Genomic DNA, 115,343 nt, shown 5'->3' on the forward strand with positions numbered 1-115,343 from the left:
TGCGGCTCGACCGCGCGGTCGCGGTCAAGGTGCTGCTGGAGGAGCACGCCACCGACCGGGAGGCGGTGAGCCGGTTCGTCCGCGAGGCACGGACGGCCGGCGGCCTCTCCAACCCGCACATCGTCACCGTGCACGACTACGGCCGGGTCGCGGCCGGATCCGGGGAGACCCACTACCTGGTCCTGGAGCTGGTCCGCGGCCGGGCCCTGTCCGACATCCTCAAGGACGGCCTGCCCGAGCAGGAGGCCGCGCTCAAGTGGATGCGCCAGGTCTGCAAGGCGCTGGACGCCGCGCACAGCTGCGGGGTCGTGCACCGCGACATCAAGCCCGAGAACGTGATGATCGACGAGGGCGGCAAGGCCAAGGTGCTGGACTTCGGCATCGCCCGGCTGCTCTCCCAGTCCGCCGTGCTCACCTCCACCGGGAACGTCGTCGGCACCGTCCCCTACCTGGCGCCCGAGTGCTGGTCCGGCGCCACCGTGGACGGCCGGGCCGACCTCTACGCACTCGGCGTCATGCTCTACCAGCTCTGCGTCGGGCGCCGGCCGTTCCGCGCCGCCTCGGCCGCCGAGTACATGTACAAGCACCTGGAGGAGGTCCCGCCCCGGGTGCGCACCGCCGACCCGGCGCTGGCCGACCTGATCGCCCGGCTGCTCGCCAAGCGCCCGGAGGACCGGCCCGCCACCGCCGCCGAGGTGCTGGAGCGGCTGCGCCGGATCCGCCCCGGGGTGCTGCGCCCGGACGACCCGAGCCCGGAGCAGCTGCGCCGCCGGGCGGACCGGGCCTGGCAGTGCGGCGCGCAGGGCGCCCCCGGGGAGGCCGTCGGGATGCTGACCGCGCTTGTCCCCGACCTCGCCCGGATCTGCGGTCCGGGTGACCCGCGCACCCTGCGCACCTGCCACGACCTGGCCCTCTGGCTGGCCGAGGACGGCAGTCCGGGCGCCGCCGTCGCCCTGCTGCGGGAGCTGGTCACGGCGCTGGCCGCCGAGCCCGGCGCGCGGGCCGACGTGCTGCGCGACCTCGACCGCTGGCACCGGGTGGTCACCCGGTCCGGTCCGGGCGAGCCGCGGGCGCTGAGTCTGGCCGGCCTGCTCGGAGGCGGTCCGCAGCACGGCTGAGGGGGGCGGGCCGCCGCCCCGGCCGGGGGCTGTCAACCGTACGGCTCGCCGATTCGGGGCGTCCGGGGGCTGTGCGAATTGATAGGAATCCGCCCACCGGGACGGTCTGGTTCCACGGCAGCCGGCGTTGATATACCTCGTTGCCAGACTCGGGTGCGGTGTCTGCCGCCCCCGGTGAGCTGCGACGAAAGGCTGGTGACGGATCGATGAAGCTCCTCCGTGTCGGACCCCCGGGCGCCGAGCGCCCGGTCGTGCTGGGCCAGGACGGCACCGGGTACGACCTCTCCGGGCGCGCCCGGGACATCGACGGGGCCTTCCTGGCCGGGCTGGACGCCGCCGCGCTGGCGCGCGACGTGGCCGCGGGGCTGCTGCCCCGGGTGGACCTCGCCGGCCTGCGGGTGGGCGCGCCGGTCGCCCGCCCGGGCAAGGTGGTCGGCATCGGGCTCAACTACCGCGACCACGCCGCCGAGGCCGGGGCCGTGGCACCGGACGAGCCGGTGATCTTCCTCAAGCCGAGCTACACGGTGGTCGGCCCGTACGACGAGGTGCTGGTGCCGCGCGGCGGCGAGAAGACCGACTACGAGGCCGAGCTGGCCGTCGTGATCGGCCGGACCGCCCGCTACCTGGGCGGTCACGAGGAGGCGGCGGCGGTGATCGCCGGTTACGCGATCGCCAACGACGTGACCGAGCGGGCCTTCCAGTTCGAGCGCGGCGGTCAGTGGGACAAGGGCAAGTCGGCGGAGACCTTCACGCCGCTGGGGCCCTGGCTGGTCACCGCGGACGAGGTCGCCGACCCGCAGCAGCTGCCGCTGCGGCTCTGGGTCAACGGCGAGCTGCGGCAGGACGGCAACACCGCGAAGATGATCTTCCCGGTGCTCGAACTGGTCCGCTACGCGAGCCAGTTCATGGTGCTGGAGCCGGGCGACGTGATCGTCACGGGCACTCCGGCCGGCGTCACCCTGGGCCACCCGGGGACGCCGTTCCTGACCGCGGGCGACATCGTCGAGATCGAGATCGACGGTCTCGGCCGCCAGCGCCAGGTGTTCGGCAAGGCCTGAGCCGCCCGACGGGCGCCCCCGGCCGTTCCCAGGCCGCCCGCCCGCCGACCACCGCGGCGTTCCGGCCGCCCCGACCCCGGGCACGGGGGTCGGGAGGGCCCGCGCCGCCCGAGGCCGGCCACGCCGTCCGTCCGGCACCCGCGCACCCGAGGGGCCCCGGCAGCACGCCGGTCGCAGGCCCCCGGCAGCACGTCGTCGCAGCCCCAGGCGGAACGCACCCGCAGGCCCCCGGCGGCACTCCCGCGCTACCGCGCCGCCAGCACCTCGCGCAGCCGGTCCGCCCGCTCCGCCCGCGGCCCCTCCAGCGCCAGCAGCGTGGCCAGCACCCCCGCGGTCTGCGGATCGTGCAGGGCCGTCGCCGCCGCCATCGCCGTGAACTGGTCCACCAGCCAGTCGCGCAGCTCCGTGACCGGCAGTGTGCGCCCCTCGTCCAGCCAGCTCAGCGACGCGCCCTCGACCACCGCGATCCAGGAGCGCACCAGCAGCGTCAGCCGCGGCCCGGCCTCCCGCACCCCCAGGTGCCGCAGGGTCCGCTTCAGCGCGGCCCGCCGGACGTCGTCCACGATGGCCGAGGTGCGGGCCGTCTCCACCACTGAACCGCCGCGCAGCAACGCCGAGTAGCCGGCGTCGTGCTCGGCCACGAAGGCGAAGTAGCCGTCCAGGACGGCCGCCAGCTGCTCGGACGGCGTTCCGGCCAGCGGGACGGCGAAGCGGCTGGTCAGCTCGTCGGCGGCGGTGCGCAGGGCCGCCTCGTACAGCTGCTGCTTGCCGCCGGCGAAGTAGCGGTAGACCAGCGGGCGGGAGGCCCCGGCGGCCTCGGCGACGTCGTCCAGGCTCACCTCCTCGGGCGGCCGGACGGCGAACAGTTCCAGGGCGACCGCGATCAGCTGGTCGCGCCGCTGCTGGACCGGCAGCCGCCGGTAGCCGGCGCGCCGCGGGCGCGGGTCGGGTGCGGCCGGTTCGGGCAGCGGGCCGGTTGCCGTGGTGGGGCGGGCTTCCATGGCGGTCAGCGTAATGGGCGTCGACCCGATCGGATCCTGTCGCGCGCGGCGGTTCGCCGAACGTGCGTTTGACCGGGCGGCCTGTGACGAACATTCGACCGGTGCATGTCACCGATCTCGGTCAAGGGCTTGCAATCCCCCCGTGCCACGAAATGATGTCCGAATGGTTGAAGAACTGATCACCTCCGACGGCACCACCCCGCGCCGGATCGCCGACGGTTACGTCCACGCCCTGGCCGAACTCAACCCGCTCGCCGCGGTCTACCTGGGACTCAACCCCGAGGACGACCGCCTCCCCGACCTCTCGCCCGCCGGTGCCGAGGCGATCGCCGACCTCGCCCGCCGCACCCTGGCCGCCCTCGACGGGGCGGAGCGGGCCGGGGCCGCCGAGGACGAGGCCGAGCGCCGCTGCGCCCGACTGCTGCGCGAGCGGCTGACCGCCGAGCTCGCCGTCCACGAGGCGGGCGAGCACCTCCGCGCGGTGCGCAACCTGGGCTCGCCGGTGCACGAGCTCCGCGACGTCTTCACCCTGATGGCCACCGGCACCGAGGACGAGTGGCGGGTGGTCGGCCGCCGGCTGGCCCGCGTGCCGGTGGCGTTCGCGCAGTACCGGGAGACCCTGGCCGCCGGCATCGCGAGCGGGCTGCTCTCCGGCCCCCGCCAGGTCTCCACCGTGGTCGGGCAGTTCGGCGAGTGGCTGGCCGGGGACGTGCCCGGCGGCTGGTTCGGCGAGTTCGTCCAGGACGCGCCGGAGGGCGTGCGCGCCGAGCTGACCGGGCCCGCGGTGGCCGCCGCCGAGGCGCTCGCCGAGCTGCGCGACTGGATGCGCGACGTCTACGGACCCGCGGCCGCCGACACCCCCGACACCACCGGCCGGGAGCGCTACCGCCGCCTCGTCCGCCTGTGGACCGGCGCCGACCTGGACCTGGACGAGGCCTACGCCTGGGCCTGGAGCGAGTTCCACGACCTCGCCGCGCAGATGGAGGCGGAGGCCGAGAAGGTCCTCCCCGGCGAGGGCCCGATGGCCGCGATGAAGTGGCTGGAGGTCGAGGGCCCGGTCGTCGAGGGCGCCGAGGCGACCCGGCTGTACCTGCAGGGCCTGATGGACCAGGTGATCCGGGACCTCCAGGGCACCCACTTCGACCTGGCCGAGCCGGTCACCCGCGTCGAGTCGCGGATCGCCCCGCCCGGCAGCGCGGCCGCCCCGTACTACACGGCGCCCTCGCTGGACTTCACCCGCCCGGGCCGGACCTGGCTGCCGTCGCTCGGCCGGGAGCGCTTCCCGGTCTGGGACCTCGTCTCCACCTGGTACCACGAGGGCGTCCCGGGCCACCACCTGCAGCTCGCGCAGTGGAACTACGTCGCCGACCGGCTCTCCACCTACCAGGTCAGCATCGGCGGGGTGAGCGCCAACCTGGAGGGCTGGGCGCTGTACGCCGAGCGCCTGATGGACGAGCTCGGCTACCTCACCGACCCGGGGCACCGCCTCGGCTACCTCAACGCCCAGATGATGCGGGCGCTTCGGGTCATCGTCGACATCGGCATGCACGCGGACATGGACTTCCCCGCGGACTCCCCGTACAAGCCGGGCGAGCGGGTCAGCCCGGAGGCCGCCCGCGAGTTCTTCGGCCTCTACTGCGGCCTCACCCCGGACTACCTGGACAGCGAGCTGGTCCGCTACCTGGGCATGCCCGGCCAGGCGATCGGCTACAAGCTGGGCGAGCGCGCCTGGCTGCGCGGCCGGGCGGCGGCACGGGCGGCGCACGAGGCCCGCGGCGAGGAGTTCGACCTCAAGGCCTGGCACATGGCGGCGCTCTCGCAGGGCTCGCTCGGCCTGGACGACCTGGTCGAGGAGCTCTCCGCGCTCTAGGACCGTCCGTGCGCCGGGACCGCCCGTGCGCCTGGACCGTCCGCGCTGCAGGACCGTAGGGCCCCGGGTCTCGTCCGCGAGACCCGGGGCCCTAGTCCTTTCGTCCCGAAAATGTCGATTTGGTGAGGTTTTTCCTTGCCAATCGCCCGCCCGGGAGTTTGGCTGGAAGGCGACTGCGTGACCTCTCCGTCCCCTCCGGAAGGCTCGACCAGTGTCTGCGCAACCTGCCACCGGTCATGAGAACGCGGACAGCCGCCGTTGGTGGGCCCTGGCGGTCATCGCCATCGCCCAGCTCATGATCGTCCTCGACATCACCATCGTGAACATCGCACTGCCGTCGGCCCAGCGGGACCTGGGCATATCCGACGCCGACCGGCAATGGGTGATCACCGCCTACACGCTCGCCTTCGGCGGCCTGCTGCTCCTCGGCGGCCGGCTGGGCGACCTCTTCGGCCGAAAGCGCGTCTTCACCATCGGCCTGCTGGGCTTCGCCCTGGCCTCCGCCCTCGGCGGCGCCGCGGCCGACCCGGCCATGCTCTTCGGCGCCCGCGCCCTCCAGGGCGCGTTCGGCGCCCTGCTCGCCCCCTCCGCGCTGGGGCTGCTCTCCACGACCTTCTCCGATCCGAAGGAACGCAGCACGGCCTTCGGCATCTTCGGTGCGATCGCCGGCGGCGGCGCCGCGATCGGCTTCATCGCCGGCGGCCTGCTGACCGAGTACCTGAACTGGCGCTGGTGCCTGTTCGTCAACACCCCGATCGCCATCGCCACCGCCTTCGCCGCGTTCTCCGTGCTCCAGCGCGACCACGTCGCCAAGGGGAACCGGATCCGACTCGACCTGCCGGGCGCCCTGCTCGGCTGCGGCGGCCTGCTGGCGATCGTCTTCGGCACCTCCGAGGCCGTGACCCGCGGCTGGGGCGACGCCCTGGTGCTCGGCTCGCTGGTCCTGGGCGTGCTGCTGCTCGCGGCGTTCGTCCTGGTCGAGCGGCGCAGCGCGCACCCGCTGCTGCCGATCCACATCGTCGCCGACCGCAACCGCGGCGGTGGCGCGCTCTCGGTGGGCCTGGCGATGGTCGGCATGTTCGGCCTGTTCCTGTTCCTGACCTACTACCTGCAGGCCATCAAGCACTTCTCGCCGATCGTGTCCGGCCTCTCCTTCCTGCCGATGACGGCCGCCATCGTGATCAGTTCGACGGGCATCGCGGCCCGGCTGATGACCAGGGTGCCGTCCCGGAACCTGATCGGGCCCGGCCTGCTGCTCGCCGGGGCCGGCATGGCCTGGCTGACCCAGATGAAGGTGGACAGCCCGTGGGCCGGCATGGTGCTGCCCGCCGAGCTGCTGCTGGGCTTCGGCATGGGCCTGGTCTTCATGCCGTCGATGAGCCTGGCCACCCTCGGGGTCGCCCCGAACGAGGCCGGAGCGGCCTCGGCCACGATCAACTCGGCCCAGCAGGTGGGCGGTTCCTTCGGTACGGCGCTGCTGAACACCATCGCGGCCAGTGCCACCGCGAGTTTCCTCGCCACCCGGATCGCCTCCGACCCGGCGGTCCAGGCCCAGGGCGCGGTGCACGGGTACGTGGTCGCCACCTGGGTGGCGATGGGCATCCTGCTGCTGGCCGCGCTGGTCGCCTTCCTGATGATCGACCACCGGCCGGCGCCCGGTGAGGCCACCGCCGTCGAGGGCGGGGCGTCGCGGGCCGCCGAGGAACCGGCCGCCGCCGCGCGCTCCGCGGACGCGCAGTCCGGCCCCGCCGCCGGCGCCGGGGCGACCGCCCCGACGGAACGCCAACGGGCCACCTGAAACCCTTCAGCAAGGTCTTGCAGTCGACCTCCGGCGCCTGCTTGACTCCTGGCCACTGCCCAGGGATCAAGGAGGCGCCGTGGCGCTGCCCGAGTTCGACCTGCTCGTCGTCGGCGGGGCCGGCGTGGACACCATCGTCCGGGTGGAGCGCCTGGAGGTCCCGCCCGGCGACTCCCTGTCCGTCGGACCGGTCCACGACCACCTCGGCCACACCGGCAACGGCGTCGCCCTCGGCGCCCACCACCTCGGCCTGCGCACCGCCCTCCTCGACTTCCTCGGCGACGACCCGCAGGGCGACCTGGTCCGCGCCGCCCACGAGCGCCACGGCCTGCACCTCGCCCACCTGGTGAGCCCGCACGGCACCCCGCGCGGGGTCAACCTGGTCGACGCCGCCGGCCGCCGGTTCTCCTTCTACGACGGCCGCCACCCCGCCGACCTGCGGCTGCCGCGTGCGTTCTACCTCCCCTACGCGGAGCGCAGCCGGCACGTCCACCTCTCCATCACCGGCGTCAACCGGGACATGTACGCCGACCTGCACCGGCTCGGCCGCACCACCTCCACCGACCTGCACGACTGGGACGGCGCCGACCCGCACCACCTCGACTACGCGCTCGGCTCCGACCTGGTGTTCCTCTCCACGGCCGGCTGCCGCGGCCGCCACGAGGAGGTGATGCGTCGGATCCTCGCCGAAGGCCGCGCGACCGTCGTCACCGCCACCGCGGGCGCCGACGGCTGCTACCAGCTCACCCGGGGCGGGAGCGCGGTGCACCACCTGCCGGCCGTCGACCCGGGCCGCCCAGTGGTGGACACCAACGGCGCCGGCGACGCCTTCGTCGCGGGCTTCCTCGCCGCCTGGTTCCGGGGCCTCGCACCGCTGGACTGCGCCCGGGTCGGCACGGCCGCCGGCGCCTTCGCCTGCACCCGGGCCGGGACGCACAGCGCGTTCCTCGGACCCGCGGACCTGGAGCGCCTGTTGGGCGAGGGGTGACGGATTCTCATCCTGCTCCCAGACACCGGTAACGACGTTTCGAGGCGGAGGCGTCATAGTCGTTGACCGGACACCGCCACCGACACCGGTAGGAGACACGGGCATGGCTCAGCACCGCCGCCACACGAAGCGCCACCGCCTGCTGGCCCCGACCCTGTTCACCGCGCTCTCGGCGGTGGTGGTGGCCGCCGTGGTGACCGGCACGCACGGGCTGAGCCTGTCCGACGCGACCGCCGCGGGGAAGGCGGCCCGCAGCCCCCGGGCCGCCGTCGCGCAGGCCACCGCCTCGCCCGGAGCGCTCGACGCCGCGGCGCCGACCGACGGCACCGACCAGGCCCAGGGCCCGACCGGGAGCCCGGCCGCGAGCCCCGCCGAGTCCCCGGAGCCGGCGCCGACCGGGACCGCGAGCGAGACCCCGACCGACTCCCCGAGCGAGGACGCGGTGCCCGCCGGGACGCCGACGGCGTCCGCCGGTGCGAAGGCGAGCACCCGGACCGCCGTCCTCGGCACCACCACGGTCGCCGCGTCCACGGACCCGGAGGCCGCCACCGTCGGCGCCCTGTTCAGCGGCGGCATCGCGGCCGGCAACCACTTCTGCACCGCCAGCGTCCTGCACAGCCCCACCGGCAACCTGCTGCTGACCGCCGCGCACTGCCTCAACAGCGCCGACGGCGTCACCTTCGTCCCGGGCTACCGCGACGGCTCCGCCCCGTTCGGCAGCTGGCGGGTCACCGCCGTCCACACCACCTCCGGCTGGTCCGGGAAGGGCGACCAGGACGAGGACTTCGCGATCCTGGAGACCGCCCCCAGCAACGGCCGGAACGTCGAGGACGTGGTCGGCGGCAACCACCTCGGCACCGACGAGCCGTTCGGCGCCACCGTCCACCTGTACGGGTACCCCGGCGACGCGGAGACGCCCAGCCTCTGCACCAACAGCACCGGCAAGCAGAGCACCTACCAGCGCGTCGTCTCCTGCCCGGCCTACCCGGCGGGCACCAGCGGCGGCCCGTGGATCGACGTCGCGACGGGCGACGTGGTCGGTGCCATCGGCGGCTTCCAGCAGGGCGGCGACTCCGACGACGTCTCCTACAGCGCCTACTTCGACCACACCATCGCCGCGCTCTACGCCGAGGCCGAGGCCGCCGCGGCCTCCTGACCGGCCCGGCCCCGGGCCCGGCCGCCCGGCGTGTCCGGCCCCACCCGGGGCCGGACATGACGAAGGCCCAGATCCGTGGATCAACTCCACTGATCTGGGCCTCAGTTGCACTTCCTGCGAAGTGCCCCCGGTAGGATTCGAACCTACGCACCCGCCTCCGGAGGGCGGTGCTCTATCCCCTGAGCTACGGGGGCCTGGCTGGTGTCCTCGGCGCTGGCGCCTCCGACGTGAAGAACACTACCAGGCTCCGGGCGTGCTCCGTGCACGGGTTTCCCGGGGAGCCGTCCCGGGCGGTGCGGAGGAGTCGAGGGGGAGGGGTGCCGGGGGCGGTGGAAGTGCCCAAAGGCCGGACGGGGCGGCGGGGGCGCCGATACCCTCGGTGAGGTGTCGGGAGTGTCCGGGCGGGTCCTCGTGGTGGACGACAGCGAGGTGATCCGCCAGCTGATCAGGGTCAACCTGGAGCTCGAGGGCTTCGAGGTGGTGACCGCCGCCGACGGCGCCGAGTGCCTGGAGGTCGTCCGCCGGGTGAAGCCGGACGTGGTGACCCTCGACGTGATGATGCCGCGGCTGGACGGCCTGCGGACGGCGGCCCGGCTGCGGGCGGCCCCGGCGACCAGCGGACTGCCGATCGCGATCGTGAGCGCCTGCACCCCGGCGGACCTCGACCTGGGCGAGGCGGTCGGCGTGGACGGCTACCTCGGCAAGCCCTTCGACCCGGCCGACCTGGTCGCGCTGGTGCGGCGGTTGATGGAGCTCGGCGGCCGGCCGAGCGCGTTTCGCCCTGAGCGAACAGAGCGCACCGATCGCGGCTGACACCCCGGCCCGGACGGCGCGACGGCGTCTCAACCGGTAAACCGGGTGGCGGGCGGGCACCCCGTCTCGCCTACGCTTGGCGTCGTGACCCCCGCAGAGCTTTCCCAGGCAGTCCAGGCCGCAGTGAGCGCCGCCGTCGAGGCGGGCGAGCTGGCCGTCGCCGTGCCCGAGCACGTGACGGTCGAGCGGCCCAAGAACAGGGACCACGGCGACTACGCGACCAACGTGGCCCTCCAGCTCGCCAAGGCGGCCGGCAAGCCGCCGCGAGCCGTCGCCGAGCTGCTGGCCGACCGCCTGCGAGGGATCACCGGCGTCGCCAAGGTCGACATCGCCGGCCCGGGCTTCCTGAACATCACCCTGGACACCGCCACCGCCGGTGCGCTGGCCCGCACCATCGTCGAGGCCGGCGAGGGCTACGGCCGCAACCGGGACCTCGCGGGCCTGAAGATCAACCTGGAGTTCGTCTCCGCCAACCCGACCGGCCCGATCCACATCGGCGGCGTCCGCTGGGCGGCCGTCGGCGACTCCCTGGCGCGCGTGCTGCGGGCCTGCGGCGCCGACGTCACCACCGAGTACTACCTGAACGACGCCGGCGTGCAGATCTCCAAGTTCGCCGCCTCGCTGCAGGCCGCCGCGAACGGCCGGGAGGTGCCGGAGGGCGGGTACGTCGGCGAGTACATCGTCGACATCGCCAAGGCGCTCACCGACGCCGTCCCGGGCGTGCTCGACCTGCCCGAGGACGAGCAGCTGCAGGTCTTCCGCACCGAGGGCCTGAAGCTCATGGTGGCCGAGATCCAGCGCTCCATGGACGAGTTCGGCACCCACTTCGACGTCTGGTTCTCGGAGCGGTCGCTGCACGAGTCCGGCGCCGTCGGGCAGGCCATCGACCGGCTGCGCGAGCAGGGCCACGTCTTCGAGCAGGACGGCGCGGTCTTCCTGCGCACCACCGACTTCGGCGACGACAAGGACCGCGTCCTGATCAAGGCCGACGGCGACACCACCTACTTCGCCGCCGACGCCGCGTACTACCTGTCCAAGCGGGACCGCGGCACCGAGGTCGCGCTCTACATGCTGGGCGCCGACCACCACGGGTACGTCAACCGCCTGAAGGCCATCTCGGCCTGCGCGGGCGACGACATGAACCACAACATCGAGGTGAAGATCGGCCAGTTCGTGAAGATGCTTCGCGACGGCGAGGAGGTCCGCATGTCCAAGCGGGCCGGCAACATCATCACGATCGACGACGTGGTCGAGTGGATCGGCGTCGACGCCGCCCGCTACACCCTGGCGCGGTCCTCCACGGACTCCACCATCACGCTCGACATCAACGTCCTGACCAGCCAGACCAACGAGAACCGGGTGTACTACGTCCAGTACGCCCACTCCCGGATGTGCGCGGTCCAGCGCAACGCCGACGACCAGGGCATCTCGCGCGGCGCGGCCGAGGACTTCAAACCGGAGCTGCTGGCCACCGACTGGGAGTCCGACCTGCTCGGCCACCTCGGCGAGTTCCCGCGCGTGCTGGCCTCGGCCGGCGAGCTGCGCGAGCCGCACCGCGTCGCCACGTACCTGGAGGACCTGGCGGCCAAGTACCACCGCTTCTACGACAACTGCCGCATCCTGCCGCGCGGCGACGAGGAGGTCACCGACCTCACGCGCGCCCGGCTGTGGCTGGCCGACGCGACGCGCACGGTCGTGGCCAACGGGCTGACGCTCCTGGGCGTCACGGCGCCCGAGCGGATGTAGGCACCACCCCCATCGCGCACAGCGGGGGCGGCTGACGGTCAACGGGGACCGTCGCCGCCCCTCGCCATAGGTCAAGGAACAAGGACATGTCTCGCTCAGCACACCCCGCGGGCCCCCGTCACGGCGACGTCCTGCCCGAGGGCCACTACCAGGCCCCGCCGGCGGACCTCAACGCGCTCGACCCCAAGGTCTGGTCGCGCACCGTCGCCCGGGACGCCGCGGGTGCGGTCACCGTCGGCGGCATCGACGTGCGGACGCTGGCGGCCGAGTTCGGCACGCCGGCCTACGTGCTCGACGAGGAGGACTTCCGGACCCGGGCCCGCGCCTGGCGGGACGCCTTCGGCACCGGGGCGGACGTCTACTACGCCGGCAAGGCGTTCCTCTCCAAGGCGATCGTGCGCTGGCTGCACGAGGAGGGCCTGAACCTCGACGTCTGCAGCCCGGGCGAGCTGGCCGTGGCGCTGGCCGCCGGCATGCCGGCCGAGCGGATCGCGCTGCACGGCAACAACAAGTCGGTGGACGAGCTCGAGCACGCGGTGAAGTCCGGGATCGGGCACGTCGTGGTCGACTCCTACGAGGAGATCGAGCGGCTGGCCGCGATCGCCGCCCGGCACGGCGTCCGCCAGCAGGTGCTGATCCGGATCACCGTCGGCGTCGAGGCGCACACCCACGAGTTCATCGCCACCGCGCACGAGGACCAGAAGTTCGGGCTCTCGCTGACCGGCGGCGCGGCCGCCGAGGCGGTGCGCCGGGTGCTCGCCCACGACAGCCTGGAGCTGCGCGGCATCCACTCGCACATCGGCTCGCAGATCTTCGACACCGCGGGCTTCGAGGTGGCCGCCCGCCGGGTGGTCGGCCTGCTGGCCGGCATCCGCGACGAGCACGGCGTCGAGCTGCCCGAGATCGACCTGGGCGGCGGCCTCGGCATCGCCTACACCAGCGACGACGACCCGCGCGAGCCGGCCGAGATCGCGGCGGCGCTGGGCGAGATCGTGCGCCGCGAGTGCGCCGCCGCGGACCTGCGGGCCCCCCGGCTGAGCGTGGAGCCCGGCCGGGCGATCGTCGGCCCGACGGCGTTCACGCTGTACGAGGTCGGCACCGTCAAGCCGCTGGAGGGCCTGCGCACCTACGTCAGCGTGGACGGCGGGATGTCCGACAACATCCGCACCGCGCTGTACGACGCCGAGTACTCGGTGGCCCTGGTGTCGCGCCGCAGCGACGCGGAGCCGATGCTGGTGCGAGTGGTCGGCAAGCACTGCGAGTCCGGCGACATCGTGGTGCGGGACGCCTTCCTGCCGGCCGACCTGGCTGCGGGCGACCTGATCGCGGTGCCCGCCACCGGCGCGTACTGCCGGTCGATGGCGAGCAACTACAACCACGCCCTGAAGCCCCCCGTGCTGGCCGTCAGGGACGGTGCGGCGCGGGTGATCGTCAGGCGCGAGACGGAGGAGGATCTCCTGCGTCTCGATATCGGATGACGAAATTCTCGTCTCAGATCATGGAACGACCGTAGATCCGTGCGGAAAGTCCCCGAGACTGGTACGGACCGAAGTTCCCGGCGGCCCCGAGAATCCCGCCGGAATTACCGAAGCACGATGAATGCAGAGCGGAGTCGGATGATGCGTACGCGCCCGCTGAAGGTGGCGTTGCTGGGCTGTGGTGTGGTGGGCTCCGAGGTGGCGCGCATCATGACGACGACGGCCGACGACCTCGCCGCGCGCATCGGCGCCCCGGTGGAGCTCGCCGGCATCGCGGTCCGCCGGGCCGGCCGGACCCGCCCGGGCGTCCCCGAGCACCTGATCACCACCGACGCCGAGGCCCTGGTCAACCGGGGCGACATCGACGTCGTGGTCGAGGTGGTGGGTGGCATCGAGCCCGCCAAACACCACATCCTGTCGGCGTTCGCGCAGGGCGCCTCGGTGGTCAGCGCCAACAAGGCGCTGCTCGCCCAGGACGGCGCCGAGCTGCACGCCGCGGCCGCGGCGGCCGGGGTGGACCTGTACTACGAGGCCGCCGTGGCGGGCGCGATCCCGCTGCTGCGGCCGCTGCGCGAGTCCCTCGCGGGGGACAAGGTCAACCGGGTGCTGGGCATCGTCAACGGCACCACCAACTTCATCCTCGACAAGATGGACACCACCGGCGCCGGCTACTCGGAGGCGCTGGAGGAGGCCACCGCGCTGGGCTACGCCGAGGCCGACCCGACGGCCGACGTCGAGGGCTTCGACGCCGCCGCCAAGGCCGCGATCCTGGCCGGCATCGCCTTCCACACCAAGGTGACCGCCGCCGACGTCTACCGCGAGGGCATCACCGAGGTGACCGCCGCCGACATCGCCTCCGCGAAGGCGATGGGCTGCGTGGTCAAGCTGCTCGCGATCTGCGAGCGGGCCGCCGACGGCGCCTCGGTGACCGCCCGGGTCCACCCGGCGATGATCCCGCTGTCGCACCCGCTGGCCTCCGTCCGCGAGGCCTACAACGCGGTGTTCGTCGAGGCCGAGGCGGCCGGTCGGCTGATGTTCTACGGCCCCGGCGCCGGCGGCTCGCCGACCGCCTCCGCGGTGCTCGGCGACCTGGTCGCGGTCTGCCGCAACAAGCTCGCGGGCGCCCCCGGCCCCGGTGACTCGGTGTACACGCAGCTGCCCGCCAAGCCGATGGACGAGGTGGTCACCCGCTACCACGTCAGCCTGGACGTGGACGACCGCGCGGGCGTGCTCGCCCAGGTGGCGTCCGTCTTCGCCGAGCACGGCGTCTCCATCGACACCGTGCGCCAGCAGGGCCGCGACGGCGACGCCTCGCTCGTCGTGGTCACCCACCGTGCCACCGACGCCGCCCTGTCGGCGACGGTCGACAAGCTCCGCGCGCTGGACAGCGTGCGGGACGTGGCCAGCATCATGCGGGTCGAAGGGGAGTAAGGAACAGCCATGAACGCCGTTGCCGAGAACGTCGTCCGAGGCGCGCACACCCACCAGTGGCGCGGCCTGATCGAGGAGTACCGGGACCGCCTGCCGGTCACGGACTCCACCCCGGTGGTCACCCTGCTCGAAGGCGGCACGCCGCTCGTCCCCGCCCAGGTGCTCTCCGAGCGCACCGGCTGCGAGGTCTACCTCAAGGTCGAGGGCGCCAACCCGACCGGCTCCTTCAAGGACCGCGGGATGACGATTGCCATCTCCAAGGCCAAGGAGGAGGGCGCCCAGGCCGTCATCTGCGCCTCCACCGGCAACACCTCGGCCTCCGCCGCCGCGTACGCGGTGCGGGCCGGGATGGTCTCCGCGGTGCTCGTCCCGCAGGGCAAGATCGCCCTCGGCAAGATGGGCCAGGCGCTGGTGCACGGCGCCAAGATCCTGCAGGTGGACGGGAACTTCGACGACTGCCTCACCCTTGCGCGTGAACTGTCCGAGAAGTACCCGGTGGCCCTGGTCAACTCGGTGAACCCGGTGCGGATCGAGGGTCAGAAGACCGCCGCGTTCGAGATCGTCGACATGCTCGGCGACGCCCCGGACATCCACGTCCTGCCGGTCGGCAACGCGGGCAACATCACCGCGTACTGGAAGGGGTACCGCGAGTACGCCACCGACGGCCTCGCGGCGCGCACGCCGCGGATGTGGGGCTTCCAGGCCTCCGGCTCGGCCCCGATCGTCGACGGCGCGCCGGTGCTCAAGCCGCAGACCATCGCCACCGCGATCCGGATCGGCAACCCGGCCTCGTGGGACTTCGCGCTCGCCGCGCGGGACGAGTCGGGCGGCCTCATCGACAAGGTGACGGACCGTCAGATCCTCGCTGCCTACCGGCTGTTGGCCTCGCAGGAGGGCGTCTTCGTGGAGCCCGCCTCGGCCGCCTCGGTGGCCGGCCTGCTGGCCAAGGCGGAGGCCGGCCTGGTCGACCCGGGCCAGCGCATCGTCTGCACCGTGACCGGCAACGGCCTCAAGGACCCGGACTGGGCGGTGGCGGGCGCGCCGCAGCCGCAGGTCGTCCCGATCGACCCGGAGGCCGCGGCCCGGCGCCTGGGCCTGCTCGACTGACCCGGGACCGGGCCGGTCACCGGGTCTGACGCTTCGACGGGCCTACCCTTTCGGGGGTCGGCCCGTCGACGTTCTCCTGTGACACTTTTGTGTCAATTACGCTTCGCATTCCGAACCGAATCCGGTGCGCATTCCGGCCAGAAGCGGCAACACACCAGATCGAAGGCCCATGGGGTGTACCACTGGGGAACCTCTCTTCGATACTCTGGGTTCGGCCGTGTGGCACATGCCCCGGGTCCTGGCCCTCCGGGCCGAACCGACGACCGTGACCGCCCGCCCCGGACGGGGCCCGCGGTCCGTTCCCGCCCCTGCACCGACGACGCGCTCCGCGCCGCCCGATTTCCCCAGGAGAGTCCACCGCATGGCCGGTCCCGCGTTCCGTGCCGCCGCCGTCCGGGTCCGGGTTCCCGCGACCAGTGCCAACCTCGGCCCGGGCTTCGACGCCTTCGGGCTCGCGCTGGGCCTGTACGACGACGTCGTCGTCCGGGTCTCCGACTCCGGCCTCTCGGTCGACATCGCCGGCGAGGGCGCCGAGACGCTGCCCCGCGACGAGCGCCACCTGCTGGTCCGCTCGATGCGCGCCGCCTTCGACCGCCTCGGCGGCCAGCCGCGCGGCCTCGAAGTGGTCTGCGCCAACCGGATACCGCACGGCCGCGGCCTGGGCTCCTCCTCGGCCGCCATCTGCGCCGGCATCGTGGCCGCCCGCGCCGTCACCATCGGCGGCCCGTCCGCCCTGGACGACGACGCGCTGCTGGCCCTCGCCTCCGAGCTGGAGGGCCACCCCGACAACGTCGCGGCCTGCCTGCGCGGCAGCTTCACCATCGCCTGGACCGACGAGGAGTCGGCCAAGGCCGTCACCCTGGAGCCCTCCGGCCAGGTCGTCCCGATCGTCTTCGTGCCCGCCGGCGAGGTGCTCACCGAGACCGCCCGCGGCCTGCTGCCGAAGACCGTCCCGCTGACCGACGCCGCGGTCAACGCCGGCCGCGCCGCGCTGCTGGTGGAGGCGCTGACCCGGCGGCCCGAGCTGCTGCTCGCCGCCACCGAGGACCGGCTGCACCAGGACTACCGGTCCTCCGCGATGCCGGACAGCGCCGCGCTGGTGGGCGCGCTGCGCGCGGAGGGCGTCCCGGCGGTCATCTCCGGGGCCGGCCCGACCGTCCTCGCCCTCACCGACGAGGCGGGTGCCGACAAGGTGCTCTCCTTCGCCGGGCACCACGGCCACGGCGGTGACCCGGCGTTCGCCGCGCACCGCCTGGAGCTCGACCGGACCGGGGCCACCGTGCTCCCGCTGGACGTCTGAGCAGCCCGTTCGGGCCGCTCGCCGGGGCCCGGCTCGGCACCGCGCCGAGCCGGGTGCTCCGGACACGATTGGCAAGCGCAAGGCTGGGGAATGTCTGAGGGGGTCGGTAGTGTTAACCTCATTGCTGCACCAGGTGCCCTCCGGGGCTCGGTGCGCCGCGTCCCGATCCCAGCTCTCCACTGCCGTGGAGTCGCGGCGATGCACGGGGCGACGATTCTCCGGGAGCCCACCGCAGCGCGTACGCAGCCTGCCTGCGCGACATGCGGCCGCATCCCGAAGCCGTGACGGCACCTGACTCCCACCCGCGGCCTCCCACCTCGAGGCCAGGACGGGCGGAGCGCGGGCCACCGTCACGCGACGGGGGCCCGGGATTCGCAGGCAGCGTGGGGGTACGCCCGGTCGGCACACGACCGGCCCACCGCGCCACTCAGCACCACCGTGCTTCAAGCACCGCACCTCGCAGCTCTCCCTCGACCGGCTTCCGCCTTTCGGGGGATCACCGCCTCGGACCGACGCAGTCGAGCGTTGGTCAGGACAGCACAACCGGTCGCCGAGCCAGACAGGCCGACGTCCGCTCCAGGGAAGGACCCTTAGTGAGCGACTCCACCGATCTGATGGGCGCGCGCCCGGACGCCGAAGCGTCGGACGCAGCCGCCGCACCCGCGGCCCCGGCGCGGCGCCGCCGCACCGCCGCCGCGGGCCTGGACGGCATGGTCCTGGCCGAGCTGCAGAAGCTCGCCGCGGACCTGGGCATCACCGGTACCGGACGCATGCGCAAGAGCCAGCTGATCGAGACCATCAAGGAGAAGAGCGGCGGGGACCCGCTGCTCGCCGCCGGTGGCGCCCCGGCCGCCGCCAAGCGCACCGCCGCCAAGGCGGACGCCGAGGCGCCGGCCGAGAAGCCCGCCCGCCGCACCAAGGCCGCCGCCGCGGCCGAGGCCAAGGCCGCCGAGCCACAGGCCCAGATCGACATCCCGGTCCAGGCCGCTGCGGAGACCGCCGCGCCCGCCCGCGCCGAGCGCACCCGCCGCCGCGCCACCTCCGCCGCCGGTGCCCCGGTCGCCGAGGCCGCCGCCGCCGACGCCGCGGTGGTCGTGGCCGAGCCCAAGCAGGCCGAGCCCAAGCAGGCCGAGACCCGCGCCTTCGAGGGCCGCGAGGAGGGTCGCACCGAGACCCGCCGCGACCGCCGCGACCGTCGGGACCGCCGCGAGGCGGGCGAGCGCCCCGAGCGCACCGACCGCCAGGAGACCGGCGAGGCCCAGGACGGCGAGGGCCGCGAGTCGCGCCGCGACCGCCGCAACCGCCGTGAGCGCGCCGACCGCCAGCCCCAGCAGGGCGGCGGCCAGCAGCAGGGCGGCCAGGCCGAGGGCCAGCAGAGCCGCCAGGGCGGCCAGCAGACCCAGCAGCCGCAGGCCCAGCAGGGCGGCTACGAGGACGACGAGTTCGGCGACGGCCGTCGTGGCCGTCGCGGCCGCTACCGCGACCGCCGTGGCCGCGGCCGCCGCGAGGGCTTCGAGGCCGGCCCCGCCGAGCCGCAGATCGGCGAGGACGACGTCCTGATCCCGGTCGCGGGCATCCTCGACATCCTCGACAACTACGCGTTCGTGCGCACCTCCGGCTACCTGCCGGGCCAGAACGACGTCTACGTCTCGCTCGCCCAGGTCCGCAAGAACGGCCTGCGCAAGGGCGACGCCATCACCGGAGCGGTGCGCCAGCCCCGCGACGGCGAGCGCCGCGAGAAGTTCAACGCCATGGTGCGGCTGGACTCCGTCAACGGCATGGACCCGGAGAGCGGCCGCGGCCGCCCCGAGTTCAACAAGCTCACCCCGCTGTACCCGCAGGAGCGGCTGCGCCTGGAGACCGACCCGGGCGTGCTGACCACCCGGATCATCGACCTGGTGTCGCCGATCGGCAAGGGCCAGCGCGGTCTGATCGTCGCGCCGCCGAAGACCGGCAAGACGATGGTGCTGCAGGCGGTCGCCAACGCGATCACCCACAACAACCCCGAGTGCCACCTGATGGTCGTCCTGGTCGACGAGCGTCCGGAAGAGGTCACCGACATGCAGCGGTCGGTGAAGGGCGAGGTCATCTCCTCGACCTTCGACCGCCCGGCGGAGGACCACACCACCGTCGCCGAGCTGGCCATCGAGCGCGCCAAGCGCCTGGTCGAGCTGGGCCACGACGTGGTCATCCTGCTGGACTCGATCACCCGTCTCGGCCGCGCCTACAACCTGGCGGCGCCGGCCTCCGGCCGCATCCTGTCCGGTGGTGTCGACTCGACCGCGCTGTACCCGCCGAAGAAGTTCTTCGGCGCCGCGCGCAACATCGAGAACGGCGGCTCGCTGACCATCCTGGCCACCGCGCTGGTCGAGACCGGCTCGCGCATGGACGAGGTGATCTTCGAGGAGTTCAAGGGCACCGGCAACATGGAGCTCAAGCTCGACCGGAAGCTCTCGGACAAGCGCATCTTCCCGGCCGTCGACGTGGACGCCTCCAGCACCCGCAAGGAGGAGATCCTGCTCGGCAGCGAGGAGTTGGCCATCGTCTGGAAGCTCCGCCGGGTGCTGCACGCGCTGGACTCGCAGCAGGCGATCGAGCTGCTCCTGGACAAGATGAAGCAGACCAAGAGCAACGCCGAGTTCCTGATGCAGATCGCCAAGACCACCCCCGGCTCCAGCGACTGACGGTAGCCGGACGGCAGTCGGACACGGAACCCCGGATCGCGCGAGCGGTCCGGGGTTCCGTGCGTCCGGCCGGGCCTTTGTTCCAGGATTGGGACATCCTGGGGTCTTTGGATCATCTTGTCCGATTTACTCTGGACCGTATGGCCGAACACAAGAGGGTCCTGACCCGCCGCCGCAAGGTCCTGCGGGCGGCGGCCTGCGCGTTCGCCGCACTCGTCGTCCTCGGTGCCGGAGCGGCCGGGTACGCGTACTACAAGCTCAACGGCAACATCAAGAGCGTCGACATCAACGCCCGGCTCGGCGACGCCCGCCCGCCGGCGGCCACCGACGGGTCCTTCAACATCCTGGTGCTCGGCTCCGACTCGCGGAACGGCCGGAACGGCGACCTGGCCGGCGGCGACACCGGCGACACCGCCCGCTCGGACACCGCGATGGTGGTGCACGTCAACCAGGACCACTCGCGCGCCGAGGTCGTCTCGATCCCGCGCGACACCCTCGTCGCCCGGCCCGACTGCACCGACGCGACCGGCCGGACGGTGCCCGGGGCCAAGCGCGCCATGTACAACAGCGCCTTCGAGACCGGCGGCGCCGCCTGCGCGGTCAAGACCACCGAACAGCTCACCGGGCTGCGGATGGACCACTACGTGCAGATCGACTTCGCCGGGTTCGCCCGGGTCGTGGACGCGCTGGGCGGGGCCACCGTGACCACCACGGTGGCCATCCACGACAAGGACAGCGGCCTCGACCTCGCCCCCGGCGAGCACCACCTGGACGGCCAGCAGGCCCTGGCCTTCGTCCGCACCCGGCACGGCGTCGGCGACGGCAGCGACCTCGGCCGGATCGAACTGCAGAAGCAGATGGTGCGGTCGCTGCTGCAGCAGGCCGGCGGGCTCGGGCTGTTCTCCAACCCGGTCAAGCTGTGGTCGATCGGCGACACCATGACCAGCAGCGTCACCACCGACTCCGCACTGGGCTCGGTGAACGCCCTGGTGGGCCTCGTCCAGGAGCTCAAGGGCATCGGGCCGGACCAGCTCGGCATGGTGACCCTGCCGGTGGTGACCGCACCCAGCGACCCCAACCGGGTCGTCGAACAGCAGCCGCAGGCCGACCAGCTCTGGGCCGCGCTCAAGGCCGACCAGCCGCTCCCGCAGTCCGTCGTCTCGGCGCAGCCGGAGAACCCCGCCCAGGCCGCCCCCACGGCCCCCACGGGCCCCGCGACGGGCGCGGCGAAGGCCCCGGCCAGGCGCTGACCGGGCGCCGGGCCGCGGCACGGCCGGCGCGGCACGGTCGGGGCGGGCGCGCGACGGGCCCGCGGCGGCGCGCGGAATATCCCGGAGCGGGCCCCGGTTTGGGAAGATGCGGCCGGTCCTGGCAGACTGGTCCGTCGGTCCCGGTTCACGTGCGGCGCTCCAGCCGCCGACCCGGTGCCCTCCCGAAACCTAGGAGAACCCCTTGAAGCCCAACGTTCACCCCGAGTACGTGGTCACCCGTGTGACCTGCACCTGCGGCGCCGAGTTCGTGACCCGCTCGACCGAGACCAGTGGCGAGATCCGCGCCGAGGTCTGCTCGCAGTGCCACCCGTTCTACACCGGCAAGCAGAAGATCCTCGACACCGGTGGCCGCGTGGCCCGCTTCGAGGCCCGCTTCGGCAAGCAGCACAGCGCGAAGGCCTAGCGCTCCCTCGGCGCCGGTTCCCGGTGCCCCCGTACTCGTTCCGGGGGCGCTGGGGACCGGCGCCGTTCGCGTCCCACCACACCAACCGATCTCCGGGAAGAAGGCCACCCCCATGTTCGAGGCAGTCGAAGAGCTCCTCGTCGAGCACGCCGACCTCGAGAAGAGGCTGGCCGACCCGTCCGTCCACGCCGACCAGGCCAACGCGCGCAAGCTGGCCAAGCGGTACGCCGAGCTGACCCCGATCACCCGGGTCTTCCGGGAGTGGCGGCAGGCCGGCGAGGACATCGAGGCCGCGCGTGAACTCGCGGCCGAGGACCCGGAGTTCCTCTCCGAGGTGAAGGACGGCGAGCACCGCCGCGAGGAGCTGACCGAGGAGCTGCGACTGCTGCTCGTGCCGCGCGACCCGAGCGACGAGAAGGACGTCATCCTGGAGATCAAGGCGGGCGAGGGCGGCGAGGAGTCCGCGCTGTTCGCCGGCGACCTGCTCCGGATGTACCTGCGCTTCGCCGAGCGGATCGGCTGGAAGACCGAGATCATCGACTCCAACGAGTCCGACCTCGGCGGCTACAAGGACGTCTCGGTGGCCGTGAAGACCAAGGGCAACGCCGAGCCCGGCCAGGGCGTCTGGGCCCGGCTGAAGTACGAGGGCGGCGTGCACCGCGTGCAGCGCGTCCCCGCCACCGAGTCGCAGGGCCGCATCCACACCTCCGCGGCGGGCGTGCTGGTCACCCCCGAGGCGGAGGAGGTCGAGGTCGAGGTCCTCGCCAACGACCTGCGGATCGACGTCTACCGCTCCTCCGGCCCCGGCGGCCAGTCGGTCAACACCACCGACTCCGCGGTCCGGATCACCCACCTGCCGACCGGTATCGTGGCGTCCTGCCAGAACGAGAAGAGCCAGCTGCAGAACAAGGAGCAGGCGATGCGCATCCTGCGTTCGCGGCTGCTGGCCGCCGCGCAGGAGGAGGCCGAGCGGGAGGCCTCGGAGGCGCGTCGCAGCCAGGTCCGCACGGTGGACCGCTCCGAGCGGATCCGGACGTACAACTACCCCGAGAACCGCATCTCGGACCACCGCACGGGGTTCAAGTCGTACAACCTGGACCAGGTCCTGGACGGCGACCTGAACGCGGTGATCCAGTCCTGCGTCGACGCGGACGCGGCGGCCAAGCTGGCCGCGGCCCAACAGAACTGAGACCGGCGCGCCCCAGCCCGAAAGCCAGAAGCCGGAGCGCAGAAACAAGAGGTCGTACGGATGAACCTGCTGCTCGCCGAGGTGGCCCAGGCCACCCAGCGGTTGGCCGCGGCCGGCGTGCCGTCGCCGCGCTTCGACGCGGAGGAACTCGCCGCCTACGTCCACGACGTCAAGCGCAGCCAGTTGCACACCGTGCAGGACGCGGACTTCGACGCCCGCTACTGGGAGGCCGTCTCCCGCCGCGAGGCGCGCGAGCCGCTCCAGCACATCACCGGGCGGGCGTTCTTCCGCTACCTGGAGCTCGAGGTCGGCCCCGGGGTCTTCGTGCCCCGGCCGGAGACCGAGACGGTCGTCGAGTGGGCCATAGACGCCGTCCGCGACATGGACGTCGCCGAGCCGCTGGTCGTCGACCTGTGCTCCGGCTCCGGCGCCATCGCGCTCGCCCTGGCCCAGGAGCTGCCGCGCTCGACCGTGCACGCCTTCGAACTCGACGAGGGCGCGCTGCAGTACACCCGGCGCAACATCGAGGCCAGCCCGGACCGGGCCCGGGTCACCCTGCACGCCGGTGACGCCACCCTGGCCTTCGCCGACGACCGCTCCTGGGACGGCCGCTTCGACCTGGTCATCTCCAACCCGCCGTACATCCCGCTCACGGAGTGGGAGTACGTCGCGCCGGAGGCCCGCGACCACGACCCGCAGATGTCGCTGTTCTCCGGCGAGGACGGCCTGGACACCATCCGCGGCATCGAGCGGGTGGCCGCCCGGCTGCTGCGCCCGGGCGGCGCGGTGGTGGTCGAGCACGCCGACCAGCAGGGCGGCCAGGTGCCGTGGATCTTCAACGAGGAACGCGGGTGGACGGACACCGCCGACCACCGCGACCTGAACAACCGGCCGCGCTTCACGACGGCCCGAAGGGCCTCGCTGTGAACCGTCCGGCACCGTACGACCGCCCGCAGGGCGTCGTGCCGGGCCGTCCGGCACCGTGCCGGACCGCCGTGCACGAGGCCGTGCTGTGACCGCTGTGATGAGCCGTTCCGGAAGGGGACCGCACCGATGAGCCGCCGCTACGACTGTGCCGACGCCGGGGACCGTGCCACCGGCCTGCGCGAGGCCGCATCCGCCATCCGCCGCGGCGAACTCGTCGTGCTGCCGACCGACACCCTGTACGGGGTCGGCGCGGACGCCTTCTCCCCGGAGGCCGTCGGCGAGCTGCTGGCCGCCAAGGGCCGCGGCCGCAACATGCCCTCGCCGGTGCTGGTCGGCTCGCCGACCACCCTGCACGGCCTGGTCACCGACTTCTCCGAGCAGGCCTGGGAGCTGGTCGACGCGTTCTGGCCGGGCGGGCTCACCCTGGTCGCCAAGCACCAGCCCTCGCTGCGCTGGGACCTCGGCGAGACCCGCGGCACCGTCGCCGTCCGGATGCCGCTGCACCCGGTCGCCATCGAGCTGCTGAACGCCACCGGCCCGCTGGCCGTCTCCAGCGCCAACAAGACCGGCGGTCCGTCCCCGGCGACCTGCGACGAGGCGCAGGCGCAGCTCGGCGACGCCATCTCGGTCTACCTGGACGGCGGGCAGGCGGACCACGCCACCGCCTCGTCCATCGTCGACGTCACGGGCAAGGTCCCGGTCCTGCTGCGGGCGGGCGCGATCAGCGTCGAGCAGCTGAGGGAGGTCGTCCCCGACCTGGAGGCCGGCAGTTGACGCCGACCGCCTCGCTCCACGCCGGGCCGGGCATAGCACCGTACCTGGCCGTGGGCCCCAGGCCGCTGGACCACTTCCGGATCCTGTTCGTCTGCACCGGGAACATCTGCCGCTCGCCGATCGCCGAGCGGCTCACCCGGCGTGAGCTGGACACCCGGCTCAGCCCGCGGGTGGCCGGGCGGATCCTGGTGGAGAGCGCCGGCACCTGGGGCCACGTCGGCGCGCCGATGGAGGACCACGCGGCGACCGTCCTGGACGAGTACGGCGCCGACAGCGGCGGTTTCACCGGTCGCGAGCTGCTGGACGAGCACGTCGTGGAGGCCGACCTCGTCCTCACCGCGACGCTCGACCACCGGGCGCAGGTGATCTCGATGGGGCACGAGGCGGGCCTGCGGACCTTCACGCTGAAGGAGTTCACCCGCCTGGTCCGGACGATAGACCCGGGCACCCTGCCCGACCCGCGGCGCGGCGCCGACGTCACCGAGCGCGCCCGCGCCCTGGTCCGGGCCGCCGCCGCACTGCGCGGCTGGCTGCTGGCCGCGACCCCGGAGTCGGACGAGCTGGAGGACCCGTACGGGGCGCCGATCGGCATGTTCCGCAACTGCGGCGAGGAGATATTCCACGCCGTCGACCCGGTGGTCACCGCACTCACCGGCGTGTCCGCGCTGCGCTGAGCCCCCGCCCGGGGCGACCACCCGGGCGACCGCCGGAACGAAGGCGCCGAATGGCCCCGCGTCGGCGCGCCACCCGGCCGGGCCGGTCCTACGCTGGAGGAATCGATCCTTCCCGGCCCGCGCGCCGGGAGGCGCCCCCACGCGGCCCGGGAGCCCCGCCATGACCGTCACCGACGCCCCGACCGGTCCGAGAGCGACGAACGGGCGCCCCTGGGCGTCCGAGGCGCTGCACCGGGCGGATCCGCAGCTGGCCGACCTGCTGGCGGCCGAGGCCGAACGACGGGCCGAGTCGATCCAGCTGCTGGCGGGCGAGAACCTGACCTCCCCGGCCGTCCTGGCGGCGCTGACCGGGCCGTTGATCGACAAGTACGCCGAGGGCTACCCGGGCCGCCGGCACCACACCGGCTGCGCCCTCGCGGACGCCGCCGAGCTGCTGGCGATCGACCGGGCCCGCCAGCTGTTGGCCGCCCCGCACGCCAACGTCCAGCCCCGGTCGGCGACTTCGGCGATGCTGGCGGCCTACGCGGCGCTGCTGCGGCCCGGCGACGGGGTGCTGGCGATGTCGCTGGAGCACGGCGGCCACCTGAGCTGCGGCTCGCGCGCGAACTTCTCCGGCCGCTGGTTCGCCTTCACCGGGTACGGCGTGCGCGAGGCCGACGGCCTGATCGACCTCGACCAGGTGCGCGACCTGGCCCGCCGGCACCGTCCGAAGGCGATCGTGGCCGGTTCGATCTCCTACCCGCGGCACCCGGACTGGGCGGCGTTCCGGCAGATCGCCGACGAGGTGGACGCCTACCTGATCGCCTCCGCGGCGCAGACCACCGGCCTGATCGCGGCCGGCGTGGCGCCCTCACCGGTGCCGTACGCGGACGTCACCGTGGCGGCCACCCACAAGCTGCTGCGGGGCCCGCGCGGGGGTCTGCTGCTGTCCACCGCGGAGCTGGCCGAGCGGATCGACCGGGCGGTGTTCCCGTTCAGCCAGGGCGGCGCGGCGATGAACGAGGTGGCGGGCAAGGCGGTGGCCCTCGCGGAGGCGTCCACGCCCGGCTACCGGGCCTACGCGCACCGGACGGTGGCGGGGGCGCGGGTGCTGGCGGCAGGGCTCGCGGAGGCCGGTGCACGCCCGCTGACCGGCGGCACCGACACCCACCTGGTGACGGTGGACGTGAGCCCGCTGGGCGTCACCGGCGCGGAGGCCGAGCGGCGCTGCGCGGCGGCCGGGCTGCTGCTCGGCAAGTGCGCACTGCCGTACGACCCGGCGCCCGCCGCCGAGGCGTCCGGCATCCGGCTGGGCACCGGCACGGTGACCAGCCAGGGGATGGGCGAGGCCGAACTCGCCGAGGTCGCCCGGCTGATCGCACGGTTGCTCGTGGACGGAACGGTCGTGCCGGTGGCGGAACGGGTCCGGGAGCTCGCGCTGGCCTTCGCCGACCGGCCGTGAGCGGCCCGGGCGGCCGCGGGCATCGAGATCTCCTACCCGGGAGGGCGAACCGCGATGCACGCCCGAGGCGTCCGACTCAATAAGGTGTGTGCCGTGGCGACGCACCTCGAAACCCGGACAGGCAGGGGAGTACCTTCGGTACCTTCCCGTCGGACAGTGATGCAGGAGGCCAGTGGTGCGTGAGTATCTGCTGGTGCTGTTCTGCACCGCCGCCGTCACCTACCTGCTGACCGGCCCGGTCCGGAAGTTCGCCATCGCGGCCGGCGCGATGCCGCCCGTGCGCGCCCGTGACGTGCACCGCGAGCCCACCCCGCGGCTCGGCGGGATCGCCATGTTCGGCGGTCTCTGCGCGGGCATCCTGGTCGCCTCGCAGCTGGACAACCTGAGCAAGGTGTTCTCCCAGGGCACCGACATCCGGGCCCTGCTGTCCGGCGCCGGGATCATGTGGCTGCTCGGCGTGCTCGACGACAAGTGGGGCGTGGACGCGCTGGTCAAGCTCGGCGGCCAGATGATCGCCGCCGGTGTGATGGTCTGGCAGGGCGTCACGGTGATCACCCTCCCGGTGCCCGGCGTCGGCGCCGTCGCGGTGAGCCCCACCCAGGGCATGGTCATCTCGGTCACCCTGGTCGTCGTCATGGTCAACGCGGTCAACTTCATCGACGGCCTCGACGGCCTGGCCGGCGGCATGGTCTGCATCGCCGCGATCGCGTTCTTCCTGTACAGCTACCGCCTCTGGTACGGCTACACGATCACCGACGCGGCCCCCGCGGTGCTGTTCAGCGTGCTGCTGATCGGCATGTGCCTGGGCTTCCTGGCGCACAACATGCACCCCGCGCGGATCTTCATGGGCGACTCCGGCTCGATGATGCTGGGCCTGATGCTGGCCGTCGCCGCGATCTCCATCACCGGCCGCGTCGACCCGGACCTGATCACCAGCGAGACCGGTTCGCAGACCGCCACCGTGCACGCCCTGGTGCCGATCTACATCCCGCTGCTGCTGCCGCTGACGGTCATCGCGCTGCCGCTGGCCGACCTGCTGCTCGCCGTGGTCCGCCGCACCTGGGCCGGCCAGTCGCCGTTCGCCGCGGACAAGCGCCACCTGCACCACCGGCTGCTGCAGGTCGGGCACTCGCACAGCCGTGCGGTGCTGATCATGTACTTCTGGGCCGCGCTGATCGCCTTCGGCACGGTGGCCTTCTCGGTGACCAACACCGGTCGCACCGTGGTGCTGACGCTCGCCGGGCTCTGCCTGGTCGGCCTGGTCGTGCTGCTGACGCCGCGGTTCCGGCCGCGCGCGCCGAAGGCCGTGCAGTCCTTCGTCCCGCCCCGCTACCGCCGCCAGCAGTCCGCCCCGATGGCTGAACTGTCGGCCAAGGACAAGCAACTTCTCGGTGAAGCCGGCCAGGACGCGGGCCGGGGCGCCTCGGCGCTCGGCACCCAGGACCGGACCACCGGCCGCCGGTAGCAAGCGAGTTGACGTTAGGTCAAACGGCCTCACCCGTTCGGCGGCACGGTTGGGCCGTCGGTGTGACAGGTACCACACATTCATGGTAAAGCTCTCATCAAATAGTTTGTGATACCGTTCACGAGTACCGAGAACACGCCGAAAGACCTGACAGGTGGATGCCTTCCGTCCCTGTCGGCCTCCCTCGACGGGCCCGCCGCAGCGGGCGGCCCGGGCGGCGGCCTCTCGGTCGGTGTCACCCACCACCTTCTGTGCCCCGTCCCCCGCCACATCGACATGCCGCCGGAGCTGCCGACATGCCGTCCACCGACGCCCGGATCCTCCGAGGCGCCGCGATTCCCACTGCGGTCGCCGGGATCATCGCCATGGCGATCTCCTTCGCCGTCGCCGGTGGGAAGGGTTTGCTCGGAGCCCTCTTCGGCGTACTGCTGGTGATGGCCTTCTTCAGCTCGGGCCAGATCGCGCTCGACCGGCTGACCAGGTCGAACCCGCAGATCATGATGGCCGCGGCGCTCCTGGTGTACACCACGCAGATCCTGCTGGTCGGCATCGTCCTCGCGGTGTTCAAGGACACCGACCTCTTCAACCGGCAGGCCTTCGCCTTCACACTGCTCGGCTGCGCGTTGATCTGGACGGGGTTCCAGGTGCGCGGCGCGCTGAAGGCCAAGACCTTCTACGTGGACCCCGACGCCTCGGAAAACAAGGGCGACAAGCCCTCCGACTCCGGGCGTCAACAGTGACGAGGCCTCACTGTCCCCCCAACGAGGGGGGCGGTGTTTATGCCGCACTGACGGACTGCTATCGTCCGTCGCAACAACGGAGTACGGGAAGCGGCCAGGTCTGTCCGGACAGTGGACGGATCGCCCCCCGGACCCGCGCAGTCTTCGATGATCCCGCAGCGGTGCAGCGCACTGCCGGACGGGGTCGGCGAGAAACCCATCAAGTTCCAGTGCCGCACCGTGGCCGCAGGCCGCGCCGACACACCGAGGTTGCCGTAACCATGCGTCACGACGAAGGAGTCCGTGGTGAGTGCTGAAAAGCTCACGTACCTCGCCTCAGGCAGTTGCCACTTCGGGGACGCCGGCTGCGGCTTCCCGGCTCCTGGCCTGAACGAGTTCGACTTCAAGCCGATCTTCTCGATCGGCAGCTTCTACTTCAACAAGCCGATGCTGCTGTCGATGATCGTCGCAGTGCTTGTCGTCGTCTTCTTCTGGGCCGCGTTCGCCAAGCCGCGCCTGGTCCCCGGCAAGATGCAGCTCGTCGCCGAGATCGGCTACGACTTCGTCAAGCGCTCCATCGTGCTGGAGACGATCGGCAAGAAGGGCGAGAAGTACGTCCCGATGCTGGTCTCGATGTTCTTCTTCATCTGGCTGATGAACATCATGTCGATCATCCCGTTCGCGCAGTTCCCCGTGACGGCGGCGATCGCGTTCCCGGCGGGTCTCGCCGGCGTCGTGTGGATCACCTACATGACGCTGACCTTCAAGAAGCACGGCTTCGTCGGCGGCTTCAAGAACCTCTGCTGGCCCTCGGGCATCCCCGGCTGGGTCATGTTCATCCTGGTGCCGATCGAGTTCTTCTCGAACATCTTCGTGCGCCCCTTCACGCTCGCGGTCCGAGCCTTCGCGAACATGTTCGCCGGCCACCTGCTGATCGTGATGTTCTCCATCGCCTCCTGGTACCTGCTCAGCCCGACCCTGGGCGCGCTGTACGGCTCGGCCTCGTTCGTCGTCGCCGTCGCGCTGACCGCCTTCGAGCTGCTGGTCCAGTTCCTGCAGGCCTACATCTTCGTGATGCTGGCCAGCAGCTACATCGCCGGTGCCCTCGAAGAGTCGCACTGAGCCAGGGGGCCTCGGCCCCACCCCTGAACCAACCTCCCGGATCGCCCGGTGGCCAATCACCACCGGTTCACCACCCTGCAAAGGACAACGTCAATGAGCATCCTCGCTGAGGGCACTGTCTACGGTTCCGTCGCCTCGATCGGCTACGGCCTCGCCGCCATCGGCCCCGGCATCGGCGTCGGTCTCATCTTCGGTAACGGTGTCCAGGCCATGGCCCGTCAGCCCGAGGCCGCCGGTCTCATCCGCTCCAACATGTTCATCGGCTTCGCGCTGACCGAGGCGCTCGCCCTCATCGGCATCGTCATGCCGTTCGTCTTCGGCAACAAGTAATCGCCGTAGACCCTTTCTGAGGAAGGTCCAGATATGAGCATGGCGATCGTCCAGCTCGCGGCCGAGGAGAAGATGAACCCTCTCCTCCCCGCGTGGCCCGAGATCATCATCGGCCTGCTCTGCTTCTTCATCGTCTTCGGTCTGCTCGGCAAGAAGCTCCTCCCCAGCATCGAGAAGGTGCTGTCGGAGCGCCGGGACGCGATCGAGGGCGGGATGGAGCGCGCCGAGGCCGCCCAGGCAGAGGCGCAGGCCCTGCTTGAGCAGTACCGCGCCGAGCTCGCCGAGGCGCGCCACGAGGCTGCCCGCATCGTCGAGCAGGCTCGCGAGCAGGGTGCCGCCCAGCTCGCCGAGATGCGCGAGGAGGGCCAGCGCCAGCGCGAGGCCATCGTCGCCGCCGGTCACGCCCAGATCGAGGCTGACAAGAAGCAGGCGACTGCCGCCCTGCGCCAGGACGTGGGTTCGCTGGCCTCCCAGCTGGCCTCCCGCATCGTGGGTGAGTCCCTCGAGGACCACGCCCGGCAGAGCGGCGTGATCGACCGCTTCCTGGACGAGCTGGAGGCCAAGGCCGCCGTTGCTCAGGGTGCGGCCAAGTGATCGGCGCCAGCCGTGAGGCCCTCGCCGCCGGCCGGCAGAACCTGGAGAGCCTGACCGACTCCACCTCGGTGGACGCGGCCAAGCTCGCCGAGGAGCTCACCGCCGTCACGGCCCTGCTGGACCGTGAGGTGTCGCTGCGCCGTGTCCTGACCGACCCGTCCCGGTCCGGCCAGGACAAGGCCCAGCTGGTCTCCTCGCTGCTGACCGGCCAGGTCTCCGGCGAGACCGTCGACCTCGTGTCCGGCCTGGCCCGGTCCCGCTGGTCGGGCTCGCGCGACCTGGTCGACGCCACCGAGCAGCTCGCCGCGTACGCGGAGATCATCGGTGCGGACAAGGCCGGCGCCCTGGACGACGTCGAGGACGAGCTGTTCCGGTTCGGCCGGGTGGTGAGCGGCTCGCACGAGCTGCGCGCCGCGCTGACCGAGCCGAAGGCCGGTGCCGTCGCCAAGGCGGAGCTGATCGGCAAGCTGCTCGGCGGCCGCGCCCACGCGGGCACCGTGCGACTCGTCACGGCCCTCGTCAACGCGCCGCGTGGTCGTAGCCTGGAGCAGGGCCTGGAGTCCTACTCCAAGCTCGCCGCCGCTCGCCGCGGCCGCGTGGTGGCCCTGGTCACCACCGCGGTGCCGCTGTCGGACACCCAGAAGGAGCGCCTGTCCGGTGCTCTGGGCCGGATGTACGGCCGCCAGGTCCACCTGAACATCGACGTCGACCCCGAGGTCGTCGGCGGCGTCCGGGTGCAGATCGGCGACGAGATCATCGAAGGCACCGTGTCGAGCCGCCTCGAAGGCGCTCGCCAGTCGCTCGAAGGCTGAGCACCGAAGCAGTACATCCGACCCTCGGTCGGGAAACCGGTTCCCCCAGGAGCCGGCACATCGGACGGCCGGTTCGGCAGACCCGGCCGAGAGTCGAATACTTGCGGCCCTCAATGGCGGGCCGAGGATCGCAAACTAGGAGAGCAGGGAAGCCTGATGGCGGAGCTTACGATCCGTCCGGAGGAGATCCGGGACGCGCTGGCCGACTTTGTCCAGTCGTACCAGCCGGACGCCGCTTCTGTGGAAGAGGTCGGCACGGTCACTGACGCAGCGGACGGCATCGCGCATGTCGAGGGCCTGCCCTCGGTCATGGCGAACGAGCTGCTGAAGTTCGAGGACGGCACGCTCGGCCTCGCGCTGAACCTCGACACCCGTGAGATCGGTGTCGTCATCCTCGGTGAGTTCGGTGGCATCGAAGAGGGCCAGACCGTGCGCCGCACGGGCGAGGTCCTCTCGGTTCCGGTCGGCGACGGCTACCTCGGCCGCGTCGTGGACCCGCTGGGCAACCCGATCGACGGCCTGGGCGACATCGCCTCCACCGGCCGCCGTGCCCTGGAGCTGCAGGCCCCCGGCGTCATGGTCCGCAAGTCGGTCCACGAGCCGATGCAGACCGGCATCAAGGCCATCGACGCGATGACCCCGATCGGCCGTGGCCAGCGTCAGCTGATCATCGGCGACCGCCAGACCGGCAAGACCGCGGTGGCGATCGACACGATCATCAACCAGCGCGACAACTGGCGCTCGGGCGACCCGAAGAAGCAGGTCCGCTGCATCTACGTCGCCGTGGGCCAGAAGGGCTCCACCATCGCGTCCGTCCGCGGCGCCCTGGAGGAGGCCGGCGCGCTGGAGTACACCACCATCGTGGCTGCTCCCGCCTCCGACCCGGCCGGCTTCAAGTACCTCGCCCCGTACACCGGTTCGGCCATCGGCCAGGAGTGGATGTACGACGGCAAGCACGTCCTGATCATCTTCGACGACCTGTCGAAGCAGGCCGAGGCCTACCGCTCCGTCTCCCTGCTGCTGCGCCGCCCGCCGGGCCGCGAGGCCTACCCGGGTGACGTCTTCTACCTGCACTCCCGCCTGCTGGAGCGCTGCGCGAAGCTCTCCGACGAGCTGGGCGCGGGCTCGATGACCGGTCTGCCGATCATCGAGACCAAGGCCAACGACGTCTCGGCGTACATCCCGACCAACGTCATCTCCATCACCGACGGCCAGTGCTTCCTGGAGTCCGACCTGTTCAACGCCGGCATCCGCCCGGCCGTGAACGTCGGCATCTCGGTCTCCCGCGTCGGTGGCTCGGCCCAGATCAAGGCCATGAAGTCGGTCGCCGGCCGCCTGCGCCTGGACCTGGCCCAGTACCGCGAGCTCGAGGCCTTCGCCGGCTTCGGCTCCGACCTGGACGCGGCCTCCAAGGCCCAGCTGGAGCGCGGTGCGCGCATGGTCGAGCTGCTGAAGCAGGGCCAGTACCAGCCGTTCCCGGTCGAGGAGCAGGTCGTCTCCATCTGGGCCGGCACCACCGGCAAGCTGGACGACGTCCCGGTCGCGGACATCCGCCGCTTCGAGCGCGAGTTCCTGGACCACCTGCGCCTGCAGCACAAGGACCTGCTGGCCGGCATCGTCGAGACCAGCAAGCTGGAGGACGGCACCATCGACGCTCTCACCAGCGCGATCGCCGCCTTCAAGCAGGGCTTCACCACCGCCGACGGCAAGCTCCTCGGCGAGCAGGCCTGAGTCCGGTAACGAGGGAAAGGACGTAACGACCCATGGGAGCACAGCTTCGGGTCTACAAGCGCCGGATCCGCTCTGTCACCGCGACGAAGAAGATCACCAAGGCGATGGAGATGATCTCCGCGGCGCGCATCGGTAAGGCGCAGCGCGCGGTGGCCGCCTCCACTCCGTACGCCGACGAGCTCACCCGGGCGGTGACGGCGGTGGCCACCCGGTCCAACGCCAAGCACCCGCTCACCACCGAGAACCCCTCGGCCTCGCGCGCCGCCGTCCTGCTGATCACGGCGGACCGCGGCCTGGCCGGCGGTTACTCGTCCAACGCCATCAAGGCCTCCATGGTGCTCACCGAGCGCCTGCGCGGCGAGGGCAAGGACGTGGTGACCTACATCATCGGCCGGAAGGGTCTGTCGTACTACACCTTCCGCGACCTCGCGGTGGGCCAGTCGTGGACGGGCTTCTCGGACAAGCCGAGCTACGGTGACGCGAAGGCCGTCGCGGCCGAGCTGATCGCGGCCTTCACCGCCGAGACCGGCGGTGTGGACGAGATCCACCTCGTCTCGACCGAGTTCGAGTCGATGCTCACGCAGACCGCGGTCGAGGCGCGGCTGCTGCCGCTGAAGCTGGACGAGGTCCAGCAGTCGGCCAAGCCGGAGATCTTCCCGCTGTACGACTTCGAACCGTCGGCGGAGGGCGTCCTGGACGCGCTCCTCCCGCGGTACGTCGAGAGCCGGATCTACAGCGCTCTCCTGCAGTCGGCCGCCTCCGAGCACGCCGCGCGACGGCGTGCGATGAAGAGCGCGACCGACAACGCCGGCGAGCTCATCAAGTCGCTCACGCGGCTTGCCAACTCGGCCCGTCAGGCCGAGATCACCCAGGAAATCAGCGAGATCGTCGGCGGGGCCAACGCCCTCGCTGACGCTAGCCGCGGGAGCGAATGAGTATGACTACCACTGTTGAGCCGACCACGGCGACGGGCCGCGTCGCGCGGGTCATCGGCCCGGTCGTCGACGTGGAGTTCCCCGTCGACGCTATTCCGGACATGTTCAACGCCCTGCACGTCGAGGTGGACAACCCCGACGGCTCGGGCAAGAAGACCCTCACCCTCGAGGTCGCCCAGCACCTCGGCGACGGCCTGGTCCGCGGCATCTCGATGCAGCCGACCGACGGCCTGGTCCGCGGCGCGCAGGTGTCCGACACCGGTGCGGCGATCTCCGTCCCCGTCGGCCAGATCACCAAGGGCAAGGTCTTCAACGCCCTCGGTGAGGTGCTGAACGTCGACAAGGCGGAGTTCGACTCGCAGGTCGAGGTTCGCTGGCCGATCCACCGCAAGGCCCCGAACTTCGCCGAGCTCGAGTCGAAGACCGAGATGTTCGAGACCGGCATCAAGGTCATCGACCTGCTCACCCCGTACGTCCAGGGTGGCAAGATCGGTCTGTTCGGTGGTGCCGGTGTCGGCAAGACCGTTCTGATCCAGGAGATGATCTACCGCGTCGCCGAGAACTTCGGTGGTGTCTCCGTGTTCGCCGGCGTCGGCGAGCGCACCCGTGAGGGCAACGACCTCATCCACGAGATGGTCGACTCGGGCGTTCTGGACAAGACCGCGCTGGTCTTCGGCCAGATGGACGAGCCGCCGGGCACCCGTCTGCGCGTCGCGCTCTCCGCGCTGACCATGGCGGAGTACTTCCGTGACGTCGAGAAGCAGGACGTGCTCCTCTTCATCGACAACATCTTCCGGTTCACCCAGGCCGGTTCCGAGGTGTCGACCCTGCTCGGCCGCATGCCCTCCGCGGTGGGCTACCAGCCGAACCTGGCCGACGAGATGGGCCTCCTGCAGGAGCGCATCACCTCGACCCGCGGTCACTCGATCACCTCGATGCAGGCGATCTACGTCCCCGCGGACGACCTGACCGACCCGGCCCCGGCCACCACCTTCGCCCACCTGGACGCGACGACCGTTCTGTCGCGCCCGATCTCGGAGAAGGGCATCTACCCGGCCGTCGACCCGCTGGACTCCACGTCCCGCATCCTCGACCCGCGGTACATCGCGCAGACCCACTACGACACGGCCGTCCGCGTCAAGGGGATCCTGCAGAAGTACAAGGACCTGCAGGACATCATCGCCATCCTCGGTATGGACGAGCTGTCCGAGGAAGACAAGATCACGGTGCACCGCGCCCGTCGCATCGAGCGCTTCCTCTCGCAGAACACCTACGTGGCGAAGCAGTTCACCGGCGTCGACGGCTCGACCGTTCCGCTGTCGGAGACCATCGAGGCGTTCAACGCGATCGCGGACGGCAAGTACGACTCCGTCCCGGAGCAGGCCTTCTTCATGTGCGGTGGCATCGAGGACCTCGAGAAGAACGCCGCCGAGCTGGCGAAGAAGTAGTCGCGGCCGGTAGCAGCCGAGTGACCGTGAGGGGTGGCCCCCGAGTCTGGGGCCCACCCCTCGCGTCGCATCGGCTGTGATTCCGGTCAAATCCGCGCCGCCGGTTTCATGCCGGAGGTGCGGGGCCGTTATTCTTACCGAAACTCCCGAGTAATCGGGGGTTGCATGAGCCTAGGAGCCCACGTTGGCTGAGCTGCACGTCGAGCTGGTCGCAGCCGACCGCAAGGTGTGGTCCGGTGCGGCCACCATCGTCGTCGCCCGTACGGCCTCCGGTGACACCGGCATCATGCCGGGCCACACCCCGGTGCTGAGCGTGCTGGAGACCGGTCCGGTCACCATCCGCACGGTGGACGGCGGCACCGTCATCGCCGCTGTGCACGGCGGCTTCATCTCCTTCGCCGACAACAAGCTGTCTCTGCTCGCGGAGATCGCCGAGCTGGCGGACGAGATCGACGTCGCGCGTGCCGAGCGTGCACTGGAGCAGGCCAAGTCCGACCTGGACGCGCACGCCGAGCGTCGCGCCGAGGTCCGGCTGTTCGCGGCGAACGGCCTCAAGGCGCACGTCTGAGTACGCCGGACCCCGGTTTCAGCGGGGTCGACCGACGGTCCCGGGGACGCGTGAGCGTGACCCCGGGACTGTCGTCGTAGTTGGTAGGTCAACGCGGTCGCTTGATACGACCGATACGGGGAACGCGGGTAGCGAGGAGGTAGGTGAGCATGGTCCTCGCGCTTGTGGTGTGTGCGGCGGTCGTGGCACTGGGTGTGATCGGCCTGGTGGCGTTCGCGGTACGCCGCCGATTGATCCAGCGCGTCGGTGGCACGTTCGACTGCAGCTACCGCCTCAAAATGCCCGCCGACGCCTCGACGCAGCCCGACCTCGACGAGAACGGCAAACCCACCTCGGCCCCGGTCCCCCAGACCGACGGCAAGGGGTGGGTTTTTGGTATCGGCCGCTACAGCGGCGACTCGATCGAGTGGTTCCGGGTCTTCTCCTACGCCCCCCGCCCCCGCAAGGTGCTGCCCCGCCGGGAGATCGAGGTCCTCGGCCGGCGCTACCCCGAGGGCCAGGAGGAGCTCGCGCTGCTCTCCGGCTCGGTGGTGCTGCGCTGCCTGCACAACGGGGCGCCGCTGGAGCTCGCCATGAGCGAGGACGCGCTCACCGGCTTCCTCGCCTGGCTCGAAGCCGCCCCGCCCGGGCAGAGGGTCAACGTCGCGTAGCGACGAGACCCTCGGGGTGGGGGTACCTCCCGGCCGGAGGCTGGGGGTGGGGGTACCTCCCGGCCGGAGGCTGGGGGAGTCAACGTCGCGTAGCGACGAGACCCTCGGGGTGGGGGTCCCCCCGGCCGGAGGCTGGGGGTGGGGGTACCTCCCGGCCGGAGGCTGGGGGAGGTCAACGTCGCGTAGCGACGGGACCCTCGGGGTGGGGGAGTTAACGCGGCCTAACGTCCGGGGCTAGGGTGTCCGCATGGTCAATCTGACGCGCATCTACACCCGTACCGGCGACGACGGCACCACCGCGCTCGGCGACATGAGCCGGACCAGCAAGACCGACCCGCGGCTGGTGGCGTACGCCGACGCCAACGAGGCCAACGCGGCGATCGGGGTGGCGGTGGCCGCGGGCGCGCTGCCCGAGGACGTCGTGGCCGTGCTCGTCCGGATCCAGAACGACCTCTTCGACGTGGGCGCGGACCTCTCCACGCCGGTCGTGCCGGACCCGCAGTACCCGCCGCTGCGGGTGCTCCAGTCGTACATCGACCGGCTGGAGGGGGACTGCGACCACTACCTGGCGCAGCTGGAGAAGCTGCGCAGCTTCATCCTGCCCGGCGGCACCCCCGGTGCGGCCCACCTGCACCTGGCCTGCACCGTGGTGCGGCGGGCCGAGCGGTCCACCTGGGCGGCCATCGCGGAGCACGGCGACACCGTCAACCCGCTGACCGCGAAGTACCTCAACCGCCTCTCCGACCTGCTGTTCATCCTGGCCCGGGCGGCCAACAAGGAGCGCGGCGACGTGCTCTGGGTGCCCGGCGAGAACCGCTGACGACCACGGGCGGAGCGCCTCAGGGCCGCTTCTCCGGGACGGGCCGCTCGACCGCCCGGCCGTCGACCACCAGGACGCCGGCCGGGGCCTCCTTCGGCCACACCGAGTAGCAGCCGGCGACGACGAGGTTGACGACGGCCGCGATGCCCAGCTTCACGTACCACTGGGTGAAGGTGCCGAAGTGCGCGGAGCCCGCGGAGAGCGGCACGAGCAGGGTGATCAGGCCCAGCGTGATCGCCGCCGAGACCACCGTGCGGCCGGCGATCCGCCACTCGTGCCTGGTCCGCTCGGGGCCGTACTTGGGCGCGGGCAGCGGCTCGGGGCCGCCGGCGAAGCGGTGCTGGAAGCGCTGGTCGGCCCAGCGGACCAGGGAGGGCCCGTAGCCGACGGAGAACCCGGTGTAGCTCGCCGCGAGGGCGTGCGTCCAGCTCGCGGTGGCGCCGCCGCGCAGGTCGAGGACGGCGAGCGCGTAGAGGACGAGGTCGACGGTCGGCAGGCCGAGCAGCAGCGCGGTGCTGGCGCGGCGCCACCGCAGCAGGTAGCGGGTGGCGAGGGCGAGGCCGAGCACGATCCACCACGAGACCTCGGCCGCGACGATGAGTGTGATGATCACGTTCTGCTCCCGGTCGGTCGGCGGTGTTCCCAGCCTCGCGGGGGTGCGCGGCCGTGTCGTCGTCGCCGGGTGCCGTCCCCGACTGCATCCTTCGATGTAGCCGGCTCCTCCCCGCACCGGAGCCGGGCGGGCCGTCCGGGATGGTGGGATGGGGGTGTGCCGCGACCTTCCCTGCCCCCGCACCTGCTTGACCGGCTGATCGCCCTGTGCGGGCTGGTCGGCGGCGCGGTGCTGATCGCCTTCGGGGTGTACGACCGCGCCGACCGGGTGCCGCTGTGGGCGGTGCTGCCGCCGATGCTGGTGATGGCGGGGCTGGAGCTGGTCCGGCGGACCAGGCCGGTGCTGGCGGTGTCGGTGGGCGGTCTGGCCTTCGTGGCGAGCCTGTTCGCGGGGAGCCTGCTGGCGACCCTGATCATGTACACCGACCTGCTGTACGCGGCGGTGATCTACGGCAACCGCCGGATGTCGCGGGTGCTGCACCTGACCGGCGGGTCCACGGTGCTGGTGCTCGCCACGCTGACGGCGATCTACCAGGGCACCTCGGCCGGGCTGCTGGTCGCGGTGGTCAGTTCGCTGGTCTTCCTGGCGCCGGTGTGGACGGGTGACGTGGTGCGCAAGCACCGGCAGGAGGCGGAGGCCGAACGGCTGCGGGCCGAACAGACCGCACTGCTCTCGGAGATGGACCGCCGCGAGGCGGTGGTGGCCGAACGGGCCAGGATGGCAAGGGAGTTGCACGACGTGGTGGCCAACCACCTGTCCGCGATCGCGATCCACGCGACGGGAGCGCAGTCGGTGGCCCGGCGCCGGCGGCTGGCCGCGGACGATCCGCTGGTCGAGGTGCTGGCGGTGATCCGGGAGAACAGCGTCCAGGGTTTGGCCGAAATGCGCCGCATGATCGGACTGCTGCGGGACAGCGGCGGGGGCGAGGCGGACGAGTCGTACGCGGCGCCGGACCTGGCCGCGGTCGACGCGCTGCTGGCCAAGGCCCGGGCGGCCGGCCACGCCGTCGGGCTGGACTTCGAGCTGACCGAGCAGGGCGAGCGCGGGGACGTCCCGGTACCGGTCGGCCTGGCCGCGTACCGGATCGTCCAGGAGTCGCTGACCAACGCGCTCAAGCACGCCGGCCCCGGGCTGGTCAGCCTGCGGCTGGAGTTCGGCCCCGCGGAGCTGGCGATCGCCGTGGACAGTCCGTACCGGGGCGGGGCCGGCCGTGCGCTGCCCGGGGCCCGGGCCGGGCTGGTCGGCATGGCGGAACGGGCCGGGCTGCTCGGCGGCAGCTTCGAGGCCGGGCCGCGGGACGGGTACTGGAGCGTGCGCGCGGTGCTGCCGCGCGACGGGCGGACGGAGGGACGGGAATGACGATCCGGGTGCTGGTGGCCGAGGACCAGGCCGCGGTGCGGGCGGCGCTGGTGATGATCCTGCGGGCGGAGCCGGACGTCGAGGTGGTCGGGCAGGCGGCCGACGGCGAGGAGGCCGTCCGGATGGCGCTGGAGCTGCGCCCGGACGTGGTGCTGATGGACGTGCAGATGCCCCGCCTGGACGGCGTCTCGGCGACCCGCCGGGTGGTCGACGCCGGAGCCGCCCAGGTGCTCGTGCTGACCACCTTCGACCTGGACGAGTACGTCTACGGCGCGCTGCGCGCCGGCGCGGCCGGCTTCCTGCTGAAGGACCTGGAGGCGGACACCCTGGTCGAGGGCGTCCGGACGGTGGCGCGCGGGGACGGCATGCTGGCGCCCTCGGTGACCAGGCGGCTGATCGGGGCCTTCGCCCGCCCGGAGCGGCCGGTGGCGCCGGAGGCCCGGGGCGCGGTGGCCGGGCTGACCCCCCGCGAGCGGGAGGTGCTGGCCTGCCTCGGGGCCGGGATGTCCAACGGGGAGATCGCGGCGCGGCTGGAGATGGCGGAGGCGACCACCAAGACGCACGTCAGCCGGATCCTGGCGAAGCTGGGGCTGCGCAGCCGGGTGCAGGCGGCGATCCTCGCCCAGGACCTCGGACTGACCGTCTGACGAGCCGGGGAGCATCTGGTTCGACCGACCAGGTCGGTCACAGATCACACTCCCGATTGCCACCACGGGGGCGGATTCGGCATTAGAGTCCGGGCAACGAGCGACGCGGCTCCTGCGGCGGTGACCCCTGCCCTGAGCCGCCTTCAGGGCCCGCCCCCAGGGCGGCGACGGCATCGGGAGACCCAGCCATGAGCAATGCGTCCAGCAAGCAGATCGCCGTGATCGGTGCCGGCCTGATGGGCGCCGGCATCGCCCAGGTGTCCGCGCAGGCCGGTCACCCGGTGGTGCTGCGGGACGTCACCGAGGAGGCGCTGCAGCGGGGTCTCGCGGGGATCCGCGCGTCCTACGAGAAGTTCGTCGCCAAGGGCCGGCTGAGCGCCGAGGACGCCGAGGCCGCGCTGGGCCGGATCACCACCACCACCGACCTGGGCGCCGTCGCCGAGGCCGACATCGTGGTCGAGGCCGTGTTCGAGAAGCTGGAGGTCAAGGAGGGCGTCTTCCGCGAGCTCGACAAGCTCGCCAAGGACGGCGCGGTGCTGGCCTCCAACACCTCCGCCATCCCGATCACCCGGATCGCCGCCGCCACGCAGCGCCCCGAGTCGGTCGTCGGCGTGCACTTCTTCTCGCCGGTGCCGCTGATGAAGCTGGTCGAGCTGGTGCGCGGCTACAAGACCAGCGACGAGACGCTGGCCGCCGCCCGGGCCTTCGCCGAGGGCGTCGGCAAGGACGTCGTGGTGGTCAACCGCGACGTGGCCGGCTTCGTCACCACCCGGCTGATCACCGCCCTGGTCGTCGAGGCCGCCAAGCTCTACGAGTCCGGCGTGGCCACCGCCGAGGACATCGACACCGCCTGCCGCCTCGGCTTCGGTCACCCGATGGGCCCGCTGGAGACCGCCGACCTGACCGGCGTGGACATCCTGCTGCACGCCGCCCGCAACATCTACGAGGAGACCCAGGACGAGAAGTTCGCCGCCCCGGAGATCATGGCGCGCATGGTCACCGCCGGCGACCTCGGCCGCAAGAGCGGCCGCGGGTTCTACCCGTACCCGGGCAAGTGAGCCGTCGCCGCGCCTGAACCACGGGCCGGGCGAGCGGGCGGGCCGTGCGGTCGGAGCATCGTACGACCCGGCCGCTCGGGGCCGGGTGAGTTTCCTCACGCCGGGTGCCGCAGACGGGTGATTTGGGCGGTAATCGAGCGTAGGTGTGGAGACTTCCTGCGTATATTCCCTCGGACGAGTGAAGTTGCTTCAGATCTGACCGGAACCAGCAACCCGCGATGCTGATCCGCCGTCAGATGAGGGGGAACCCGGCATTCCGACCGGGCCCGGGCGCGGCGCGCGAGCCGAGCGGCCCACCGGCCGCGATCCGCCCGGACGGACCCCTGCGACCCCCGGACCGGCACGGCCGGGGCGGAACCATCCCGTACCGGGCCAGCCAGGCGAAGGAGGAGAGCATGCGCATCACCGGCGACCACACGGCGCTGGCCATCGAAGGCCGCCTCGACGTGCGCACCGCCGCCGACGCGCGCGTCCAGCTGCACCAGGCCGTGGACGGCGGCCTCGGCGACCTCGTGCTCGACCTCGCTCGGCTGGAGTTCTGGGACGCCACCGGACTCGGCGTCATCATGGGCACCCACCGCCGGGCCGGCCGGATCGGCCGACGCCTGGTGCTCCGCTCCGTTCCGGCCCAGCTCCAACGGCTGCTGGTGGCCACCAAACTGCACCGCATCCTGGCCGTCGACGGCGGGATCGCCGAGCCGCACGGGGTCGTCCTCTAGTTCCCGCACGGTCCCCGCGCGGGGTCGTCCTCCGGTTCCCGCACGGTCCCCGCACGGGTCCGCCCTGCACGGGCGGGCCCGGATGTGCGAGAGTCTGCCCGTCAGAAACGACGGCCGCCCCGGCACGACTGCTTCCCGCACGACTGCCCCCACGCCCGCACGCGGCCGCGACCGAGACGTCAGCCGGCCGGAGCGGGCGCCGGCGGCCGAGCACGAGGCGGAGCAGAACGTGGCACAGCCAACCGGGGAGTTCCGGCAGGAGGCCGTCCGCACCCGGGGCGGCGAACTGGTCTCCGGAGGCCTGCTGGTCGGCGTCGGCGCCCCGGACGGTTCCGAGTTCAGACCCTGCCCCGAGGAGTGGCGCCCCCGCCCGCGCCGGATCGAACGCAGCGAGCCCGCCCGCGGCCCGGTCGGCGGCGTCGGCCGCGCGGTCGGCCCGCTCGCCCTCGGCACCGGCCCGGCCGACCTGCCGCTGCTCGACCGCGAGGCCGACATCGCCGAACTCCTCGGCCTGCTCGCCGAGGGCCGCTCGATACGCCTGGTCGGCCAGGCAGGCTCGGGCCGCAGCGCGCTGCTGTCGGCCGTCGCCGAAGCCGCGGCCGACCTCGCCCCCGGTGGCGTCGTCCAGCTCTGCGGACACCGCCGCACCCCCGCGGACCTCCTCCAGGACCTCTTCGCGGCCACCCACCACGCCCCCGGCTTCCGGCCGGACCCGGGCCAGTCGGCCGCCCACCTCGCCGAGGTCCGCGCGATCGTGGTCGTCGACGACGCCGAGCAGTCCGCCGCCGAGCTGGAGGAGCTGCTCGCCGCCGCCCCCGGCTGCGCCTTCCTGGTCTGCGTCGCCCCCGGCAGCGCGGCGCTGCCGATCGGCTCCCGGTTGCAGGACCACCTGGTCGCCGGGCTCTCCCGCGCAGCCTGCCTCGCGCTCTCCGCCCGGCAGGCCGGCCGGCCGCTGGACGTCGCCGAGAAGGCCTGGGCGGTCGACCTCTGGTTCGAGTCCGAGGGCCTGCCGCTGCGCTTCGTCCAGGCCGCCGCACTGCTGCGCCAGCGGGACGTCTCGGTGGACGCCCTGGTCGCCGCCGAGGAGGACCGGATGGGGGTCTTCGGCGCCGTCGAGGAGCCCGTCCACGACCCCGACCCGGCGGTCCGCGAGAACGAGCTGCGGCGGACCGTCCCGCTGCCCTCCGTCGCCGAGACCGCCTCGCCCGCCGTCCGGCTCGCCGAGGGGCTGAGCGAGCCCGCACAGGCCGTCCTGCGGCTCGCCGTGGCGCTCGGCGGCGAGTGCCCCACCGCACCGCACCTGCCCGCGCTGATCGACGTCGGGCAGGCCGAGAGCGCGCTCGCCGAACTCGTCGACGCCGGACTGGCGGTGTCCATCGGCGGGCACCACCGGCTGACCGCCGGGGTGCTCGAACTGCTCGCCCCGCACTGGCCGGCCCGCGGCTGTCTGGACGGCGCCGCCCAGCACTTCGCCTGGTGGGTCGGCCACAGCTCGGTGTCGTTGGAGCAGGTCGCGGCCGAGGCCGAGGTGCTGATCGGCGTCCTGCTCGCCGACCGGGAGGCCGGGCGGCACGAGGCGGTGGTGCGGCTGGCCAGGGCCGCCGCGCCGGCCCTGGCGCTCTCGCTGCGCTGGGGCGCCTGGGAGCGGGTCCTGGAACTGGGGCTGGAGGCGGCCCGCCGCTCCGGCTCGGCGACCGACCAGGCCTGGTTCCACCACGAGTCGGGCGTGCACGCCTTCTGCGTCCGCGAGCCGTCCAGGGCGATGGCCGAGCTGGAGACCGCGCTCACCCTGCGGGCCACCGCCGGGGAGCAGCGCGGTGTGGCGGCGGCGCGCCGGATGCTGGACCTGCTGCGTGCCGACGGGCGGCAGTTGGAGGCGGCGCCGGCCCCCGCGCCCACCCGGCGACCCGTCATCCGGGCGATCGCCAACAAGGTGCCGTCGCGCCTGCGGGCCAGCCGCCGGCGCCGGGTGATCACCGCGTCGGCGGCCGTGCTCGCGCTCGGGGCGCTCACCACGGCGGTGGCGCTGAGCGCCACCGGGCCGGAGCAGCACCAGGGCAACGACCCGCACAGCCGGCTCGACGAGCCCGGCGGGGCCCAGGACGCGCCGCTGCCGGTGCCGCACACCAGCGGCTCCCCGGCCACGCCCGGCGCGACGGGGACGGACGCGAGCAGCAGCCCGGCGGCGGACGGGACCAGCCCGGAGCCCTCGGCGAGCGGCAGTGCGTCCCGCTCCCCGAGCGCGTCGCCCTCCCGGAAGCCGAGCCGCGGGCCGAGCAGCAGTGCCTCGGAGAGCGCGCAGCCGTCGCAGCCGCCGTCCCAGCAGCCGACGCCCGGTCAGTCGCAGCCGCCGGCCCCGCCGACCGGTCCGCAGCCGGGCGGGGGCCCGACGCCCGGGCCGCCGAAGCCGTCGAGCAGTTCGAGCTCGCCGAGCCCGACCGGCACGCCGTCCTCGCCGCCCACCGCTGGTCCGAGCGGAACGCCGAGCCCGTCCGGTACGGCGAGCCCGACGGGGACGACGAGCCCGTCGCAGGGGTGACCGGTCAGAACAGCTTGAGCTTGTCGTCGTCGATGCCGCGCAGCTCGTCGTAGTCCAGCACCACGCAGCCGATGCCCCGGTCGATGGCCAGCACACGGGCCTGGGGCTTGATCTCCTGCGCGGCGAAGACGCCCTTGACCGGGGCCAACAGCGGGTCCCGGTTGAGGAGTTCGAGGTAGCGGGTGAGCTGCTCGACGCCGTCGATCTCGCCGCGGCGCTTGATCTCGACGGCGACCGTGGCGCCGTCGGAGTCGCGGCAGAGGATGTCGACCGGGCCGATCGCGGTCGGGTACTCGCGGCGGATGAGCGACCAGCCGGCGCCGAGCACCTCCATCCGGTCCGCGAGCAGCTCCTGGAGGTGCGCCTCGACGCCGTCCTTGATCAGGCCCGGGTCGACCCCGAGCTCGTGGGACGAGTCGTGCAGCACCTCCTCCAGCGTAATGATGAGCTTCTCGCCGGCCTTGTTCTCCACCGTCCAGACCCCGTCGGCCTCCTTGAGGGCGCACGGCGGGGACATCCAGTTGAGCGGCTTGTAGGCGCGGTCGTCGGCGTGGATGCTGACGCTGCCGTCGGCCTTGACCAGGATGAGCCTGGTGGCGGAGGGCAGATGGGCGGAGAGCCGACCGGCATAGTCGACTGAGCAGCGGGCAATTACGAGACGCACGGTCGACCACGCTAGCCCACCGGGGCCAGTTGATGCGATTCCACGACGACCGGGTGAAGAAACCGCGAACCCCGCGAACATGGAGGTTCGGCAATCCCGGTACCGCACGCCGCGGTCTGGCGCCCGCACCCTGGGGTAGCTACCGTGTGTGACGGCACGCTTGCGGGATCGCTGTCAACGGGGATGGAGACTTCAGATGAACGATCCGACGGGATCCGGCCAATCTGGTGCACCACGGCGTATTTCCCAAGCAATCCCCAGGAATGACCGACCCGGTCCGCCGTTGACTGCCACGCTGTTCTGAGCGCGGTCGGTGTTCGGGGCGTCACGTCCCGTTGCGCCACCGCCCTCGCCCGGGTGCCGGAAACTCCCGTCCCACGGTGTTCCGGACACCACGCGCGACCGCCCACCCTCACTGTGAGCTTTGGACTACGCATGACCACCCGGGCGCCGCACGGGTGGACCGCGAGAGGAGAACCCATGTCGCTCGACGTCTCACCGGCCCTGCTCGAGAAGGCCGAGCGGGGCGAGGTCGACGAGCGGGAATTCGTCGACTGCGTCCGCGTCTCCCTGCCGTACGCCTGGGACCTGATCAGCTCGCTGGTCGCCCAGGCGAAGGTCGACGGCACCGACTTCGCCGACAACCAGGTACCGCCGCCCAGCGAGCAGGCCCGCGGCCAGCTCCTGCGCGCGCTCGCCAGCGACGCCATCCGGGGGGCCCTGCAGCGGCACTTCGGGGTGCGGCTGGCCTTCCAGAACTGTCACCGGGTGGCGGTCTTCCTGCCGTCGGAGGCCAACGAGGCGCGGCACACCCGCTTCACCTCGGTCCGGGAGCAGCTGCTGAACCAGTCCGAGGAACTCCGGGACTGCTGACCGGTCGCAGGACCGGGCACGCCGTCGGGTCGCCCCCGTCCCCCGGTGCGGGGGGAGGGGAGGCGGCCCGGGCGGGCTCACGCCAGCTGCGGCAGCACCTCGGAGCCGAGCCGGGCGATGTTGTGCAGGGTGGCCTCGTTGTCCCCGCTGCCCTCCGCGAGCAGCGCGAAGCGGCGGATGCCGGTCCGCTCGGCGGTGGCCAGCAGCTTGTCGGCGCACTGCCGCGGGGTGCCCACCGCGTGCAGGTCGCAGAGGAGTTCGGTGTACTGGCGCGGATCGCGCATCTTGCGCTCCCGGCCGTCCACGGTGCGGTGGGCGCCGAGCCCGTACTCGAACCACCCCGGCATCGCGTTCAGCAGGGTGGCCCTCGCCGCCGAGGTGCGGTCGTCGACCTGCGCCACCCCGGCCGCGACGTGCTGGCGGCCGACCCGGCGCAGCTGCTCCTCGCTGCGCCCCGCGGCCAGCCAGGCGGTGCGGTACAGCTCCAGCATCTGCAGCTTGTCCTCGTCGCCCGAGTGCATGCCGAGCAGCATCGGCAGGCCGCGTTCGGCGGCGAGCCGCACCCCGCCCGGCGAGGTGCAGGCGACCACCACCGGCGGCCCCGCCACCGGCCGCCCGGACGCGGTCAGCTCCTCGCCGGGGCCCTCACCGCCGAGGCCCTCGACGTCCTGGCGCTGGCGCGGCAGGCGCACCGGGCCGGCGGTCTCGCCGAGGCCGAGCCAACTCCCCAGGCCCGACCGGCGCAGGGGCTCGGCGGCCCGCGGCACCACCGCCACCTCGGGGAAGGAGAACTGCGGGCCGTCCGCGCCCACCCGGGAGCCGCGCAGCCAGCGCAGCAGCAGCTCCAGCCGTTCCGCGAAGCCGTTCTCGAAGGCCTCCACACCGCTGCCGAACACGTCCAGGTCGATCCACGGCCCACCGCGGCCCACCCCGAGCGTGAACCGCCCGCCGGAGGTGAGGTGCAGCAGCGCGGCCTGCTCGCCGAGCGCCACCGGGTGGGTGGTGGAGAGCACGCTCACCGCCGTGCCGACACCGATCCGGCGGGTCCGGCCCAGCAGCAGCCCGGCCATCGTGGCCGCATTGGGGCAGACGCCGTACGGGACGAAGTGGTGCTCGGCCAGCCAGACGCTGTCCAGGCCGGCCCGTTCGGCCTCGACGGCGGCCCGGACGGTGCGGTCCAGCACCTCGCCGTGCGTCTGCCCGGGGAACTGCGCGGACAGCAGGAACGCGCCGACCCGTACCGGAGCGGTGTCCGCCGGCAGCGCGCCGGCCCGCTGGGGGAGCGGCAACGGCTCGCCGGCGGCCGCCACCGGGGTGACGGCGGTCAGGGCCGCGCCGGCTGCGGGCGGCCGGACCCCGACGGGGCGACGGGTCTCGGCGCGGGCGCTGGTCTTGGTCATGGATGGGGCCTCCTCGGGTGCACGCAGGGTTTGCGGGCCCCGCCTGTTCCCCTCGTGGGTATCCGATGTCATGTGCCAACGGCACGCGGAAACCCGAATTTCCCCGAAGATCGGGTGGATCTCGGCAAAAACCCGGGACCACCGGGCGATGCCGTGATAGAGGCCTCCGGGAGGGCCGGGCGGCCGTAGGCTGGAACGGCCCGATCCCCCCGGAAGAGAGGTATGCCGACGTGTCGCCGCGCCGCAACCGGATCAAGACCGCCGACCCCCGCGACAGCGCCGAACCGGCCGCACCGCTCGGCGGATCGCTGCGCCGCACCGAGAGCTACCAGGGCGACGACTGGGTGGTCCAGACGGTGGCCGGGACGGCCGGGCGGCACTACCGCTGCCCCGGCTGCGACCAGGAGATCCCGCCCGGCGTGGGCCACGTGGTGGCCTGGCCGATGCACGGCGCCGGCGTGGACGACCGTCGGCACTGGCACCGGGCCTGCTGGGGGGCGCGCGAGCGCCGGGCCTCCAACGTGCTGCGCGGCCGCGGCGCCCCCCGCTACTGAACCCGTTCAGGCGTCCCGCTTCTTGAGCACCAGCGCACCGCCGAGCAGGGCCGCGAGCGTCCAGGCCAGGCAGATCGCGAAGCCGGCCCACGGCCCGTACGGCTGGCCGTGCTGCTCGTACACCAGCAGCATCCGGGAGCCCGCGTAGTCCGGGAAGTAGTGGGCCAGCGTCTTGACCTTCGGCACCGCCGAGAGGATCGGCGACAGCAGGAAGAAGAACGGCACCAGCACGCCCAGGGCGAGCGTCTGGTTGTGCAGCATCGTGGTGACGCCGGCCGAGAACAGGCAGAGCATCGTCAGGTACAGCGCGGCGCCGAACACCGCGCGCAGCACGTGCGGTTCACCGAGGCCGGTGGAGTGCGAGCCGAGCAGCGACTGGCCGACGAAGAAGGTGACGAAGGCCGTCACCAGCGAGACCGCCAGGGCCAGTCCGCCGAGCACCGCGGCCTTGCCCGCCAGCAGGGTGCCGCGCTGAGGGACGGCCGCCAGGGTGACCCGGATCATGCCGCTGCTGTACTCGTTGCCGATCGCCAGCACGCCGAAGACGATGATGGCGAGCTCGCCGAGCATGATGCCGGAGAAGGCCGTGCCGGTGGCGTCGAACGGGGACTCCTCGTTGCGCCGGAACTCGGAGAAGTTGTTGTTGGTGAGCAGGGACAGCAGCGCACCGATGCCGACCGTGACGACGAAGGCCAGCGCGAGCGTCCAGACCGTCGAGCGGACGCTGCGGATCTTCGTCCACTCGGAGCGCAGGATCGCGGGGAAGGACGTCATCTCAGTTCTCCTCCTGCCGGGCCGCCGCGGCCTGCCGGGCGCCGTCCGCCTTCCACCCGGCACCCCACGTGCCGGGCGCGCCGGCCGCGTCGCGGCCCGGGCCGTCACCCGCGTGGTACTCCACCGAGTCGGCCGTCATCTGCATGAACGCCTCCTCCAACGAGGCCTGCTGCGGGCTGAGTTCGTGCAGCACGACGCCGTGCGCCGCCGCCAGGTCGCCGATCCTGGCGAGATCGCCGTCGACCACCTCGTAGGAGCCCTCCGGGCCCGGCTCGTGCCGGATCCCGGCGTCGGCCAGGACGTCGAGCAGACGCTCCGGGTGCGGGCTGCGCAGCCGCACGGCGGAGCGGGAGTTGCGGCGGATGAACTCCGGCATCGGCAGGTCCGCGAGCAGCCGGCCCCGGCCGATGACCACCAGGTGGTCGGCGGTGACGGCCATCTCGCTCATCAGGTGCGAGGAGACGAAGACCGTCCGGCCCTCGGAGGCGAGCCGCTTCATCAGGTTGCGGATCCAGAGGATGCCCTCCGGGTCGAGGCCGTTGACCGGTTCGTCGAACATCACGATCTCCGGGTCGCCGAGCAGCGCCGAGGCGATGCCCAGGCGCTGGCCCATGCCGAGCGAGAAGCCGCGGGCCCGCTTGCGGCCGACCGGGGTGAGGCCGACCAGGCCGAGCACCTCGTCCACCCGGCGCTCCGGGATCCGGTTGCTCTGGGCGAGCCAGAGCAGGTGGTCGCGGGCGGTGCGGCCGGGGTGGACGGCCTTGGCCTCCAGCAGCGCGCCGATGTACTTGAGCGGCTCGCTGAGCTGCCCGTAGCGCTTGCCGTCGATGGTGACGCGGCCGCCGGTGGGGCGGTCGAGATCGAGGATCATGCGCATGGTGGTCGACTTGCCGGCGCCGTTGGGGCCGAGGAAGCCGGTCACCACGCCCTGGGGGACCCTGAAGCTGAGCCGGTCCACCGCGAGTGTCTTGCCGTAACGTTTTGTCAGGTCGTGCAACTCGATCATTCGCGCTCCCTTACTCTCAGTCAGGCTAGGACAAAGGGGATATCGCGGCCCGCTGAGTGGGCCCGCCGGGCGTGCCGGAATACGGTGGGCCCATGACCCAGCTCCCCTCCGCAGTGTCGGTCCGCGAGAGCGGTACCGGAACCCCACTCGTGCTGCTGCACGCCTTCCCGCTGAACGCCTCGATGTGGTCCGCCCAACTGGACGCGCTGCCCGGTCGCACCGGTGACGAGGCCCGGGTGATCGCCCCGGACCAGCGCGGCTTCGGCGGCACCGAGCTGGGCGCCGACGAGCCCTCGCTGGACCTGGTGGCCGACGACCTCGCGCTGCTGCTGGACGCGGCCGGCATCGACCGGGCGGTGGTCGGCGGGCTCTCCATGGGCGGCTACGCGGCGCTGGCCTTCGCCCGCCGCCACCCGGAGCGGTTGGCCGGCCTGCTGCTGGCCAACACCCGCGCCACCGCCGACACCGACGCGGTGCGGGCCAACCGGGAGCGCATCGCGGCCGCCGTCACGGCCCGCGCCAGCGTCCAGCTGCTGCTCGACGAGGAGGTGGCCGCCGGGCAGCTCGGCCCGGACTCGCGGCACCTGGTGGAGCGGGTCCAGGCGCTCGTCGCCGCCGCTGCGCCGGCCGCCGTCGCCTGGGCCCAGCGGGCCATGGCGGCCCGCCCGGACGCCCTGGACGTGCTCGCCGGGCTTCGGGTGCCGGTGGCGGTCGTCGCGGGCGCGCAGGACGCCCTGGTGGCGCCGGAGGAGGCCGAGCTGATGGTCCGGGCCCGCCCGGACGCCGAACTGACCGTCATCCCCGGGGTGGGTCACCTGAGCGCGCTGGAGGCGCCGGAGGCGTTCGACGCCGCCGTCCGCAAGCTGCTGGCCCGGGTGGCGGCCGGATGAGGGACGACTCGGCCGGCTGGGACTTCTCCGCACTGGAGGTGACCGGCCGGATGCCCGTGACCAACCGGGGCGAGGGCCTGGTCGAACTGACCCTGGAGCCGCTCGGCGAGGACTACTGGCTGCGCCCGGGGGAGACCTTCATCGTCACCTCCTACGGCGACCACGGATCCGGTCACCCGTTCGAGGTGCAGTACTGGCCCGACTCGGTCTCGGTCTGGTGCACCTCGTGGTTCGGCACCGTCTCCGACGACGAGGGCAACCAGCTCAGCAGCGGGCACCAGCGGCCCGACGGGGCCTACCCGAGGTGATGAAGCCGCACACGACGACAGGCCCTCACCCGGGCGGGTGAGGGCCTGTCGTCGTCCCGCGGGGTGCGGGACACGGCGTCAGCGCGACTGCTGGGCGGGCACGCCCATGGTGTCGTCGCCCGGCAGCGAGGCGGCGGCCACGGCCGCGCCGGTCAGCGTCGCCAGCATCTCGCGGACGTTGGTCAGCTGGGCGTTGATGCTGTCGCGGCGGTTGGTGAGCGCCGCCAGCTCGCGCTCGGACTCGCTGCGGATCCGGTCGGCCTTGGCGTTGGCGTCGGCCACGATGTCCTCGGACTGGCGCTGGGCCGTCTCGACGGTCTGGCGGGCGCGGCGCTCGGCGTCGGTGCGCAGCTTCTCGGCCTCCAGGCGCAGCTGCTCGGCCCGGTGCTCGATCTCCGCCAGGCGCTTCTCGGCCTTGGCCTGACGGGCGGCGAGGTCCCGCTCGGACTGCTCGCGGCGCTTCGCCAGGTTGGTCTCGAACTCCAGCGCGGCCTGGGCGGCCTTGGTGCGGGTCTCCTCGAAGAGGGCGTCCGCCTCCTCGCGCTTGTTCTGGGCGTCCTTGTTGGCCTCGGCGCGCAGCTGGGCGCTGTCGCTCTTCGCCTTGTCGACGATCCGCAGACCCTCGTCCTCCGCCTTGGCCTTGCGGTCCTTGGCGTAGTTCTCGGCCTCGGTGCGGACCTGCTGGGCGGCGGCCTCGGCGAGCTCGCGGTGCTGCTCGGCGGCGCGGTGCGCCTCGTCGCGCAGGTCCTTGGCCTCCTCCTCGGCGAGGCGCAGGATCTTCTCGACCCGGGCGCCGAGACCGGCGTAGGACGGCTCCGCCTCGGTGACCGCGGCCTGCGCGGTCTGGGTCTCCAGGTGGAGCTCCTCGATGCGCTTCTCCAGCGCGCTGATCCGGGTCAGTGCGCTGTCACGGTCGGCCACCAGCTTGGTGATCCGCTCGTCGACCTGGGCACGCTCGTACCCACGGCGCACCAGGTCGAAGCCGTGAGGGGAGTGACTGTCGCTCATGGGGTTCTGGGCTTCCTGTCGTCAAACCGCTGAGGTGGTTGAGGGAATCCTGACACGGTACCGGAGTGTCGACGGCGAAATGCCGTTGTCCCGCGGACAATGTCCGCTCAATCGGGTGGTGCGTTCTTGGAGCGATTGCCACCCGACCGGGGGGAGCCGATTCCGGCACCTGCCTTGGCGCCCCCGTCCTTCTTGGTGTTGCTTCCCCCGTTTGCCTGTGCGACCGGTGACGGCGCCTCGAAGGCCTCCAGGGCGGACAGCACGTCCTGGACCCTGGAGATCTCGGTGTTGATGTCCTTGCGGCGGCGCACCAGTTCGTCCAGCTCGCGCCGGCCCTCGTCGGTGATCCGCTTCGCCTCCGCCCGAGCGTCGGCGAGCAGCCGCTCCGCCTCCGCCTTCGCCAGCTCGACCTGCTCCTCCGCACTGCGGTCGGCGTCCTGCAGGCGCTTCTCCGCCTCGGCGGCCGCGCTCTCCAGCCGCTCCTCGGCCTCGGTCTCGGCCGACTGCAGCTTGGCCTCGGCCTTGACGATCAGCGCCTCGGCGCGGTCGGTGGAGTCGGACAGCTTGGTCTCGGCCTCCTTCAGCAGGCCCTCGGCCTTGCGGACGGCCGAGATCCGGACCTTGCTGGCCTCCGCGGACGCCTCCGAGGTCAGCTCGTTCGCGCGGTCCTCGGCGGCCGCGACCAGCGCCGCGGCGCGGTCCTCGGCCTCGGCGACGGTGTTCACCGCCTGCTCCTCGGCCTCGGTCAGCTGCTCCTGGGCGGCCGTCACCAGCGCGTCCACCCGCTCGCCGGCCGACTTCATGGCCGCCGCGTTCTCCTTGCGGGCGCGCTCGTGCAGCGCCTCGACCTCGGCGTCGGTGCGCTCGCGCAGCTCCTCGGCGCGCTCGCGGATCGCGGTGGCGTCCCGGCGGGCCTCGGCGAGCAGCGCGTCGGCGTCCGAGCGGCCCTTCTCGACCTCGCCCTGGCCGGCCGCCTCGCCGGCGGCGACCAGCCGGTCGGCCTCCTTGCGGGCGGCGGCGACCATCGCGTCCGCCTGCTCCTCGGCGGCGGCGGTGGTGGCCAGCGCGGTGGTCTGGGCGTCCTCGCCGAGCGCCTCGGCGTCCGCGAAGGCCTTCTCCAGGACGGAGTTGGCCTGCTCGCGGGTGGCCCGGTCGAACTGCTCGGCGGCCTCCCGGGTCTCCGCGTCGTACGCGTCGGCGCGGCTGTGGGTGGCGGCGTCGTACTCGTCGGCGAGGGTGCGGGTGGCGAGCGCGTACTCCTCGGCCTCGGCGCGCAGCGCGGCGGCCAGCTCCTCGGCGTCGGCGACCAGGGCGGCGGAGCGCTCGTCGGCGGCGGCCACGGTGCGGACGGCCTGGTTCTCGGCCTCCGTGCGCAGCTGGTCGGCGGCGTCCTGGGCGGCGCGCAGCTCGGCGTCGGCCGCGGTGCGCAGCTGCTCGTCGTAGGCCTGGGCCTCGGCGCGCTCGTGGGCCAGCTCGGCCTCGTGGGCCTCGCGCTCGGCGGCCAGCTCCAGCTCGGTCCGCTCGCGCAGCGCGGTGGTCTCGGCCTCGGTGCGGGCCCGCAGCTCGGCCGTCTCGCGCTCGGCGAGCTCGCGCAGCTCCGCGGTCTCCCGCTCGGCGAGCTCGCGCAGCTGCGCGGTCTCGCGGTCGGCGAGGGCCCGCTGCTCGGCGGTCTCGCGGTCGGCCAGTTCGCGCTGCTCGGCGGTCTCCCGCTCGGCGAGCTCGCGCAGCTCGGCCGCGGCCTGCTCGGCCTGGCCGAGCACCTCCGCTGCCTCGCGCTCGACGGCGGCCTTCCGCTCGGCGATCTGCTCCGCGGCGGCCTCGTGCATGCCGGCCACCGACTGGCGGACCTCGGCGGCCTCCTCCTCGGCGGCCTCGACCAGACCGGCGCCCTCGGCCCTGGCGGCGGCGACGAGCTCGTCGCCGTCGATCCGGGCCTGCTCCAGGACGGCGGTGGCCTCGGCGCGGATGCCGTCGGCGGTCGCGCGGGCCTCGGACAGCTCACGGCCGGCCTCGGCGCGGACCGTCTCGGCCTGCTCGGCGGCCAGGGTCAGGTCGGCGGCGGCCTTCTCGCGGACGGCCTTGGCGTCCCGCGCGGCCTCGGCCTGCCGCTGCTCGGCGGCGCTGCGGGCGTTCTCCAGCAGCTCCTCGGCCTCGGCGCGCAGGGCGGCCGTCTCGGTGGCGGTGCGCTCGGTCAGTTCGGCGGCGGCCTGTTCGGCCACGGCCCGGACGTCGGCGGCGTGCGCCTCGGCGGCCTCGCGCTGCTCGGCGGTCTCCCGCTCGGCGAGGGCCCGCTGCTCGGTGGTCTCCCGCTCGGCCAGCTCGCGCTGCTGGGCGGTCTCGCGGTCTGCGGCCTCGCGCTGCTCGGCGGTCTCCCGCTCGGCGAGCTCGCGCAGCTCGGTGGCGGTCTGCTCGGCCTCGGTCCGGACGCGGTCGGCGTACGCCTCGGCCTCGGAGCGGCGGGCGGCCGTCTCGGCGGCGGTGCGTTCGGTCAGTTCGGCGGCGGCCTGCTCGGCCTGCTCGCGGGCGGTCCGCGCCGCGGCCAGCTGTTCGGCGGTCTCCTCGCGCTCACGCAGCAGCCCGGCGGCGGCCTCCTCGTGGGCGCGCAGGCTCTCCTGGCGCAGCGCCTCGGCGGCGGCCTCGGCCTCGCTCCTGGTGCGGACGGCCTCGGCGTCGGCCTCGGTGCGCACGCGCTCGGCGTCGGCCACCGCGGCGTCCCGGACGGCGTTGGCGCCGGCCTGTGCGGCGGCGGTCAGGGCGTCCGCGGCGGCGGTCGCCTCGGCCCGCACCCGCTGGTCGAACTCGGCTGCCTCCCGGCGCAGTTCGGCGGTCTCGCGCTCGGCGGCGGTCCGGTTCTCGGCGGCCGCGGCCTTGGCCGCGGCGAGGGCGTCCTGGCCCTGCTGCTCGGCGGCGGCGGTGGTCTTCTCCGCCTCGGCGCGGGCCCGGGCCAGGGTCTGCTCGGCCCGGCCCTGGGTCTCGGCGGCCTGCTGCTGGGCCTGCTCGCGCAGCCGCTCGACCTCGCCGGCCGCACCCGCGCGCAGCTCGTCGGCGTCGGCCTTGGCCTTGGTGAGCAGCTCCTCGGCGTTCTTCGCCGACTCCTCGATCTGCATGACGGCCTGGCGGCGGGCCTCGCCGCGGACCCGGTCGGCCTCGGCGGCGGCGTGGGCGCGCAGCTCCTCGGCCTCGGCCCGCAGCCGGGCCGCCTCGTCCTGCATCTGCTCGATCCGCTCGCGGATCGCGGCGGCGTCGTCCAGGGCGGCGTTCTGGGCCTGCTCGACGGCGGCCTGGGCCTGCTCGCGCAGGCGCTGCGCCTCGGCGGCGGCCTCGGTGCGGATCCGCTCGGCCTCGGTGGCGGCCTCGGTGCGGGCGGTCTCGGCGTCCCGGTCGGCCCGGCCGAGCACCTCCTCGGCGGTCTTGGCGGCCTTGGCGAGGTGGACGGTGGCGTCCTTGGCGCCGGCCGCCCGGCCCTCCTCCTCGGCCTCGTTGCGCAGGCGCTGGGCCTCGGCCTCGGCGAGGGCGCGCAGCTCGGCGACGTCCCGCTCGGCCTGGGCGCGCAGCTCGGCGATCGCGGCCTCGGCCTCGGCGCGCAGTTCGCCGGCGACGGACTCGGCGGTGGCCCGCAGCCGCTCGCTCTCCTCGGCGGCGGCGGCCTTGGCGGCGTCCGCCTGGGCCTGCTTGGTGGCGGCCTCGGCGCGGATGGCCTCGGCCTCCTTGGTGGCCTGGGCGACCATCCGGGCGACCTCGGCGCGGGCGGTCTGCGAGCGCTGCTCGTTGGCGGCCTCGCCGTCGGCGACCTTGCGCTCGGCGGCGGCCTCGGCGTCGGCCTGGAGCTGTTCGGCGGCCTGCTCGGCCTGGGCACGGAGTTCTGCGGCCTCGCGGCGGGTGCGCTCGGCCTCGGCGATCGCCTCCGCGCGCAGCCGCTCTATCTCGGCCTTCGCGGCGGCGAGCTGCTGCTCGGCGCGGGTCTGCTCGGCGGTGGCCTGTTCCTTGAGCCGGTTGATCTCCGCCCGGGCGGCGGCGAGCTGCTGCTCGGCGGCCGCATGGGCGGCGGCGAGCTGCTGCTGGGCCTCGCCGCGGGCCGCGCCGACCTCGGCAGCGGCCTGGGCGCCGGCCTGCTGGGCCTGCTCGGAGGCGGCGCGCAGCAGGCGCTCGGCGTCGCTCTGGGCGCGCTGGATGGCGGCCTCGGCGGCGGCATGGGCCTCGCCGCGGGCGGCGTCGACGTCCGCGGCGGTCTGCGCGCGGGCCTGGTCGGAGAGGGCGACGGCTTCGGCGCGGGCGGCGGCGACCATCCGCTCGGCCTCGACGCGGGCCTCCTGCAGGAGGCGCTGCGCCTCCTGCTCGGACCCGGCCCGGGTCTGCTCGGCCCAGCCGTTGACGTGCTGCTCGGCGGTGCGGCGCAGCTCGGTGAGCTCGTCCTCGAGCTGGCGGCGGCGGGCGGTGAGCTCGGCCTCCAGCCGGGCGGTGCGCTCGGCGGCCTCGGCCATGATCCGCTGGGTGGCGGCCTGGGAGTCGCGCAGCTGCCGTTCGGCGTCGGCGCGCAGCTGCTGGGCCTGCATCTCGGCGGTCCGGAGCATCTGCTCGGCCTGGCCGGAGACGGCGTCGAAGGCGCGCGGCTGGGCGAGCATGCGCCGGGACTCGTGCAGCTTGGCCCGGAGCACCTCCACCTGGTAGGCGAGGTCCTCGGCATGCTCGACTGCTTTGTCCCGCTCCTTTCGAGTCCGACCCATCTCGGCCTCGAACTGGGAGAGGTGATCGTCAACCTCGTAGCGGTCGTTGCCCCGCACTCCGCGGTCCCATCCATCTCCTGGTCGCGTCCTCGACCCGGCCGGTCCGGGGTCCCCGTTGTCCGGGGGTCGGTCCGACTGGCTCCTTGCATCCGCAGCCGGTGGACGGCCCGCCGGTCTGTCCGGGGGCGCCCGCCGCGGTCGTCGGAGCCCTCGGCGTGGAAGCGCGGTGGTTCCGCGTTCCCCCGTCCGGGTGGACTCCTGGGCGAACTCTTGCCTTGTGGAGAATGGTGACAGATCCGTGTTGCGACGGTTCAGCCGTGCCCGCGTACTGGACTCCCCTGCGACGGGCCGGCCACCGGGGGGCGGACGGGCCTGTCATCGGCCGTGCCCGTCGCCTCCGTCACCCGGAGCCTTCGCGCACCTGGGCATTGTAGTGGGACGGCAGGGCGGGGGAATGGCCGCGTGGGGGTTTTCCGGCCTCCGGGCGAGGTTACTGACGGGTCATGACCGTCGGCCGGGGCGGTGCCGCCCCGGCGGGCGGCACCGGGAGGCCCCGGCGGGCGGCACCGAGGGGCCCTCAGTGGGCGCCGTCCGCGCCCGGTCGGGCGGAGGTGACCAGCTCGGTCAGCACGCCGCCGCAGTCCTTGGGGTGCAGGAAGGTGATCCGCGAGCCCATCGAGCCGATCCGCGGCTCGTCGTAGAGGACCCGGACGCCCTTGCCCCGGATGGCCTCGGCGTCGCCGTCGACGTCCGCGGTGCCGAAGGCGATGTGGTGCACGCCCTCGCCGTTCTTCTCCAGCCACTTGGCGACGGTCGAGTCGGGCCGGGTCGGCTCCAGCAGCTGGAGGTAGGAGGCGCCGCCGTCCCCGGTGTCGTTGATCTTGAGCATGGCCTCGCGGACGCCCTGCTCCTCGTTGACCTCCTCGTGGAAGACCTCGAAGCCGTAGGTGGAGCGGTAGAACTCGACCGTCCGGTCGAGGTCGCGGCAGGCGATGCCGATGTGGTCGATACGGGTCAGCACGGCGACCTCCGGGAGGCGGGTCGGGGGTGGGAAAGCGGTGGCACCAGTGCAGCGCATCGGTCTTGAGCGGCGCCAGCGCCGGAGGTGCGAATCTGCTCACACGGTCGCGTTTCACCCGGACCGCGTTGACACGGTGTTGACTGGAGGGTGCCAGTGCGCTCGATCACACCGTCGCTCCGGTGACGGGCGGGTAGCAGGTCAGTACATTGAGCGCATCCTCACCTGGCCACGACGTGCGAAGGGGCTCGTCCCATGACCAACACCACCTCTGTGATCGTTGCCGGTGCGCGGACCCCGATGGGCCGCCTGCTCGGATCCCTCAAGGGCTTCTCCGGCGCCGACCTCGGCGGCTTCGCGATCAAGGGCGCACTCGAGCGGGCGGGCATCACGGGTGACCAGGTCCAGTACGTGATCATGGGCCAGGTGCTGCAGGCCGGCGCCGGCCAGATCCCGGCCCGCCAGGCCGCCGTCAAGGCAGGCATCCCGATGAACGTCCCGGCGCTCACCATCAACAAGGTGTGCCTCTCCGGCCTGGACGCCATCGCGCTGGCCGACCAGCTGATCCGCGCCGGCGAGTTCGACGTGGTGGTGGCCGGCGGCCAGGAGTCGATGACCAACGCCCCGCACCTGCTGCCGAAGTCCCGCGAGGGCTACAAGTACGGCGCGGTCGAGCTGCTCGACGCGATGGCCCACGACGGCCTCACCGACGCCTACGAGAACATCCCGATGGGCGAGTCGACCGAGAAGCACAACACCCGGCTGGGCATCGCCCGCGAGGTGCAGGACGAGATCGCGGCCGCCTCCCACCAGCGGGCCGCCAAGGCGCAGGCCGACGGCGTCTTCGACGCCGAGATCGTCCCGGTCGCCATCCCGCAGCGCAAGGGCGAGCCGGTGCTGTTCTCCCAGGACGAGGGCATCCGCGCCGACACCACCGTCGAGGGCCTGGCCCGGCTGCGCCCGGCGTTCGCCAAGGACGGCACGATCACCGCCGGCACCTCCTCGCAGATCTCCGACGGCGCCGCCGCGGTGGTCGTGATGAGCAAGGCCAAGGCCGAGGAGCTGGGCCTGAGCTGGATCGCCGAGATCGGCGCGCACGGCAACGTGGCCGGCCCGGACAACTCGCTGCAGTCGCAGCCGTCCAACGCGATCAAGCACGCGCTGGGCAAGGAGGGCCTGGAGGTCTCCGACCTCGACCTGATCGAGATCAACGAGGCCTTCGCGGCCGTCGCCCACCAGTCGACCAAGGACCTGGGCGTCTCCGCGGACATCGTCAACGTCAACGGCGGCGCGATCGCGCTCGGCCACCCGATCGGCATGTCCGGCGCCCGCGTGGTGCTGCACCTGGCGCTGGAGCTGCAGCGCCGCGGCGGCGGTGTCGGTGCGGCCGCGCTGTGCGGTGGCGGCGGTCAGGGCGACGCGCTCATCGTGCGCGTTCCGAAGGCCTGATCATCTGACATACCTTCGGGGCTGCGGACCGCCACAAGCGGTTCCGCAGCCCCGTCGGCATCTGCGCTAGGAGCTCCTGATGATCGATGTCGCCACGCTGGTCGAACAGGCCCGCGAGGGACGGCCGCGGGCGGTCGCCCGGCTGATCACGCTGGTCGAGAACGCCGCCCCGGAGCTGCGCGAGGCCATGGCCGCCCTCGCGCCGTACACCGGTCGGGCCTACACGGTGGGCCTGACCGGCTCGCCCGGGGTCGGCAAGTCCACCTCCACCTCCGCCCTGGTCTCCGCCTACCGGCGGCTCGGCAAGCGCGTCGGCGTACTGGCCGTCGACCCGTCCTCGCCGTTCTCGGGCGGCGCCCTGCTCGGCGACCGGGTCCGGATGCAGGACCACGCCACCGACCCCGAGGTGTTCATCCGCTCGATGGCCACCCGCGGCCACCTCGGCGGGCTGTCCTGGGCGGCGCCGCAGGCGCTGCGGGTGCTCGACGCCGCCGGCTGCGAGGTGATCCTGGTCGAGACCGTCGGCGTGGGCCAGTCCGAGGTGGAGGTCGCCGCCCAGGCGGACACCACCGTGGTGCTGCTCGCCCCCGGCATGGGCGACGGCATCCAGGCCGCCAAGGCCGGGATCCTGGAGATCGGCGACCTCTTCGTGGTCAACAAGGCCGACCGGGACGGCGCCGACGCCACGGCCCGCGAGCTCAACCACATGCTGGGGCTCGGCGAGGCCCGCGGGGCGGGGGACTGGCGCCCGCCGATCGTCAAGACCGTCGCGGCCCGCGGCGAGGGCGTGGACGAGGTCGTCGAGGCGCTGGAGAAGCACCGCGCCTGGCTGGAGGAGCACGGCGAGCTGGCCGCGCGCCGGCGCCGGCGCGCCGCCGATGAGATCGAGGCGATCGCGCTGGCCGAACTGCGCGCCCGGATCGGCGACCTGCACGGGGACCGCCACCTGGCCGGCCTGGCCGAGCGCGTGGTGTCGGGCGAGCTCGACCCCTACGGCGCCGCCGACCGCCTCGTCGCCGGCCTGACCCAGGCCTGACGCACGTCTAAGGGCGGGCCCGTGCGCACGCGCACGGGCCCGCCCTTAGACGTGTCGGGGAGGGGTCAGGAGCGGCCGCGGAGGCCGCGGAGGTGTTCGGCGACCGGGGCGAGGGCCTCGTACATGGCGTCCAGCTGCTCCGGGGTGAAGCGGTCGATGAAGTGCGCCCGGACGCTGCGCACGTGGTCGGGGGCGACCCGCTGCATGGTGTCCCAGCCCTGCTCGGTGAGGTGGGCGTAGAGGCCCCGGCGGTCGCCGGGGCACTCCTGGCGCAGCACCAGGCCGGCCGTTTCCATGCGGGTGATCTGGTGCGAGAGGCGGCTCTTGGACTGCAGGGTGGCCGTCGCGAGGTCGGTCATCCGCATCCGGCGGTCGGGGGCCTCGGAGAGGACGACCAGGATCTCGTAGTCGTTGATGGCCAGGTTGTGCGGCTGGAGTTCGCGGCTGAGCTGGTAGTCCAGCAGCTTGGCGACCTCCAGGTGGGCGCGCCACATCCGCTGCTCCCTGGCGGTCAGCCAGGGGGTTTCCCCCTCCGGCTGCGACGGAGGGGTGTCCGCGGTGTCGATCGTGTGCGCATCCATGGGGACAGCATACCCGATTTAGTTAAATCTTGTACAAGTTTACAGGCCGAAACGCCGTCCCAGGTCGCCCAGGTTACCGAGACCCGGCACGTTGAGGTTGCCCCCGCCGTGCCCGCCGTGGCCGGCCGCGCCCGGCTGGGACGGCACGCCGCCCATCGGGATGCCCGCCTCGGCGCCCACCTGGCCGACCGAGCGCTCGGCCATCAGCTTCTCGCTGGACTGCAGCAGCACCTGCCCGGCGCCGATGAACTCGAACTGGTGCTCCTCGCCGGACGCCCCGCCGAGCCCGGTCAGCCGGCGGATGCCGCCGATCAGGCCGTGCATGTAGTCGTGGTCGTAGTGGTGGCACGGCGCCGGGCAGTCCGCCCAGCCGACCAGCGCCTGCGGGTCCACCCGGATCGGCGGCTCGACGAAGTGCACCGGCCCGTTGGAGGCGGCGACGAACTTGCCGGTGCCGATCAGGGTGAGGAAGCCCGGGATGATCGACTGCTTGAGCCGCAGCGTCGGCTCGAAGGCCAGCAGGTTCCCCGAGCGGACGGTCAGGTTGCCCTCGTCCAGGTCGTAGGAGTTGAGGTCGAAGGCGCGGTCCGCCAGCAGCAGCTTGCCGCGGCCCTGGGCGACCACCCAGTCCGCCGCGTGCATCGGCGAGTTGAAGTGCTGCCCGATCATCCGGTCCAGCACGCCGGCGCCGACGCCCTTGAAGCTGATGTCGCCGTAGTAGGCGACCATCTTGCCCTTCTGCAGGAAGTACGAGCCGTTCAGGTCGACCGAGAAGGCGTACGGGTTGACGTTGTCGTTCGCCGGCAGGCTGTGGGCGTCGTACACCACCGGGCCGGCGCCGCCCCCGTGGGCGCTCGGCAGCGGGGCCTGCGGCCCGCCGAACTGCTCCTGGGCGTAGGCCTGCTGGGGCTGCGGCGGAGGCGGCGGCGGGTAGCCGCCCTGCTGGGGGTAGCCCCCCTGCTGGGGGTACCCGCCCTGCTGCGGGTAGCCGCCCTGCGGCCCGTAGCCCGGGGGCGGCGGCGGGGGGACGGCGAAGCCGGGCTGGGTCGGCTGGTCGTACGGGGACTGCCCGTGGGGCGGCTGCGGCGGGTAGGACATCAGAGCTTCTCCTCGCTCGCCTGGACGTACACCGCACCCTGTCCGGACAGTTCCAGCTGGAACGCCTCGCCGGAGCCGCGGCCGATCATGTCGCGCCACCCCAGCGCCGTGGACAGCTTGTTCTGCACCTGGCCGCGGTGCGCCACGTACGCCTGCGGGTCGACGTGCACCGACTGGCCCGGGACGATCGGCAGCTCGAAGACGCCGCCGTGCGCCATCACCGCGACCGAGCCCTGCCCGTCCAGCTTGGTGGTGAACAGGCCCTGGCCGGTGACCTGGCCGCGGACCATGCCCATCACGCCGCCCTGCGAGCCCATGAACATGGTGGACTGCTGCAGCGTGCCCTCGAAGGCCAGCAGCCGGTCCGCCTCGACGTACAGGGTGTCGCCGACCAGGTCGATCACGTGGACGTGGTGGCCGCCGTGGCCGAACATGACCCGGCCCTGACCCTCGACGGTCATCAGCGGGGTGTCCTCGTTGGCCACCCGGCGGCCGATCATCGACATCACGCCGCCCTGCCCGCCGGTGATGTTCGGCGTGAAGCGGACGTCCCCGGTGTACGCGAGCATCGCGCCGCGCTGGCTGAACAGCCGCTGGCCGGGCACCACGACGGCCTCGACCATCTTGCCGTTGATCTTCGTGAAGGCCATCAGACGTCGCCCCCGATGGTGACCTTCTCCGACGGCTGCACGTAGACCAGTCCCTCTCCGGAGAACTCCACCTGGACGGCCTCGCCGCCGCCCTCCCCGATCACCGTCGTCCAGCCGGCGCCCGACTTCAGGCTGCGCTGCAGGCTGCCGGTGTGCGCCACGTAGGCGCCGGGGTCGACCCGCAGCGGCTGGTCCTTGCCGACCCGCAGGATGATCGCCGGCCCGTTCGAGGTGACGGCGGCCCAGCCGTGGCCCTCCACCTTGGTGGTGAACAGGCCGTTGCCGGAGGACATGCCGTTGAGCCCGGTGAAGGTGGTGCCGGTGCGCAGCGAGCCCTCGGTGCAGAGCAGGTTGTCCGCCTCGACGAACAGCGTCTCGCCGTTCAGTCTGACCAGGTTGATCTCGGTCGCCTTGTCGGCGAAGTAACAGGTGCCCTGTCCCTTGACCTCCATGACGGTCATCTGTTCGCCGGTCAGTCGGCGGGCGACCATGCCGCGCAGGCCGTCCCCGCCGCCGGTCAGCTTCTTGAAGCTCATCTGGCCGGTGTAGGCGACCATCGAGCCGTGTCTGGCCTTGACGGCCTCGCCGGCCAACTCGACCGCGAGTACCCGGGTTCCCTGGAGTCTGAACTGTGCCACGGCCGCAATCTACTGGCAGCGGCCGTGGCAGGGGGAGGGGCGGGGTGGGAACTGGTACCGGTCTGCGACATTCGCGCCGGTCACGCGCGCGCGTGCGCCCCGTGCGCGGGCGCGACGGTGCCGGCGGCCTCCTCGACCTCCAGCAGCGAGGCCGAGTGGCGCTCCGCCTCGAAGGCCACCACGCCGCCGCGCAGCCCGAACAGCCGCTTGGAGAGCATGATCCACAGGACGGCCGCGATGTTCAGCAGCAGGGTGCAGATCTTCACCGCGCTGACGTGCTCGCTCAGCTCGTAGCCCTCCAGCGGCAGGAAGGCCGCGGTGGCGACCACCGTCAGGTACTCGGCCCAGCGCCGGCCCAGCCAGAGGCCGACCGCCTCGACGATCTCGATCAGCGCGTAGGCCAGCAGGGCGCCGGCGACGATCAGCAGGGTGTTCTTGTGGTAGTCGAAGGTCTTCCGGATCGTGTCGACGATCGGGGAGTGCTCGAGGTCCCAGTGGAAGTGGTCGGTGACCGGCCGGAAGACCGTCAGGTTCTCGTCGAAGATCCGGTGCACCGCGTCCTGGCTGTTGGAGAACTTCCAGACGGCCCAGGCGACCACGATGATCAGCAGCCCGCGCAGCACCCGCTCGACGGCCAGGAAGCGCAGGATGAAGAGGTCGCGCAGCGCCTTGCCGCGGGGCACCAGCGGGGCGTCCTGCGCGGGGCCGGAGCCGTGCGGGGCGCCGAGCGCGAAGTCGCCGCAGCGCAGGCAGCGCCAGGCGTCGCCGAGGGCGGTGGCGGCGTGCAGCCGGGCGGCCAGCTCGGGCTCGGTCGGCGCGTAGGTGACGTGGCCGCGCTTGGCGCAGGTCCTTCGGTCCCAGTCCCGCTTGAACATGAGTGGCTACCCCCGGTCGTCCGATGCGTGCGGCCCCCGGTCCGGTGGGCGCGCGGGCAGCAGGATAGGGGCAGCGGGTGACGGGCCGCCCGCGCCGGGCGGGTTCTGGCGCACAGCTGTGACATCGGGCCGGCCGGTGTGAGACCGCTCACGGGGGGCACCCCGGGCCGGGCTCCGGACGTGTGCTCGGTGATAATGGCCAAGGCTTGTGCGTCGCTTCACAAGCGTGTCCGCGCCTCCGACCCCCGTATTGAGGTACCCAACGTGAACAGCAGCGCCGTCCACCGCCTGCGCCTGGTCTCCGGCCCCGAAGGGGTCTCCTTCGTCCTGCTGCTGATCTGCTCCGTGCTGAAGCGGACCACGTCCTTCGACGCCGTCCCGGTGATGGGCATGGTCCACGGCGTGCTGTTCGTGCTCTACGTGGTCTTCTGGATCCAGGCGTGGCAGGCGCAGAAGTGGGACGTCAAGCGCGGCGCCCTGCTGTTCGTCCTCTCGGTGATCCCGCTCGGCGGCCTGGTCGCCGAGCGGATGCTCGGCAAGGAGGAGCGCGGCGAGCTGGAGCCGGCCGCCGCCTGAGCCGCTCCCCCCGAACGCGACGGTCGACAGGCTGCCGCGGCCTCCTCTCCCAAAGGGCCGCGGCAGCCTGTCGCCGTTCTTACCGGGGGTGGTCAGGTCCTACCGGGTGGTCGGGGCGCGCCGGGCGCGCTCAGTTGACGTTGACGCCGCTCCAGGCCGCGGCGACCGCCTTGTACTCGGTGCTGGTGGCGCCGTACAGGTCGGTCGCGGCCTTCAGGGTCGCCGTGCGGGCGGCCTTGTAGTTGGTGGTGGAGGTCATGTAGACGGTCAGCGCGCGGTACCAGATGGCGGCCGCCTTGGTCCGGCCGATGCCGGTGACCGTCGAGCCGTTGGAGGTCGGGCTGTTGTAGCTGACCCCGTTGATGACCTTGGCGCCGCTGCCCTCGGCGAGCAGGTAGAAGAAGTGGTTGGCGACGCCGGAGGAGTAGTGGACGTCCTTGTTGCCGACGGTGGAGGACCAGTAGTCGGCCGAGGCGCCGTCCTTGGAGGGCTTGTCCATGTAGCGCAGCGGGGTGCCGTTGCCGTTGATGTTGAGCTTCTCGCCGATCAGGTAGTCCGGCGGGTCGGAGGGCAGGTTGGCCGACCACTCGACCATCGTCCCGAAGATGTCCGAGGTGGCCTCGTTCAGGCCGCCGGACTCGCCCGAGTAGTTCAGCTTCGCGGTGGCCGAGGTGACGCCGTGGCTCATCTCGTGGCCGGAGACGTCGATCGCGGTCAGCGGGTGGGTGTTGCCGGAGCCGTCGCCGTAGGTCATGCAGAAGCAGGAGTCGTCCCAGAACGCGTTCACGTAGTTGGTGCTGTAGTGGACCCGGCTGGCGGCGCCGACGCCGTTGTTCTTGATGCCGCTGCGGCCGAAGGTGTTCTTGTAGTAGTCCCAGGTGGCCGCGGCGCCGTACTGGGCGTCCACGGCGGCCGACTCGCGGTTGGACGGCGAGCCGTTGCCCCAGGAGTTGGTGGTGTTGCTGAACAGCGTGCCGCTGCCGGAGGTGCCGCCCTTGAGGTCGGTGGTGGACTGGTTGCCCCGGGAGGCGTCCTTGAGCTGGTAGGTCGAACCGCTCTGGGTGGTGGTCAGCGTGACGGTGCCGACGTTGACGCCCTTGCCGGTGCCGGTCGCGGTCTGCACCTGCTCCTGGCTGGAGAGCACCTGGCCGGTGGCGGCGTCGGTGACGACCTCCTGGCGGCTCGGGGTGCCGTCGGCCCGCTCGCCCGTGACCACCGTGCGGTGGGCCAGCCGCGGGGCGCCGTCGGCGGCCCAGACCACCAGCTCGGCCGCGCCGGCGCCGTCGACCCTGGCGAGCGCCGCCTCGTCCTCGTCGGCGGCGAGCCCGACGGTGGCCCGCACGGCGGCGGTGGCGCGCTCGGCCGCCTGCCCGGCGGCTATGCCCGGGGTCAGGCTCGGCACCGACAGCCGGCCGTCGAAGGCCCGGTCGACGGACTTCACCGAGCCGTCGGCCTTCTGGTGGACGACCAGGTCGCCGCCGAGCACCGGGAGGCCGGCGTAGGTCCGCTCGTAGCGCAGGTGGCGGGTGCCGTCCCGGTCCGCGATGACGTCCTTCACGACGAGCTGCTCCTGGCCGCCGAGGGCCAGGGCGTGGGCGACCGGGGCGCTCTGCCCGGCGGCCAGGGCGAGCAGCTCGGCGCGCTGCTCCGGCGCGGGGGCGGCGGCCTGGGCGGCGGGGACGACGGCGATCTGGATCACGCCGGCGAGCAGGGCGGTGGCGGAGAGTACGGCGCCGGCTGTCAGCTTTCGCTTCACGTGCGGGGGTTCCTTCCACGAAACCGCGGTGTGCGCGCGGTTGCGCCGCGTACCGGGGCGCCGGGGTTGGCGCCTTGGGGGCGGTAGGGCGCGGACGTGCCGCTCCCGTGCGGTCACTGGCGGTCCGTCGATGGGTGGGGGTGTGACGGGCCGTCGGACGGGGCTTGGTCAGAAGCATGACAATCGGTGGCAGGAAATGACAGGCCGCCCACCGGGATTGGCCAGGAACCGCCAGCGCTGGTGCGGGTGGTTCGGCTGCCGATCCGTGCCCCGGTACGGGCGGGTTCGTCCCCCTGGCGGGACCTCGCCAGCGGGCGGTCTTGCCGGGCCGCTGGAGCGCTGCTACCCACCGCGCCGGGGGCCCCGGACGCGGCGCGCGCCCGGGGCCGGCCCTCCGCGCGCCGGGCCCCGGACGTGCCGGACGCCCGGGGCCTGCCCTCCACGGAGGCCCCGGGCGTCCTGTTCACCGTGCGGCGTGCGTCAGTTGACGTTGACGCCGCTCCACGCCGCCGCGACCGCCTTGTACTCGGCGCTGGTGGCGCCGTACAGGTCCGCCGCGGCCTTCAGGGTGCCGGTGCGGGCGCCCGCGTAGTTGGTGGTGGAGGTGAAGTACACGGTCAGCGCGCGGTACCAGATCTGCGCGGCCTTGTCCCGGCCGATGCCGCTGAGCGTCGAGCCGTTGGAGGTCGGGCTGTTGTAGCTGAAGCCGTTGATGCTCTTCGCGCCGCTGCCCTCGGAGAGCAGGTAGAAGAAGTGGTTGGCCACGCCGGAGGAGTAGTGGACGTCCAGGTTGCCGACGCCCGAGTACCAGGAGTCGGCCGAGCCGCCGTCCTTGGAGGGCTTGTCCATGTAGCGCAGCGGGGTGCCGTCGCCGTTGAGGTCGATCAGCTCGCCGATCCAGTAGTTCGGCGGGTTGGAGGGCAGGTTGGCGGAGAACTCGACCATGGTGCCGAAGATGTCCGAGGTGGCCTCGTTGAGGCCGCCGGACTCGCCCGAGTAGTTGAGGTTGGCGGTGGCGGAGGTGACGCCGTGGCTCATCTCGTGGCCGGCCACGTCGATCTCGGTCAGCGGGTGGGTGTTGCCCGAGCCGTCGCCGTAGGACATGCAGAAGCAGGAGTCGTTCCAGAACGCGTTCACGTAGTTGGAGCCGTAGTGCACGCGGCTGGTGGCGCCGACGCCGTTGTTCTTGATGCCGTTGCGGCCGAAGGTGTTCTTGTAGAAGTCCCAGGTGGCGGCCGCGCCGAACTGGGCGTCGACGGCGGCGGACTCGCCGCTGGAGACCGAGCCGGTGCCCCAGGTGTTGGACGACTTGCTGTAGAGGGTGCCTGAGCCGGAGGTCCGGTTCTTCATGTTGACCGTCGACTGGCCGCCGCGGGTGGCGTCCTTCAGTGTGTACGAGCTGCCGCTCTGGGTGGTGGTCAGCGGCACGGTGCCGACGAAGACGCCCTTGCCGGTGCCGGCGGCGGTCTGCACCTGCTCGTGGGTGGAGAGCACCTCGCCGGAGGCGGCGTCGGTCACCAGCAGCTGGCTGCTCGGGGTGCCGTCGGCGCGCACGCCCTCGACGGTGGTGCGGTAGGCCAGGCGCGGGTTGCCGTCGCTCGCCCAGACCACCAGCTCGGCCTTGCCGGTCTGGTGCACGGCGCTCAGCGGGGACTCGTCCTTGTCGGCGGCCACGCCGACGGTGGCCTGGACCGCGCCGGTGGCCTGCGCGGCCGCCTTGTCGGCCGGGATCTGCGGGGTGAGGCTCGACAGGCTCAGCTGCGCGGTGACGGCCTTGTCGACCGACTTCACCGAGCCGCCCGCGCTCTCGTGGACGACCAGGTCGCCGCCGAGCACCGGCAGGCCGGCGTAGGTGCGCTCGAAGCGCAGGTGGCGGGTGCCGTCCTGGTCGACCACGGCGTCCTTCGCGACCAGCTTCTCCTGGCCGCCGAGCGCCAGCGCGCCCGCCAGCGGACCGGACTGACCGCCGGCCAGGGCGATCGCCGCGGCCTGCTGGTCGGCGGCCTGCCCCGGCGGGACGGGGGCCGGGCCGGCCTGGGCGGCGCTCGCCTGGACGACACCGGAGAGCAGGGCGGTGGCGGAGATGACGGCGACTGCTGCGAGCTTTCGCTTCACGGACGGGTCCTTCCGGGAAACCGCGTGTGGGCGCGGGCGCACCTCGCTCCGGGGGCCGGGGTCGGCACCTTGGGGCGGAACGGGCACTGGCGTGCGGGGGCCCGATCGAGCGGCTGGCCACCGGTGGGTGGGGGTGGTGGCTGCCGGACTGGGTTGGCGGAAAGCATGACAATCGATCACGTCAAATGACAGGTCTTGCTCAGGAATTGGCCAGGTCCCGCCAGTGGTGGTGAATGTGAACAGGCCGACAAAAGGGGTGAAACACCCCGACGTGCGGCGGGCTACCGCCCGAACCGAGGCCTGCTGGTGCGGCGGTGGGCGAACGCCTCCCCAACTCCGTCCGGACGGGGGTTCGTTGCCCCGCGTTCACACCCGTGCAACGTCCTGGTCCGGACCTGGGCGCCCGACTGGCGGGATCCCGCCACGTGTTGCGCTTGTCCACCATCAGGACAGCTGGTAGCACACGTCCCTTCCGCCGGTACGGTAAGGAGGTGCCCAAGCCCCTCGCGCTCGACTTCGACCCGATCGCCCGCGCCGACGAACTCTGGACCCGCCGCTGGGGCGGAGTGCCCTCGATGGCGGCGATCACCTCGATCATGCGGGCCCACCAGATCCTGCTCTCCCGGGTCGACGCGGTGCTCAAGCCGTACGGACTGACCTTCGCCCGGTACGAGGCGCTGGTGCTGCTGACCTTCAGCCGTACCGGCGAGCTCTCGCTCTCCAAGATCGGCGAGCGCCTGATGGTGCACCCGACGAGCGTCACCAACACCGTCGACCGGCTGGAGCGGGCCGGACTCGTCGCCCGCCGCCCCAACCCGCTGGACGGCCGCGGCGTGCTCGCCGCGATCACGGACCGCGGCCGCGAGGTGGTCGAGGAGGCCACCCGGGAGCTCATGGCGATGGAGTTCGGGCTGGAGGAGTACGGCGCCGACCAGTGCCGCCAGGTCTTCGAGCTGCTCAGGCCGCTGCGGGTCGCCGCCGGCGACTTCGCCGAGGATGGCGGCGAGGGGGCTGCGCGGGCCAGGCCGTGAGGGCGGCTACCCTCGTGGGAGCGGTGCGCGGATCCGGGCGTGCCCTCCGATCCTGCCGAGCGAGGCGATGCGAAGTATGAAGGCGACCCCCCTGCTGGGCTGGTACCGGGCCCTGGCCGTGGCGACCGGTACGGCGCTGCTGGTGTTCTGCGGCTTCATGGTCGCGAAGTACGGCTTCGACACCGCCGAGGACCTGACCACCTACGTCGCGATGCTGCACGGCTACCTGTACATCGGGTACTTCGTGGTGACCTTCCTGCTCGGGCAGAAGCTGAAGTGGCCGCTCGGCCGGATGGTCCTGACCCTGGCCGCCGGCTGCATCCCGTTCGCCTCGTTCGTCTTCGAGCGCAAGGTGGCGCGCGAGGCCGCCGAGCTGCTCGAGCCGGGCACCGGGGCCCGCCAGCCCGCCGGAGTCTGACCCGCGCGTTCGTCCGCCGAGAGCGCCCCTCCCCGCCCGGGGAGGGGCGCTCTCGGCGTTCCGGGGCGGGGATCCGCCGTTCGGCCCCGGTGGCCGTCGACAGGTGGTAGGACGTCCGAGTAAATTAGTAGGACGTCCTAATAGCTGTGCCGCCCCGGTGCCGTGGCGGCCGTACGGAGCGGAGTTCGGGGTCATGGACGCCGAGGAGATCGAGCGCGGACGGCAGCGCTGGCAGCAGCGGTACGACAAGGCCCGCACGCGGGACGCCGACTTCACCACCCTGTCCGGCGACGAGGTCGAGCCGGTCTACGGGCCCGCCCCCGGGCAGGCCGTCGAGGGCTTCGAGCGGATCGGCTGGCCGGGCGAGTACCCGTTCACCCGCGGGCTGCACCCCACGGGCTACCGGGGCCGCACCTGGACCATCCGCCAGTTCGCCGGCTTCGGCAACGCGCAGCAGACCAACGAGCGCTACCGGATGATCCTGGAGGCCGGCGGCGGAGGCCTCTCGGTCGCCTTCGACATGCCCACCCTGATGGGCTACGACTCCGACGACCCGAAGTCGCTCGGCGAGGTCGGCCACTGCGGCGTGGCCATCGACTCGGCCGCCGACATGGAGGTGCTGTTCGACGGCATCCCGCTCGGCGAGGTCACCACCTCGATGACGATCAGCGGCCCGGCCGTCCCGATCTTCTGCATGTACCTGGTCGCCGCCGAGCGCCAGGGCGTCGACCCGGCGGTGCTCAACGGCACCCTGCAGACGGACATCTTCAAGGAGTACATCGCCCAGAAGGAGTGGCTCTTCGCCCCCGAGCCGCACCTGCGGCTGATCGGCGACCTGATGGCCTACTGCGCCCAGGGCATCCCCGCCTACAAGCCGCTGTCCGTCTCCGGGTACCACATCCGGGAGGCCGGGGCGACGGCCGCGCAGGAGCTGGCGTACACCCTCGCCGACGGCTTCGCCTACGTCGAGCTGGGCCTCTCCCGCGGCCTGGACGTGGACGTCTTCGCGCCCGGCCTGTCCTTCTTCTTCGACGCGCACCTCGACTTCTTCGAGGAGATCGCCAAGTTCCGCGCCGCGCGCCGGATCTGGGCCCGCTGGATGCGCGACCGCTTCGGCGCCAAGACCGACAAGGCGCAGTGGCTGCGCTTCCACACCCAGACCGCCGGCGTCTCGCTCACCGCGCAGCAGCCGTACAACAACGTGGTCCGCACCGCCGTCGAGGCGCTGTCGGCCGTGCTGGGCGGCACCAACTCGCTGCACACCAACGCCCTGGACGAGACCCTGGCGCTGCCCTCGGAGCAGGCCGCCGAGATCGCCCTGCGCACCCAGCAGGTGCTGATGGAGGAGACCGGCGTCGCCAACGTGGCCGACCCGCTGGGGGGCTCCTGGTACGTCGAGGCGCTCACCGACCGGATCGAGCAGCAGGCCGAGGCGATCTTCCAGCGGATCCTGGACAAGGGGCACGAGGACCACGGGATCGGCCCGATCACCGCCGGCATCCTGCGCGGGATCGAGGAGGGCTGGTTCACCGGCGAGATCGCCGAGGCGGCCTTCCAGTACCAGCAGTCGGTGGAGAAGGGCGACAAGCGCGTCGTCGGCGTCAACTGCCACCCGCGCAGCGTCACCCCCGAGCTGGAGATCCTGCGGGTCAGCCACGAGGTCGAGCGCGAGCAGGTGCGGGTGCTGCGGGAGCGCAAGGCGGGCCGGGACGACGCGGCGGTGCGGGCCGGGCTGGACGCCATGCTGGCGGCCGCGCGCTCGGGCGAGTCGATGATCCCGCCGATGCTGGACGCGGTGCGCGCCGAGGCGACCCTGGGCGAGATCTGCAACGCGCTGCGCCAGGAGTGGGGCACCTACCAGGAGAACGCCGCCTTCTGACGGCCACCGGGCCCGGCGCCCCTCGGACGCCGGCGGAGCCGCCCCGCACGCACCCCGGTGCGGGGCGGCTCCGCCGTGTCCTCCCCCGGTCGGTCCCGAGCCTGTCTCGAGTCGGTCCTCAGCCGGTCCTCAGTCGGTCACCAGGCTCGGGAACGGCCCGAGCAGCAGGTTGGTGAACCGGCGGGTCCAGTCGGCGGTGATCGGCTCGCCGCTCACCAGGACGCGGTGCTCGACCGTCCCGGCGATGGTGTCGAAGATGATGTCGATCTCCTCGCAGGCCGTCTCCGGGTCGGTGTCCGGGGCGAGTTCGCCGCGGGTCTGGGCGGCCGCCCGGCCCTGCCGGACCAGCCGCTTCTGCGGGTCGACGATGGCCTCCCGGATCCGGCGGCGCAGCTGTGGGTCCCGGGTGCCCTCGGCGAAGAGCGCGAGCAGCGCGGCCTGGGTCTCTGGGCGGGCCAGCAGGTCGGCGAACTGGGCGACCACGGCCTCGATGTCGGCTCGCAGGCTCCCGAGGTCGGGCATCACCAGGTCGTCGAAGAGGCTGGCGACGGCGTCGACCACCAGCTCGTTCTTGGACGGCCAGCGGCGGTAGAGCGTGGTCTTGGCGACCTTGGCCCGGGTCGCGACGTGGCCCATGGTCAGCCCGCCCCAGCCGAGTTCGGCGAGGGCCTCGCGGGTGGCGTCGAGGATGGCGCGGTCGGCGGCGGCGCTGCGCGGTCTCCCCTTGGCCCTGGCCGCGGCGCCGGCCGCGGGGGCGGGGTCGTCCGCGGGCTCCGGGGCGGCGACGTCCGGGCTGGCGGGGGGCTGGGCGGCCGGCACCGGGCCTCCTTGCGCTTTACTGGTGAGTAACTTGGGCGGGGCTGGTAACGGTAGCGGCTGTCGGCCGATTCGGGCAGTCGGGCCGCCCGCGAAAGTGGGGCAGGTCACGTCCCCGAACCGCCGGAGGGGCTTGCGGGCGGGGGTCGGGCTCCAGTTACGCTACGACTCGTAGCGAAAGCAGTGACAACCAGGCGCCGCACCCGTGGGACGGGGCGGCGCGGGCGCGGGTGGGGATCCGCGCCGAACGGTTCAGGCTACCGGGGGAGGGGCACGGCGCCCGGGAACCCGCGCCGCGCGGCCCGCGCGGGGCGACTTTCCGGAGGTTGGTGCCCGCGAGCAGCGCGGACGGGGGAGGATGGTGCCATGCAGCCACGGAATTCGCGTCTCAACAGCTCCGCCCTGCGCGGTGCGGTCGACCTCGCCGCAGTGAAGGCAGCCGGCGAGGCTGCCCAGAAGGCCGAGCAGGCCCGGGTCGAGCGGGCCCGTCAGGCGGCCGCCGCCGAGGCGGCCGGAGTCGCCCCCGCCCAGCCCGCCCACGCGCTCGTCATCGACGTCACCGAGGACACCTTCGAGGCCGAGGTCGTCCAGCGGTCCACCGAGGTGCCGGTCGTCATCGACTTCTGGGCCGAGTGGTGCGGCCCCTGCAAGCAGCTCAGCCCCGTCCTGGAGGGCCTGGCCGAGGAGTACGCCGGCCGCTTCGTGCTCGCCAAGATCGACGTGGACGCCAACCCGCTGCTGTCCCAGCAGTTCGGCATCCAGGGCATCCCGGCCGTGATGGCCGTGGTGGCCGGCCAGCTGGTGCCGCTGTTCCAGGGCGCCGAGAGCGCGGCCAACGTCCGCAAGGTGCTGGACCAGCTGATCCTCGTCGCCGAGCAGCGCTTCGGCGTGGTCGGCGGCGCCGCGGCCCCGGGCGAGGCCCCGGCCGCCGCCCCGCAGCGCCCCGAGGACCCGGCGCTGGCCGCCGCGCACGACGCGCTGGACAGCGGCGACCTGGGCGGCGCCATCCAGGCCTACCGGAACGTGCTGGCCGACCAGCCGGGCAACACCGAGGCCGTGCTGGGCCTGGCCCAGGCCGAACTGCTGCAGCGGATCGAGGGCCTGGACCCGCAGGCCGTGCGCTCGGCGGCCGCGGCCGACCCGAAGGACGTCGCGGCCCAGCTGCGGGCGGCCGACCTGGACCTGGTGGGCGGTCACGTCGAGGACGCGTTCGGACGGCTGGTGGACACCGTCGGCCGGACCGCGGGCGAGGACCGGGACACCGCGCGGGTGCGCCTGCTGGAGCTCTTCGAGGTGATCGGCCCGGAGGACCCGCGGGTCACCGCGGCCCGGACGGCGCTGGCGCGCGTGCTGTTCTGACGCCGGTTCCGGGGTTCGCCCCGGGTGGTTCGCGGGGGCCCGCCCCGGCCGGTTCCGGGCCCGCCCCGGGCGTGCCGTGGCACGTCGGATGACCTGCGGTGTCGCCTGGTGATTTGGCGACAATCCGGTCAACCGGACAGAGGTTTACCAAATCTTGACAACACCCGTGGATGGTCACAGCTGGTGACCGTCCACGGGTGTTTCACTGCTGTTTCCGGCAGATTTCACCGTCACGTTTCCTTCAAGGCGTCACGCACGGTGCACGAGGCACTGATTCCATGATCGACGCCGTCGGGTGTTGCATTACCCGTCAGTAAGGAACCTCTTGTGCTTCGCCCGGGATTCGAGCACGATCGGCGACGCCCGGTCCCAGACTCCACGGCCCCCGACACACCGGTCGGTCACGAGGAGCGCGGGATCCCCACCGGGTGATCCGCCGGCCCCGGCCGGCGGTAGGGAGGGCAGGGGGGTATCCGCGGTCCCACGGCGGTTCCTGTCCTTTTTCCGGCCGCGCGGCCCTGCGCGGTCGCTGGTTGTCGCTCGGGGGTGATCGCCGATGTCGTCGGTCCTGCCCGCCGCCCCACAAGGACGGTCGGTGAAGGGACGGGAGTGCCGCAGCACGCAGGCCGCTCCCGCGTCCGACGACGCCCAAGGCGCTCTCCGCTACCGAGGACGTAGCTCTCTCCCATCCCAGGCCCCCACCGGCGCGGGACGCGCCGCCGGGGAGCCGGAGATGTACGTCCTAGAAGGAGGACTCGCATGTCCCAGACCCACGGCAAGACCCGCTGGAAGCGCTTCGCACTGGTGATGGTGCCGAGCGTCGCGGCCACCGCGATGGTCGGCGTCTCGATCGCCAACAGCGCGCTCGCCGCCTCGTTCAGCATCTCCGGCCAGCAGTTCAAGGTGAGCACCACTCACCTCGAGGGCACCCACTTCGCCCAGTTCGGCACCGTCGACATCGAGGCCAACGGCACGCCGCACCCGGTCGCCGTCTCGGCCTTCGACTCGGCCGACATCACCAACCTGTGCCAGTCGGTGGTGACCGACCTGTCGGCCTTCGGCCTCGGCAAGATCACCCTCCAGCTGAACGCCGGTGGCGCGGGCAGCAAGCCGGTGCACGCCGACAACCTGCTCATCGACCTGGAGCAGCTGAAGGCCGACGCGACCTTCAAGAACATCAACATCGGCCAGGACGCCTCCACCCTCTCGGGCTCGGCGACCCAGGGCTGGGCCCCGCACGGCGCCGTCACCAAGGCGGGCGGGGGCAAGGGTCTGCCGACCGGCGCCACCGGCTTCGCCCAGGCCGCCGACTCGGCCATCCTGGACAACGTCCAGCAGACCGCGCGCGCCACCTCGGCCGGCAACTTCGTGCTCAGCGGCCTGAACCTGTCGCTCAAGCACGGTGACGGTGCGGGCAACGAGTGCTTCTGAGCCCTGACTGACGGTGCGCCGGGCGGCGCACCCGATCGACGGGTCCTCCCGGGGCCGGGGGCGGCGGGCGACCGCCGTTCCCGGCCTCACCCCCATTTGTTTTCCCCCTCGTAGAGACGTCGAGGAGCTGCACCATGTCCAGCGCAACGGTCGAACCCCGGACCGGCCACCAGAACCCGATCGCCTGGCTCTGGCGGCACTTCCGAGAATTCCGCCGCACCAGGCCCTTCTGGGGCGGCCTGCTGGCCATGATCGCCGGCGCTCCGATCCTCTACTTCCCGTACGCCCACCTGTCGCTCGGCGGCGTGACCATCGCGATGTCCACCACCGCGGGCGCCGGGTCGCTGATCATCGGGGTCCTGATGATCATCCTCGGCCTGACCGGCTGGTTCCAGCCCGCCGTGCGGGTCTTCGCGGGCATCGCGACGATCCTGCTCACCCTGGTCTCCATCCCCGTCTCCAACCTGGCGGGTTTCGGCCTGGCGCTGCTGCCGGGCCTGATCGGCGGCGGGCTGCTGGTCTCCTGGGCGCCCCTTCCGGAGCCGACGGCCGAGTCGGCCAAGGGCTCGCGCCGGCGCCGGGGCAAGGGCGCCGAGGCCGCCGGGAACGCCGTCGCGGAGAGCGTCGCCACCGAGACCGCGCTCGAGACCGGGACCGTGACCACCACCGGGAGCGGCGCCACCGGGAAGGCGGCCGAGGACGCGCCCGAGACCGGGACCGGGAACGCGGCGGCGACCACCGCCGGGCCCGCGGGGACCACCACCGCCGGCCCCGCCGGCACGGCCGAGGCCGAGGCGGCGGCCGAGAGCGCCACCGCGGCGCCCACCGCCGAGCTGCCCGTCCAGGGCGGGGCGCCCGGGCCGGCCGCCGGCCCCGCCACGGCCACCGTCCCGCGCCAGGCCGCCGGGGACTCCGAGGAGGCGCGGTGACCACGTCGGAGGAGCAGCCGGGCGGCCGGGCCGTCCCCGCGCAGCGCTCCGGCCGGCACGCGGCGCCGCGCACCCCGGTCCGGGTCCGGCTGAGAGGCCGGGCGCTGGCGATGGCCGCGGTGCCGACGGCGCTGCTGATGGCCGCCGCGTACACCCCCAATCCGGCGGTCGCCGAGTCGTCGGCGGGCAAGCCCTGCGGCACCGCGCCCGCCGCCGTGCCGGACGTCGCGCCGGTGGAGACACCCGTCCCCAAGAGCGAGCTGCCCGAGCCGCCGCCCGGCCCGTCCACGGCGCCCTCCGCGCCCGCGACGACGCCCGCGGCACCGCCGTCGACGCCGCCCTCGACCGGTCCGAGCGCGCTCCCGACCACGACGCCGAGCGGCACGCCCGCCCCGCAGCCCTCCGCGCCGGCCGGCACACCGAGCGCGAGCGCCACGCCGAGCGCCACCACCCCGGTGACGCCGCCGGCCGCCCGCACCGCCGCCACCGGCGGCGGCCCTGGCGCGGTGAGCGCGGTCTACCAGGGCACCGGTGCCGGCACCGGCACGGCCAGTCAGGCCGGGCTGATCGACGACATCGTGGGTGGCATCAACCACCTGCTGAACCCGGGCAGTTCGCCGAGCGCGACGCCGAGCGCCCAGCCGACCGCCCCGGCGCCGGCCACCACCCAGGCCCCCGCCCCGGCCGCCCCGCGGATCGGGACGCCGGCCCAGCCCACCCCGCCGCAGACCCCGGCCTCCGGTGCGGCGACGGACCCGGCGCCCGCCGCGCAGCCGCCCGTCGCCTCGCCCTCCGGCGGCCCGGGCGGCCGGCCCTCGGCCGCCGCCGCGCCGTCCGCGGGCGCCGGGGCCACCGGCAGGGCCACCGGGAAGGCGAGCCCGAAGGCGGCGCCCTCCGCGGGCGCCTCCGGCACGGCCGCGCCGTCCGCCGGGGCCTCCGCGACGCCGTCCGGCTCGCCGTCCGCCAACCCCAACTGCGCGGTGGACACCCGGGGTCTGACGGCCGGTGCACCGGCCGGCGGGCAGGTCGTCCCGGAGCAGAACTGGACGCTGCTGACCAGCCGGCTGGCGCTGCACGGCGCGGCCTTCCACGGCGTCTACGACGTGAAGACGCCGACCGGCAGCAAGCGGGTCCTGAAGTTCGTGGTGTCGAGCGTCGACATCGACAACCTCGACATGTCGACCCTGGAGGGCAACGGCGTCACCTTCCACGTCCAGGGCGCCCCGGGCTCGACCTCGACCATGCGCAACGGCCCGGTCACCATGTACGTGGAGCGGCTGTCCGGCCACCTCGCCAAGGTGCTCGGCCTGCCGCTCCCGATCGACCTGGGCGAGATCACCCTCACCCCGGACACCCTGCCGCGCTGGCTGTACGACCTGATCGGCTCGATCCCGATCCCGCTGGACCTGGAGCTCACCGGGGTCACCGCCAAGCAGGCCGGCCAGTTCGGCGGCACGCTGACCATCCCCGGGATGCACCTGTTCAACGACAACGCGCCGTACAGCGACAAGTAGGGCCCGGACACGCCCGTGGGGCGGCCCTCCCGCACGGGAGGGCCGCCCCACGGGCGTTTTCCGCTACCGGGTGCTCACTCGCTCCGGGTGCCCAGGTGGTGCACCTGGACCATGTTGGTGTTGCCGGGGATGCCGGGCGGGGAGCCGGCGGTGACGATGACCGTCGCGCCCTCGGCGAGCCGGCCCATCTTCAGCAGCTCGCGGTCGACCTGGGCGACCATCTCGTCGGTGGTCTCGACCTGCTCGGTGACGTGCGCCTCGACGCCCCAGCTCAGCGAGAGCTGGCTGCGGGTGGCGGCGTCCGGGGTGAACGCGATCACCGGGATCGGCGAGCGGTAGCGGGACAGGCGGCGGGCGGTGTCACCGGACTTGGTGAACGCCACCAGTGCCTGGCCGTTCAGGAAGTCGCCGAGCTCGCACGCGGCGCGGGCGATGGAGCCGCCCTGGGTGCGCGGCTTGCGGCCCGGGTTGAGCGGCTGCAGGCCCTGGGAGACGAGCTCCTCCTCGGCCTTCTCGCAGATCCGGCTCATGGTGCGGACGGTCTCGACCGGGTACTTGCCCACGCTGGACTCGGCGGAGAGCATCACCGCGTCGGTGCCGTCCAGGATGGCGTTGGCGACGTCCGAGACCTCGGCGCGGGTCGGGCGCGAGGCGTGGATCATCGACTCCATCATCTGGGTGGCGACGATGACCGGCTTGGCGTTGCGGCGGGCCAGGGTGATCAGCTGCTTCTGGACCAGCGGCACCCGCTCCAGCGGGTACTCGACCGCCAGGTCGCCGCGGGCGACCATGATGGCGTCGAAGGCGAGGACGATCTCCTCCATGGCCTCGACGGCCTGCGGCTTCTCGATCTTGGCGATGACCGGCACCCGGATGCCGACCTCGTCCATGACCTCGTGGACGTCCTTGATGTCGGCCGCGTTGCGGACGAAGGACAGGGCGACCATGTCGACGCCCAGGCGGAGCGCGAAGCGCAGGTCGTCCTTGTCCTTCTCGGACAGGGCGGGCACGTTCACGGCCGCGCCGGGCAGGTTGATGCCCTTGTTGTTCGAGAGCACGCCGCCCTCGACCACCACGGTCCTCACCCGCGGGCCGTCGACGCTGACGACCTCCAGGGCGATGACGCCGTCGTTGATCAGGATCGGGTCGCCGGGCTTCACGTCGCCGGGCAGGCCCTTGTAGGTGGTGCCGCAGATGTGCTGGTCACCGGGGACGTCCTCGGTGGTGATGGTGAACTCGTCGCCGTTGTCGACGGTCACCGGGCCGTTGGCGAAGGTCGCCAGACGGATCTTGGGACCCTGGAGGTCGGCCAGGACGCCGATGGCCTTGCCGGTGTCCTCCGAGACCTGGCGGACCTTGCGGAACCGCTCCTCGTGGTCCGCGTGGTTGCCGTGGCTCATGTTCAGTCGGGCGACGTTCATGCCCGCCTCGACGATGGCCTTCAGCTGTTCGTAGGAGTCCGTCGCCGGACCCAGGGTGCAGACAATTTTCGCTCGGCGCATATGGGTCAGTCTATCCGTTCGTGTTATAGGTGCATTCGGCACGAATCGTGAGGAATCGCCGACGAAGGATTCCGCGGAGCGAGACGACGGTGTGTCAGTCCCCGGACCGTCTCACCCCTCGGACCGTTGGTGCACCAGGGCGAAGGCCTGGCGGGCGATCTCCAGTTCCTCGTCGGTGGGCACCACGGCGACCGCCACCCGGGAGTACGCCGGCGAGATGATCCTGGGCTCCGCGGAGCGCACCGAGTTCAGCTCGGGGTCGACCGCGATGCCCAGCTCGTCCAGCCCTGCGGTGGCCGCCGCGCGCACCGGCGCCGCATTCTCCCCGACACCCGCGGTGAACGCGATCGCGTCCACCCGGCCGAGCACCGCGTAGTAGCCGCCGACGTACTTGCGCAGCCGGTGCACGTAAGCGTCGAAGGCCAGCCGGGCGTCCGCGTCCCCGGCCTCGGCCCGGCGCATGATCTCGCGCATGTCGTTGTCGCCGCACAGGCCGCGCAGGCCGCTGCGGCGGTTGAGCAGGTCGTCGATCTCGTCGACGGACAGTCCGCCGACCCGGTGCAGGTGGAACACCACGCCCGCGTCGATGTCACCCGAACGGGTGCCCATCACCAGGCCCTCCAGCGGGGTGAGGCCCATCGAGGTGTCCACGCACCGGCCGCCGGCGACCGCCGAGGCGGAGGCGCCGTTGCCCAGGTGCAGCACGATCACGTTCACCTCGGCCGGGTCCTTGCCGAGCAGCCGGGCGGTGGCCCGCGAGACGTACTGGTGCGAGGTGCCGTGGAAGCCGTACCGGCGCACCCGGTGCTCGTCCGCGACGCCCCGGTCGATCGCGTACCGGGCCGCGTACTCGGGCATCGAGGCGTGGAAGGCGGTGTCGAAGACGGCCACCTGGGGGAGGTCCGGGCGCAGCGCCCGCGCCACCTCGATGCCGGTGATGTTGGCCGGGTTGTGCAGCGGGGCGACCGGGATCAGCCGGCGGACCTCCCGGAGCACCTCGTCGGTGATCACGGTCGGCTCGGTGAACCGCTTGCCGCCGTGCACCACCCGGTGGCCGATCGCGGCCAGCTCCGGGGAGTCCAGCCCGACCCCGTCGGCGGCGAGCTCCTCGGCGACGGCCTTCAGCGCGGCCGAGTGGTCCGGGAAGACCTGCACGGCCTCGCGCGGCCCGCCCGAGCGCGGGGTGTGCACCAGCCGGCCGCTCGGCTCACCGATCCGCTCGACCAGCCCGGAGGCGAGCCGGGCGCCGTCCAGCATGTCGATCAGCTGGTACTTCACCGACGAGGAGCCGGCGTTCAGCACGAGGACGCGGGTACCTTCGGTCATGCCTGCGGCTCCTTGCGGTCCTGGGACTGGATGGCGGTGATCGCGACGGTGTTGACGATGTCCTCGACCAGCGCGCCGCGGGAGAGGTCGTTGACGGGTTTGCGCAGGCCCTGCAGCACCGGCCCGACCGCCACCGCGCCCGCCGAGCGCTGGACCGCCTTGTAGGTGTTGTTGCCGGTGTTGAGGTCCGGGAAGATCAGCACGGTGGCCCGGCCGGCCACCGGCGAGCCGGGCAGCTTGGTCGCCGCGACGTGCTCGTCCACCGCCGCGTCGTACTGGATCGGGCCCTCGACCAGGATGTCCGGCCGAAGCTCGCGGACGAGCTCGGTGGCCTTGCGGACCTTGTCGACGTCGGCGCCGGAGCCGGACGTGCCGGTCGAGTACGAGAGCATCGCGACCCGCGGCTCCACCCCGAACTGCGCGGCCGTGGCGGCGGACTGGATCGCGATGTCCGCCAGCTGCTGGGCGTCCGGATCCGGGTTGACGGCGCAGTCGCCGTACACCAGCACCCGGTCCGCCAAGCACATGAAGAAGACGCTCGACACGATCGCCGCGCCCGGCGAGGTCTTGATCACCTCGAACGCGGGCCGGATGGTGGCCGCGGTGGAGTGCACTGCGCCGGAGACCATCCCGTCCGCGATGCCCTCCTGCACCATCAGGGTGCCGAAGTAGGAGACGTCCGTCACGACGTCCAGCGCCAGCTCGACGGTCATCCCCTTGTGCGCGCGCAGCCGGGCGTACAGCTCGGCGAACTGGCGGCGCAGCGGGCTGGTGGTCGGGTCGACGACCCGGACCTGCGCCCGGTCGGCGTCCGGCTGCTCCTGCGGGAGGTTGATCCCGAGCCCCGCGGCCTTGCGGCGCACCGCGTCGACCTCGCCGAGCAGGGTGAGGTCGCAGATGTTGCGCCGCAGCAGGATCTCCGCCGCGCGCAGCACCCGCTCCTCGGTGCCCTCCGGCAGGACGACGTGCCGCCGGCCGGCCCGGGCCCGCTCCAGCAGCTCGTGCTCGAACATCATCGGGGTGACCCGCTCGGACCGGCCGACCTCGATCCGGCTGGTCAGCTCGACGGTGTCGACGTGCAGTTCGAACAGGCCCAGGGCGATCTCGGCCTTCCGCGGACTGGCCGCGGTGAGCTTGCCCTCCAGGTGGGTCAGCGTGGCGGCGGTCGGCCAGCTGCCCTCCGGGACGACCGCCACCGGGGTGCCCGGGGCGAGCCGCGCGGCCAGCGCCATCACGTTCGGGCCGGGGTGCTGGCCGAGCGTCAGCAGCACGCCGGCGATCGGCGGCGCCCCGGCGGCGTGCGCGGCCAGCGAGCCGATCACCAGGTCGGCGCGGTCCCCGGGGGTGACGACCAGGGCGCCCTCGGTCAGCGCGTCCAGGAAGGTCGGCAGCATGGCGCCGCCGAAGACGAAGCCGCGGACGTCGCGGGCCAGGCCGGCCGCGTCCCCGAGCAGCACCTCGGCGCCGGTCGCCTCGACCAGCTGGGCGACGGTCGGCGCCGCCAGCGCGGGCTCCTCCGGGATGACGTAGGCGGGGATCGGCAGCTTCTCGGTCAGCTTGCGCTGGATCCGCTGCTTGGCGCCCGGGGCGACCCGGTTGGCGACCATCGCCAGCGTCTCGCAGCCCAGGTCGGTGTACGCCCGGTGGGCGTTGCGGACCTCGGCGACCACGGCCTCCGGGTCCTCGGCGTGCCCGCCGACCACCGGCAGCACGGCCGCGCCGAACTCGTTCGCCAGCCGGGCGTTGAAGGCCAGCTCGTCCGGGATGTTGGTGTCGGCGAAGTCGGTGCCGAGCACCAGCACCGCCTGGCAGCGCCGCTCCAGCGCGCGGAACCGGTCCACCAGCGTGGACACCAGCTCGTCCTGCCCCTGCGCGGCCTGCAGGGCGGCCGCCTCCTCGTACGTCAGCCCGTACAGCTCGGCCGCCGGCAGGTCGATCCGGTAGCGCCCGCGCAGCAGCTCCACCACGTGGTCCGAGCCCACCGCCCCGGGCGCGTGCGCGTGCACCAGCGGCCGGAACACCCCGACCCGGTCCACCTGGCGGGTGAGCAGTTCCATGACCCCGAGTTCGACGGCCTGGCGGCCGTCCCCCCGGTCGATCCCGGTCACGTACACGCTGCGCGCCACGCCGGATTCTCCGTCCCGTCGTCTCAGCTGGTGGTCGTGTCGACCATACCTTCGCACCACGAACACCCGCCCGCGAGCAGAACCACCCCCGGGGAGCAAGGGACGAAGGTCATGCGAGGAGGTGTCGGAGGTCAGGGCCGGACGAGGCCGGGCTCCGGGCCGGACAGCTCCACCGTCCTCCCGCTGACGAAGACCTCCGACACCCGCCCGTCCACCAGCCAGCCGTGCGGATGCACGAGGGCGCCGCCGCGGCCGGGGGTCCAGCCGTCGGCAGCGAGCGCGGAACGCAGACGGGCCTCCACCTGGTCGGCGGGCAGGTCGGTGGCGCTGCCGATGGTGAGGGTCCGGGAGCAGGAGTTCGAGCCGCAGCCGCCCTCGGTGCCGGTGGCGTGCTCGATGGTCAGCCCGGGCGGTAGCGGCACCTCGGCAAGGCTGGGGAAGAAGGCGTCGTAGCCGACGAGCCGGTAGAGGAAGACGATGGCGATCCCGACCAGGGCGTGGGCGCAGGTCGCGGCGACGACCCCGCCGGCGGGGTCGACGGACCTCGTCCGTGGCCGCGGGCCGCGCAGCCGCCTCTCGCCCAGCACCCCCAGCAGGATCACCAGGCCCGCCAGGAACGGGTACCCGGCCTCCAGCTCGGCCTTGGGCCGGATGAAGAACCACTCGTACCTCAGCCCGGCGACGGCGGCGGCCAGGCCGGCCAGGACGGCGAAGACCACCGCCCCGACGGCCCGGGTCCGCACCACCGCCGCCCAGCAGACGGGCGGCACCACGAGGTAGGTCCAGAACAACGTCCACGACCACATGCGCAAGCCCCCCGCCTGCTGACGATCAGTCCCAGGCGGGGAGCCTAGGTCCTCACGCCGGGCGGAGCCAGAGGGTGGCGAGCGGGGGGAGGACGAGTTCGGCGGAGCGGGGCTGGCCGTCGCGGGCGACGGGTTCGGCCTTGACCGGGTGGGAGTTGCCGATGCCGCTGCCGCCGTAGGCCTCGTCGTCGGTGTTGAGCAGCTCCTCCCAGAGCTGGTCGCGGCCGTCCAGGGCGGGCAGGCCGACCCGGTGGCCGTGCCGGACGACGGGGGAGAAGTTGCAGACCGCGACGAGCGGGGAGCCGTCGGCGGCGTAGCGGACGAAGGACAGCAGGTTGTCCTCGGCGGCGCCGCCGTCGAGCCAGCGGAAGCCGTCCGGGGTGGTGTCGCGCTCCCAGAGGGCGGGGGTGTCGAGGTAGTGCCGGTTGAGGTCGCGGACCAGGCGGCGCACGCCCAGGTGTTCCCGGTGGGCCGGCCACTGCTCGTCGAGCACCCACCACTGCGGGCCCTGCTCGTGGTCCCACTCCGCGCCCTGGGCGAACTCCTGGCCCATGAAGAGGAGCTGCTTGCCCGGGTGGGACCACATGAAGCCCAGGTAGGCGCGGTGGTTGGCGCGCTGCTGCCACCAGTCGCCGGGCATCTTGGAGACGAGGGACTGCTTGCCGTGCACCACCTCGTCGTGGGAGATCGGCAGGACGTAGTTCTCCGAGTAGGCGTACACCATCGAGAAGGTGATCTCGTTGTGGTGGTACTTGCGGTGCACCGGCTCCTTGGACATGTAGACCAGCGAGTCGTGCATCCAGCCCATGTTCCACTTGAGGCCGAAGCCGAGGCCGCCGCCGTCGGTGGGGCGGGTGACGCCGTCCCAGGCGGTGGACTCCTCGGCGATGGTGACGACCCCGGGGCAGCGCCGGTAGACGGTGGCGTTCATCTCCTGCAGGAACGCGGCCGCGTCCAGGTTCTCCCGGCCGCCGTACTGGTTGGGCGTCCAGGCGCCGCCCTCGCGGGAGTAGTCGAGGTAGAGCATCGAGGCGACGGCGTCGACCCGCAGGCCGTCGATGTGGAACTCCTCGCACCAGTAGACCGCGTTGGCGACGAGGAAGTTGCGCACCTCGGTGCGGCCGTAGTCGAACTCCAGGGTGCCCCAGTCGGGGTGTTCGGCGCGCAGCGGGTCGGCGGGCTCGTAGAGCGGCTCGCCGTCGAAGCGGGCGAGCGCGAAGCCGTCCTTGGGGAAGTGGGCGGGCACCCAGTCGACGATCACGCCGATGCCGTGCTGGTGCAGGGTGTCGACCAGGTACCGGAAGTCGTCGGGGCTGCCGAGCCGGGCGGTGGGGGCGTAGTAGCCGGACACCTGGTAGCCCCAGGAGCCGCCGAAGGGGTGTTCCATGACCGGCATGAACTCCACGTGGGTGAAGTTCAGCTCCTTGAGGTAGCGCGGCAGCTCCTCGGCGATCTCGCGGTAGCCGGTGAGGTCGGGCCGCCAGGAGGCCAGGTGCAGCTCGTAGACGGACATCGGCGCCCGGTGGTGCGCGGCGCGGGCCCGCCGGGCCATCCACTCGCCGTCCTGCCAGGTGTGGCGGGAGGCGGTGACCACCGAGGCGGTGCCGGGCGGGCACTGGGCGGCGCGGGCCAGCGGGTCGGCCTTGTCGAGCACCCAGCCCTGCCGGGTGTGGATCTCGTACTTGTAGGCGGCACCCTCGCCGAGGCCGGGGACGAAGAGTTCCCAGACGCCGGAGGAGCCCAGCGAGCGCATCGGGTGCCCGGTGCCGTTCCAGTGGTTGAAGTCGCCGATCAGCCGGACCCCGACGGCGTTCGGGGCCCAGACCGCGAAGGCGGTGCCGGCGACGCCGTCGACGGTGCGCAGGTGCGAGCCGAGGGCCTGCCAGAGCTGCTCGTGCCGGCCCTCGGAGATCAGGTGCAGGTCGAGCTCGCCGAGGGTGGGCGGGCAGCGGTAGCCGTCGTGCTGGAGCAGCGGTTCGCCGCCGGGGTAGCCGACCAGCAGCCGGTAGTCCGGGACGCTGCCGCCGGACACCAGGCCGGTGAACAGGCCGCCCTGCTGGTGGGTGAGTTCGGCCGGGCCCTGGTCGGTCTCGACGACCACCCGGTCGGCGAAGGGGCGCAGCACCCGGATCGCGGTGCCGCCGTGCACCGGGTGGGCACCGAGCAGGGCGTGCGGGTCGTGGTGCTGTCCGCCGACCAGCCGGTCCACCTCGGACGGGGGCAGGGGCGCCTCGGGCAGCCGCAGCACCGCGGCGCGCCCGCCGGGCCCGGCGGCCGCCGCCACCGCGTCGGCGCGCTCCGGGCCGCCCGGATCCGCGCAGCCCGGATCCGCGCCGGCCGGGTCTGCGCCGTCGGTGCGTCGCTCGCCGTCGCCGTCTTCGTCGGCGGCGCTGCGCGCCCCGGCACGGGGCGGGCCGGCCAGGAAGGTGGCCGGTACGGGGCGGGTGGTGCGGCCGGGCGGGTCGAGCGGCGTCACGGCTGGGTCCTCCTGCGGCGGGGGTGGGCTGAGCTCCTGGGCGGCGGAACCGGGGTCGGGCGGGTCAGACGGTGAGGGCGAGCCGGTTGATCGCGGCGAGCGGGATCGGCAGCCAGCTCGGGCGGTGCCGGGCCTCGTACACCACCTCGTACACGGCCTTGTCGATCTCGAGCGCCCGCATCAGCTCGGGGGAGGCGGCCGGGTCGGCGCCGCCGCCGGCGGTGTAGCCGGCGCAGAAGGCGGTGCGGTTGCGCTGGGCCCAGGCGGCGGCCAGGTGGGCGAGCTCCGGGTCGACGGGGCCGCCGGCCAGCAGGTGGGCGGCGGCGTAGTCGAAGGAGCGGAGCATGGCGGCGACGTCGCGCAGCGCGGGCTGCGGTTCGCGGCGTTCGTTGACGGACTTGGCGGGTTCGCCCTCGAAGTCCAGCAGCACCCAGCCGTGCGGGGTGCGCATGGCCTGGCCCAGGTGCAGGTCGCCGTGGATGCGCTGGACGGGCAGGCCGTCGGGGTGGGCGTCGGCGAGCTGTTGGAAGGCGCTGCGCAGCGCGGCCCGGTAGCGCAGCAGGCCGGGGACGGCGGCGACGGCGCTGTCCAGCCGGTCGGCCATGGTGGTGGCGAGCATGCGGGTCTGGGTGCGGTCGAGGCGGGCGACCGGCATGGAGCGGGCCAGTACCCGGTGGACCTCGGCGGTGGCACGGCCGAGCCGGTGGGCCTCGATGGCGAAGTTGCCGGGGGACGGGTCGCCCTTGAGCCGGCCGACCTGGTCGAGGGCGAGCTCCCAGCCGTCCTCGGCGTCCGGCAGGTAGCGCTGCAGCAGGCCGAGGGTGGCGGGTTCGGCGCGTTCCATCCGGCTCTCGAACCAGGCGGCGACCCGGGGGATCCGGGTGGAGCCGGCCCGGGAGAGGGCGAGGGAGAGTTCGAGGTCGGGGTTGGTGCCGGGGTGGATGCGGCGGAACAGCTTGAGGATGTAGGAGGTGCCGTAGATGACGGAGCTGTTGGACTGCTCGGCGGTGGAGGCGCGGCCGGGGAGGTTGGCGGGGAGCCCGGAGCCGGGGGTGCGGCGGAAGGCGAGGGAGCCGAAGCGGTCGCCGGTGGCGAGGTGCTCCAGCAGCCGTCCGGTGAGCTCCGGGTCGTGCACCGCGTCGTAGAGCGCCGCGCCGTCGTACGGGCCCTGGCTGAGCCGGCCGAGCACGGCGCCGGGGTCGATGTCCGCGGAGCCGTGGGAGCGGATGCCGAGCAGTAGTTGGTAGATGTCGCCGTGCGGGGCGCCGGCCGTGGTGGCGTGTTCGACCCGCAGCAGCAGGTGCAGCAGGGCCGGGTCGCCGACCTGCAGCGGGGTGCCGACCACGGGGGTGAGGCCGGTGATGGGCCGTCCCTTCCCGGCGTACCAGCGCTGGGTGGGGAGCCACTCGGCGATCAGCGGCAGGGCCGCCTGGACGAGTTCGCTGACCCCCAGGGCGGTTCTCCGGGCCCCGGTGCTCCGCGCGGCGGCCGGCGCGGCGGAGCCGGCCGGGGCGTCGTGCTGCACGTGGGCTTGAGAACGGGAGGTTTCGGACATGACTCCCTTTCCCCGGAAGCGGGCGGACTGCCCGACGGGTCTGGCCGGGTCCGTCAGTCTTCCGGATTTCGGCGGCGCGGCGGCGACGGCACGCGAGCGGGGCTCAGGTGTCACGCCTTCGTGTGGGTGGCCGTTGGGCTGTTCTCCGTACGCGGTGGTGCAGAGAACTCCGGGGGCGCGGGGGTTCAACTCGCGCCCCCGGAGGGTCTGGTGGTGCGGTGCGGGCCGGGTGCGGCGGATCGTTACTTCGAGCGCCTGGTCCCGCTCAGGCGCGGGGGCTGCCGGAGCTGGAACCAGTAGAAGCCGTGGCCGGCCAGGGTGAGCAGGTAGGGCCACTCGCCGATCGAGGGGAAGCGCACCCCGCCGATCAGTTCGACCGGGTACCGTCCGCCGTACTGCCGCAGGTCCAGTTCGGTCGGTTGCGCGAACCGCGAGAAGTTGTTCACGCACATGACCAGGTCCCCCTCGTGCTCGCGCACGAAGGCGAGCACGGCGGGGTTGCTGGAGGGCAGTTCGGTGTAGGTGCCGAGGCCGAACGCCGGGTTGAGCTTGCGGATCTCGATCATGCGACGCGTCCAGTGCAGCAGCGAACTCGAACTGCTCTGCTGCGCTTCGACGTTGGTCACCTGGTAGCCGTACACCGGGTCCATGATGGGCGGCAGACTGAGCCTGCCCGGGTCGGCGGAGGAGAAACCCGCGTTGCGGTCCGGGGTCCACTGCATCGGCGTGCGCACGCCGTCCCGGTCGCCCAGCCAGATGTTGTCGCCCATGCCGATCTCGTCCCCGTAGTAGAGCACCGGCGAGCCGGGGAGGGAGAGCAGCAGGGCGGTGAACAGCTCGATCTGGTTGCGGTCGTTCTCCAGCAGCGGGGCGAGCCGGCGGCGGATGCCCACGTTGGCGCGCATCCGCGGGTCCTTGGCGTACTCCGCGTACATGTAGTCGCGCTCCTCGTCGGTGACCATCTCCAGGGTCAGCTCGTCGTGGTTGCGCAGGAAGATGCCCCACTGGCAGCCGTTGGGGATCTGCGGGGTCTTGGCGAGGATCTCCGAGACCGGGTAGCGCGACTCCCGCCGCACCGCCATGAAGATCCGCGGCATCACCGGGAAGTGGAACGCCATGTGGCACTCGTCGCCGCCCGCGGTGAAGTCGCCGAAGTAGTCGACGACGTCCTCGGGCCACTGGTTGGCCTCGGCGAGCAGCACGGTGTCGGGGTAGTCGGCGTCGATCTCCTTGCGGACCCGCTTGAGGAACTCGTGGGTCTCCGGGAGGTTCTCGCAGTTGGTGCCCTCGCGGGCGAAGAGGTACGGCACCGCGTCCAGCCGGAAGCCGTCGATGCCGAGGTCCAGCCAGAACCGCAGCCCGGCGATCATCTCGTCCTGGACCCGGGGGTTGTCGTAGTTGAGGTCCGGTTGGTGGGAGAAGAAGCGGTGCCAGAAGTACTGCTTGCGGACGGGGTCGTAGGTCCAGTTGGAGGTCTCGGTGTCGACGAAGATGATCCGGGCGTCCGGGTACTGCTTGTCGTCGTCGGCCCACATGTAGAAGTCGCCGTACGGGCCGTCCGGGTCCGCCCGGGAGGCCTGGAACCACGGGTGCTGGTCGCTGGTGTGGTTCATCACGAAGTCGATGATCACGCGCATGCCGCGGGCGTGCGCGGCGTCGACGAACTCCATGAAGTCGGCGATGTCGCCGAACTCCGGCAGCACCGACTTGTAGTCGGCCACGTCGTACCCGCCGTCGCGCAGCGGCGAGGCGAAGAACGGCGGGAGCCAGAGGCAGTCGACCCCGAGCCACTGCAGGTAGTCGAGCTTGGCCGTGAGCCCCTTGAGGTCCCCGACCCCGTCGCCGTTGCTGTCCTGGAAGGACCGCACCAGCACCTCGTAGAAGACCGCACGCTTGAACCACTCCGGGTCCAGGTTCTTCTTCGAGGTCTCCGGGAAGGTGTCGGGGACGGGCTCGTTCACTGTCACGCTGGGTTCCTCCGAACCGTGAGGAGGTGAGCCGGCTCGGCTGAGGGATCGAGCCGGACGTAGTTGTGCCGGCCCCAGGTGTAGACGGCGCCGGTGAGCTCGTCGTGCACCGCGAACGGGCCATCGCCGTCGAGCGTGACGGTGGCCTCCTGCACGTGGTGCGGGTCGAGGTTGACCACGGTGATGACCTGGTCGGTGATGCCCTCGGGGGTGGTCGCGGTCTTGGAGTAGGCGAGCACCTGGTCGTTGTCGGTGGGGTGGAAGCGCAGGTCGCGCAGCTGCTGCAGGGCGGGGTGGCGCCGGCGCAGCCGGTTCAGCACGGTGAGCAGCGGGGCGAGGGAGTCGCCGCGGGTCCAGTCGCGCGGGCGCAGCTCGTACTTCTCCGAGTGCAGGTACTCCTCCGACCCGGGGTGGGCCGGCTCGTTCTCGAACAGCTCGTAGCCGGCGTAGACGCCGTAGCTGGGGGCGAGGGTGGCGGCGAGCACGGCGCGGACGGCGAAGGCGGCCCGGCCGCCGTGCTGCAGGTAGCCGTGCAGGATGTCCGGGGTGTTGGCGAAGAAGTTGGGCCGCATGTAGGCGGCGGCGTCACCGGTGAGTTCGGTGAGGTAGTCGGTGAGTTCCGGTTTGGTGGTGCGCCAGGTGAAGTACGTGTACGACTGGTGGAATCCGATCTTCGCCAGGGTGTGCATCATCGCGGGGCGGGTGAAGGCCTCGGCCAGGAAGACGACGTCCGGGTCGGTGCGGGCGATGTCGCCGAGCACCTTCTCCCAGAACACGACCGGTTTGGTGTGCGGGTTGTCGACGCGGAAGATCCGGACGCCGTGGGACATCCAGAACCGGAGGAGGCGGACGGTTTCCTTGACGATTCCGTCCATGTCCTGGTCGAAGTTGATCGGATAGATGTCCTGGTACTTCTTCGGCGGGTTCTCGGCGTACGCGATGGTGCCGTCCGAGCGGTGGCTGAACCATTCCGGGTGCTTGTTCACCCACGGGTGGTCGGGGGAGCACTGCAGGGCGAAGTCCAGCGCCACCTCCAGGTGCAGCGCGCGGGCCTCGGCGACGAAGTGGTCGAAGTCCTCGATGGTGCCGAGGTCCGGGTGGACGGCGTCGTGGCCGCCCTCCGGGGAGCCGATCGCCCAGGGCGAGCCGACGTCGTGCGGACCGGCCGTCAGGGTGTTGTCGGGGCCCTTGCGGAAGGCTCGTCCGATCGGGTGGACCGGGGGCAGGTAGACCACGTCGAAGTCCATCGCGGCGACGGCCGGCAGCCGCTCCGCGGCGGTGCGCAGGGTGCCCGAGCGCGGCGGCTCGACCCCGTTCGGGTCCACCACCGCCCCCTCCGAGCGGGGGAAGAACTCGTACCAGGAGCCGAACAGGGCGCGTTCGCGGTCCACCTGGAGCGGCAGCGGGCGGGAGGCGCTGAGCAGCTCGCGCAGCGGGTGGCGGGCCAGCAGGTCCAGCACCTCGGGGGCGAGCGCGGCGGCCAGCCGGGACAGCGGCGGCAGGCCGGGGTCGCGCAGCGCGTCGGCGGCGGCCAGCACGTGCGCGCGGCCCTCCTTCTTCGGCACCCCGGCCGCGGCCTGCTCCATCAGCCGGGCGCCGTCCTCCAGGACCAGCGCGGTGTCGATGCCGGCGGGCAGCTTCACCGCCGCGGTCTTCCGCCAGGTCGCGATCGGGTCGCTCCACGCCTCGACCAGGTACGACCAGCGGCCGGGCGCGGTCGGCGTGACGTGGGCGCCCCAGCGGTCGGTGCCCTCGGCGAGCTCGCGCATCGGTGTCCAGGGGCCGCTGCGGCCGCGCGGGTCGCGCAGCACCACGTTGGCGTTGACGGCGTCGTGGCCCTCGCGGAACACGGTGGCGGTGACCAGGAAGGTCTCGCCGACGACGGCCTTGGCCGGGCGGCGGCCGGAGTCGACGAGGGGGCTGACGTCCAGGACGGGGATGCGGCCGATCACGGTGTCGCTCTCTGTCGTCTTGCGGGCGGCTGACTTGCGGGCGGGTGCCTTGCGCGGCGCGGCCTCGGCCTTGCGCGGCACAGCCTCGGCCTTCGGGGTGGCGGCCTTCGGGGTGACGGCCGCCGTGGCGGCGGGCTCCGCCGCGCTCCTCGCGGTGGCGGCGGTGCGGCGCGTCGTGGTGGTGCGCCTGCGCGGAGCCGCCGTCCGGCCGTCCTCGGCCCCGGGTTGTCGGGCCGCGTCGGCCGGCTCGGTCCGGACCGCCCCGGCCCGGGGCGCCGGCATCGCCGGGTCTGTCCGAGTGTCAGAATCCGTCCGTCCGGCGGATTCCGCGACCGCTGCGTCGATGGTTTCGGCCACCGGTGTGGACTGGTCCCGCGTGTCGCCGTGCATGCCAAACTCCTGCCCGAGATCGGCGGCAACTCCCGCGGGCCGGGCTGGGCCAGGGGAGTACCGGAGGACTGCTGGGTGGGGAGGACGTGCGACCGGAAGCCTGCCCGCGCCGCCGTCCCCGGCAACCGCCCGGCGCCCGCCGAGCCCGCGGCGGGAGGCCCCGGAGCCCGCGCGCGTCCCGGCGCACGCCTCCAGGGGCACGCCCCTGGGCGACCCGGTCCACCCGTGAACGAGCAGCCCGAGCACGAGGACACGCGTCGGTGCGCGGTGAGCGCCGAACGGGCTAAGAGGGAAGGGGAACGATCAACGCGAAAAGGATTCGGACGTGCTGCTTCGAGGGGGACGCCACCCGTCGCCGTACTCCCCGCAGCAGCTACGACCCTGGGTCATCCTCGCACCGGCGACAAGACTTTTGCAGCGGTACGACAGTAGTTTCGGGCTTTGTCCTGAGTGGATGCGCCATCGGAAATGGACCTGTTCCGCAGTGTTCACGCATTGGTAGCGCGGACCCCCGGAATGTGCGCCTCGCGCGCCCCCTGTGCAGACCAATGCGCCGAATGCGATCTCATCAATAGCCCGAACGGATGCCCAATAGGCCACTTGACGCACTGCCACGACGGCCGTCACGGCTACGCTTCACGCCGTGAAGGCAATCCGCAGATTCACCGTCCGCACCGTCCTGCCCGAACAACTCCAGCCGCTGCACGAGCTGGCCCTCAACCTGCGCTGGTCCTGGCACCCCGAGACCAGGGACCTCTTCCGGTCCGTGGACCCGGAGGTCTGGGCCGCGACCGGCGAGGACCCGGTGCGGCTGCTCGGGGAGGTCCCGGCCGCCAGGCTCGCCGCGCTCGCCGCCGACCGGCGCTTCCTGCGCAGACTCGGCGACCTCGCCGAGGACCTGCGCGAGTACCTCACCGGCCCGCGCTGGTACCAGGCCCAACAGGAGGCCGGCCCCACCCCGCCGCCCGCCGCGATCGCCTACTTCTCGCCCGAGTACGGCATCGCCGCCGCGCTGCCCCAGTACTCCGGCGGGCTCGGCATCCTGGCCGGGGACCACCTCAAGGCCGCCAGCGACCTCGGCGTCCCGATCATCGGCGTCGGACTGTTCTACCGGCACGGCTACTTCCGGCAGTCCCTCAACCGGGACGGCTGGCAGCAGGAGCGCTACCCGCTGCTCGACCCGGACGAACTCGCGGTCAGCCTGCTCCGGGAGGCCGACGGCACGCCCGCCCGGGTCGACCTCGCCCTGCCCGGCGGCCGCACCCTGGCCGCGCACGTCTGGAAGGCCCAGGTCGGGCGCGTCCCGCTGCTGCTCCTCGACTCCGACATCGAGGCCAACTCGCCCGCCGAACGCGACGTCACCGACCGCCTCTACGGCGGCGGCAGCGAGCACCGGCTGCTCCAGGAGATGCTCCTCGGCATCGGCGGCGTCCGCGCCGTCCGCACCTACTGCCGGCTCACCGGGCACCCCGCCCCCGAGGTCTTCCACACCAACGAGGGCCACGCCGGCTTCCTCGGCGTCGAGCGGATCCGCGAGCTGGTCGCCGCCGGCCCGGCCGCCCCCGAGGGCGCCGGCCTCGACTTCGCCGCCGCCCTGGAGTCCGTCCGGGCCGGCACCCTCTTCACCACCCACACGCCCGTCCCGGCGGGCATCGACCGCTTCGACCGCGAGCTCGTCGCCCGGCACTTCAGCGGCGACGCCGCGCTCCCCGGCGTCCCGGTCGACCCGGTGCTCGCGCTCGGCGCCGAGACCTGGCGCGGCGGGGACCCGAAGCTCTTCAACATGGCCGCCATGGGCCTGCGGCTCGCCCAGCGCGCCAACGGGGTCTCCACCCTGCACGGCGAGGTCAGCCGCTCCATGTTCAACGGCCTCTGGCCCGGCTTCGACGCCGCCGAGGTGCCGATCACCTCGGTCACCAACGGCGTCCACGCCGCCACCTGGATCGACCCGGCGGTCGTCCGGCTCGGCGCGGCCGAGATCGGCGCCGAGCGCGCCGAGGACGCCATGACCACCGGTGACGCCAAGCGCTGGACGGGCCTGGAGCGGATCGGCAACACCGAGATCTGGGACCTGCGCCGCAGCCTGCGGGCCCAGCTCGTCGAGGAGGCCCGCCGCCGGCTGCGCGCCTCCTGGCGCCAGCGCGGCGCCGGCGAGGCCGAGCTCGGCTGGGTCTCCTCGGTGCTCGACCCCGACGTGCTCACCATCGGCTTCGCCCGCCGGGTGCCCTCCTACAAGCGGCTCACCCTGATGCTGCGCGACCCGGACCGGCTGCGGGCGCTGCTGCTGCACCCCACCCGGCCGGTGCAGATCGTGGTCGCCGGCAAGGCCCACCCGGCCGACGACGGCGGCAAGCGGCTCATCCAGCAGATGGTGGCCTTCGCCGACGACCCGGCCGTCCGGCACCGGATCGTCTTCCTGCCGGACTACGACATGGCGATGGCGAGGCTCCTCTACCCGGGCTGCGACGTCTGGCTGAACAACCCGCTGCGCCCGCTGGAGGCCTGCGGCACCTCCGGGATGAAGGCCGCGCTGAACGGCTGCCTCAACCTGTCCGTCCTGGACGGCTGGTGGGACGAGTGGTACGACGGCCAGAACGGCTGGGCGATCCCGACCGCCGACGAGACCGGCGGCGTGCTCGACCCGGACAGCGGCGAGGCCGAGCGGCGCGACGACATCGAGGCCGCCGCGCTGTACGACCTGATCGAGGAGCAGGTCGCCGGCCGCTTCTACGACCGCGGCGCGGACGGGCTGCCGCACCGCTGGATCGCGATGGTCCGGCACACCCTGGTGACCCTCGGGCCCAAGGTGCTGGCCGGGCGGATGGTCCGCGAGTACGTCGACCGGCTGTACACCCCGGCGGCGCTGGCCCAGCGGGAGCTGGCGGGCTCGGCCCACCGCGGCGCCCAGGAACTGGCCGCCTGGAAGGCCAGGGTCCGCGAGGCCTGGCCGGCCGTGCGGGTCGAGCACGTCGAGGCGGACTGCCCGGACGAGGCGCAGGAGCTCGGCAGCTCGCTGGCGCTGCGGGTGCAGGTCGCGCTCGGGGCGCTCGCGCCGGGCGACGTCGAGGTGCAGGCGGTCTCCGGGCGGGTCGACGAGTCGGACGGCATCTCGGACGCCTGCGTGCTCGCCCTCAAGCCGGTCGGCGGGCCCGACCTGGACGGGCGGACCCGCTACGAGGGCTCGCTGGAGCTCTGCCGGACCGGCCCGTTCGGCTACACCGTCCGGGTGCTGCCGACCCACCCCCGGCTCGCCTCCCCGGCCGAGCCGGGACTGGTCGCGCTGCCCGCCGAGTCGGTGGGCATGGACGCGGGCGTGCTGCGCTAGCGAGCCGCCCGAGGGCGTGCCCCGGCGCCGCGGACGCGCACGGGGCACGCCCCCGGTGCGTCCGGCGGCACCGGGCACACCTCAGACGAGGCTGTCCCGCCAGGCCCGGTGGAGGGCGGCGAAGCGGCCGGATCCGTCGACCAGCTCCTGCGGGGAGCCGTCCTCGACGATCCGGCCCTGGTCCATCACCAGGACGCGGTCGGCGATCTCCACCGTGGAGAGCCGGTGCGCGATGATCACGGCCGTCCGCCCGGCCAGCACCGTGCGCATGGCCCGCTGGACGGCCTGCTCGCCGGGGACGTCCAGCGAGCTGGTCGCCTCGTCGAGGATCAGCACGGTGGGATCGGCGAGCAGGGCGCGGGCGAAGGCGACGAGCTGGCGCTGGCCGGCGGAGATCCGGCCGCCGCGCTTGCGCACGTCGGTGTCGAAGCCGTCCGGGAGCGCGGCGACGAACTCGTGCGCGCCGATGTCCCGGGCGGCCTGCTCGACCTCCTCGCGGGTCGCGCCGGGGCGGCCGATCGCGATGTTCTCGGCGACGGTGCCGGAGAACAGGAAGGACTCCTGGGTCACCATCACCACCCCGCGCCGCAGCTCGGGGGTGGCGAGGTCGCGCAGGTCGACGCCGTCCAGCCGGATCCGGCCGTCCGTCGGGTCGTAGAAGCGGGCCAGCAGCTTGGCGACCGTCGACTTGCCGGCGCCCGTCGCGCCGACCACCGCCACCGTCTGTCCGGCCGGGATCAGCAGGTCGAAGGGCGGCAGCACCTCCTTGCCGGTGCGGTAGGCGAAGCGGGCCCGCTCGAAGCGGACCTCGCGGCCCTTGCCGGCGGCCGGCGGCAGGTCGGCGGGCTCGGCGGGCTCGGCCACCGTCGGCTCGTGGGCGAGCAGACCGGCGATCTTCTCCAGCGCGGCGGCGGCCGACTGGTAGCTGTTCAGGAACATCGCCAGCTGGTCGATCGGGTCGTAGAGCCGGCGCAGGTAGAGCACGAAGGCGGTGAGCACGCCCAGCTCCAGCGTGCCGTCGGTGACCAGGTAGGCGCCGAGCAGCACCATGCCGGCGGTCCACACGTTGGCGGTGGCGCGGGAGAGGCCGACGTACCGGGCGATCTCCAGCAGGCCGTCCGCGGTCGCGGTGGCGGAGCGCTCGTTGACCACGGCGAAGGCCGCGTCGTTCGCCCGCTCGCGGCGGAAGGCCTGCACCGGGCGGATGCCGTTCATGGTCTCGGTGAAGCGGACGATCAGCGAGGCCGCCGAGGTGCGCGAGCGGCGGTAGACCCGGCGGGAGCGGCGGCGGAAGGACCGGGCGATCAGGGCCAGCGGCAGGATCGACACCAGGGACACCAGACCGAGGCGCCAGTCCAGCACCAGCAGCAGCACCGAGATGTAGCAGAGCGACAGGAAGACGGTCAGCAGCTCCTGCAGGCCCTCCGAGAGCAGCTCCCGCAGCGCGTCCACGTCGCTGGTGGCGCGCGAGATGATCCGGCCCGAGGTGTAGCGCTCGTGGAAGTCCAGGCTGAGCCGCTGGGCGTGCCGGAAGATCCGGCCGCGCAGCTCCAGCAGGATGTCCTGGTTGACCCGGGCGCTGATCTTGATGAACGCCCACTGCAGCAGCGGGCTGAGCAGCGCGCAGCCCAGGTAGGCGCAGACCACCGCGACCAGCGGCCCGGCGTCGTGGCCGCGCAGCGCCGGGATGCCGCGGTCCATCGCGACGGCGACCAGCAGCGGGCCGGACTGCAGGGCGGCCTGCTGGACCAGGATCACCACCATCGCGACGGCGATCCGGGCCCGGTGCGGGCCCAGCAGCGAGCGCAGCAGTGCCCCCGGCGCGCCGGGCGGGACGGGGATGTCCTCCTCGTCGGCCGGGGGAGGCGGCAGTTCCTCCTCCGCGACCGGCGCGGGCTCGACGGTGGTGGTCATCGGGCAGGCCCCTTCTCCAGCACGAGGGGGCCGTCCGGCAGGAGGGCGGCCTCGCCCGACATCAGTTCGCGGTAGTGCGCGCAGTCGCGCAGCAGGTCCTGGTGGGTGCCGACGGCCTCGATCCGGCCGTCGGCGAGCACCGCGACCCGGTCGGCGAGCAGCACGGTGCTCGGGCGGTGGGCGACCACCAGGGCGGTGGTGGAGCCGAGGACCTCGCGCAGCGCCCGCTCGACCAGCGCCTCGGTGTGCACGTCGAGCGCGGAGAGCGGGTCGTCCAGCACCAGGAAGGCCGGGTCGCCGACCACGGCGCGGGCCAGCGCCAGCCGCTGGCGCTGCCCGCCGGACAGGCTCAGGCCCTGCTCGCCGACCTCGGTGTCCACCCCGGCCGGGAGCTTGTCGACGAAGCCGGCCTGGGCGGTGGACAGGGCGGAGCGCAGCCGTTCCTCGCCGGCGCCGGGGGCGCCCATCAGGACGTTCTCCCGGACGGTGGCGGAGAACAGGGTGGGCTCCTCGAAGGCGACGGCGACCAGCTCGCGCAGCCGCTCCCGGGACAGCTCGCGGATGTCCCGGCCGTCCAGGGTGATGGTGCCGCCGGTGGCCTCGTAGAGGCGGGGGAGCAGTGCGGTGAGCGTGGTTTTGCCGCTGCCGGTGGCGCCGACCAGGGCCATCGTCTCGCCGCTGCGGACGTGCAGGTCGATGCCGGCCAGCAGGTCGGGGGTGTCGTCCGGGGCGTCGGGGTAGCGGAAGCGGACGCCGCTGAACCGGATGCCGTCGGCGGTGGGGCCGGAGCCCTGTCCGGAGGTCGGGCCGGGGCCGTCGGCGGTGTGGCGGTCGGCGTCCTCGGGCTCGTCCAGCACCTCGAAGAAGCGGTCGGTGGCGGTGGCGGCTTCGTTGGCATAGGCGAGCAACCAGCCGAGCGACTCGACCGGCCAGCGCAGCGCGAGCGCGGTGGAGAGGAAGGCGACCAGGGTGCCGGCGCTCAGCTCGTCGTGGGCGACCAGGTAGGCGCCGGCGGCGAGGGCGCAGCCGAGGGCGAGCTCCGGCAGGCCGACGATGACCGCCCACAGGTTGGCCAGCAGCCCCGCCTTGCGCAGCTCGGTGCGGCGCAGCTCGTGGGACTGCGCGCGGAAGCGCTCGGCCATCGAGCGGTGCCGGCCGAAGGCCTTGAGGATGCGGATGCCGAGGACGGACTCCTCGACGACGGTGGCGAGGTCGCCGTTCTGGTCCTGGGCGAGCCGGGAGGCGCCGGAGTAGCCGTGCTCGAAGCGCCGGGTCAGCAGGAACAGCGGGACGGCGGGCAGCAGGGTGATCAGGGCCAGGCGCCAGTCCTGGGTGAACATCACCGCCGTGCCGGCCAGGAACATCACCGAGTTGACGATCAGGAAGACCAGCGGGAAGGCCAGGAACAGCCGCATGGTGTACATGTCGGCGGTGGCCCGGGAGAGCAGCTGGCCGGATCCCCACCGGTCGTGGAAGGAGATCGGCAGCCGCTGGAGCTTGGCGAAGAGGTCGCCGCGCATGGCCGTCTCCAACCCGGCCAGCGGGCGGGCCAGGACCACCCGGCGGGTGTAGAACAGTGCGGCCTCGACCAGGCCGAGGAGCAGCAGCAGGCCGACCAGGGGCCAGAGCCCGGCGAGGTCGTGGTGGGCGAGCGGTCCGTCGACGATCCGGCCGAGGACCAGCGGGACGGCGAGGACGCTCAGCATGGCCAGCACGGCGGAGCCCACCGAGACGGCCAACCGGCGCCGCACGGCCCGCGCGTAGGGCCACAGGCGCAGCAGGGAACGGACCGTGGAGCGGCGGCGCCCGGTCGTGGTGTCGTCGTCTTGTCTGTTCTCGGCCATCGTCGTGAGGGTAGGACGAGGCGGCGTCATTTCTCATCCGGTTTTTCACCCCTGTCAGGGCGGTGCGGCGAGAACCGGCCACCCGTGCCCGCGGGCACGGGGCGCCGGACGCCGACGACCGGCGCTACGCGTGCGGGGCGGGGGCGCGCAGCAGGTGCAGCGAGCGCCCGCCCAGCACCACCGCGCCCCGCGGGAACGGCTCGCCGGAGCCCGCGGCGGCCGTGTCGACCACCGTCTCGTACGCCTCCTCCGGGGCGGCCCAGGGCTCCCCGGGCAGCGTGAACACCACCGGTTCGTGGCCGGCGTTGAGCAGCAGCAGGAAGCTGTCGTCCCGGGCCGGGCACCCGGTGCCGTCCCGCTCCGACATCGCGGCGCCGGACAGCAGCATGCCCAGGCAGGCCGTCGGGGAGAACCAGTCGGCCTCGGTCATCTCCTTGCCGAGCGGGGTGAACCAGGCGAGGTCCGGCTGGCCGCCCGGGGCGGTGGCCCGGCCGGAGAAGAACGCCCGCTGCCGCAGGACGGGGTGGGCCCGTCGGAGCCGGATCAGCCGGGCCGTCAGCCCGCACAGCTCCCGCCAGCCGGGATCGGCGTCCTCGGCGAGCAGCGACCAGTCCAGCCAGCTCGTCGGGTTGTCCTGGCAGTAGGCGTTGTTGTTGCCGCCCTGGGTGCGGCCCAGCTCGTCCCCCGCCGTGATCATCGGGACGCCGGTGGAGAGCAGCAGGGTGGCCATCAGGTTGCGCAACTGGCGCAGCCGCAGGGCGTTGACCTCGGGATCGGTGGTCTCGCCCTCGGCGCCGTGGTTCCAGGAGCGGTTGTCGTCGGTGCCGTCCCGGTTGGCCTCGCCGTTGGCCTCGTTGTGCTTGCGGTCGTAGCTGACCAGGTCCCGCAGGGTGAAGCCGTCGTGCGCGGTCACGTAGTTGACGGAGGCGTACGGGCGGCGCCCGCCGCGCTGGTAGAGGTCGGAGGAGCCGGACAGCCGGTAGCCCAGCTCGCGCACGTCCGGGCGGGCGCCGCGCCAGAAGTCCCGGACGGTGTCCCGGTACTTGTCGTTCCACTCGGCCCACAGCGGCGGGAAACCGCCGACCTGGTACCCGCCCGGGCCGACGTCCCACGGCTCGGCGATCAGCTTCACCCGGCTGAGCAACGGGTCCTGGGAGACGGCGGCGAGGAACGGGTGGTCCATGTCCACCCCGTCGGTGCCGCGGACGAGGGCCGCCGCCAGGTCGAAGCGGAAGCCGTCCACGCCCATCTCGGTGACCCAGTACCGCAGCGAGTCGGTGACCAGCCGGACCACCTGCGGTCGGCGGGTGTCCAGGGTGTTGCCGCAGCCGGTGTAGTCGGCGTAGCCGCGCGGCCGGTGCGGGGCCGTCCGGTAGTAGGCGGCGTTGTCGATGCCGCGCAGCGAGAGCGTCGGGCCGAGCTCGGCGCCCTCGGCGGTGTGGTTGAACACCACGTCGAGGATCACCTCGATCCCGGCGGCGTGCAGCGCGCGCACCATCCGCTTGAACTCGCCGACCTGGCCGCCGCGCGAGCCCGAGGCGGAGTAGCCGGCGTGCGGGGCGAAGTAGCCGACCGTGTTGTAACCCCAGTAGTTGACCAGGCCGCGGGACTGCAGGTGGTCCTCGCTGGCGAACTGGTGCACCGGCAGCAGCTCGACGGCCGTCACGCCGAGTCCGGTCAGGTGGGCGATCGCGGCGGGGTGGGCCAGGCCCGCGTAGGTGCCGCGCAGCTGCGGCGGGACGTCGGGGTGGCGCATGGTGAAGCCGCGCACGTGCAGCTCGTAGAGCACCGTCTCGGCCCAGGGCGTCTTGGGGCGGTGGTCGTCGTACCAGTCGTCGTCGTCGTGGACGACCACGGATCTGGGCACGTAGCGGGCCGAGTCGCGGTTGTCCCGGACGGTGTCGGCGACGTCCCGCTCCGGCCAGTTGCGCACCGCCGCGCAGACCGCGTCGTGACTGGTGTAACAGCCGTCGACGGCGCGGGCGTACGGGTCGAGCAGCAGCTTGGCCGGGTTCCAGCGGGCGCCCGTCCACGGGTCCCACCGGCCGTGCACGCGGAAGCCGTACCGGGCGCCGGGGAGCACGCCGGGCAGGAAGCCGTGCCAGATCTGGAAGTCCTGCTCGGCCAGGCGGTGCCGGCTCTCCCGGCCCTCCTCGTCGAACAGGCAGAGGTCGACCGCCTCGGCGCCGGCCGCCCAGAGCGCGAAGTTGGTGCCGCGGCGGCCGAGGTGGTCGGTGCGGTGGCGGGCGCCGAGCGGCTGCCAGCTGCCGGGCCACGGTGGTTCGGCGGCGACCCCGCCGGACGCCCGCGCACCGGCTTCCAGCTCCTGCCCTGACGCCATGGCCGTACCCTCCCTGGCGGGGTGTCCCGGACCCCGTGCACTTCCTCTTTCCCGGATTGCGCTGATCGGAAGCAGCTGAACGGCGGCTTACCGGCGGATGGCGGTCGGGATGCGCGTGTCCGCCCGGTGGCGCCCTCGGTGGTCCGGCTGTCGGGCCTGCGGGCTTGTGGGCCTGCGGGCGCCCGGGTGCCGCGCCCGGGCGCGGCGCCGTGCCGGTGGCTTCGGACGATCGTCACCGCCGGTTCACCGCGTCTCCACCCACCTCCGCTCGGGATTCCCTCATACGGCCCGGCTATCCTGCTCCGGCGCACCGCACACCGGTGCGAAAGATCGGCGTCCGGTGCAACTCATGGGGGCACTCAGCGCGTCAAGAGAGTGGACACCGGGAGGGGAGAAACCGTGAAGACGGGTAAGACGGCCGACGCCGCGATACGCACCGCCAGCCGCTACGGGCGCAGGGGGGCGATGGCGTTGGTCATGGGCGGGGTGCTGCTGCTCACCGCGGCCTGCAACGACGACAAGGGCGGCTCGGGCGGTTCGGGGGGCGGCGGCGACAACGCCGCGCCCGCGGCGACCGCGGGCGCGAACGGGACGGCGGCGCCGGCCGGCTCCTCCGCGGAGCCCAAGACCTCGGCCGCGGTGCTCGCCGTGGAGCCGAAGGACGGTGCCCAGGACGTCGCCCCGAGCAACGCCCTGCAGGTCTCCGTCTCGAACGGAAAGCTCACCACGGTCGAGGTGACCGACAAGAACGGCAAGCCGGTCGAGGGCGCGATCACCCCGGACGGCACCGGCTGGAAGCCCGCCGCGACGCTCGCCGTCGGCATGGCGTACAAGGTGAACGCGCAGGCCAAGGACGCCGAGGGCCTGGTGGCCGCGTCCACCACCTCGTTCACCACGCTGACGCCGGACAAGAAGGTCTCCACCAACGACAACATCAGCGACGGCTCCACCTACGGCGTCGGCATGATCGTCTCGGTGAACTTCAGCAAGAACGTGAAGAACAAGGACGCCGTCCTCAAGGGCATCACGTTCGAGACCAACAACGGCACCGAGGTGAAGGGCCACTGGTTCGGCGACAACCGGCTGGACTTCCGTCCGGCCGAGTACTGGAAGCCGGGCACCAAGGTCACCATCAAGTACCGGCTGAAGAGCGTCGAGGTCGCCCCGGGCGTCTACGGCGACGTGGACAAGGACGAGCCGTTCACCATCGGCCGCTCCCAGATCTCCACCGCGGACGCCAAGTCGCACCAGATGACCGTGGAGCGGGACGGCAAGTCCACCACCGTCCCGGTCACCCTGGGCGCGGACGCCACGCCGTCCTGGGGCGGGACGATGGTGATCATGTCCAAGGAGAAGGTCACCCGGATGAACTCGCAGACCGTCGGTCTCGGCGGCGAGTACGACATCCAGGACGTCCCGCACGCCATGCGGCTGACCACCTCCGGCACCTTCGTGCACGGCAACTACTGGGCCAACCCGTTCGGCAAGACCAACGCCAGCCACGGCTGCGTCTCGATGGCGGACGAGAAGGGCGGCAGCGACGCCTCCGTCGCGGGCAAGTTCTTCAACGACTCGATGGTCGGCGACGTCGTCAAGATCGTGAACACCAAGGAGAAGACCGTCTCGCCCTCCAACGGGCTGGGCGGCTGGAACGTCAGCTGGGCGAACTGGTAACTCCTGCCCGCCGGCGGGCCGGGTAGTCCCGGTTCGTCAGCACAGTTCGGACGAGCGGCCCGATCCTCACCCGTTGGGGTCGGGCCGCTCGCGTTCCCGGGGCGCACCGGCCCCCGGATGGCGCAACCTTTCCGGTGGCCGGTGCGTGTAGTGGTCAGGTCCGTCGTGTTCGCGCGGCTTCCGCCGTGCGTACGGGGTGTCAGGCTCGGGGCCTTCCGGCCCGGGGTCTCCGGGGCCGGTGGCTCCGGGGTCTCCCGGGCCGTGGCTCCGGGTGCGGGGTCTTCATCGCGGGGTTTCAGAGGGAGGGATCGACGTTGAGGTCGATACGCAGAATGCGCAGGGTGGCCGCCGTCGGTCTGGTCGGCGGGGCGATGGCCCTGACGGCCGCGTGCGGCGGCGGGGGCGGCGGGAACGCCGCGGGCAGCGCGGCCAAGGCCGACCTGGGGGCCGGCGCGGCCGCCTCCCCGTCCGCGGCGGCGCCCACCAGCACCGTGCCGAAGGTGTCCAGGGCCGTGGTGGACATCCAGCCCAAGGCCGGCTCGGTGGACGTCGCGCCGAACGCGCTGAAGATCGGGGCGACCGGCGGCAAGCTCACCACCGTCAAGGTCAGCGACAAGTCCGGCAAGGAGGTGCCCGGCACCATCGCCGCCGACGGCTCCAGCTGGACCCCGTCGGCCGCCCTGGCGGTCGGCACCGCCTACCAGGTGAGCGCGATGGCCGCGGACACCGACGGCGCGGTCGCCACCGCGGACAGCAGCTTCACCACGCTGACGCCGACGGCCCTCGCCAAGGCCTCCGACAACGTGGACGACAACGCGACGTACGGCGTCGGCATGATCGTCTCGGTGGACTTCAGCAAGGACGTCAAGAACAAGGCCGACGTCGCCAAGGGCATCACCTTCGAGACCGACAACGGCACCGAGGTGAAGGGCCACTGGTTCGACGACCGCCGGCTGGACTTCCGCCCCGAGAAGTACTGGAAGCCCGGCACCAAGGTGGTCGTGCACTACCGGCTCAAGAACGTCGAGATCGCCCCCGGGGTGTACGGCACCGACCGGGACGAGCCCTTCACGATCGGGCGATCCCAGGTCTCGACGGTTGACGCCGCCGCGCACACGATGACCGTCGACCACGGCGACGGCCAGCCGTCCCGGATCGACATCACCTCCGGCTCGCCCGACCACCCCACCTGGAACGGGACCATGGTCGTCATGGCCAAGGAGGGCGTGGTGCGGATGCAGTCCAGCACCCTCCCCGGCATGACCGGCGCCCCCTACGACCTCCAGGTCCCGCACTCCATGCGGCTGACCACCTCCGGCACCTACGTGCACGGCAACTACTGGAGCGACGCCTTCGGCGAGGACAACGTCAGCCACGGCTGCGTCGGCCTCAAGGACGTCAAGGGCGGCGGGGACTCCACGTCGATGGGCAAGTTCTACGACAGCTCGATCGTCGGCGACGTGGTGATCGTCAAGAACTCCACCAAGAAGGAGACGCTCGACCCGGCGAACGGCCTGAGCGGCTGGAACCTCGCCTGGAGCGCCTGGTAGCAGCGCCGGCAGGAACCCGCCGGTGGGCAACGTCCCGGTCGGAACTGCCTGGCCGGAGTGCGTTCGTGGCAACCCGGGCTTGACGCGCGAGCGGCCCGGGTCGCCCGCTCCACCGGCCCGGGGCGGCCGGGGCGGCCAGGGGCCGCGGGTCTCCTCCCGGCGGTGCGGCGCCCCCCGTCCGGCCGTCGGCTTGCACCCGGCATATGCCGACGCGGGGGAGATCGTTTGCTCATTGTCCGTACGCGGCTGCTTGCGTTCCGCAATGATGGACCGCATGGCGGGTTGGGGCGAAACAGATCAGTCATCGGTTCCCGGGGCCGGCTTGGTCGCCGAGACGTCGTGGATCGATGTCCAGGGCGCGCTGGCGGCACTCGAGCGGCTCAGCTCCGAGGAGCTCGAGGAGATGTACTGCGGCAGGCTGTGCGACCCGTCCGCGCCGAACGAGGTGCGGCTGCCGTCCCGGCCCGAGTCCGGCCCGGTGGCCCGCCGGCTGGTGCTCTCGGCCCTGGAGGCCTGGGACCTCCACCAGCACCTGGAAGCCGGTGAGTTACTCACCAGCGAACTCGTCTCCAACGCCGTCCGGCACGCCGCCGGCCGCACCATCGGCCTCCAGGTCAGCCGCAAGCCGGGCTGGCTGCGCGTCGAGGTCCGCGACTCCTCCCGGGCCCTGCCCTGCATGATCCTCGCCGAGCCGCGGCCGGTGAACGAGCGGGGGCGGGGGCTGCGGGTCATCGACGACCTCGCCGACCGCTGGGGCGCCGACCTGCTGCCGCGTGGCAAGGGCGTCTGGTTCGAGCTGAAGGTCCGCGAGCGGCACTGAGCCGGTCCTGGTCCTGGCGCGGCCGTGGTCCCGGCCCCGGCGCGGCAGGGCCGGACGGGCGTGCGGGGGCTGCGCGAGGGCGCGTGGGGCGGAGCGCTCGAGCCGGAAAACACGCGGGGCCCCCTGCGTCGCCGTGGTCCGGCGTGTGGGGGCCCCTGCAAGTCATCGCGCCGGCCAAGGGGGTGCGTGCCGCGCGATGGGCGTCGACTGCGCCAGGTCGGGCCAGTCGAAGTTCGATGCCCTGACTATCGCACGGATCTCAGCATGTGGGCAAACCGGGCGTCTTGGATTACAAGGTTTGTAACCTAGTTCACCTTTGGATTTTGCATAGGTTAACGCTGTTACCTGTGAATATTCATGATCGACCCACTCCTGCCGCCCGGCGACCGCCGACTGGGTAGCATCGGGCCCGTGAACCCGTACTGGCGCGTCTCGCTGCCACCGCTGTCCACCTGAGCGGGCGCCCGCGCTGGTGGTCCCAGCCCGACGAAACCCCGTGCCCGGCCTCCGCCGGCGCCGGGTCGACGACGTGCGCCCGTTCCGCATCCGACTCCTCCTGACGGATTCCGACGACGGAAGTTCACGATCGTGCCGAACCGCACCAGCGCTCCCGCGCGCCTCGTTTCCCGCACCTCCCGCACCTCCCGCACCGGCGCCACCCGCCGGAACCGGCCCCTCGTCGGGCCGCTGCCGATCCTGACCGCCGCCCTGATCTGGGGCACCACCGGCACCGCTGCCTCGCTGGCCCCCACGGGCGCCTCGGCGGTCGGCATCGGCGCCGCCGCGCTCGTCCTCGGCGGACTGCTGCTCCTCCTCTCCACCCGCAGCGCCAGGAACCTGCCCCGGGCGTGCGACCGCCGCGAACGCCGGCTGCTCGCGCTCGGTGCGGTGGCCGTCGTCGGGTACCCGGTCGGCTTCTACCCGGCGGTGACCCGGACCGGCGTCGCCGTGGCCACCGTGATCGCCCTCGGCAGCGCACCCGTCTTCGCGGGCCTTCTCGGCTGGCTCGCCCGGCAGGGGCGGCCGAGCGGCCGCTGGGCCGGCGCCACGGCCACCGCCGTCCTGGGCTGCGCCGTCCTCGTCCTCGGGCCCCAACTCGACGGCGGCGCAACGACCGTGGACCTCGTCGGCGTGCTGCTGGCCGCACTCGCCGGGCTCTCCTACGCCGCCTACTCGCTCGTCGGCAGCGAGCTCATCACCCGCGGCCACCCGTCCGCCGGTGTGATGGGGGCGATGTTCGGCGGGGCGGCGCTGCTGGTCCTGCCGGTGCTGCTGCTCGGTGACCTGGGGTGGCTCGCCACGGCTCGGGGTGCGGCCGTGGTGTTCCACCTCGGCGTCGTCACCACCTTCCTCGCCTACCGGCTCTTCGGTCACGGCCTGCGCCACACCTCCGCCCGGACCGCCACCACCCTCACCCTCGCCGAACCCGCGGTCGCCGCCCTCCTCGGCGTCGTCGCGCTCGGCGAACGCCTCCCCGCCGCCTCCTGGGTCGGCCTCGCCATCCTCGCCGCCGCCATCACCGTCCTCACCCTCCCCACCTCCGGCCGCCGGCGCCGCCCCGACCGCTCACCCACCACCTGACCGCCGCCTCCGCCGCCGGCCCCGGCGCGCGCCTGGCCGTGACCCCGCCCCGCCTCTGCCGCCGGTCCCGGCGCGCCCGGCCGTAACCCCGCCCCGCCCGTGAGGCCCCGGTCCCGGCGCGCCCCCGGCTGTGACCCCGTCCCGCCCGTGAGGCCCCAGCATGGGAAGTCGGACTGATCGACTTCCCATGCGGCCGCCTGTCGGCTCAGGCGGGCAGGGCGGAAGGAATATGTAGACCGGTCTAGAGAAAGTCTGCCGCCAGCGGAGATCGACGTGCACGGGAAGTCGACCCGGCCGACTTCCTGCACGGTCGGCGCGCGCCGACGGGCCTCGGCCGCGTCGTCGGCCGAGGCGTCGGGCGTGCCGGCGCCGGGGTCCGTGGCTCCGGCGCCCGTGAGGTCATGGCCCGGCCGCTCTGCACGGGAAGTCGGTTAGGTCGACTTCCCATGCGGCCGCCTGGCGGCCTGGTGGGAGGGTGGGAGGAATATGTAGACCGGTCTAGAGAAAAGTTCCCGGGCGGCGGGTTCGGTGCGCAGGAAGTCGGGCCGGCCGACTTCCTGCGCCGCGAGGGTGATGTGTAGGCCGTCTACGTGTGGGGCGGGGCGTGGTGCCGCATGGTGGGCCTGGGGTGGCTGAGGGGGAATATATCGACCGGTCTACATAGTTTTCGGCGGCGCCGGGACTCGGGCGTGTCCGCGGGCACTCACCCGTCTCGCATCGCTGTTCCGGACGCCGATCCGGAGGACCCGCTTCACCGCCTCCACCGCCTCGACCGCCTCGACCGGACGCGCTGGACGGGGCCGGACCGGGGCGGCCAGTTCGCTGCGGTGGAGGAGCCGGACCTGCTGATCGCCGACATCAGGGCCTTCTTCGGGGACCTGACGGCGGTGGGAGTCAGCCCGACGGGCAGTGCCCCGTGAGGCAGAAGGAGCCGACCACGGAGTGTAGGAGGTCCCCGGAGGGGCTGGGCCAGCTCGCCTCAGGCCCGGCCACCAGCAGGGCGTGGGCCTGCCCGTCCGGGCCGACCAGGATGTGGTCGACCACGCGGCGCACTCCGCCGCCCAGGTTGTAGGCGTACTCGAGTTCGGCCCCGCCGCCGGGCGTCTGCTCCAGCCGGATCCGGTGGTAGCCCGGGAAGCCGGACGGGTTCCGGGCGAGGTCGGCGTCGGTGGCCACGGCCCGGTCGTACGGGGTGAACTCGCCCATCGGGAACACCTGGATCAGGCCGGTGCCGTCGGGGGAGTCGTAGAAGACCGAGGGGTCCTTCGTGCGCCGCTTCCAGCCGTCCGGTACGAGGAGGTCGAAGCCCGCCGGGTCCTGGACGAGTCTGAGCTGCGGTCCGGTGGGGGTCGGCGTGGGAGCTGGTGTGGCGGTGGCCGGGTCGGTCGGCGCCGCCGACGGGGAGGCTGCCGACGGGGAGGGCGTGGACGGGGCGGGCGCCGCCGGTGCCGCGGTCGTGGCCGAGCCCGGCCCGGCAGCCGCGCCCGAACCCTCGTGCCGCGTCAACAGGTACCCGGCGCCGCCCCCGAGCGCTCCGATCAGCACCCCGAGGACGGCCGCCAGCACGATCGTCCGCCGCTTCCGCAGCCCCGGGGCCCCGCCGCCCTCGGCGCGCGGACGGCGTTTCGGCGGCTTCGGCACGGTCGGCGACTTCGAAGGCCCGGACGTCGTCAGCGGGGGAGGCTCGGCCGGCGCCTGCGGAGGCAGTGGCGGTGGTGGTGGCGGTGGCGGTGGCGGCGCACCCCCGTCGGGCACCGTCACCCACTGCTGCCGGTCCGCGTCCCAGTGGATCCCCACGCCCGCTCCCCCCGTCGTCCCTCGTCCCGGTTCAGCCCAGCAGTCCCTCGATCGCCTGCACGACGGCGAGCGCCGAGGCGAGGCCGGACACCACGGTGGCCGAGCCCCGAAGGAGGTCCCGCAGCCGTTCCAGGCGGGTGCGGGGGGCGGTGCCCGTCTCCTCGACGGCCGTGCGGACGGCGTCGAGCTCGTGTGCCACTTCGTCCACGCCGTCGCCCTCGGCCCGTGCGAGCAGGGGGAGTTGGGCGCTCAGTTGCCGGACGGAGGTGAGCAGCAGGCGGGTCTGCGGGTCGAGGTGGACGGAGGAGTCGACGGCCCGCGCGTCGGGGCCGGAGGCGACCGCGCCGCCGCTCATCGCGCCGACCGCGATCCCGCCGGGGACCGCGGTCGGAACCTCCACGCCCGCCGGAGGCCCGGCTGCGGGTGCGGCCGCTCCGGAGTGCTGGGACCGGTCCTCCGCACTCGCCCGGTCGCCGGCCGCGACGGCCCCGCCGGACAGGTGCCCGATCGACACCCCGCCGCTCACCCCGCCCTGCTCGGCCTGCCCGGGCTGTCGCCCGTCCGTTCCACCGTTCATCGCCGGTCTCCCCGCTCCCTCGTCAAGCCGTCCACTCGTCATGCCGTTCCCTCGTCAAGCCGTCCACTCGTCATGCCGTTCCCTCGTCACGCTGTCCACGCGTCACGCGGTCTTCTCCCCGTGCGGTCCCTCGGGCGTGGGGCTGTGCCGGGCGGTGGCGCCGGGGCCGGAGGCGACCGCGCCGCCGCTCATCGACCCGATGTGGATCCCGCCGTCCAGGACCTGGACGACGGTCTGTTCGAAGCGTCCGGTCTCGTAGCCCTCGGAGTGCAGTGCCTCGCGGACGCCGTCGATGATCCGTTCCTCGATGGTCTTCACGTACCGGTTGACGTCCAGTTCCTGGAAGAGCGAGACCGTCGGCTCGGCGGCGAGCTCGCGCACGGAGACGACCGGCCGGGCGGCCACCACGGCCTCGCCGTCCCCGCCGGCCGCGCCGCCGGGGTGCCGGAGCGCGCGCAGTGCGGCGGGCCCCGCGGTGAACGCCGACACGGCGGGGCGTCCGCCGTTCAGCCGGGTGCCGCGCAGGGCGGCCGCGTCGGCGAGCAGCTCATAGTCGCGGCGGACGGGGCCGAGGACGTGCGGCACGACCTCCAGCACCAGCAGCCGGCCCTGGGTGTGCACCCGGAGCAGGACGGACAGCACGACCTGTTCGTCCCAGGCGCCGACCCGCACCCGCAGGAAGTGCCGGCGCCGTTCGGCGCCCTCGTCGACCGCCGCGGCCAGGTGCCGGGCGACGGTCTCCTGGTCGCGCGGGACGTCGGCGCGGCGCGGGCCGTACGGCAGGAAGACCAGTTCCTGGACCTCCATGTCCCGCAGCCGGTCCAGGCTGGTCGAGGCGGTGGCCTGCCGCAGGGCGAGCAGCCGCGGGACGATCAGGTCGAGGACGGCGCGGGCGGTGAGCTCCCCGGCCGGGGAGGCCGCGGCGGCAGCGGTCGGGGCGGGAGCGGCCGTGGCGGGAGCGGTCGGGGCGGCGGCGGGCCCGGTCCTGCGGCGCTTCAGCTCCAGGACGAACGACCAGGGCTGGTACGGGGTCCCCGCGCCGAGGAACGGGTCGGCGGGGTCGTAGACGACGAGCGGCGAGTACTGCTCGGCGCCGATCGCGGCGCCGATCCGGGCGTAGCGCGGTCCGGCGGGTAGTTGTCGTGGCCGGAGCCGGAGGAAGTCCTCGCGGTTGAGCTCCCGGCGCACGGTGCCGGCGACGAGCAGCCGGTGCACCCAGACGGTGGCGGCGAGCGCCAGCGGGAAGAGCACGCCGAGGAGGTGGGAGTCCCGCAGCGCGAGCAGGGCCACCACCCAGTAGAGGGCGTGGGCGACGCCGGCGGCCAGCGACAGCAGCCCGTTGGCGGGGCGCCGGGCGGCGGGCCGGGCGACGGCGGGGGCGGCGGGCGCGTACAGGGCGTCCTCGCGGACGTCCGGGGACTTGGCGTACCAGGACAGCAGGCAGGCGAGGGCGTACAGGAGGGCGGTGTTCGCCAGGTAGGGCGTCGCGTACCGGGTGAGGTCGTCGAAGGTGTTGCCCGCGGAGGAGTCGCCGGCGACGCGGTACGGGCGGGAGGAGCCGTAGCCGGAGGACGGCGGGTGGGTGAGCAGCGGCAGGTAGGCGGTGACGAAGAAGCCGGCCCAGACGGCCGCCAGGACGGCGCCGGTGCGGAACTCCAGCGCCCGGGCCCGGAGCGCGTGGGCGAGGACGGTGACGAGGTCGAAGCCCAGCGAAGGCGGGACGGAGCGCTCCTCGTGCTCGACCAGTTCGGAGACGACGCGCCGGCGCAGCTCCGGGTCCAGGTAGACCCCGGCGGACAGCAGTCTGGTGGCCTCGGAGAAGGCGTGGCCGGGCGGCCCCTGCGTGGCTGTGGCGGCTTGCGCGGCTGTGGTGGCCGGTGCGGTCGCGGTGGCCCGCGCGGCGGCGTGGTACGGCTGGTAGGTCATCCACTCCCCCCGGTGGTGAACCAACTCGCGCAGATTATGGCCCAGTTGTCCGCGGCCGGCCAGCGGTACGGCGGTATTTCCGGCAGCGCACCAGAGGCCCGCGAGAACCGGCGAGACACCCGTGAGGGGCCCACGAGGAGCCCACGAGAGGCCCTGCCGAGGGGGAGGGCGAGAGGGGGAGGGCAAGAGAGAGGGCGAGGGAGCCCCCCGGAACGCCCGAGCCCCCGGACGGTGCCCGTCCGGGGGCTCGGCGCTGCGGTGGTAAGCCGCTCAGCACTCGATGACGTTGACGGCGAGGCCGCCGCGCGAGGTCTCCTTGTACTTGATCTTCATGTCGGCGCCGGTCTCCTTCATGGTCTTGATCGCCTTGTCGAGCGAGACGTGGTGGCGGCCGTCGCCGCGCAGCGCCATCCGGGCCGCGGTGACGGCCTTGACCGAGGCCATGCCGTTGCGCTCGATGCAGGGGATCTGGACCAGGCCGCCGACCGGGTCGCAGGTGAGGCCGAGGTTGTGCTCGATGCCGATCTCGGCGGCGTTCTCGACCTGCTCGGGGGTGCCGCCGAGGACCTCGGCGAGGCCGCCGGCGGCCATCGAGCAGGCGGAGCCGACCTCGCCCTGGCAGCCGACCTCGGCACCGGAGATGGAGGCGTTCTCCTTGAACAGCATGCCGATGGCACCGGCCGCGAGGAGGAAGCGGACGATGCCGTCCTCGTCGGCGCCCGGGATGAAGTTCAGGTAGTAGTGCAGGACGGCGGGGATGATCCCGGCCGCGCCGTTGGTCGGCGCGGTGACGACCCGGCGGCCGGAGGCGTTCTCCTCGTTGACCGCCATCGCGTAGAGGGTCACCCACTCCATCGCGTTGGCCGGCCCGATGCCCTCGGCGCGCAGCGCCCGGGCGGCCGCGGCGGCCCGGCGGCGGACCTTGAGGCCGCCGGGCAGGATGCCCTCGCGGGACATGCCGGCCCGCACGCACTCCTGCATGACCTGCCAGATCTCCAGCAGGCCGGTCCGGATCTCCTCCTCGGAGCGCCAGGCCTTCTCGTTCTCCAGCATCAGGCCGGAGATCGACAGCCCGGTCTCCCGGGTGAGCCGCAGCAGCTCCTCGCCGGTGCGGAAGGGGTAGCGCAGCGCGGTGTCGTCGGGCTTGACCCGCTCCGCGCCGATGGCGTCCTCGTCGACGACGAAGCCGCCGCCGACCGAGTAGTAGGTCTTCTCCAGCAGCGTGGAGCCGTCCGCCGCGAAGGCCCAGAGGGTCATGCCGTTGGCGTGGTAGGGCAGCGAGCGGCGGCGGTGCAGCACGAGCTGGGTGTCGGGGTCGAAGTCGATCGGGTGGTCGCCGAGCAGGTTGATCCGCTTCTCGGCGGTGATCCGCTCGACGTCCTTGTCCGCCTGGTCGACGTCGACCGTGCGGGGGGAGTTGTTCTCCAGGCCCAGCAGGACGGCCTTCGGCGTGCCGTGTCCGTGGCCGGTGGCGCCCAGCGAGCCGTACAGCTCGGCACGCACGCTCGTCACCCCGTCCAGCATGCCCTCGGACCGCAGGCGGCGGGCGAACATCCGGGCCGCGCGCATCGGGCCGACGGTGTGGGAACTCGACGGGCCGATGCCGATGGAGAAGAGGTCGAAGACGCTGATGGCCACGGGGGACGTCCTTGTCTGGTCTCGTGGAAGTACGGGCGGGCGGGGGACGACACGGGTCGGGGCACCGCGCGCACCTACCAGTGTGCGCGGTGCCCCGGGGTCCCAGGTGCCGTGGCGGGGTGAGGCCGGTCACCCCGCCCGGGCGATCACCGGAGTGATCAGAGGTTCGGGTACAGCGGGTACTTCTCGGCCAGCGCGGTGACGCGGGCCTTGAGCGCGGCGGCGACGGTCTCGTCGAAGGCGGGCTTGAGCGCCTCGGCGATGATGTCGGCGACCTCGCGGAAGTCCTCGGCCTGGAAGCCGCGGGTGGCGAGGGCCGGGGTGCCGATGCGCAGGCCGGAGGTGACCATCGGCGGGCGCGGGTCGTTCGGGATGGCGTTGCGGTTGACCGTGATGCCGACCTCGTGCAGCCGGTCCTCGGCCTGCTGGCCGTCGAGCTGGCTGTTGCGCAGGTCGACCAGGACGAGGTGGACCTCGGTGCCGCCGGACAGCACCGAGGCGCCGGCCTCGGCGACGTCGGCCTGGAGCAGGCGCTCGGCGAGGATCCGGGCGCCGTCCAGGGTGCGCTGCTGGCGCTCCTTGAACTCCTCGGACGCGGCGACCTTGAAGGCGACGGCCTTGCCGGCGATCACGTGCTCCAGCGGGCCGCCCTGCTGGCCGGGGAAGACCGCGGAGTTGATCTTCTTGGCCCACTCGGCCTTGGACAGGATGACGCCGCCGCGCGGGCCGCCCAGGGTCTTGTGGGTGGTGGTGGTGACCACGTCCGCGTAGGGCACCGGGTTGGGGTGCAGCCCGGCGGCCACCAGGCCGGCGAAGTGCGCCATGTCCACCATCAGCAGGGCGCCGACGGCGTCGGCGATCCGGCGGAACTCGGCGAAGTCGAGCTGGCGCGGGTAGGCGGACCAGCCGGCGATGATCAGCTTCGGCTGGTGCTCCTTGGCGAGGCGCTCGACCTCGGCCATGTCGACCTGGCCGGTCTTCTCGTCCACGTGGTACGCGGCCACGTTGTAGAGCTTGCCGGAGAAGTTGATCTTCATGCCGTGGGTCAGGTGACCGCCGTGAGCCAGGCTCAGGCCCAGGATGGTGTCGCCCGGCTGGATCAGCGCGAACATCGCGGCGGCGTTGGCCTGCGCGCCCGAGTGCGGCTGGACGTTGGCGTGCTCGGCGCCGAACAGGGCCTTGATCCGGTCGATCGCGATCTGCTCGACCACGTCGACGTGCTCGCAACCGCCGTAGTAGCGGCGGCCGGGGTAGCCCTCGGCGTACTTGTTGGTGAGCACCGAGCCCTGGGCCTCCATGACCGCCACCGGGGCGAAGTTCTCGGAGGCGATCATCTCCAGCGTGGTCTGCTGGCGGTGCAGCTCGGCGTCGACCGCGGCGGCGATCTCCGGGTCGAGGGAGTGCAGGGACTGGTTGAGAACCGTCATGGTGTGGTCTTCCCGGTGGAGGAGGATCAGGGGTGCCGTGCGGAGCGCGCCCTCGGAAGGGTGGCGGGCGACGGGTGGTCGGCGCGGGCGGGCCGCCGCGCTGCGGCCCGCCCGGTCACGAGCGGGTCAGGCCTTGATGAAGGCGTTGTACTCGTCCGCGGTGAGCAGCTTGCCGGTGGACGCGACGCGCACCTTGAACAGCCAGCCGCCCTCGAAGGGGGCGCTGTTGACCAGGCCGTTGTCGTCCAGAACGTCCTGGTTGGTCTCGACGACCTCGCCGGTCACCGGGGAGTACAGGTCGCTGACCGACTTGGTGGACTCCAGCTCGCCGCAGGTCTCGCCGGCGGTCACCTCGTCGCCGACCTCGGGCAGCTGCACGTAGACGATGTCACCGAGCGCGTCGGCGGCGTGCTGGGTGATGCCGATCGTGGAGACACCGTCCTCGGCGGCGGTCAGCCACTCGTGCTCCTCGGTGTACTGCAGGTGCTGGGGGTTGCTCATGGCGTCATTCTCCAGGATGGGAAGCGGGTACGACGAAGCGGGCCGCCGCGCGGACGGCTTCGACGTGGGTCTTCGGGGGAGTGGGGGTTCAGCGGGCGCGCTTGTAGAACGGCAGCGCCACGACCTGGACCGGCTCGTGCTTGCCGCGCACGTCCACCGCGACGGTGGTGCCCGGGGCGGCGTGGGCCGCGTCCACGTAGGCGATCGCGATCGGCTGTCCCAGGGTGGGGGACGGCGCGCCCGAGGTGATCCGGCCGATCGGCGCACCGTCGGCGGAGACCACGGTGTACTCGGCGCGCGGCACCCGCTTGCCCTCGGAGACCAGGCCGACCAGCACCCGCGGCGGGTTGGCCTCGGCCTCGGCGGCGGCCTTCTCCAGGGCCTTGCGGCCGACGAAGGCGCCCTCGTTGGTGGTCTTGTCGAAGCGGACGACCCGGCCCAGGCCGGCGTCGAACGGGGTCAGGTCGGTGGAGAGCTCGTGCCCGTACAGCGGCATGCCCGCCTCCAGGCGCAGCGTGTCCCGGCAGGACAGGCCGCAGGGGACCAGGCCGTGGCCCTCGCCGGCGGCGGTCAGCGCCTGCCAGACGGCCTCGGCGTCGCCC

90 protein-coding genes, 1 tRNA gene and 1 pseudogene (2 of these 92 only partly in view) are annotated in these 115,343 nt (G+C 73.0%); 56 read left to right on the top strand and 36 right to left on the bottom strand.

Annotation, left to right across the window (positions count from 1 at the left end; translation table 11 throughout):
* A protein-coding gene (locus AB0N04_RS06845) for a serine/threonine-protein kinase (RefSeq protein ID WP_360204536.1) crosses the window boundary here: on the top strand, window positions 1–1,118 show its 3' portion. The gene continues 103 nt to the left of window position 1, outside the view; 1,118 of the gene's 1,221 nt are visible here — the last part of the coding sequence; its start codon lies beyond the left edge, outside the window; the stop codon is at window positions 1,116–1,118.
* Between the two features lie 206 nt (window positions 1,119–1,324).
* Window positions 1,325–2,176: a fumarylacetoacetate hydrolase family protein gene (locus tag AB0N04_RS06850; RefSeq protein ID WP_360204539.1), complete on the top strand. Its 852-nt coding sequence runs from the start codon at window positions 1,325–1,327 to the stop codon at window positions 2,174–2,176.
* A 245-nt stretch (window positions 2,177–2,421) separates the two neighbouring features.
* Here AB0N04_RS06850 and AB0N04_RS06855 read toward each other — a convergent pair whose 3' ends face one another.
* Window positions 2,422–3,177 (bottom strand): helix-turn-helix domain-containing protein, encoded by a 756-nt coding sequence (locus AB0N04_RS06855; RefSeq protein ID WP_360204542.1) that lies wholly within the window; start codon window positions 3,175–3,177, stop codon window positions 2,422–2,424.
* A 163-nt stretch (window positions 3,178–3,340) separates the two neighbouring features.
* Between AB0N04_RS06855 and AB0N04_RS06860 the strand changes: the two genes are divergently transcribed.
* The 4 genes from AB0N04_RS06860 (at window position 3,341) to AB0N04_RS06875 (ending at window position 8,989) form a co-directional block, all read left to right on the top strand.
* The gene (locus AB0N04_RS06860) at window positions 3,341–5,047 is read left to right on the top strand and encodes a DUF885 domain-containing protein (protein ID WP_360204545.1); all 1,707 of its coding nucleotides are present in this window, start codon (window positions 3,341–3,343) and stop codon (window positions 5,045–5,047) included.
* A gap of 211 nt (window positions 5,048–5,258) precedes the next feature.
* The gene (locus tag AB0N04_RS06865) at window positions 5,259–6,845 is read left to right on the top strand and encodes an MFS transporter (protein ID WP_360204548.1); all 1,587 of its coding nucleotides are present in this window, start codon (window positions 5,259–5,261) and stop codon (window positions 6,843–6,845) included.
* 79 nt (window positions 6,846–6,924) lie between these two features.
* Entirely contained in the window at window positions 6,925–7,833 is a 909-nt protein-coding gene (locus AB0N04_RS06870) for a carbohydrate kinase family protein (protein ID WP_360204551.1), read from the top strand.
* Between the two features lie 103 nt (window positions 7,834–7,936).
* Window positions 7,937–8,989 (top strand): trypsin-like peptidase domain-containing protein, encoded by a 1,053-nt coding sequence (locus AB0N04_RS06875; protein ID WP_360204554.1) that lies wholly within the window; start codon window positions 7,937–7,939, stop codon window positions 8,987–8,989.
* 122 nt (window positions 8,990–9,111) lie between these two features.
* Here the strand turns inward: AB0N04_RS06875 and AB0N04_RS06880 are convergent.
* Window positions 9,112–9,183: transfer RNA gene (locus AB0N04_RS06880), tRNA-Arg, on the bottom strand.
* Window positions 9,184–9,373: 190 nt separating this feature from the next.
* On the opposite strand from AB0N04_RS06880, the gene AB0N04_RS06885 reads away from it, so the two are divergent.
* The 26 genes from AB0N04_RS06885 to AB0N04_RS07010 all read left to right on the top strand — a co-directional run bounded on the left by AB0N04_RS06885 (window position 9,374) and on the right by AB0N04_RS07010 (window position 37,421).
* Window positions 9,374–9,802: a response regulator gene (locus AB0N04_RS06885; RefSeq protein ID WP_360204557.1), complete on the top strand. Its 429-nt coding sequence runs from the start codon at window positions 9,374–9,376 to the stop codon at window positions 9,800–9,802.
* Between the two features lie 84 nt (window positions 9,803–9,886).
* On the top strand, window positions 9,887–11,548 hold the full coding sequence (argS, locus tag AB0N04_RS06890) for an arginine--tRNA ligase (RefSeq protein ID WP_360204560.1): 1,662 nt from the start codon (window positions 9,887–9,889) through the stop codon (window positions 11,546–11,548).
* An 86-nt stretch (window positions 11,549–11,634) separates the two neighbouring features.
* Window positions 11,635–13,026, top strand: coding sequence for a diaminopimelate decarboxylase (lysA, locus tag AB0N04_RS06895; RefSeq protein WP_360204563.1), 1,392 nt, complete (start codon window positions 11,635–11,637; stop codon window positions 13,024–13,026).
* A gap of 138 nt (window positions 13,027–13,164) precedes the next feature.
* Window positions 13,165–14,457 carry a homoserine dehydrogenase gene (locus AB0N04_RS06900; RefSeq protein ID WP_360204566.1) on the top strand — a complete coding sequence of 431 codons (1,293 nt, stop codon included), beginning with the start codon at window positions 13,165–13,167 and terminating at the stop codon, window positions 14,455–14,457.
* Window positions 14,458–14,466: 9 nt separating this feature from the next.
* A complete protein-coding gene (gene thrC, locus AB0N04_RS06905; RefSeq protein WP_360204569.1) occupies window positions 14,467–15,564 on the top strand; it encodes a threonine synthase in 1,098 nt (365 codons plus the stop codon).
* Between the two features lie 361 nt (window positions 15,565–15,925).
* Entirely contained in the window at window positions 15,926–16,864 is a 939-nt protein-coding gene (gene thrB, locus AB0N04_RS06910) for a homoserine kinase (protein WP_360204572.1), read from the top strand.
* A 593-nt stretch (window positions 16,865–17,457) separates the two neighbouring features.
* On the top strand, window positions 17,458–19,548 hold the full coding sequence (gene rho, locus AB0N04_RS06915) for a transcription termination factor Rho (RefSeq protein ID WP_360204575.1): 2,091 nt from the start codon (window positions 17,458–17,460) through the stop codon (window positions 19,546–19,548).
* A gap of 140 nt (window positions 19,549–19,688) precedes the next feature.
* Window positions 19,689–20,798, top strand: coding sequence for an LCP family protein (locus AB0N04_RS06920; protein WP_360204577.1), 1,110 nt, complete (start codon window positions 19,689–19,691; stop codon window positions 20,796–20,798).
* Between the two features lie 202 nt (window positions 20,799–21,000).
* A complete protein-coding gene (rpmE, locus tag AB0N04_RS06925) occupies window positions 21,001–21,222 on the top strand; it encodes a 50S ribosomal protein L31 (protein WP_153462614.1) in 222 nt (73 codons plus the stop codon).
* A 112-nt stretch (window positions 21,223–21,334) separates the two neighbouring features.
* Window positions 21,335–22,411 (top strand): peptide chain release factor 1, encoded by a 1,077-nt coding sequence (gene prfA, locus AB0N04_RS06930; protein ID WP_360204580.1) that lies wholly within the window; start codon window positions 21,335–21,337, stop codon window positions 22,409–22,411.
* Window positions 22,412–22,471: 60 nt separating this feature from the next.
* Window positions 22,472–23,338 (top strand): peptide chain release factor N(5)-glutamine methyltransferase, encoded by an 867-nt coding sequence (gene prmC / locus AB0N04_RS06935; protein WP_360204583.1) that lies wholly within the window; start codon window positions 22,472–22,474, stop codon window positions 23,336–23,338.
* Between the two features lie 126 nt (window positions 23,339–23,464).
* Window positions 23,465–24,112, top strand: a complete 648-nt coding sequence (locus AB0N04_RS06940) for an L-threonylcarbamoyladenylate synthase (RefSeq protein ID WP_360204586.1) — start codon at window positions 23,465–23,467, stop codon at window positions 24,110–24,112.
* Between the two features lie 32 nt (window positions 24,113–24,144).
* The gene (locus AB0N04_RS06945; protein ID WP_360204860.1) at window positions 24,145–24,786 is read left to right on the top strand and encodes a protein-tyrosine-phosphatase; all 642 of its coding nucleotides are present in this window, start codon (window positions 24,145–24,147) and stop codon (window positions 24,784–24,786) included.
* A 160-nt stretch (window positions 24,787–24,946) separates the two neighbouring features.
* Window positions 24,947–26,227, top strand: a complete 1,281-nt coding sequence (locus tag AB0N04_RS06950; RefSeq protein WP_363363503.1) for a serine hydroxymethyltransferase — start codon at window positions 24,947–24,949, stop codon at window positions 26,225–26,227.
* Window positions 26,228–26,402: 175 nt separating this feature from the next.
* Window positions 26,403–27,692, top strand: coding sequence for an MraY family glycosyltransferase (locus AB0N04_RS06955; RefSeq protein ID WP_360204592.1), 1,290 nt, complete (start codon window positions 26,403–26,405; stop codon window positions 27,690–27,692).
* 296 nt (window positions 27,693–27,988) lie between these two features.
* Window positions 27,989–28,432, top strand: a complete 444-nt coding sequence (locus AB0N04_RS06960; RefSeq protein ID WP_360204594.1) for a hypothetical protein — start codon at window positions 27,989–27,991, stop codon at window positions 28,430–28,432.
* 285 nt (window positions 28,433–28,717) lie between these two features.
* The gene (gene atpB, locus AB0N04_RS06965; RefSeq protein ID WP_360204597.1) at window positions 28,718–29,533 is read left to right on the top strand and encodes a F0F1 ATP synthase subunit A; all 816 of its coding nucleotides are present in this window, start codon (window positions 28,718–28,720) and stop codon (window positions 29,531–29,533) included.
* Window positions 29,534–29,626: 93 nt separating this feature from the next.
* Window positions 29,627–29,863: an ATP synthase F0 subunit C gene (gene atpE, locus AB0N04_RS06970; RefSeq protein ID WP_030282059.1), complete on the top strand. Its 237-nt coding sequence runs from the start codon at window positions 29,627–29,629 to the stop codon at window positions 29,861–29,863.
* Window positions 29,864–29,896: 33 nt separating this feature from the next.
* Window positions 29,897–30,457 (top strand): F0F1 ATP synthase subunit B, encoded by a 561-nt coding sequence (locus AB0N04_RS06975; RefSeq protein WP_329927974.1) that lies wholly within the window; start codon window positions 29,897–29,899, stop codon window positions 30,455–30,457.
* Complete coding sequence (locus AB0N04_RS06980; protein ID WP_360204600.1) at window positions 30,454–31,269, top strand: F0F1 ATP synthase subunit delta; 816 nt, start codon at window positions 30,454–30,456, stop codon at window positions 31,267–31,269. The genes AB0N04_RS06975 and AB0N04_RS06980 overlap by 4 nt, the downstream gene beginning before the upstream one ends.
* A gap of 156 nt (window positions 31,270–31,425) precedes the next feature.
* On the top strand, window positions 31,426–33,000 hold the full coding sequence (gene atpA / locus AB0N04_RS06985; RefSeq protein ID WP_360204603.1) for a F0F1 ATP synthase subunit alpha: 1,575 nt from the start codon (window positions 31,426–31,428) through the stop codon (window positions 32,998–33,000).
* A 32-nt stretch (window positions 33,001–33,032) separates the two neighbouring features.
* Window positions 33,033–33,935 (top strand): F0F1 ATP synthase subunit gamma, encoded by a 903-nt coding sequence (locus tag AB0N04_RS06990; RefSeq protein WP_360204606.1) that lies wholly within the window; start codon window positions 33,033–33,035, stop codon window positions 33,933–33,935.
* A 2-nt stretch (window positions 33,936–33,937) separates the two neighbouring features.
* Window positions 33,938–35,383, top strand: coding sequence for a F0F1 ATP synthase subunit beta (gene atpD / locus AB0N04_RS06995; protein ID WP_360204608.1), 1,446 nt, complete (start codon window positions 33,938–33,940; stop codon window positions 35,381–35,383).
* 184 nt (window positions 35,384–35,567) lie between these two features.
* Window positions 35,568–35,951: a F0F1 ATP synthase subunit epsilon gene (locus AB0N04_RS07000; protein WP_360204611.1), complete on the top strand. Its 384-nt coding sequence runs from the start codon at window positions 35,568–35,570 to the stop codon at window positions 35,949–35,951.
* 149 nt (window positions 35,952–36,100) lie between these two features.
* Window positions 36,101–36,601, top strand: a complete 501-nt coding sequence (locus AB0N04_RS07005; protein WP_218201846.1) for a DUF2550 domain-containing protein — start codon at window positions 36,101–36,103, stop codon at window positions 36,599–36,601.
* Window positions 36,602–36,848: 247 nt separating this feature from the next.
* Window positions 36,849–37,421: a cob(I)yrinic acid a,c-diamide adenosyltransferase gene (locus AB0N04_RS07010; RefSeq protein ID WP_360204614.1), complete on the top strand. Its 573-nt coding sequence runs from the start codon at window positions 36,849–36,851 to the stop codon at window positions 37,419–37,421.
* A gap of 19 nt (window positions 37,422–37,440) precedes the next feature.
* On the opposite strand, the gene AB0N04_RS07015 is transcribed toward AB0N04_RS07010, so the two are convergent.
* Window positions 37,441–38,034 carry a hypothetical protein gene (locus AB0N04_RS07015; RefSeq protein ID WP_360204617.1) on the bottom strand — a complete coding sequence of 198 codons (594 nt, stop codon included), beginning with the start codon at window positions 38,032–38,034 and terminating at the stop codon, window positions 37,441–37,443.
* Window positions 38,035–38,190: 156 nt separating this feature from the next.
* On the opposite strand from AB0N04_RS07015, the gene AB0N04_RS07020 reads away from it, so the two are divergent.
* The 5 genes from AB0N04_RS07020 (at window position 38,191) to AB0N04_RS07040 (ending at window position 44,356) form a co-directional block, all read left to right on the top strand.
* Entirely contained in the window at window positions 38,191–39,393 is a 1,203-nt protein-coding gene (locus tag AB0N04_RS07020; protein ID WP_360204620.1) for a histidine kinase, read from the top strand.
* On the top strand, window positions 39,390–40,040 hold the full coding sequence (locus AB0N04_RS07025) for a response regulator transcription factor (RefSeq protein WP_360204623.1): 651 nt from the start codon (window positions 39,390–39,392) through the stop codon (window positions 40,038–40,040). The genes AB0N04_RS07020 and AB0N04_RS07025 overlap by 4 nt, the downstream gene beginning before the upstream one ends.
* Window positions 40,041–40,228: 188 nt before the next feature.
* The gene (locus AB0N04_RS07030; RefSeq protein WP_360204626.1) at window positions 40,229–41,098 is read left to right on the top strand and encodes a 3-hydroxyacyl-CoA dehydrogenase family protein; all 870 of its coding nucleotides are present in this window, start codon (window positions 40,229–40,231) and stop codon (window positions 41,096–41,098) included.
* 395 nt (window positions 41,099–41,493) lie between these two features.
* Window positions 41,494–41,817 (top strand): STAS domain-containing protein, encoded by a 324-nt coding sequence (locus AB0N04_RS07035; RefSeq protein ID WP_360204629.1) that lies wholly within the window; start codon window positions 41,494–41,496, stop codon window positions 41,815–41,817.
* 229 nt (window positions 41,818–42,046) lie between these two features.
* The gene (locus AB0N04_RS07040; RefSeq protein ID WP_360204632.1) at window positions 42,047–44,356 is read left to right on the top strand and encodes an ATP-binding protein; all 2,310 of its coding nucleotides are present in this window, start codon (window positions 42,047–42,049) and stop codon (window positions 44,354–44,356) included.
* Window positions 44,357–44,360: 4 nt separating this feature from the next.
* Here AB0N04_RS07040 and nucS read toward each other — a convergent pair whose 3' ends face one another.
* The gene (gene nucS / locus AB0N04_RS07045; RefSeq protein WP_360204635.1) at window positions 44,361–45,020 is read right to left on the bottom strand and encodes an endonuclease NucS; all 660 of its coding nucleotides are present in this window, start codon (window positions 45,018–45,020) and stop codon (window positions 44,361–44,363) included.
* Between the two features lie 480 nt (window positions 45,021–45,500).
* On the opposite strand from nucS, the gene AB0N04_RS07050 reads away from it, so the two are divergent.
* Window positions 45,501–45,893, top strand: coding sequence for an SCO5389 family protein (locus tag AB0N04_RS07050; protein WP_360204637.1), 393 nt, complete (start codon window positions 45,501–45,503; stop codon window positions 45,891–45,893).
* 77 nt (window positions 45,894–45,970) lie between these two features.
* On the opposite strand, the gene AB0N04_RS07055 is transcribed toward AB0N04_RS07050, so the two are convergent.
* Entirely contained in the window at window positions 45,971–47,293 is a 1,323-nt protein-coding gene (locus AB0N04_RS07055) for an LLM class flavin-dependent oxidoreductase (protein WP_360204640.1), read from the bottom strand.
* 230 nt (window positions 47,294–47,523) lie between these two features.
* Between AB0N04_RS07055 and AB0N04_RS07060 the strand changes: the two genes are divergently transcribed.
* Entirely contained in the window at window positions 47,524–47,847 is a 324-nt protein-coding gene (locus AB0N04_RS07060; protein ID WP_360204643.1) for an ATP/GTP-binding protein, read from the top strand.
* Window positions 47,848–47,853: 6 nt separating this feature from the next.
* Here the strand turns inward: AB0N04_RS07060 and AB0N04_RS07065 are convergent, their stop codons facing one another.
* Both AB0N04_RS07065 and AB0N04_RS07070 read right to left on the bottom strand, forming a co-directional pair.
* Window positions 47,854–48,621: an ABC transporter permease subunit gene (locus tag AB0N04_RS07065; protein WP_360204645.1), complete on the bottom strand. Its 768-nt coding sequence runs from the start codon at window positions 48,619–48,621 to the stop codon at window positions 47,854–47,856.
* Window position 48,622: 1 nt separating this feature from the next.
* On the bottom strand, window positions 48,623–49,627 hold the full coding sequence (locus AB0N04_RS07070; protein ID WP_360204648.1) for an ABC transporter ATP-binding protein: 1,005 nt from the start codon (window positions 49,625–49,627) through the stop codon (window positions 48,623–48,625).
* 92 nt (window positions 49,628–49,719) lie between these two features.
* Here AB0N04_RS07070 and AB0N04_RS07075 point away from each other — a divergent pair, with 92 nt between their 5' ends.
* Together AB0N04_RS07075 and AB0N04_RS07080 are read left to right on the top strand one after the other, a co-directional pair.
* On the top strand, window positions 49,720–50,517 hold the full coding sequence (locus AB0N04_RS07075; RefSeq protein WP_360204650.1) for an alpha/beta hydrolase: 798 nt from the start codon (window positions 49,720–49,722) through the stop codon (window positions 50,515–50,517).
* Entirely contained in the window at window positions 50,514–50,825 is a 312-nt protein-coding gene (locus AB0N04_RS07080; protein WP_360204652.1) for a hypothetical protein, read from the top strand. Before AB0N04_RS07075 ends, AB0N04_RS07080 begins: the two co-directional genes overlap by 4 nt.
* Before the next feature lie 78 nt (window positions 50,826–50,903).
* Here AB0N04_RS07080 and AB0N04_RS07085 read toward each other — a convergent pair whose 3' ends face one another.
* The 3 genes from AB0N04_RS07085 to mce all read right to left on the bottom strand — a co-directional run bounded on the left by AB0N04_RS07085 (window position 50,904) and on the right by mce (window position 57,578).
* A complete protein-coding gene (locus AB0N04_RS07085; protein WP_360204654.1) occupies window positions 50,904–51,833 on the bottom strand; it encodes a cellulose-binding protein in 930 nt (309 codons plus the stop codon).
* A gap of 107 nt (window positions 51,834–51,940) precedes the next feature.
* Window positions 51,941–56,557 (bottom strand): hypothetical protein, encoded by a 4,617-nt coding sequence (locus AB0N04_RS07090; RefSeq protein ID WP_363363517.1) that lies wholly within the window; start codon window positions 56,555–56,557, stop codon window positions 51,941–51,943.
* Window positions 56,558–57,134: 577 nt separating this feature from the next.
* Entirely contained in the window at window positions 57,135–57,578 is a 444-nt protein-coding gene (gene mce / locus AB0N04_RS07095) for a methylmalonyl-CoA epimerase (protein ID WP_360204660.1), read from the bottom strand.
* A 252-nt stretch (window positions 57,579–57,830) separates the two neighbouring features.
* Between mce and AB0N04_RS07100 the strand changes: the two genes are divergently transcribed.
* Window positions 57,831–59,024 carry an acetyl-CoA C-acetyltransferase gene (locus AB0N04_RS07100; RefSeq protein WP_360204663.1) on the top strand — a complete coding sequence of 398 codons (1,194 nt, stop codon included), beginning with the start codon at window positions 57,831–57,833 and terminating at the stop codon, window positions 59,022–59,024.
* A 79-nt stretch (window positions 59,025–59,103) separates the two neighbouring features.
* Entirely contained in the window at window positions 59,104–60,060 is a 957-nt protein-coding gene (gene meaB, locus AB0N04_RS07105; protein WP_360204665.1) for a methylmalonyl Co-A mutase-associated GTPase MeaB, read from the top strand.
* A gap of 65 nt (window positions 60,061–60,125) precedes the next feature.
* Here meaB and AB0N04_RS07110 read toward each other — a convergent pair whose 3' ends face one another.
* From AB0N04_RS07110 to AB0N04_RS07130, 5 genes are all read right to left on the bottom strand, one after another.
* Entirely contained in the window at window positions 60,126–60,641 is a 516-nt protein-coding gene (locus tag AB0N04_RS07110; RefSeq protein WP_360204668.1) for a MarR family transcriptional regulator, read from the bottom strand.
* A 39-nt stretch (window positions 60,642–60,680) separates the two neighbouring features.
* On the bottom strand, window positions 60,681–61,502 hold the full coding sequence (locus tag AB0N04_RS07115; RefSeq protein ID WP_360204862.1) for an AIM24 family protein: 822 nt from the start codon (window positions 61,500–61,502) through the stop codon (window positions 60,681–60,683).
* 236 nt (window positions 61,503–61,738) lie between these two features.
* On the bottom strand, window positions 61,739–62,389 hold the full coding sequence (locus AB0N04_RS07120) for an AIM24 family protein (RefSeq protein WP_360204671.1): 651 nt from the start codon (window positions 62,387–62,389) through the stop codon (window positions 61,739–61,741).
* Window positions 62,389–63,027, bottom strand: coding sequence for an AIM24 family protein (locus tag AB0N04_RS07125; protein ID WP_360204673.1), 639 nt, complete (start codon window positions 63,025–63,027; stop codon window positions 62,389–62,391). The genes AB0N04_RS07120 and AB0N04_RS07125 overlap by 1 nt, the downstream gene beginning before the upstream one ends.
* A gap of 80 nt (window positions 63,028–63,107) precedes the next feature.
* Window positions 63,108–63,902, bottom strand: coding sequence for a DUF2127 domain-containing protein (locus AB0N04_RS07130; RefSeq protein ID WP_360204676.1), 795 nt, complete (start codon window positions 63,900–63,902; stop codon window positions 63,108–63,110).
* A gap of 264 nt (window positions 63,903–64,166) precedes the next feature.
* Between AB0N04_RS07130 and AB0N04_RS07135 the strand changes: the two genes are divergently transcribed.
* Window positions 64,167–64,478: a DUF3817 domain-containing protein gene (locus AB0N04_RS07135; protein WP_360204679.1), complete on the top strand. Its 312-nt coding sequence runs from the start codon at window positions 64,167–64,169 to the stop codon at window positions 64,476–64,478.
* A 130-nt stretch (window positions 64,479–64,608) separates the two neighbouring features.
* Here the strand turns inward: AB0N04_RS07135 and AB0N04_RS07140 are convergent, their stop codons facing one another.
* Entirely contained in the window at window positions 64,609–66,234 is a 1,626-nt protein-coding gene (locus AB0N04_RS07140) for a M4 family metallopeptidase (protein ID WP_360204682.1), read from the bottom strand.
* A gap of 480 nt (window positions 66,235–66,714) precedes the next feature.
* Complete coding sequence (locus AB0N04_RS07145; RefSeq protein ID WP_360204684.1) at window positions 66,715–68,349, bottom strand: M4 family metallopeptidase; 1,635 nt, start codon at window positions 68,347–68,349, stop codon at window positions 66,715–66,717.
* Between the two features lie 491 nt (window positions 68,350–68,840).
* Between AB0N04_RS07145 and AB0N04_RS07150 the strand changes: the two genes are divergently transcribed.
* The 3 genes from AB0N04_RS07150 to AB0N04_RS07160 all read left to right on the top strand — a co-directional run bounded on the left by AB0N04_RS07150 (window position 68,841) and on the right by AB0N04_RS07160 (window position 71,677).
* Window positions 68,841–69,380, top strand: a complete 540-nt coding sequence (locus AB0N04_RS07150) for a MarR family transcriptional regulator (protein WP_360204687.1) — start codon at window positions 68,841–68,843, stop codon at window positions 69,378–69,380.
* Window positions 69,381–69,456: 76 nt separating this feature from the next.
* On the top strand, window positions 69,457–69,798 hold the full coding sequence (locus tag AB0N04_RS07155; RefSeq protein ID WP_360204689.1) for a DUF3817 domain-containing protein: 342 nt from the start codon (window positions 69,457–69,459) through the stop codon (window positions 69,796–69,798).
* 193 nt (window positions 69,799–69,991) lie between these two features.
* Window positions 69,992–71,677: a methylmalonyl-CoA mutase family protein gene (locus tag AB0N04_RS07160; protein WP_360204692.1), complete on the top strand. Its 1,686-nt coding sequence runs from the start codon at window positions 69,992–69,994 to the stop codon at window positions 71,675–71,677.
* Between the two features lie 129 nt (window positions 71,678–71,806).
* Here AB0N04_RS07160 and AB0N04_RS07165 read toward each other — a convergent pair whose 3' ends face one another.
* On the bottom strand, window positions 71,807–72,367 hold the full coding sequence (locus AB0N04_RS07165) for a TetR/AcrR family transcriptional regulator (RefSeq protein WP_360204865.1): 561 nt from the start codon (window positions 72,365–72,367) through the stop codon (window positions 71,807–71,809).
* Window positions 72,368–72,859: 492 nt separating this feature from the next.
* Here AB0N04_RS07165 and AB0N04_RS07170 point away from each other — a divergent pair, with 492 nt between their 5' ends.
* The 4 genes and pseudogenes from AB0N04_RS07170 (at window position 72,860) to AB0N04_RS07185 (ending at window position 77,726) form a co-directional block, all read left to right on the top strand.
* Window positions 72,860–73,852, top strand: a complete 993-nt coding sequence (locus AB0N04_RS07170; RefSeq protein WP_360204695.1) for a tetratricopeptide repeat protein — start codon at window positions 72,860–72,862, stop codon at window positions 73,850–73,852.
* Window positions 73,853–74,611: 759 nt separating this feature from the next.
* Window positions 74,612–75,283: a DUF6230 family protein gene (locus tag AB0N04_RS07175; protein WP_360204698.1), complete on the top strand. Its 672-nt coding sequence runs from the start codon at window positions 74,612–74,614 to the stop codon at window positions 75,281–75,283.
* Between the two features lie 134 nt (window positions 75,284–75,417).
* Window positions 75,418–75,816: pseudogene (locus AB0N04_RS07180) on the top strand (DUF6114 domain-containing protein); the annotation flags it as partial.
* A gap of 392 nt (window positions 75,817–76,208) precedes the next feature.
* Complete coding sequence (locus tag AB0N04_RS07185; protein WP_360204701.1) at window positions 76,209–77,726, top strand: hypothetical protein; 1,518 nt, start codon at window positions 76,209–76,211, stop codon at window positions 77,724–77,726.
* Between the two features lie 74 nt (window positions 77,727–77,800).
* Here AB0N04_RS07185 and pyk read toward each other — a convergent pair whose 3' ends face one another.
* From pyk to AB0N04_RS07225, 8 genes are all read right to left on the bottom strand, one after another.
* A complete protein-coding gene (gene pyk, locus AB0N04_RS07190; RefSeq protein WP_360204703.1) occupies window positions 77,801–79,228 on the bottom strand; it encodes a pyruvate kinase in 1,428 nt (475 codons plus the stop codon).
* Between the two features lie 111 nt (window positions 79,229–79,339).
* Window positions 79,340–80,554, bottom strand: coding sequence for an acetate kinase (locus AB0N04_RS07195; protein WP_360204706.1), 1,215 nt, complete (start codon window positions 80,552–80,554; stop codon window positions 79,340–79,342).
* A complete protein-coding gene (gene pta / locus AB0N04_RS07200; RefSeq protein WP_360204709.1) occupies window positions 80,551–82,680 on the bottom strand; it encodes a phosphate acetyltransferase in 2,130 nt (709 codons plus the stop codon). The genes AB0N04_RS07195 and pta overlap by 4 nt, the downstream gene beginning before the upstream one ends.
* A 131-nt stretch (window positions 82,681–82,811) precedes the next feature.
* The gene (locus AB0N04_RS07205; protein ID WP_360204712.1) at window positions 82,812–83,492 is read right to left on the bottom strand and encodes a hypothetical protein; all 681 of its coding nucleotides are present in this window, start codon (window positions 83,490–83,492) and stop codon (window positions 82,812–82,814) included.
* Window positions 83,493–83,538: 46 nt separating this feature from the next.
* Entirely contained in the window at window positions 83,539–85,962 is a 2,424-nt protein-coding gene (gene glgB, locus AB0N04_RS07210; protein WP_360204714.1) for a 1,4-alpha-glucan branching enzyme, read from the bottom strand.
* 64 nt (window positions 85,963–86,026) lie between these two features.
* Window positions 86,027–87,517 carry a phosphotransferase gene (locus AB0N04_RS07215; protein ID WP_360204717.1) on the bottom strand — a complete coding sequence of 497 codons (1,491 nt, stop codon included), beginning with the start codon at window positions 87,515–87,517 and terminating at the stop codon, window positions 86,027–86,029.
* A 242-nt stretch (window positions 87,518–87,759) separates the two neighbouring features.
* Entirely contained in the window at window positions 87,760–89,484 is a 1,725-nt protein-coding gene (treS, locus tag AB0N04_RS07220) for a maltose alpha-D-glucosyltransferase (protein WP_360204719.1), read from the bottom strand.
* Complete coding sequence (locus tag AB0N04_RS07225) at window positions 89,481–91,436, bottom strand: alpha-1,4-glucan--maltose-1-phosphate maltosyltransferase (protein ID WP_360204868.1); 1,956 nt, start codon at window positions 91,434–91,436, stop codon at window positions 89,481–89,483. Before AB0N04_RS07225 ends, treS begins: the two co-directional genes overlap by 4 nt.
* A gap of 1,033 nt (window positions 91,437–92,469) precedes the next feature.
* On the opposite strand from AB0N04_RS07225, the gene glgP reads away from it, so the two are divergent.
* A complete protein-coding gene (gene glgP / locus AB0N04_RS07230; RefSeq protein WP_360204721.1) occupies window positions 92,470–95,151 on the top strand; it encodes an alpha-glucan family phosphorylase in 2,682 nt (893 codons plus the stop codon).
* Window positions 95,152–95,232: 81 nt separating this feature from the next.
* On the opposite strand, the gene AB0N04_RS07235 is transcribed toward glgP, so the two are convergent.
* The 3 genes from AB0N04_RS07235 to glgX form a co-directional block, all read right to left on the bottom strand.
* Window positions 95,233–97,065, bottom strand: coding sequence for an ABC transporter ATP-binding protein (locus tag AB0N04_RS07235; protein WP_360204723.1), 1,833 nt, complete (start codon window positions 97,063–97,065; stop codon window positions 95,233–95,235).
* Window positions 97,062–98,909: an ABC transporter ATP-binding protein gene (locus AB0N04_RS07240; protein WP_360204726.1), complete on the bottom strand. Its 1,848-nt coding sequence runs from the start codon at window positions 98,907–98,909 to the stop codon at window positions 97,062–97,064. Before AB0N04_RS07240 ends, AB0N04_RS07235 begins: the two co-directional genes overlap by 4 nt.
* 124 nt (window positions 98,910–99,033) lie before the next feature.
* On the bottom strand, window positions 99,034–101,250 hold the full coding sequence (gene glgX / locus AB0N04_RS07245) for a glycogen debranching protein GlgX (protein ID WP_360204728.1): 2,217 nt from the start codon (window positions 101,248–101,250) through the stop codon (window positions 99,034–99,036).
* Between the two features lie 399 nt (window positions 101,251–101,649).
* Between glgX and AB0N04_RS07250 the strand changes: the two genes are divergently transcribed.
* The 4 genes from AB0N04_RS07250 (at window position 101,650) to AB0N04_RS07265 (ending at window position 106,875) form a co-directional block, all read left to right on the top strand.
* Window positions 101,650–102,924, top strand: a complete 1,275-nt coding sequence (locus AB0N04_RS07250) for an Ig-like domain-containing protein (RefSeq protein ID WP_360204730.1) — start codon at window positions 101,650–101,652, stop codon at window positions 102,922–102,924.
* Window positions 102,925–103,256: 332 nt separating this feature from the next.
* Window positions 103,257–104,474, top strand: coding sequence for an Ig-like domain-containing protein (locus AB0N04_RS07255; protein ID WP_360204733.1), 1,218 nt, complete (start codon window positions 103,257–103,259; stop codon window positions 104,472–104,474).
* A 322-nt stretch (window positions 104,475–104,796) separates the two neighbouring features.
* A complete protein-coding gene (locus tag AB0N04_RS07260; RefSeq protein ID WP_360204735.1) occupies window positions 104,797–105,294 on the top strand; it encodes an ATP-binding protein in 498 nt (165 codons plus the stop codon).
* Between the two features lie 588 nt (window positions 105,295–105,882).
* Window positions 105,883–106,875 carry an EamA family transporter gene (locus tag AB0N04_RS07265; RefSeq protein WP_360204738.1) on the top strand — a complete coding sequence of 331 codons (993 nt, stop codon included), beginning with the start codon at window positions 105,883–105,885 and terminating at the stop codon, window positions 106,873–106,875.
* 894 nt (window positions 106,876–107,769) lie between these two features.
* Here AB0N04_RS07265 and AB0N04_RS07270 read toward each other — a convergent pair.
* From AB0N04_RS07270 to gcvT, 7 genes are all read right to left on the bottom strand, one after another.
* The gene (locus AB0N04_RS07270; protein WP_360204743.1) at window positions 107,770–108,516 is read right to left on the bottom strand and encodes a hypothetical protein; all 747 of its coding nucleotides are present in this window, start codon (window positions 108,514–108,516) and stop codon (window positions 107,770–107,772) included.
* Between the two features lie 187 nt (window positions 108,517–108,703).
* The gene (locus AB0N04_RS07275; RefSeq protein ID WP_360204746.1) at window positions 108,704–109,249 is read right to left on the bottom strand and encodes a hypothetical protein; all 546 of its coding nucleotides are present in this window, start codon (window positions 109,247–109,249) and stop codon (window positions 108,704–108,706) included.
* A gap of 102 nt (window positions 109,250–109,351) precedes the next feature.
* On the bottom strand, window positions 109,352–111,175 hold the full coding sequence (locus AB0N04_RS07280; RefSeq protein WP_360204748.1) for a hypothetical protein: 1,824 nt from the start codon (window positions 111,173–111,175) through the stop codon (window positions 109,352–109,354).
* A gap of 270 nt (window positions 111,176–111,445) precedes the next feature.
* Window positions 111,446–112,813, bottom strand: coding sequence for an L-serine ammonia-lyase (locus AB0N04_RS07285; RefSeq protein ID WP_360204750.1), 1,368 nt, complete (start codon window positions 112,811–112,813; stop codon window positions 111,446–111,448).
* Between the two features lie 158 nt (window positions 112,814–112,971).
* Window positions 112,972–114,240, bottom strand: coding sequence for a serine hydroxymethyltransferase (glyA, locus tag AB0N04_RS07290; RefSeq protein WP_360204752.1), 1,269 nt, complete (start codon window positions 114,238–114,240; stop codon window positions 112,972–112,974).
* 126 nt (window positions 114,241–114,366) lie between these two features.
* Complete coding sequence (gene gcvH / locus AB0N04_RS07295; protein ID WP_360204755.1) at window positions 114,367–114,741, bottom strand: glycine cleavage system protein GcvH; 375 nt, start codon at window positions 114,739–114,741, stop codon at window positions 114,367–114,369.
* An 88-nt stretch (window positions 114,742–114,829) separates the two neighbouring features.
* Window positions 114,830–115,343, bottom strand: partial view of a glycine cleavage system aminomethyltransferase GcvT gene (gene gcvT, locus AB0N04_RS07300; protein ID WP_360204757.1) — the final stretch only. The gene runs 608 nt beyond the window's last position; 514 of the gene's 1,122 nt are visible here — the last part of the coding sequence; the start codon falls outside the window, past its right edge; its stop codon occupies window positions 114,830–114,832.

Origin of the sequence: Kitasatospora sp. NPDC051702, from assembly GCF_040681575.1 — a bacterium.
Classification (GTDB): Bacteria; Actinomycetota; Actinomycetes; order Streptomycetales; family Streptomycetaceae; genus Kitasatospora.

What these genes read in the sequence shown, in the direction of transcription:
- AB0N04_RS06850 (WP_360204539.1), top strand. Translation starts at nt 1,325, where the DNA reads ATGAAGCTCCTCCGTGTCGGACCCCCGGGCGCCGAGCGCCCGGTCGTG.
- AB0N04_RS06855 (WP_360204542.1), bottom strand. Translation starts at nt 3,177, where the DNA reads ATGGAAGCCCGCCCCACCACGGCAACCGGCCCGCTGCCCGAACCGGCC.
- AB0N04_RS06860 (WP_360204545.1), top strand. Translation starts at nt 3,341, where the DNA reads ATGGTTGAAGAACTGATCACCTCCGACGGCACCACCCCGCGCCGGATC.
- AB0N04_RS06875 (WP_360204554.1), top strand. Translation starts at nt 7,937, where the DNA reads ATGGCTCAGCACCGCCGCCACACGAAGCGCCACCGCCTGCTGGCCCCG.
- lysA (WP_360204563.1), top strand. Translation starts at nt 11,635, where the DNA reads ATGTCTCGCTCAGCACACCCCGCGGGCCCCCGTCACGGCGACGTCCTG.
- AB0N04_RS06900 (WP_360204566.1), top strand. Translation starts at nt 13,165, where the DNA reads ATGATGCGTACGCGCCCGCTGAAGGTGGCGTTGCTGGGCTGTGGTGTG.
- thrC (WP_360204569.1), top strand. Translation starts at nt 14,467, where the DNA reads ATGAACGCCGTTGCCGAGAACGTCGTCCGAGGCGCGCACACCCACCAG.
- thrB (WP_360204572.1), top strand. Translation starts at nt 15,926, where the DNA reads ATGGCCGGTCCCGCGTTCCGTGCCGCCGCCGTCCGGGTCCGGGTTCCC.
- AB0N04_RS06920 (WP_360204577.1), top strand. Translation starts at nt 19,689, where the DNA reads ATGGCCGAACACAAGAGGGTCCTGACCCGCCGCCGCAAGGTCCTGCGG.
- prfA (WP_360204580.1), top strand. Translation starts at nt 21,335, where the DNA reads ATGTTCGAGGCAGTCGAAGAGCTCCTCGTCGAGCACGCCGACCTCGAG.
- prmC (WP_360204583.1), top strand. Translation starts at nt 22,472, where the DNA reads ATGAACCTGCTGCTCGCCGAGGTGGCCCAGGCCACCCAGCGGTTGGCC.
- AB0N04_RS06940 (WP_360204586.1), top strand. Translation starts at nt 23,465, where the DNA reads ATGAGCCGCCGCTACGACTGTGCCGACGCCGGGGACCGTGCCACCGGC.
- AB0N04_RS06950 (WP_363363503.1), top strand. Translation starts at nt 24,947, where the DNA reads ATGACCGTCACCGACGCCCCGACCGGTCCGAGAGCGACGAACGGGCGC.
- AB0N04_RS06960 (WP_360204594.1), top strand. Translation starts at nt 27,989, where the DNA reads ATGCCGTCCACCGACGCCCGGATCCTCCGAGGCGCCGCGATTCCCACT.
- atpE (WP_030282059.1), top strand. Translation starts at nt 29,627, where the DNA reads ATGAGCATCCTCGCTGAGGGCACTGTCTACGGTTCCGTCGCCTCGATC.
- AB0N04_RS06975 (WP_329927974.1), top strand. Translation starts at nt 29,897, where the DNA reads ATGAGCATGGCGATCGTCCAGCTCGCGGCCGAGGAGAAGATGAACCCT.
- atpA (WP_360204603.1), top strand. Translation starts at nt 31,426, where the DNA reads ATGGCGGAGCTTACGATCCGTCCGGAGGAGATCCGGGACGCGCTGGCC.
- AB0N04_RS06990 (WP_360204606.1), top strand. Translation starts at nt 33,033, where the DNA reads ATGGGAGCACAGCTTCGGGTCTACAAGCGCCGGATCCGCTCTGTCACC.
- atpD (WP_360204608.1), top strand. Translation starts at nt 33,938, where the DNA reads ATGACTACCACTGTTGAGCCGACCACGGCGACGGGCCGCGTCGCGCGG.
- AB0N04_RS07005 (WP_218201846.1), top strand. Translation starts at nt 36,101, where the DNA reads ATGGTCCTCGCGCTTGTGGTGTGTGCGGCGGTCGTGGCACTGGGTGTG.
- AB0N04_RS07010 (WP_360204614.1), top strand. Translation starts at nt 36,849, where the DNA reads ATGGTCAATCTGACGCGCATCTACACCCGTACCGGCGACGACGGCACC.
- AB0N04_RS07025 (WP_360204623.1), top strand. Translation starts at nt 39,390, where the DNA reads ATGACGATCCGGGTGCTGGTGGCCGAGGACCAGGCCGCGGTGCGGGCG.
- AB0N04_RS07030 (WP_360204626.1), top strand. Translation starts at nt 40,229, where the DNA reads ATGAGCAATGCGTCCAGCAAGCAGATCGCCGTGATCGGTGCCGGCCTG.
- AB0N04_RS07035 (WP_360204629.1), top strand. Translation starts at nt 41,494, where the DNA reads ATGCGCATCACCGGCGACCACACGGCGCTGGCCATCGAAGGCCGCCTC.
- AB0N04_RS07050 (WP_360204637.1), top strand. Translation starts at nt 45,501, where the DNA reads ATGTCGCTCGACGTCTCACCGGCCCTGCTCGAGAAGGCCGAGCGGGGC.
- AB0N04_RS07055 (WP_360204640.1), bottom strand. Translation starts at nt 47,293, where the DNA reads ATGACCAAGACCAGCGCCCGCGCCGAGACCCGTCGCCCCGTCGGGGTC.
- AB0N04_RS07065 (WP_360204645.1), bottom strand. Translation starts at nt 48,621, where the DNA reads ATGACGTCCTTCCCCGCGATCCTGCGCTCCGAGTGGACGAAGATCCGC.
- AB0N04_RS07070 (WP_360204648.1), bottom strand. Translation starts at nt 49,627, where the DNA reads ATGATCGAGTTGCACGACCTGACAAAACGTTACGGCAAGACACTCGCG.
- AB0N04_RS07075 (WP_360204650.1), top strand. Translation starts at nt 49,720, where the DNA reads ATGACCCAGCTCCCCTCCGCAGTGTCGGTCCGCGAGAGCGGTACCGGA.
- AB0N04_RS07080 (WP_360204652.1), top strand. Translation starts at nt 50,514, where the DNA reads ATGAGGGACGACTCGGCCGGCTGGGACTTCTCCGCACTGGAGGTGACC.
- AB0N04_RS07085 (WP_360204654.1), bottom strand. Translation starts at nt 51,833, where the DNA reads ATGAGCGACAGTCACTCCCCTCACGGCTTCGACCTGGTGCGCCGTGGG.
- AB0N04_RS07090 (WP_363363517.1), bottom strand. Translation starts at nt 56,557, where the DNA reads ATGGGTCGGACTCGAAAGGAGCGGGACAAAGCAGTCGAGCATGCCGAG.
- AB0N04_RS07100 (WP_360204663.1), top strand. Translation starts at nt 57,831, where the DNA reads ATGACCAACACCACCTCTGTGATCGTTGCCGGTGCGCGGACCCCGATG.
- meaB (WP_360204665.1), top strand. Translation starts at nt 59,104, where the DNA reads ATGATCGATGTCGCCACGCTGGTCGAACAGGCCCGCGAGGGACGGCCG.
- AB0N04_RS07110 (WP_360204668.1), bottom strand. Translation starts at nt 60,641, where the DNA reads ATGGATGCGCACACGATCGACACCGCGGACACCCCTCCGTCGCAGCCG.
- AB0N04_RS07120 (WP_360204671.1), bottom strand. Translation starts at nt 62,389, where the DNA reads ATGGCCTTCACGAAGATCAACGGCAAGATGGTCGAGGCCGTCGTGGTG.
- AB0N04_RS07130 (WP_360204676.1), bottom strand. Translation starts at nt 63,902, where the DNA reads ATGTTCAAGCGGGACTGGGACCGAAGGACCTGCGCCAAGCGCGGCCAC.
- AB0N04_RS07155 (WP_360204689.1), top strand. Translation starts at nt 69,457, where the DNA reads ATGAAGGCGACCCCCCTGCTGGGCTGGTACCGGGCCCTGGCCGTGGCG.
- AB0N04_RS07160 (WP_360204692.1), top strand. Translation starts at nt 69,992, where the DNA reads ATGGACGCCGAGGAGATCGAGCGCGGACGGCAGCGCTGGCAGCAGCGG.
- AB0N04_RS07170 (WP_360204695.1), top strand. Translation starts at nt 72,860, where the DNA reads ATGCAGCCACGGAATTCGCGTCTCAACAGCTCCGCCCTGCGCGGTGCG.
- AB0N04_RS07175 (WP_360204698.1), top strand. Translation starts at nt 74,612, where the DNA reads ATGTCCCAGACCCACGGCAAGACCCGCTGGAAGCGCTTCGCACTGGTG.
- pyk (WP_360204703.1), bottom strand. Translation starts at nt 79,228, where the DNA reads ATGCGCCGAGCGAAAATTGTCTGCACCCTGGGTCCGGCGACGGACTCC.
- AB0N04_RS07195 (WP_360204706.1), bottom strand. Translation starts at nt 80,554, where the DNA reads ATGACCGAAGGTACCCGCGTCCTCGTGCTGAACGCCGGCTCCTCGTCG.
- AB0N04_RS07215 (WP_360204717.1), bottom strand. Translation starts at nt 87,517, where the DNA reads ATGTCCGAAACCTCCCGTTCTCAAGCCCACGTGCAGCACGACGCCCCG.
- AB0N04_RS07235 (WP_360204723.1), bottom strand. Translation starts at nt 97,065, where the DNA reads ATGACCACCACCGTCGAGCCCGCGCCGGTCGCGGAGGAGGAACTGCCG.
- AB0N04_RS07240 (WP_360204726.1), bottom strand. Translation starts at nt 98,909, where the DNA reads ATGGCCGAGAACAGACAAGACGACGACACCACGACCGGGCGCCGCCGC.
- glgX (WP_360204728.1), bottom strand. Translation starts at nt 101,250, where the DNA reads ATGGCGTCAGGGCAGGAGCTGGAAGCCGGTGCGCGGGCGTCCGGCGGG.
- AB0N04_RS07255 (WP_360204733.1), top strand. Translation starts at nt 103,257, where the DNA reads ATGCGCAGGGTGGCCGCCGTCGGTCTGGTCGGCGGGGCGATGGCCCTG.
- AB0N04_RS07275 (WP_360204746.1), bottom strand. Translation starts at nt 109,249, where the DNA reads ATGAACGGTGGAACGGACGGGCGACAGCCCGGGCAGGCCGAGCAGGGC.
- AB0N04_RS07280 (WP_360204748.1), bottom strand. Translation starts at nt 111,175, where the DNA reads ATGACCTACCAGCCGTACCACGCCGCCGCGCGGGCCACCGCGACCGCA.
- glyA (WP_360204752.1), bottom strand. Translation starts at nt 114,240, where the DNA reads ATGACGGTTCTCAACCAGTCCCTGCACTCCCTCGACCCGGAGATCGCC.
- gcvH (WP_360204755.1), bottom strand. Translation starts at nt 114,741, where the DNA reads ATGAGCAACCCCCAGCACCTGCAGTACACCGAGGAGCACGAGTGGCTG.